Below are 114,688 nucleotides of genomic sequence, written 5' to 3'. Positions count from 1 at the left end.
ATTGTCTCCTGTCCGCGAATGAACCAGTAGTAACATAGCCTTTCCAATTGAGCCCACATCAGGAGTGCCCGCATCTTGTCTTCCGCAGGGTCCGGTTTGAAACCACGCTTCTCGCGCATCAGGGAGATCTTGGTTACGATGGCAGCAAGAAACCCTTCAAGCACTTCGTCAGCAGTATTCAGCACGTCCTGACCGCCGCGGCTCTGGCCTTGCAGAAATGCCCGCATGATCAGCTTCGTCTCTTCATAAAGAGAGATGTAATCGCAAATCCAAGATTGCAGCGAATCCGGCGTCAGCGATTCGAGCGAAGCGAGATTGTCGAAAAGTTCGAGCACGCGATCGATGTGGGCTTGCGTCACCGCTTCGACAAGTACTTCCGCTGTGCTGTTGAAATGAAGATAGAAGGTTCCCCGGCTGGCTCCGGCCGCATTGGTGATCAACTCCACGGACGTATTGAGGAACCCGTTTTCCTCAAACATTGAGCGACCGGCTTCAACGAGCCTTTTTCGGCTCTCCTGTTTGTGCATCTCCCGCAGTGAGGGCCGCTTCGGTTTGCTTTTCTTCTGGGTGTCTGATTCAGATCCGGTCTTCGACAATACGATCTCCGATTGCGATAGTTGATTGTAGAGAGCGGCTTCCATCTATTTTACCGACCTCGTCCGAACAGTCATAGCATAGGGTGTGCTATGACTGAACCGGTTGTTCTAATGCGATCTTTGTATCTGGAATGGCCGTAACAGTTTCGATATCTGAAACTGAGATATCCAGAGGATAACCGAGCCTGAAATATTGATGCTAGGGATTCATTTTCACTTACGCACCGCTGCTACTGCCATAAAAGCATCTAATTGGGCCCCAACAGCCTCGCTGGCAGCCCTAACAGGATCATCATAGAGATGCGCATACCGATGGGTTGTGGCGACATCTTTGTGGCCGAGAAGTGAACCGATGAGTGGCAGGCTGGCGCCACCGGATACTGCCACACTGGCAAAGCTGTGACGCAGGTCATGAAGCCGGACATCTTCGATCCCCGCCATTTTTCGGATTTTCTTCCAGACCTTCGGAGTGCCTTCATAGAATCCGTTGCCTCGGAAAGCGGGGAACACGAAGGTGCTTCCTTCAAGTGCTGGAATTTCGGAGATTACTTGTCTCGCGGGTGCACTCAGCGGAACGGATTTCTGTCCCGTTTTCGAATCTTCCAGTCGTAGATATCCACGATCTGAGTCGACCTCGCTCCACCGCAGCGTTTCAATCTCTCTTTTCCGCATTCCCGTAAACATGAGTAATTTCAGGATTGCGATTGCCTGTGGATTGATGCCCGTCACCAATCCCAGCTGCAAAGCCTGCCCAAGTCGCACGAGTTCATTCTGGTTGAGGTATCGTTCTCCCTTCCTGTCTGGAAACCGCTTGACGCCGTGCACGGGGTTTGTCTCGATCAATCCGCAATCAATGGCGTAGCTGAAAATCCCGCCGAGCAGACCAACGGTTCGAGTGGCTGCCCCTTTGCCACCCCTTACAATGGCGCGACCTCGCAACCCGGTCTTTACATCGGCTGATGTCTTTCCATTCGAAACATCTTGCAAGAAACGTTTGATATCCGCACGAGTAACGTCCCGCACCTTTTTCTTGCCAAGTAGCGGCTTGATGTGTCGCTTGATACGCCCTCGATCGGTGGCCACGGTACTTGGCTTCTTTGTTCCGGTTCCGTGCTCGAGGTATAGATCGCAGAGCTGGGTAACCGTGATCTGTTTCTTCTCGTCCTGCTTTTCTTGTGCAGGGTCTTCACCATTTGCGGCTCTGCCGAGGATGCGACGGGCTTCAGCTCTGGCCTGATCGACGGTCCAGGGAGATCCATGTGCGCCAATCGTGTAGCGTCTTGTTGGAGCAGATCGTCCAGCTCCGACCCGATATTTGCAGACATAAGTCTTTCGGCCGCCCTTTGAGATCTTGATGCCGAAACCCTTCAGATCGCTATCCCACAGGAAGTAGTCACGGTCTGCAGGATGAGCATGATCGACGACTGATTTCGTCAGTTTGTTGGGCATGCGACGGGTTCCAAATCGGTGGTTACTTTTTTGAAAAAGTAACCACATAGTAACCACCGACAGGGAAACGTCAAGGAACGTTAAAATACGAAAATGGTAAAAAAATAAAAAAATTCAGTATATTAAAGAATGTCTTGGAATGTTGGGAAACCACCAGAAACCCAATTCCTTAGCCCTCCGAAGGCAGAGGTCACAGGTTCGAATCCTGTCGGGTGCGCCAAAATATCATTAAAAATCATATATTTAGATAAACTTTTAGAGGTGAAGTCAGGTTCTGGCTTTGTTTCGGTAAATGAGCGTTTCGGCAAATCTGGCTTCGTTTGGGGAAATCGGGGATTGCGCGCGATATCTGGCTTTGTTTCGGGAATTTCGGATTCTGCCATTCAAAGCGCTTTTTTTCGCAGTGACAGAAGCTTCTCCCTAGTGGCGCTATATAGCACAAACGCCGAAAAATTGCAGCAGCGGTGTTTGCTATTTGTTCGAATTTTGGCGATGCGCCTATCGAAGGGCGTCGGACTGACAGCCGATCGCAAAAGCATCCAGAAAAGCTTAGCCGACACGACGTTCAAGGTCGTCAAACTGACTGGCGGCACGGAAGCGGAGATGTTTCAGCCGGGCGAGAAGGTGTTTGTCTCGTGGGGCGGAACTGACTTGCTGGTGTTTGCCGATTGAGAGTTGGAAACCTCAGGGTGGTTTTCGGATCCTCCGGGACTGTGAAGAAGCCTCCTGCGCGGCCGACCGGCCGCCAACGCGGAGAGATCAGCTTTCCCCGGAGAGCGCGGCATAGACCAGGTCGTGGAGCTGCATCGCTATCGGGCTTAGCGACTGGTTCTTCATCGAGATCAGATGGTAATAGGGATTGATGATGATGGGGTCTTCCAGATCCAGCGCCGCGAGTTGGCTGGCGCCGCTGGTCGGGGCGACCAGTTCCGCGACCTCCCGCGATGTCGGAGCGATGGCGTCGGTCGAGCCCAGATAGGCGAACATCACCAGGAGCGACGACGTATTGACGATCTCGTCCGGCAGCGGAATTCCCCGGGAGACGAAGGCTTCCTCGATCGCCTGCCGAAGGGGCGTGCGCAGTCCTTGCGCCACCCATTCCCAGCCGGCGAGGTCCGCAGTCTTCAACGGACCCGGCCCCGCCAGGGGGTGATCGCGACGAACCAGAAAGCGGATCACTTCAACCCGGCCGCGACGCACCTGAAACTGCCGCGGATCCGTGCCCGCAGGTATCCTTGAGAGCACGAAATCGTATTCACCGCCCAGGAGCCCCTCGACCAGCACGTCGCTGGGCGCGACATCCACATGAATATCCGCTCCGCTCGCCGTTTTCTTCAGCTTCTGGATTGCGGGCACGACGAAACCGACCGCGGCGCCGGTGACGGCGCCCACGCGGACGGCGCCGGACTGGCCGGTTATCGCCGACTGAACGTCGGCCAGGGTCTGGTCCATGCCCTTGAGCAGACCGGCTGCGTTCCTGGCGAGGATTTTTCCCACAGCAGTGGGCGTCATGCCCTTGGGATGGCGTTCGAAAACCGGTGCGCCGATCGACTGTTCGATACCGGACACCATGCGAGAGGCGGCCGGTTGGGTCATCGCCAGACGCTCGGCCGCCAGGGCGAGCTGACCGGTCTCCGCGATCGCCTTGATCAGGCGCAGATCTCTCAGCTTCAGTTTGTTGGCGCGATTGAGCATTATCTGCATATCAAAAATGATATGCAATTTGTCAATCTAATTAATTGAATTGCATCTACTGGACCTCATACAGTTCGGGCGGGTCCGCACGACCCGACCTGTCGCGTCGGCTGGAGGAGTCGATCGTGATGAAGGACATTACCGGGAGGATTGAATGAGAAAGCTGATTTCCCTGCTGAGCACGCTCGCCTTTGGCGCAGGGCTCTTCGCAATGCCGGCGTTTGCGCAGGACAAGGACACCGTCGGCATCGCAATGCCGACAAAATCGTCTTCGCGCTGGATTTCCGATGGCGAGTCGATGGTCGAACAATTCGAGGCGGCGGGCTACGACACCGACCTGCAATACGCCGAGGACGACATTCCCAACCAGCTCGCGCAGATCGAGAACATGATCACCAAGGAGGTCGATGCGCTGGTGATCGCCGCCATTGACGGCACCACGCTCTCCAACGCGCTGGCCAATGCAGCCGCGCTGGGCATCCCGGTCATCGCCTATGACCGTCTGATCCGCGACAGTCCCGACGTCGATTATTATGCGACTTTCGATAACTTCAAGGTCGGCGTTCAGCAGGCGGAATCGCTTGTCTCCGGGCTGAAGGAACGGTTTCCCGACGCGGAGACATGGAACGTCGAACTGTTTGGCGGGTCGCCCGACGACAACAATGCCTATTTCTTCTACGACGGCGCGATGAGCGTGCTGCAGCCGCATGTCGATGACGGCAGGATCACCATCGTCTCCGAACAGATGGGCATGGATACGGTCGGCACGCTGCGCTGGGACGGCGCGGTCGCCCAGGCGCGCATGGATAACCTGCTCTCGGCGCACTATACCGACCAGCAGATCCACGGCGTCCTGTCTCCCTATGACGGTCTTTCGATCGGCATATTGTCGTCGCTGAAAGGCGTGGGTTATGGCTCCGGCGACCTGCAGATGCCGATCGTCAGCGGCCAGGACGCGGAGATCCCTTCGGTCAAGTCGATCCTGGCGGGCGAGCAGTATTCGACCGTCTTCAAGGACACCCGCGAACTCGCCCGCGTCACCGTCGGCATGGTCGACGCCCTGCTGAAGGACAGCGAACCCGAAATCAACGACACGAAGACCTATGACAACGGCGTCAAGGTCGTTCCGTCATACCTCCTCGTGCCGGTTTCGGTTGACGTATCCAACTGGGAAGAGGTGCTCATCGGAAGCGGTTACTATTCGAAGGACGAGATTGAATAGGCTCTGACAGCCAACGGCGTCATCCTCCCCGGCGCCTGTCCGGGGAGGAAATCCGGCCTCAGTCCAGCTTCGGGCAGATCATGACAACGCTTCTCGAAATGCGCGAAATCACCAAGGCCTTTCCGGGCGTCCGGGCGCTCGACAGCGTGAGCATCCAGGTGCGCCGGGGCGAGATCCACGCCATCTGCGGTGAAAACGGCGCCGGCAAGTCGACGCTCATGAAAGTGCTTTCCGGCGTCTATCCCGCCGGCAGCTATGACGGCGAGATCATCTTCGACGGCGAACTGGTGGCCTTTCGCGACATCCGGGACAGCGAGGACCGGGGAATCATCATCATCCACCAGGAACTGGCGCTCGTGCCGCAGCTTTCGATCGCTGAAAACATCTTCCTCGGCAACGAACGGTCCAGGCATGGCGTGGTCGACTGGCGTGAGACCAACAGCCGAACCGAGGCGCTGCTCGCCAAGGTCGGCCTCAAGGAGCCGCCCACGACCAAGGTCGACAGCATCGGGGTGGGCAAACAGCAACTCGTCGAAATCGCCAAGGCCCTTTCGAAGGACGTGAAACTGCTGATCCTGGACGAGCCGACGTCCGCGCTTCAGGAAAACGACAGCCGCAGGCTGCTCGATCTGATGCTGGAACTGAAGGCGCAGGGTGTGACCTGCATTATCATTTCGCACAAGCTCGGCGAGGTGCGATACGTGGCAGACACGGTCACCGTGATCCGCGACGGAACGACGGTCTCCACACTGGAAACGAAGAACGGGCTGAGCGAGGACCGGATCGTCCGCGACATGGTGGGCCGGGACATGACCCACCGCTTCCCCGAACACGTCCGGACGCCGGGCGAAGTCCTCATGGAGGTCGAAGGCTGGAACGCCTGGCATCCCGAGCACGCCGACCGCCAGGTCATCAGGAACGTGTCCTTTACCGTCCGTCGGGGCGAGGTGGTGGGCGTCGCCGGCCTGATGGGGTCCGGTCGCACGGAACTCGCCATGTCCATCTTCGGCCGCAGCTACGGCCGCAACATTTCCGGGACGGTGCGCATAAGCGGCGAACCCGTCGACGTTTCGACCGTCGACCGCGCGATAGACGCCGGAATCTCCTACGTGACGGAGGACCGGAAGTCTCTGGGGCTGGTTCTCGACGAAACCATCCGCTTCAACACCACGCTCGCTAACCTGCGCGATGTTTCGGCGGGCGGCGTCCTCAACAAAAACGAGGAGACCCGCGTCGCCGAGAAATACCGCGATGCGCTGGCGATCCGCACGCCTTCGGTCTTCCAGAAGACCGTGAACCTGTCCGGCGGCAACCAGCAGAAAGTGGTGCTGGCCAAATGGCTCAACACAACGCCGGAAGTCCTCATCCTCGACGAGCCGACCCGCGGCATCGATGTCGGGGCCAAATATGAAATCTACACGATCATCAACACGCTCGCCGCGGAAGGCAAAGGCGTCGTGATGATCTCGTCGGAGATGCCGGAGCTGATCGGCATGTGCGACCGCATCTATGTGATGAGCGAAGGGTCGCTGGTCGGCGAACTTTCCGCCGCCGACGCGACACAGGAGCGAATCATGTCGCTCATCGTCAACGAGCAGGGAGTGGAAACGTGACAATGGTTCAGGGCGAGGAGACCGCCGATCGGATCACGGCGCGGGGCAAGAGCGTCCGGCAGTATCTTTTGTCGCATTTGCGGGAATACGGCCTGCTGTTCGCGCTGATTGCGATCATGGTGTTCTTCCAGGCAGTGACCGACGGAACGCTGCTGCGCGCCATCAACATCACCAACCTGCTGCTTCAGAACAGCTATATCGTCATCATGGCGCTCGGCATGCTCGTCGTCATCGTTTCCGGCAATATCGATCTTTCCGTCGGCTCGGTCATGGGTTTCATTGGCGCGCTTGCGGCCGTGATGATCGTCAACCTTGAACAGCCTGTCTTCGTCACGGTCCCGATATGCCTCGTCGCCGGCGCGCTCATCGGCGCCGCGCAAGGGTACTGGATCGCCTACTGGAAGATACCCTCCTTCATCGTGACGCTCGCCGGCATGCTGGTTTTCCGCGGGCTGTCGCTGTGGCTGCTTGAAGGCCAGTCCGTGGGCCCTTTTCCGCAGTCTTTCCAGGTGATCGCGAACGGTTTCGTGCCCGACATCCTGCCCGCCGGCATCGGCGAGACGCTTGCCGGCTTCATTGGCGTGCGCCGGATCAACGTTCTGGCGCTTGCGGTCGGCATAGCGGCGGCCGGAGGACTCGTCTGGATCGGGTTGCGCCAGCGCGCCCGCAATCGCGCCTATGGAATCGTCGACGAGCCGCGCAGTTTCTTCATTGCCCGCAACGCGATCGTCGCGGCAGCGATCATCTTTATCACCTACAAGCTGTCGACCTTCCGGGGCCTGCCCAATGTGCTGCTGACGATGGGCGTGCTGGCGGTCATCTACGCTTTTCTGACATCCAACACCGTCATTGGCCGGCGCATCTATGCGCTGGGCGGCAACCAGAAGGCGGCAAAGCTTTCGGGGATCAAGACCGAGCGGCTGACTTTCCTCGCTTTCGTCAACATGGGTCTGCTTGCGGCGGCGGCCGGCCTAGTGTTCGCGGCGCGCCTCAATACGGCGACGCCCAAGGCCGGGTTCGCCCTCGAACTCGACGTGATCGCCGCAGTCTTTATCGGCGGCGCGTCGATGTCGGGCGGCGTCGGAACGATCGTCGGCGCGGTCGTCGGGGCCTTCCTTATGGGCGTGCTCAACAACGGCATGTCGATCATGGGCATCGGCATCGACTACCAGCAGATGATCAAGGGTCTGGTGCTGCTCGCAGCCGTCGTCTTCGATGTCTACAACAAGCAGAAGCAGGGTTGATGATCATGGGTAAGCACCAAAACGCCGAGGACAGCCAATGAGCTTCAAGCCCGCCCCATGGCCCCGCAAGTTGCGGTCGCAGGAATGGTTCGGCGGAACCGGCCGCGACCAGATTTATCATCGCGGCTGGATGAAGAACCAGGGCTTTCCGCACGACATGTTCGACGGGCGTCCGGTGATCGGCATCCTCAACACCTGGTCGGAACTGACCCCGTGCAACGCGCATCTGCGCGATCTGGCCGAGAGGGTGAAAAACGGCGTCTACGAAGCCGGCGGCTTTCCGGTGGAAGTGCCGGTCTTCTCGGCGGCCGAAAGCTCCTTCCGTCCGACGGCGATGATGTTCCGCAACCTCGCGGCGATGGCGGTCGAGGAAGCGATGCGCGGTCAGCCCATGGACGGCGCGGTGCTGCTGGTTGGTTGCGACAAGACCACCCCCAGCCTGCTGATGGGCGCCGCCTCGACCGATCTGCCGTCGATCGTGGTGACCGGAGGACCGATGCTCAACGGCTACTTCCGCGGCGAGCGCGTCGGGTCCGGCACGCATTTGTGGAAGTTCTCCGAAGCCGTGAAGGCGGGCGAAATGAGCGCCGACGACTTCCTCGAGGCCGAAGCCTCGATGTCGCGATCGCCGGGTTCCTGCAACACGATGGGCACCGCCTCGACCATGGCGTCGATGGCAGAAGCGCTCGGCATGGCCCTTTCCGGCAACGCGGCCATTCCGGCCGTCGACAGCCGCCGACGGATGATGGCGCAGCTTTCCGGACGACGTATCGTCGGGATGGTGAAGGACGACCTCAAGCCGTCCGACATATTGACGAAGCTGGCCTTCGAGAACGCGATCCGGACGAATGGCGCGATCGGCGGATCGACCAACGCCGTCATTCATCTGCTTGCCATCGCCGGGCGCGTCGGCGTCGATCTGACGCTGGACGACTGGGACCGGTGCGGCCGGGACATTGCGACCATCGTCAATCTGATGCCGTCCGGCGCGTATCTGATGGAAGAGTTCTTCTACGCCGGCGGGCTTCCGGTGGTCCTCAGACATCTGTGCGAGGCGGGTCTGCTGCATAAAGACGCGCTGACCGTTTCCGGCGCTTCGATAGGGGACGAGGTCAGGGAGGCGGTCAATCACAATCCCGACGTCATCCTGCCGGTCGACAAGGCCCTGACGCAACAGGGCGGCATCGCTGTTCTGAAGGGCAATCTGGCGCCGAACGGCGCCGTGATCAAACCATCGGCTGCTTCGTCGCATCTGTTGAAACACCGGGGCCGCGCCGTGGTCTTCGACGACATCGACCACTACAAGGCGCGGATCGGCGACGACGCGCTCGACGTGGACGAGACCTGCATCCTCGTCCTGAAGAACTGCGGACCCAGAGGATATCCCGGCATGGCCGAGGTCGGCAATATGGGTCTGCCGCCGAAGGTCCTGAAGAAGGGCATAACCGACATGGTGCGCATCTCGGATGCGCGCATGTCCGGCACGGCCTACGGCACGGTCATTCTGCATACGTCGCCCGAGGCTGCGACAGGCGGTCCGCTCGCCGTGGTTCGGGACGGAGACATGATCGAACTCGACGTCGAAGCCCGGCGTCTGCACCTCGATATCACCGAAGCGGAGCTGGCGGCGCGTTTGGCGGAATGGTCGCCGCCGCCCGACCAGCCGGATTCCGGCTACGCCTGGCTCCACCAGACTTATGTGCAGGGCGCCGACACCGGCGCCGATCTCGATTTCCTGAGAGGCTGTCGCGGCGCGGCCGTGGGAAGGGATTCGCACTGATGAGCGTCAGGATAGCGCTTGCCGGCATCGGAAAGATAGCGGGGGACCAGCACGTTCCTTCGATCGCCGCGTCGCCCGACTGGGAGCTGGCGGCGACGGTCTCGCGCCACGGCCGCATCGATGGCGTCGAGGCGTTCACCGATATTGAAAGACTGCTTGCATGCCGGCCCGACATAGAGGTGGTCTCGCTCTGCATGCCGCCGGCGCCGCGTTTCGAATACGCGGCCGCGGCGCTGCGGGCAGGCCGCCACGTCATGCTGGAAAAGCCGCCAGGCGCCACGCTCGCCGAATGCGTCGCGCTCGAAGCTCTCGCCCGCGAAAAAGGCGTGTCTCTCTATGCTACCTGGCATTCGCGCGAGGCGGCGCAGGTCGAAAAGGCCGGCGCCTGGCTTCGCGACAAGAGGCTCGTTTCGGCGACGATTATCTGGAAGGAGGATGTCCGGCGGTGGCATCCGGGCCAGGACTGGATCTGGAGGGCCGGCGGCCTTGGCGTATTCGATCCGGGCGTCAACGCCCTGTCGATCCTGACGGCGATCCTGCCTGAACCCGTACACCTCAAGGCGGCGACGCTTGAGGTTCCGGAAAACCGGGAGACGCCGATCGCCGCATCGCTCGACTTCGCCCATCCAGGGGGCGCCGAAGTAACGGCCGTTTTCGACTGGCGTCAGCAGGGTGATCAGACCTGGACCATCGACGTCGAGACCGATGCGGGTCGCATGCGCCTTGCAGACGGCGGGGCCACGTTGACGATCGACGGCAGGAAACAGGCTGACGCGGACGGAGATGGAAATGCGCTGCAGGGGGAGTATCCGCGTCTCTACGCCAGGATGGCGAAACTGGTGCGCAGCGGTGGTATGGACATGGATCTTTCCCCGATGATTCATGTGGCGGACGCCTTTCTCCTCGGCAGGCGCGTCACCGTGGAGCCTTTCGACGAATGAACAGGACAGGACAATGAACGAAGCCCTTGCAGGAATACTTCCCGTCGCCCCCACTCCGTTTCACGCGGACGGCGCGGTCGACGAAGACGGCATGCGTCGGGTCATCGATTGCATGGTCGACCAGGGCGTCGACGCAATCTGCATTCTCGCGAACTATTCCGAACAGTTCCTCCTGACTGATGAAGAGCGGGCGCTGTTGACGCGGATCAGCCTGGAACACGCCGCCGGCCGGGTTCCGGTCATCGTCACGATCAGCCATTTCTGGACCGATCTGGTTGTCCGAAGGGCGCGCGAGGCCGAAACTCTTGGCGCGGCCATGGTCATGATGATGCCGCCCTATCACGGCGCTGGCCTGCAGGCGTCGCCGCAGGGCGTCTTCGAGCATTTTCAGGCGGTCAACGATGCGATCGGAATTCCTGTAATGGTCCAGGACGCGCCGCTGTCCGGCGTCACCCTCACAGTCGACCTGCTGGCGCGGATGGCGCGGGAACTCGCAAACGTCTCCTATTTCAAGATCGAATGCCCCTTCGCCGCCGACAAGCTGGCCGCGCTGCTCGAAGCTGCAGGCGAGCATATCGAAGGACCTTTCGACGGCGAGGAAGCCGTAACGCTGCTCGCCGATCTCGACGCCGGCGCTACCGGAACCATGACCTCGGCGATGTTTCCGGAAAAGATCAAACCGATCGTCACCGAATACCGGGCCGGCAACCTCGATGCGGCGCTGGAACAGTGGAAGCGTTGCCTGCCGCTCATCAACCATGAGAACCGTCAATGCGGATTGCGGGCGACGAAGGCGGTCTTCATGGAAGGCGGCGTCATCGGCAGCGATTTCGTGCGCCATCCGCTGAAGCCGATGTCGCAACGCACGAGGGACCGGCTTCTCGAACTGGCGCGCGATCTCGACGTGCTCGCCTTGCGATGGGGGGCTTGAATGTTCCGGAACAGGGATGACCGACCGTGACGATCGAAAAGGCAGGGACCCGGAAACTGCCCGCGGATCGCTGCGAACTCGGCGAAGGACCGTCCTACGACCGGACGGAGGATACGGCCTGGTGGCTCGACATCGTTGGCCGGAAGCTGTTCGAGCATCGCTTTGCGAGCGGCGATACGCACGCGCATGCGCTGCCGTCTATGGCGTCCATGATCGCCCGCGTCGACGGCGACCATCAACTGGTCGCAATGGAGGGCGGTCTGTATCTGCGCGCCAGGTCCGATGGCGCGTTTGCGCTGCTGGCGCCGCTGGAAGCCGACGACAACACGACGCGATCGAATGACGGCCGGGTGCATCCGTCCGGCGCGCTCTGGATCGGCACCATGGGCAAGAAGGCGGAGCGCAACGCCGGCGCGATCTACTGGTTCGACGGCCGGACAGTGCGCCGTCTCTACCGGGATATCACCATCCCCAACTCGATTTGCTATTCGCCTGACGGATGCACCGCGTATTTCGCGGACACCGCCGTCGACACGGTGTGGCAGGTCGCGATCGATCCTGCGACAGCCTTGCCGCAAGGCGAACCGTCACCGTTTCTGTCCGCCAGCGATCTGCCCCTTGGCGGTCATTTCGACGGGTCGGTGACCGACGCCGACGGCGTCATGTGGAACGCCGCATGGGGCGGCGGATCCGTGTCCGGATATTCGCCGGACGGTCATCTCGTCCGCACCTATGAGGTTCCGGCAGTCCAGACGACGTGTCCGGCTTTCGTTGGCAGGGATCTGGCCGGTTTGCTGGTGACGACAGCCCGGGAGGGCCAGGACGAGCGGGCGCGTGCGGCCGATCCCGGCGCCGGATTCACCTATGTGATCGAAGGTTCATTCAAGGGGCTGGCCGAGCCTGTCTTTCGCCTCGCCCCAGAAACGGGCGAAACCGGAGGCGTAACAGCCAGGAAGGCAGGCGCTGACCCCTGATCCACCGGTTCCGATATGGATGACCCGCCGGGAGAGACCGGCTCCATAGACGCTGCCTGTTCGAAGGTCAGTCGTCAGGGCTGCGCCCAACCGACGCGCGACGGAGAACGTCGCGCGAGGATCCGTCGTGATTATAATTAAACAATTGAATATATTATATTTTTTTAAGAAATTATGCAATAGAGGGTTGCATTTCAATAATACTACTAATATGATTATTCCTGTTGACGGCGGCCTAAGGAGGAGGCCTCCGGACCAATCCAACGGGAGGAATAACCATGACATTGAAGTTCGCACTCGCCGGCGTCGCGCTTGGCGCGATTGCGCTGGCAGGTCCATCCGCCTTCGCACAGACCATAGGTTTTTCACAGGTCGGATCCGAAGGCGACTGGCGGCCGGCATTTTCGGCCAACATGCAGGAAAGCGCCAAGGACTACGGCGTGGACCTCAAATTCGCCAACGCCCAGGGCAAGCAGGAAGAACAGTTGCGGGCGGTGCGCGCATTCATCGCGCAGGGCGTTGACGCGATCATCATTGCGCCGGTCGTCGTCACCGGCTGGGACCAGGTGCTGCGCGAAGCCAGAGACGCCGAAATCCCCGTCTTCCTGGTCGACCGTGACGTCGACGTCGAGGACAAGTCGCTCTATGTCACGCGCATTTCGGCCGACTTCAATCTTGAAGGCAAACTGGCTGGCGCCTGGCTGGCCGCCGAAAGCAAAGGCGATTGCAAGATCGTCGAACTGCAGGGCACGACCGGCTCCGCCCCGGCCATCGAACGCAAGAAGGGTTTCGAAGCGGTCATCGGCCAGTTCCCGGCGATGGAAATCGTCGCGACCCAGTCCGGCGATTTCACCACCGAAGGCGGCAAGAAGGTGATGGAGGCCTTTATCAAGTCGACGGACAATCTGGACGGCATATGCGCCTCCTTCGCCCATAACGACAACATGCAGCTCGGGGCGATCCAGGCGATGAAGGAAGCCGGCCTCAATCCGGGAAAAGACGTGCAGATGGTCTCGGTGGACTATGTTCCCGCGATCAAGGACGCCCTTGATGACGGCGAGGCGAATGCGTCCGTCGAACTCCGCTCCGCAGTCGGCGAGTTCATCTATCCGGTCGTTCTCGATTACATCAAGAACCCGGCCGAACTCGACAAGTGGATCGTCATTCCGTCAGACCTGCACACGGCTGACTAGGCGTTGACGGCCCGTATAAGATGCAGCGCGACGGCGCCCCGCAAGGGGCGTCGATGCGCGTCGGCATGATGCGATCGGACGAATGAGCGATTCCAGCACCTCTCTTCGCGTTGAAATGCGCGGCATCACGAAGGCCTTTCCCGGCGTGCGTGCGCTCGACGATGTCGATTTCACGCTTCACGCCGGCGAGGTCCATGCGCTTCTCGGCGAAAACGGCGCCGGCAAGTCCACACTGATAAAGATCCTGACGGGCGCGCTGGAGCGCGACAGCGGTGAAATACGGCTGGACGGGACATCCGTCGATTTCCAGTCGACCGGCGAAGCCCAGTCGCACGGTGTTTCAACAGTCTACCAGGAAGTGAACCTGATTCCGGCCATGTCGGTCACGAAAAATCTGGCGCTCGGTCCGTCGGAGGGCTGGCCGGGCGTCATCTCCTGGCGCAAGGCGCGGGCGCGCGCCAGGGCCAAGCTTGCCCGTCTCAATCTGGATATCGATATCGAGCAACCGGTCGGATCCTATTCGGTCGCGGTGCAGCAGCTCGTCGCCATCGCCCACGCCCTGGACAACGAGACCAGCGTGCTCGTTCTCGACGAGCCCACGGCCAGCCTCGACGCGCAGGAGACCGCGACGCTGTTCGACATCGTGCGGGACCTGAAGCAACGCGGCATGGCGGTGGTCTTCATTACTCACTTCCTCGACCAGGTCTACGAGATCTCGGACCGGATATCGGTGCTGAGGAATGGCGGGCTCGTCGGTTCGGCGATGGCGTCCGACGTGTCCCGCAAGGATCTCATTTCGATGATGATCGGCCGCGAGCTCGGCGAAGTCGAGGCGGCCTATTCGGGCAAGGCTTCACCGCAAACAGGCAAGGAAAAGCTGGTTGCAAAGGGGGTCGGGCGCAGACGCACGCTCAAGCCCTTCGATCTCACCTTGCGGGCAGGCGAGGTGGTGGGTCTCGCCGGGCTTCTGGGATCGGGACGAACCGAACTGACGAAGCTTGTCTTCGGAGCGATTCGCGCCGACAGCGGTTCGCTCAAGGTCAACGGGAAGGAGGCGGGAAGTCACTCGCCGCGACGCTCGCTTGCTGCAGGAATCGCCTTTTGTCCGGAAGACCGCAAGGCCGAGGGTCTCGTCGGCGAATTGAGCATTCGCGAAAACATCATGCTGTCGATACAGTCGAAGCAGGGCTGGCTGCGGCGCTTGCCGCGCGGGCAGCAGGAACAGATCGCCGCGGAAATGATTAAAGCGCTCGCGATCGCGACGCCCGACGCGGAGAAACCGGTGCGGCAGCTTTCCGGAGGCAATCAGCAGAAGGTGGTGCTTGCCCGGGCGCTCGCCTCCAGACCGGATATTCTGCTGCTCGACGAGCCGACGCGCGGCATCGACGTCGGCGCGCACGCCGAGATCATCACCCTGATCAGGAAGCTGTGTTCCGAGGGCCTTGCTCTCCTCGTCGCCTCGTCCGAGCTCGACGAAGTCGTCGCCGCCTCCGACCGGGTGGCCGTGCTGCGCGACCGGGAGAAGATTGGAGAGATCGTCGGCGGCGAGATCAGACGCGACAACATTATAAGGGTGATTGCGGGGGACGATGACCGCCAGCACTGACATGGGAAAAGACAACCACGCAGCGGGCCTGTGGAGGGCGCTGATGCAGAGCCGGGCGATCTGGCCGCTGCTGGCGCTCGTCCTTATCCTGATCGTCGCCGGCCTGATATCGCCCGGCTTCTACGAGATCAGGATCGTCGAAGGCCGTCTCTTCGGAAATCTCATCGACATCCTCTACCGGGCCGTTCCCACTGCGCTGGTCGCGCTCGGCATGGCCGTGGTGATCGGCACGAAGGGCATCGATCTGTCGGTGGGATCGATCATTGCGATCGTCGGCGCCGTCATCGTCTGGCGCATCAAGATGGGCGACCCGCACGTCGCAATCCTGTTCATCGCGCTCGGCGCCGGAATACTCTGCGGGATGTGGAACGGATTTCTGGTGGCCGCCCTCGGCATTCAGCCGATCATCGCGACCCTGATCCTGATGGTGTCGGGTCGCGGCGTCGGCTTGCTGATCAATCAGCTCTACGGCGGCACCGATCCGAGCTTCGAGAGCGCGTTTCTCCAGGGTCTTTCGACCGGCAGCATCTGGTACATACCGACACGTCTTGTGCTGGCGGCCGGTATTTTCGCAGCGCTTTGGCTGCTGATCCGCAGAACGGCGCTCGGTCTGTTCATCGAAGCCGTCGGCGGCAACGCCGCCGCCTCGAACCTTGCCGGCGTCAACGCCCGGCTGATCGTCTTCTTCGCCTATGTGTTGTGCGGATTGCTTGCCGCCTGGGCGGGGATCATCATGACGGCGGACACCCACACGTCGGACCCGGTCTCGGTCGGACTCTATATCGAGCTCGACGCCATTCTGGCCGTCGTGATCGGGGGCGGCTCGCTCGCGGGCGGCCGGATCTATCTCGGCATGACGGTTATCGGCGCGCTGGTGATCCAGTCGCTGACGACGGCGACCCTGATCTCGGGGCTGCCGCCGGAATACAATCTGATTATCAAGGCGCTGGTCGTCCTCACGGTTCTGTTCCTCCAGTCCGCCAATGCGCGCCGTGCAATCCACAGGCTAGTTTACCGGAGAGCGTCATGAACAGAAAGTATCTGCCCCTGGCTGCAACGATCGTGGTTTTTATCGCGTTGTTCCTGGTCGGTGGCGCCATGTACAAGAATTTCCTGTCGACGCTCGTCCTCGGCAATATCCTCGCTGACAACGCTTTCATCATTATCGCCGCCATCGGCGCCACATTCGTGATCCTCTCCGGCGGCATCGATCTCTCGATCGGTTCGATGATCGGTTTCGTCGGCGTCTGCATGGCGGTTCTGGACCGCATGGGCTGGCATCCTCTGGCCGCCGCCGCGCTGATGATCTGTTTCGGCATCGCCTATGGCGCCATGCAGGGTTTCGTTATCGACTTCTGCGATATCCAGCCGTTCATCGTGACCCTGGCGGGACTGTTCCTGTTGCGCGGGGCCTGCTTCATGGTGACGCTCGACTCCGTGCCGATCCGGCACGACTTCGTCGATCTCTATGCGTCCGCGCGCATTCCGCTGCCCGGGCGCGGGGTCTTGAGAAGTTCGGCAATCGTCATGCTGGCGAGTCTGGCGCTGGCGATCTTCATCGCGCATTTCACCCGCTTCGGAACGAATGTCTACGCCATCGGCGGCGACAAGGAATCCGCGCGGCTCATGGGCGTCAATATTCGCCGGACGACGGTCGGCGTCTATGCGACGGGAGGTTTCTTCAGCGCGCTGGCCGGAGTCGTCTACGCCCTGTACACCTCTTCGGGATATCCGCTGGCCGGCAGCACGCTCGAACTGTCGGCAATCGCCGCCGTGGTGCTTGGAGGGACGCTGTTGACGGGAGGCGTCGGCATGGTCGCCGGAACGCTCTTCGGCGGCATGATCCTCGGACTGATCTCGACCCTGATCATCTTCCACGGTTCGCTGAACAGCGCCTGGATCATGATCTCGAGCGGCGTGTTGCTGTTCGCGTTCATCGTCCTTCACCGCTTCCTCGTCAGTTCCTTCAACCTGAGAGGAACCTCCTGATGTTCCGGATCGATCATGTCGGATAGTCGCGAAAAGAGGACCGACCCTCGGGTTACGGGCGGCAGTGTTTCCGAGCGGGCTTATCTACTGGCCGATCCTGGCGGAGCAAGCGGCGCGGGCGTTCTCAACAGGCTCGGTCGCGAGATCGTCAGCGGCGGCTTTGCGCCGGAGACGCGCCTGCCCGACGAGGCGGCGATGCTGAAGCGCTACTCGGTATCCCGGACCGCATTGCGCGAAGCTTACAGCAAGCTCGCAGCCAAGGGCATGATCGTCGCCCGCCCACGCGTTGGAACGCATGTCCGACCGCAGGCCTTCTGGAACATGCTGGATCCGGAAGTGCTCGGCTGGCATCTGCAGACGAAACCGCCCGGCGAGATCGCCATGGACCTCTATGCCCTTCGCCGCATGGTGGAGCCGCCCGCGGCTGCGCTGGCGGCCGAGATCGCTGACGAAGGCCAGTTGCACAGGATTGAAAAGGCCTATGAAGACATGGCCGCAAAGGCGAACAATGAAACCGAACTGATCGAGGCCGACCTTCGCTTCCATCTCGAGATCCTGTTTGCGACCCGCAATCATTTCATCGGCGCGTTCAGCGCGCTCATCCATGCGGCCATGGTCAGCACGTTCCGGCTGAGCTGGCGCGGCGCCGCCGTTGCGGTCATCAAGGAAGCGCGCCTCCAACAGCATGGCGACGTCCTGGAAGCGATCCGTCAGCGCAATTCCGACCTTGCGCGCCGGCGCATGGAAACCCTCCTGGACGATTCCATCAGTGATGTGAACGAGGCCCTCGGGATTCAGAACTGACCTCATTCAGGCAAGCATGGCGCTCTGAAACCCGGGTGACAATGGTAATTTCAGGAAGCCGAGTGATTGATCTTTCTGGCGCGGTCGAACCATACGCTCGCGCGATCGAACCGGCGATCAAGGTTTTCATCGCCCACGCCGACACAGGCGATATCGACTGTATTGAAGGCAATTCCTTCCGAAACTGGATTCAAAGCGCCGCCAAACCCGCCCGCTGGCGTATTTCGGCGTTGTCGGCGCGGAATTCTGTTCCATGCAGATCCTCGGGCCGTTCCCTGCACAGCCAGCCGACGATCGCAGCGGGATCTTCCGGCGGCAGCAACTTTTCCTTCGGCACCTTGCTGACGGGGTTCACGCCGGATTGCCGTATGATGACCTGCATGTCGGTGTCGACCAGACCTGGCTGGAAGCCGTAGGACAGGCATTTGTCGGAGAGTTCCTTCGCCAGCGATTTCGTCACCATCGCGAGCGCCGCCTTGGAGGCGCAGTAGGCGCTCCAGCCTTCCATGGCGTTCTGGCTCGCACCCGACGAGATGTTCACGATGACGATCCTGCCTTCGCTGAAAAAGGGAACAGAGGCTCTCAGACAGCGCATGACGCCGAACAGGTTGAGATTGAAAGTGGCTTCCCATTCTTCAGGCGCAGTTTCGAGAAGCGGTCCGATCGGTCCAATCATGCCGGCGTTGTTGACAAGGACATCGATGGAAACCTTTTCCTCCGCCAATCTGGCGAACGCCTGGCTTACGCTCGCCGGATCGGAAAAATCGCAGGCGATGGGCAGACAGCGGATTCCCTGCTGTTCGATATCCGATGCCAGGGCGTCCAGATTTCCCTGGTTGCGCGCCATCGTGACGACATTGTATCCGTCGGCCGCCAGCCGGCGGGCGATCGCCGCGCCCAGACCCTGTGAAGCGCCCGTGACCAGGGCCCATGGTTTGTCGTTCTTTCCGTCGCTCATAAATGCCCTCCGCCTGTGATTAGAAATTCCGCTCCCGTGACGAAAGTCGCCTCGTCGGAAAGGAGATACGCGACGCAGCCGGCCACGTCTTCTGGACGCCCGATACGGCCGATCGGGATCTTGCCGGACCGGTCGCGGGCCATATCCTGCGCGCTGCGCTGGCGAAGCGCGCCAAGATCCTCGTTCGTCCGGTCCGTCAATGTTGTGTCGATCAGGCCGGGCGCCACGACATTGACCCGGACGCCACGCCCGGAAAGATCGGACGCCAGCGATTTGGCGGCGTTGTGCAGCGCTGCCTTCGAGGCGCCGTAAAGCAGGTTCGCCGGCGACGCGCGCAGCCCGGCCAGTGAACCGACAAACACGATGGATCCGCCGTCGATCACACGGTCATGGAGCTTCGCCACGAGCTCGAGCGGCGCGAAGACATTGGTCGCGAAGATCGCGTCGAATGTCTCCCGGTCGATCGACGTGGCCGGATGCGTATGGATTATGCCGGCGACATGGACGATCGCTCCGAGTTTCTCCGGCAGTTTTTCGGCAAGCGCTCCGATTCCGTCAGGCAGGTCGGCGCGCAGATATAAGGCGGCGCCGCCAAGCAGGTTTGCGTCGGCCTCAACCCGGTCTGTTGCAATCACCGGTAGATCGGCGCGCGCCAGTCTGGCGACGACCGCTCGGCCGATATCGCCTATCGCTCCCGTGACCAGAACAGGGTGGTTCACCGAGCTTGCGCCTTCTGCTCTTCTGCCTCGAGATAGGATTTCATCTCCAGTCCGGCCTTTTCGATATGGCTTCGACATGCTTTTTCGACGTCGTCGAGCGTGCCCTGGCGGATCGCCGATATGATTTCGTCGTGTTCGACAACCGCCGAAAGGTCGCGACCCGGTATAAGACGGAATCCCGCCCGGTACCGAACGCATTTCGACCAGATGTCCTCCAGAAAGCGACGCAAGTGGAAATTGTGCGCCCTGTCGAGAATGAAACGGTGAAATTCCCAGTTGAGATTGTTGACCTCGGAAAAGTCCTTTTCCTCGGCCGCGCGTTCGAAGCTCCTGTTGATCTGTTCCAGGTGATCGGCGATCAATTGGCCTTCGTTCTGGACGGCCAGCCTGATCGCATAGCCCTCCAGCGTCGCCCTCACGCCGAACAGCTCCACCATGTCTGCGATCGACATCGAGGCCACGCGGATATCGCGATAGGGCGTAGCTTCGACGAGGCCTTCTCTTTCGAGGCGCATCAGGGCTTCACGCACCGGAACCATCGACGTGCCGAGTCGCTCCGACAGCGCTGCGAGCGTCAGGCGCTGACCGGGTTCGAGCGCGCCCGACAGGATTTCTTCGCGAAGAAAGGTGTAGACGGCTTCGGCCTTGGTGCGGTGCGTCGCCAGAGTCCGGTTCTTGCCTTGACCAGTCATGTCGCGTTTGACCTCGCATTGGCTGTCGTCGCCGACCATCGCCCGTCCGGCGACAGGTGGACGGCGACGGGGTGTGGAACGGGTTCGTGGATGGGCAGAAATCTGGCGCCGCGGGCCGCGTAGTCGCGCACCAGCCGGTGCCAGCCGGCAGCGTTTTCCGCAGCGCCGAGGGCGACGCCTCTCGTCAGGCTGTCCGCGGTGAAAATCGGGTCGGCGATCACCAGCAATCCTTCTTCAGTCGCTATCTCGATCGCGGTCGAGGCGGGGTGATGTACGCCGACTTCGCGCATCGCGATTCCCGGCATGATCCCGAACGTACCATGGACCGGCCGCGCCTTTGCAAGCCTGTTCGATACAAGCTGTGGAAGTCCATGCACAAGGCAGGGTTCTTCAGGCTTTGCGAGGTTGGAAAGGCCGCGAGCGGAAGCGTAGATCGGGACCGCATCGGGCACCGCGTTTGCGCCGCCCGCGGCGTAGGGGCCAAAGCTGGTGAGAAGGACCGCCGCCACGCGATCGTCGACAAGCGGTTCGACGCCGCTTCCGCAGCGTTCAAATCCGGCTTCGGGTCCCTTGCGTCTTTTCATGGCGGCGTTGAGGTCGGAAACATCCGGGATCAGACCTGTGTCGACCAGAACGGCGCCCAGGCTGGACCGGAGCACGAAAATATGGATTGCGATGTCGACCCAGTGTCCGAAATCGCGCTGGAAAAAGACTTCCGGCCCCGGCGTCCTGGCCGTGGCGACAGTGTGTATGTCGACGGACCAGATCATAGCGGATCTGCCTGCTGCTCGGCGGCGATCCAGTCGGCTACGCCGGCTTCAAGGTTGAATGCGGGCGCATATCCAAAATCGCGCCGCGCGCGATCGAGAATGCATGGGCCCCTGAGATGGCGCGCGGGATCGACTCCGGGCTTGAGTTCGATGTCGGCTTTGGGGAAATACTGAGAGACGATGCCGGCCAGTTCGCCGCGCGTGCGGGCGACGCCGCCCGTAACGTTGTAGACAGGCTCAGGCAGTTCGGGCGCCTCGGCGGCCTGGACCAGTCCAAGCGCCAGATCCTTGACATAGGTGAAGTCGCACGGGTGGTCCCGGCCGGGCTCTCGGATGCGCGTGACGCCGGACAGCATGCGGCCGATGAAATAGTCTCCCGTGCTGTGACGGCGCCCGTAGACGAAGCCGGTGCGGAACGAGGAAACGTCGACGCCGAAACTCTTGCGATAGGAATCGCAGAGCGTTTCCGACATGAACTTCGTCGCGTCATAGATCCCGACCGGATCGGCCGGATCGGTTTCGGCAAGGGGCGCTGCGTCTGACCGGCGACCGTACAGCGTGGCGGTGGAGAGATTGACGATGCGGCAGTTATTCCGACGCGCCGCCTCGAGCATGGCGAGCGCGCCGAGCACATTGATCTCGGTCGCCGCAGCCGGATCGGCGGTCGCAGGCGCAGGGCCGACAAGAGCCGCGCAATGAATGACGGCGTTGCTGTCGCCGACAACGTCGATCATGCGATTGCGATCGGTGATGTCGGCGGTTTCGATGGAGAACGGGAGAGAGCCGTCGGATTTTCGCCGATCAACGCCGACGACATCGTGGCCACGCTCAATGGCGACGCGGCCGACCTGCGACCCGACGAAGCCGGCCGCCCCGGTGACCACAACCTTCATGATTCGATCTCCTTCGTGGTCACCGGTCCGGAGCCCTCGTACAAGACGAGATTGACGAAGCGCAGCGGAGAGGCACCTGTATTCCTCAGCCCGTGGGGTGTGCCGGGCGGCGTGACGATCATGTCGCCGGGGCCGATGTCAAATTCATTCTCGCCGACATGGCTAACGCCCGTTCCTTCGATAACGAGCCACGTCTCCGACTTGCCCTGGTGTACATGGCGCGTGCATTCCTCGCCGGGAGCGATTTCGTACCAGGACACGAGCTGGGCCCGGTTCTGAACACCGGAAATCACCCTGGCTGGCAGGCGGCGCGCGCCGCCATGAAGTATTTCATCGTTCATTTTTTCGTCCTCCAGGCCGTGTGATGCGACATTCAGTTGGCGGTTCCATAGACAAGCTCCGGGAGAAACAGGACGATCTGCGGCGTGAAAGTGATGACCATCAGAAGCGCGAACAGCGCCAGGGCGTAGGGAGCGGCTTCGCGGGCGACGGCCATGGCGCTGACATTGGCGATGCGCGCCGTCACGAACAGCGCCATTCCGACCGGCGGCGTCAGCAGACCGATCATCATGTTGACGATCATGACGATGCCGAAATGAACGGGATCAACGCCGAGCCCCACCACAACGGGCACGAGAACCGGCGCGACGAGGATGAGGATCGCCGTCGTGTCGAGCAACATGCCCAGGAACAAAAGCACGATGTTGATGATGATCAGAAACTGCCAGGTCGCCAGATCGAGCGACACGATGTAACCGGTGAGATGCTGCGGTATCTGTTCATGAGCGAGGATCCAGGCGAACACGTGCGCCGCTGCGACGATCAACAGGATGCCGCCGGCCTGCAGGGCCGTGTTGCGTGACGCCTCCACGAATTCCCGGCCGCCCATTTCGCGATAGGCGAAGCCGAGAACCGCGGCGTAGAAGACGCCGACGGCTGCAAGTTCCGTCGCTGTGAAGAGGCCCGTTCGCATGCCGCCGATGAGCACCACCGGTATGAACAGGGCGGGAAGCGCCACGACCAGGCTCCTCAAGCGGTCCCGGTTCGGAGTTTTCGGGCTGCGGGGGAGGTCTTCTTTCCCGGCGCGCAGATGGACTGTGAGCATCAGCACGAACATCATCAGAAAGGCCGGAACGATGCCGGCCAGAAACATGCGGCCCACCGAGACGTCCGCAATAAAGGCGTAGAGGATCGAGGCGATGGACGGCGGCATGATCGGACCGATCGTGGAGCTGGCTGCGGTGATGGCGGCCGCGTAGGCGGGCCGGTAGCCAGCCTTGCGCATGGCTTCGATCTCGATTGCTCCGAGACCTGCGGCGTCGGCGAGAGCGGAACCGGACATGCCTGAAAAAATCACCGAGCTGACCACATTGACCTGCGCGAGGCCTGCCCGCCAATGCCCGACAAGGGCGCCGGCGAATGTGAAGATGCGACCGGTTATGCCCGACACGTTCATGAGATTTCCCATGAACAGGAAGAGCGGAATGGCGATCAGCAGGAAACTGTCCAGGCCAAATATCATGCGTTCGGCGATGATCGAGGCGGGCACGCCTGCAAGAAGGACAGCAAAGACGCCGATGAGAAGGATTGCGGCTGCGACCGGCAACCCCAGAGCCAGCAGTGCCAGGAGACTTAAGCCGTATACCGCGATCATGTCCGTATCGCCGCGTTGCGGGAGGCTTCTTCGTCAGGCGCTCCTGTCAGAACAGCGATTGCCAGGACAAGAGAGTGAAAGGCGATGAGAAAACTTCCCATCGCCGCCGGCCAAACCATCGTGGACATTGACCATCGCGTCGCAGCCAGAGGAAGTCCGCCCACGTTCTGCGCGAGCTTCATCGCGAGATAGGAAAACCAGAGAAACGTCACGAACATGACGAGGTGAACGATCGTCATGACAAGCCTGCGGTATCCCGGCTTCAGGATCTCGACCACCGTGTCGACCGCAATGTGCATTCCGCGTCGTGTGACGGCTGCGGCGGCGATGAAAGTGAGCCATATCAGCATCAGCCGGGTCAGTTCCTCGGTCCAGATGAAGGGATTGGTCAGAATGTATCGGCCCACGACCTGGAGAAGAGCGATGGCCGACATCGCGATGAGTAGGATGACGGCCAACGTTTCTTCCAGCATGCCAATCAGACGCGTGAATTGCCGCATGGTCTTAACCGGTTTTCATCGGGCCAACGCCTGTTCGCGGCCGAGCGCGGAAAACACAGGCGTTGGCGTCTTTATATCAGTGTTCGGTGTCACGGATGCGCGTATAGAGTTCCGCGTCCCCGCCCCAGAGTTCAGCGAGATTCGGAATGCCTTCCGCCGCAGCCGCTCTCCATGCATCGATATCGCCAGGCGTGACGAAGGTCATGCCCTTTGCTTCCAGTTCGTCCTGAACGGAGGCTTCGTTCTCCGTGAAGGCTTTCGCGATATACTGAGTCCCCGCGCGCAACGCCTCCCGCAATTTCTGCTGGTCTTCCTCGCTCAGCTTGTTGAAGGCGCTGTCGCTCATCAGGATCGGACCGGGCGCGGCGAACGACCAGGCAATGAGATTGACGTGGTCGGAAACCTCGAACAGTTTCTGCGCAAGGATCGTGTCCAGCGGCACGTCGGCGCCGTCGACGACGCCAGCCTGAAGCGCTGAATACATTTCCGAGAAGGCGACAGGCGTCGGAGTGGCGCCGAACGCCTGGAACACCTGAGGATAGGGCGGAATGTCGGCGACACGGATCTTCACGTTCTCGATATCCCCGATCGAATTGAGGGGGATGCCCTTGGTAATCACGTGGCGCGTGCCGCGGGGAAACCAGCCCATGATATGAACGCCGCTCTTGTCGGCGACGCTTCTTTCCCATTCCTTGCCGACGTCGCCATAGACGACAGCCTGCCAGTGATCGTCATTCTCGAACAGATAGGGCGCATCGAGAACGGCAAGTTCCGGAAGATGGACGCTGGCGCCACCGGGGGAGGCAAGCAGCATGTCTACGCCGCCGGTGCGAACGGACACATGCATATCGCGCTCGGTACCCAGCTGAGACGACGGAAAGACCTCCAGCTTGATCCTGCCGTCCGTGGATTCGGCAAGCTTCTCGGATGCAAGCTCCATTCCCTTGTGAAACTGGTGCGTCGGGGCCAGCACATGACCCATCTTGAGCGTCACGTCCTGCGCGTTCGCCACTGCTGAAAATGAAAGTGTGGCCGCGCATGCAGCGACCAAGAGCGAAAACTGCTTCATGTCATCCTCCCTGAGCTTTCGATTGTTATAAGTTATATTTTATAAAATATAAGTCAACGGCCTTTGTTCGCCGCGTTCTGCAGCAAGGAATCTGCGTCAGACGGGCGCGCCGAACCATCGTCCGGCGCTTGCGCGATGCATGCGAGCGGAAGCGAAGCTCCCTGGTTGGAAGAGGAGCGCGCCAGTCAGATCCGCTTCATTCGTCCCGGAGCCGCGGAAGGGCGAAGCCCATGTAAAGACAGCGTTGCAGACGCCTATGATCTTCCAATGCTGTTGGACTTCTCCAGATCCGTGAAGCTGCGATCCAGCGCATCAAGCACAGGTTCGACGTCGTCCATCGACAGGCAGAGCGGAGGGACCATTCTCAGGACGTTCTTGAAATTGCCTGATTTCGACAAAACCAGACCATGGGCGCGCGAGCGCTCGAACACGAAAGCGGTTTCGGCGCTGGCCGGCGTCTTGGCTTCCCTGTCGCTGACAAGCTCGATCGCCTGCATGAAGCCGCGACCGCGCACGTCGCCAATGACCTCGTGCCGTTGCTGGAGGGCTTTCAACCCTTCGCCAAGCTTGGCTCCGACCTTTTTGGCGTTTGCGACGAGGTCTTCGTCCTCGATGATTTTCAGCACTTCGCGGCCAACCGCGCAGGCCACCGGATTTGCCCCATAGGTGTGAAACAGGAACTTGTCGGCCATGGTTTCCGCCACCTCGCGTTTGGCGACCACTGCGCCCAGGGGGATGCCGTTGCCGATACCCTTTGCAAGAACCATGATGTCCGGAACCACGCCCTGGGATTCAAAACACCACAGCGATTCACCGGTCTTGCCGAAGCCGGACTGGACCTCGTCGAGGATGCACAGGCCACCGCGCGCCCTCGTTCTTTCGAAAGCGCCCTTCAAATAACCCTCGGGCATCGGAATAATCCCGCCATATCCCTGGACGGGCTCGATGATAATGCCTGCCAGCTGGCCGCTGGTCGTGTAGTTGATCGTTCTGTCGAGATCATCGAGATAGGGTTGGACGCCTTCGCCGAATATGCCCCGGTACTGATCGGGTTCGGCGGCGAAGGACACATTGGGAACCTGGCCGATATTGTGTCTGAAATTTCCGACGCCAGTGACCGATTGCGCCCCGTAGGTCGCGCCATGGTAGGAATTGCGGAGGGCGATAATGTCGTGATTGCCGGTCGCCGTGCGGGCCATCATCAGGGCGAGGTCGATCGCTTCCGCGCCGGAATTCGTGAAATGAACGACCCAGTCGCAGCTCGCCGGCATCGTTGCAGCGAGCTCCTCTGCGAAGTGCGCCGGAACAGGATGATAGAACATGGTGGTGCAGTGGGTCAGCTGTTCGACCTGTGAGGTCATGGCCGCGACCACTCTGGGATGGGCGTGGCCGACGCTGATGCACAGATTCATGCCCAGCAGATCGATGAGCCGGTTGTCCTGTTCATCCCATACGTACTGCCCCTTGCCGCGCTTGATGATCAGCGGTTTTTCGTAGGGCACGAAAGCTCTTTGCGTCGCCGCGAAGAAACGGTTGCGTTTATCGATGATCTCTTCGGTAGACCAGGTGACGTCCAAGCCCGACGCATCTTCCTTCATGCTGAAACTCCTTTGATTGAGTTCGCTTAAAGCGAACTAAAATTCTTTATTGACGAACAGTATGTGTTTATGCACTATTTTTTTCAAGCAGCTATTCGAGGTCAATATCAATGCGCATTTCTTTCCCCGAACACGGACTTTCCAAGAGCGAAGTGCTGGCCTCGATGCAGGCGCTGAAGTCCGGCGACATCGACTGGAAGCGCGGTCGCGCGCCGCTCTATGTGTTCGACGGCGGCGAAGACGTTTACGAAATGGGCAGAGCCGCTTTTTTCGAGTTCTTCAAGGAAAACGCCCTGGGCGGTCGACGCGCCTTTCCGAGCGTCCTGCAGATGGAAGAACAGGTCGTGGGCATGGCCATTGACCTTTTGCATGGCGACGACGATGTGCGCGGTTTCATGACAACCGGCGGCACCGAAAGCATCATCCAGGCCGTTCAATCCGCGCGGGACTACGCAAGGAGCAGGGGCAGGACGCCGAAAACGCGCTTCAATATCGTGGCGGCTGCGTCTGTCCACCCCGCATTCAACAAGGCGGCGCGGCTGATGGATCTGGACGTGGTTCGAACGCCTGTTGACGCGGATCTGCGGGCGGATCCGGACGCGCTCGCCAGGGCGATCGACGACGACACCATAATGATCGTCGGTTCAGCGCCCTGTTTTCCCTATGGCGTCATCGATCTGATCGAGGAGATCGGGCGGATCGCGCAGGACAGCGGCGTGTGGATGCATGTCGACGCATGCGTCGGCGGATATGTGGCGCCCTTTGCGGCCATGATTGGCCGGGATATTCCCGCCTTCGATTTTGCGGTTCCCGGCGTCTGTTCGATCTCCGCCGATCTCCACAAATTCGGGTTTTGCCCGAAACCGGCTTCAACAGTTTTCTACCGGGATGAAGAGCACGCGCGCCACCATGCATTCGACTTCGACGACTGGCCCAATGGCAGGTTCTACACGAACACGATTTGCGGCACCCGCCCGGCCGGAGGCGTCGCCGCGGCCTGGGCTGTCTTCAATCATCTGGGACTTGAAGGCTACAAGCTCATCGCCACCGAGTTGATGGATTTCATCGATCTTTACAAGAAGCGGATTTCCGAAGTCGATGGACTGGAGATTCTCGGCAAGCCGCATCTTTCGATCGTGGCCTACAAGTCGGGCGATTTCGACATTTACGCCGTCGCCGAAAAGCTGAAGGAAAAGGGCTGGCTGCCTGGGCTGGTGCGCGATCCCAAGGCGATCCACCAGATGATGTCGCTGGTCCACGGCAAAGTCTTCGATGAATACATCGCGGATGTCGAAGACGCAGTGGCGAGCGTCAAATCCGATCCGAGCATGCAATCCGAACTGAAGGCGACCTACTAGACGGTTCGCGAGTTGCGAAAACGAGAGATGTGTAGCGCGTACAACGATCAACTTAGGAGAGACCCATGAAGCATTTCACGAAGCTCCTCCCGGTCGCGACGGCCATGGTGGCCCTTTCGACCTCGGCGGCCCTTGCTCAGGAGTACAAATTGAAGGTCGGGGTGAGTACGCCCGAAGGCTATTCTTACAATGTCGCGCTGGCCGAATTCAAAAAGCAGGTCGAGGAAGGATCCAACGGCGACATCGAGGTAACGGTGTTCCCATCCTCCCAAATGGGCGGCGAAGCCGAGATGGCGCGCAACGTTCAAATCGGAACGCTTGAGGCGACTGTTGTTTCGACAAGCAACATCAGTCCGTTCCTGCCTTCGCTCCAGGTGCTGTCCGTACCGTACCTGCTGAAATCCATCGAATGCGCGATGGCGGTGACCAGTGGCGACGTCGGGCAGGAAATGGCCAAGGAACTCCAGGAAAAGGCGGATATCCATGTGCTTGGATATTACACCTTCGGATACCGGCAGCTCTTCAACACAAAACGTCCGATCAACAGCGTCAGCGATGTCGCGGGACTTAAAATCCGCATTCCTCCGGACAAGTATCTGGAACAGACTTGGTCGGCAATGGGCGCATCGCCGATTCCCTTGCCCTTCTCGGAACTGTTTCCTGCTCTCCAGCAGGGCGTGGTGGACGGTGACGCCAACCCGATTTCCAGCATCAAGCAGTTCAAATGGTATGAAGTCGTGGACAATGTCGCTGTGACCAATGTCGCAGTCGGCATGGCGACCTTTGCGATGAACGGACGCTTTTTCAACAGTTTGCCGGAGGAGTACCAGAAGCTGGTGACGGACGCGGCGGAAAATTCCGTAGGCGTCAACATTTCTGCGGACGCCGCCAATACGGAAGAAGCCGTCGTGTTCCTGAAGGAACAGGGCGTCGAATTTACCGAACCTGATCTCGCCGGGTTCCGCGAGGCCGCGCAACCGGTTCTGGATGCCGCGTCGGAAGAATTCGGCAAAGAACTGATCGATCGGATTGTCGCGGCACAGGACGGTTGCTGACCGTACCGACCGGCAGACCAAAACAGCACATTGAAAAACTGACTTTCGGGCGGCGTTACGCCGCCCGGCAGCGAAACTTGTTATCTCAAGGGCGGTGGAGACTTTCATGGCAAACAGGCGCGAAGTCGGCGACTCAACAGAAGGTCTGAGAATTGGCGTCGATGTCGGCGGTACTTTCACCGACATGGTCGTCGCCAGTCCAAACGGCTCAATCGACGTTTTCAAAGTTCCGAGCACGCCTTCCAAACCGGATGACGCCGTCATGGCTGCGGTGGAAAAGGCCGCGGAAGAGTTTGGAATGCGCCAAGACGCCTTTCTGCGATCAGTCTCGCATTTCATTCATGGCACGACGATCGCCACCAACACGGCGCTGGAAGGCAAGGGCGCCCGGGTCGGGCTTATCGTGACGGACGGTTTTCGCGATTTTCTGGAGATCAGACGCGGTATCCGGGAAAACCCGTGGGATCACCATGCTCCGTTCGCCCCGGTTCTGGTTCCGCGATATCTCCGGTTGCCGGTGAAAGGCCGGCTGGACGCGCAGGGGAGCGAATTGCAGCCTCTTTCCGTTGAAGACGTCGCCGAAGCCGTGCGGACGTTCCGGGAGGAAGACGTTGAGTCCTTTGCGATTTGCCTGATGAACGCATTCCTGGACGGAACGCACGAACGCGAGATCGCAGCGGAGCTTGAAAGCGAATTTCCCGAAAATTACGTCACCTTGTCCAGCAAGGCGGCGCCCATCCTTGGCGAATATGAACGCGGCTCGACCGCGGTGATGAACAGCTATGTCGGCCCGCGCACGATCAATTATCTGCGCGCGCTCGAAACGAGGCTGGCGCAGGCGGGGCTGGCCTCGCCCCTGCTTCTCGTCCAGAACAACGGCGGCATCACGTCTGTCGAAGAGGTCGCCGACAGGGCCGTCAATCTCATGCTTTCCGGACCTGCCGCCGCAATCGGATCGTTGAACCATTTTGCGGAGTCCATCGGCAAGAACAGCCTGATTTCGATGGAGATCGGCGGGACGAGTTGCGACGTCATGCTGATGAACGAGGGGCACGTCAATTATACCGACCGATTGCAAATCGCGGGCTACGATATCGTGTCTCCTTCCGTAGAGGTTCACACGATCGGCGCGGGCGGTGGTACGATTGCGCGCGTCGACGAGGCCGGATTGTTGCTTCTTGGGCCAGAGGGCGCCGGGGCGAGGCCCGGACCTGCCTGCTACGGATTTGGCGGCGAACACCCGACCGTTACCGACGCTCATGCGGTGCTGGGACGGTTTGTATCCGGTCCCTATGCGGATGGAGCGATCACAATCGATGCGTCGCGCGCCCATGACGCGATTGACGCGCACATCGCCAGCCGGCTGGGCGTCTCGGTCGAAGAGGCGGCGATCGGTATTCTGCGGCTGATGGACCAGCAACTGGTGCTCGCCGTCCAGAAGCTCAGCACCGAGCGCGGCAATGATCCCAAACTGTTCGATCTGGTGGCGGGCGGCGGCGCCGGCCCCCTCCATGTTGTAAACGTCGCACGCAATCTCGGATGCCAGAGAGTGTATGTGCCGCGGATCTCCGGCGCATTCTGCGCGCTCGGCATGCTGGGCTCCAATTGCCGGCATGACAATATGAGGTTCTTCCGGGGAATATTGGGAGAGGTTTCGCCCGACGATCTGGTCGACGGCCTGCTGGATCTCAGAATGGAGGTGATCGACAAACTCCTGCGCGAGGGTTTCAAGGAGGACGAGGCGATTGTCCAGTTCACCATGGATCTTCGCTATGTCGGCCAGCAATGGGATATTCCGGTCCCGGTTGACCTGCCGATCGAACACGACCGCGTCCGTTCTACGTTTGAAACGATGCATGAAAAGCTCTTCGGCCATGTTCAGACAAGGGGGGCGATAGAAGTCAAGGCCTTGAGATCCTCTGCGACCGGCCTGATGGAAAAACTCATGCAGCCCCGAGGCGCGCAGACAGCGGCGACGCCCGAACCGGGCGAGACCCGGCGCATCTGGGTCGATCAGAAATCCGGTTGGATGGACGTGGCCTGCTACTCGGGCGCAACGCTGGCTTCCGGCCATGCTTTTGAAGGCCCCGCGCTTATTGAAGAACAAACCACGACGCTGCTGGTCGGCGACGGCGATCACGTCACCGTCGACAATGCGGGAAATTACCTGATCATGATGGCGGACAATGACAATGCGTAGCCAAATCGATCCCATAACGCTTGCGATCATCCAGAACCGGCTTGATTTCATCGCCAGGCAAATGGGATGGGTGATGATCCGGACGTCACGCAGTCCGATCTTCAACCAGTCGCACGACTTCTCCTGTTTCATTGCCGATGCGGAGGGACATCTGATCTCCCAGGCTGACGGTATTCCGATCCACACTGGCGGCGGGGGCTTCGCGGTCGAGGCGATCCTCGATTACTTTGGCGACGATATTCACAAGGGCGACGTGTTTCTCCTCAACGATCCCTATGTGGCCGGAGGAAATCATCTTCCCGACTGGGTCGTCGCCTGGCCTGTGTTCGAGGGCGATACGCTGATCGCCTTTACCTGCAATCGCGCGCACCAATCCGACATCGGGGGCGGGGCGGCCGGAACATACAATCCCGAAGCGACCGAAATCTTCCATGAGGGCATCCGGATTCCACCGGTCAAGCTTGTGCGTGACGGCGAGATGGATGACGACCTGTTTCGACTTCTGATGCTCAATACCCGCACCCCGCATCTTCTGGAAGGGGACCTTCTGGCGATGATCGGCTCCGCCCGTATCGGAGCCGAGGAACTGCTGAAACTGTCTGCCTCCCAGGAAGGAGGACTGCGCAGCGCCTTTGAAGGCGTGATGGATCACGCCGAGCGGAAGATGAAGCATCTGCTGCAGAACCTCGACGATGGCGAATATTCCTACGAGGAAAGCTTTGACAATGATTGTTTCGAAACGCGGAAAATTCGTATTTGCGTCACGCTGAAAAAGAGCAAGGACAGGCTGACCGTAGATTTCGCCGGAACAGATCCGCAGATCAAAGGCTTCAAGAATTCTTCTTTGGCCAACACCTACTCCGCCGTCTATGCGGGAATCGTGTCGTTCTTCGGAAAGGAACTGCCTCGAAACTCCGGAACGTTCCGCGCGATCGAGATTTCCGCGCCGAAGGGCAGTCTGGTCAACCCCAATCCGCCGGCGCCGGTGACAATGTGCACCGTCTTTCCGGCGCACGAGATCATGCACTGCATCTGGTTCGCCCTGACGGAGGCCTCGCCCGAAAGAGCGCTTGCCGGATGGGGAAAGAACTCCTTTCCGGTTACGTCGGGTCGCGACCGGGAAAACCGCACCTGGGTGATGTACAACTGGTCGGCCTGTTCCGGCGCGGGGGCGACGCGGACGCGCGACGGTTTTGAACAAATCGGTCCGATCGTAACGCTCGGCGGTCTCACGATTCCCAATGCGGAAACCTTCGAGCAGATTTATCCGGTGCGCATTCACAAACAGGAATTGCGGTGCGACGGCGGCGGCTCTGGGGAACACCGGGGCGGCTCGGGCGTCGACTACGACGTGGAATTCCTGACCGACGTGGAAATGTCATTTCGTTCGGAAGGCGCCGATCGACCGACGGGCGTCGGCGTTTGCGGCGGCGGCGACGGCAAGATGGCGACGATGGATTTGCGAAATGCAAATGGCGAGGCGGTCGCCGTTCCGGATTACGGCAATGTGACGCTTGGGCCCAACCGGATGCGTATATCTTCTCCCGGCGGTGGCGGGGTTGGAAATCCTGCAATGCGGGACGCGGAACTCGTTCTGCGAGACGTTCGGGACGGGCTTGTTTCCATCGAGGCGGCCAGAGAAGACTATCGCGTGGTGGTTAACAGCGCCTCCGAACAAATAGACTGGCCGTCGACCCGGTCTCTGCGCAACAATGCGGACAGCCGCTAGGGACGACAGGAATCCGCGATGGCAGACACGGAAGGCGCCGGCAGGTTGAGATTGAAGAGCCTATTGCAGCATCTGGACAGGTCTGAAGAGTACCTTGCGTGCGCGATGCTTTTTGTTCTGTATTTGATGCTCACATTTACAATCGTCATGCGGTTTGGCTTCAGCATAGGCTACAGCTGGATCGAGGAGCTCTCGCGCGTCGTTTTCGTATGGGTTGTCATGCTCGGCGCGGCTGCCGCCATGCGGCGGGGAACCCATATTCGTCTCACTTTCGGAATTGAAATGTTCAAGGGTCGGGCTGGAACCGTCGCGCGTCTGACCGGTGAAGTTCTGTTGCTGGCGTTTTGTCTTGCGACCGCCTGGTACGGACTGCAACTCATCCTGTCCACGCTGCGGGTCAGCTATACTTTGCCATCCAGCGGAATGTCGATGTTCTGGGCCTATCTGAGCGTGCCGGTGAGTTTCGGTTTGCAGGGCCTGCGTATTGTCATGCGTGAACTCGGGTACAAAGCGAGCTGAAGGAACAGCAACCATGGGTCCTGTTGAAGTTGCACTCTTTCTCTTCGGTGGTTTCACGATCCTGATCCTGCTTGGCTTGCCGATCGCGCATGCGCTGGGCGCGATATCGCTCCTGCTGCTGCTGGTCGAGGGCATTCCGGCGCTTTCCGTGCCTCAGACGATCTACCACGCGACGGACCAGTTCCCGTTGATTGCGGTGCCGTTCTTCGTTCTCGCCGGCTATTTGATGGAATATGGCGGCGTGTCGCAGCGACTGATCGATTTCGCCTCGTCGCTTGTCGGCCATATCACCGGCGGCTTCGCCAGCGTGACAATTCTGGCCTGCATGTTCTTCGCCGCCATGTCGGGTTCCGGTCCGGCGACCGTGGCGGCCATTGGAACCATCATGATTCCGGCGATGATACGCAACGGCTACCCGGCGCCCTTCGCCGGCGCAGTCGCTTCGACAGGCGGAACGCTGGGCATCATGATCCCGCCCAGCACGCCGATGATCATCTACGCCGTGGTGGGCAATGTTTCCGTCACGCAGATGTTCATCGCCGGCATTGTTCCCGGCATATTGACCGGCCTTGTGCTTATCGTCGCCAGCTGGTGGTTCTGCCGGTCAAGAGGATACACCACGCGCAACGAAAGAGCGTCGCTGAGAAAAGTCGCATCGGCAATGTTGGCCGCGCGATGGGCTCTGCTCGCGCCCGTCATTGTGCTCGGAGGAATTTACGGCGGGGTGTTTACGCCGACGGAAGCCTCGATTGTCGCCGTGAACTATGCGCTCATCGTCGGCTTCTTCGTGTACCGAAAACTTACGCTGCGAAGCTGCGTTGATGCGTTCTTCAAAGCCGTCATGGTCGGTGGAACCGTGACGATCATTGTTGGATTGGCCGGCGTGTTCGGGCGTCTGTTGACCCAGTATCAAGTGCCTCAGATGGTCAGTCAGGCGGTATTGGATCAGACGGACAATCCCTATCTGATCCTGATCATCATTGCGATCGGGCTGATCATCATCGGCACGTTCATGGAGACCCTGGCGACGATCGTTTTGCTCACGCCGATTCTGCTGCCGGTTTGCATGTCTGTCGGGATCGACCCGATTCACTTTGGAATATTGCTGGTGGTCACGTCTGAGATCGGTTTTCTGACGCCGCCGCTGGGTGCCAATCTGTTCATAGCGATGCCGATCGCCAATGTGTCTCTTGAGCAGATATCAAAGGCTGTCCTGCCTTACATCGCACTGCTTTGCCTGATTGTCCTGCTGCTGATCATGGCGCCGCCATTGAGCACCGGACTGATCGACCTGTTCTACAAATAGACCGGGCGGCAGATAGACTAGGTCTGCTTCAAATGAACCTCGATGCTGCGCACGGCGAAATCGATTTCCGATTTCATGCGTTTGTACCAGTCATCGTCCACACGGTAGAGCGGCGCAGAGACGCAAATGCCTGCGATCGGACGGCCTGAGGCATCACACGCGCTCTTGGCAATTCCTCCGACATCGCTGTGCCAGCCGCCTTTCATGAGCGTATATCCGTTGCGCCGCGTCTTCTCGATTTCCATCCACAAGGCCTCTTCCGATGCAATGCTCAACGCCGTGCTTGTCTGGAAGGATTGCGGCATGATCGCCCGAATCTGGTCGTCCGCGAGCGCCGCGAGCAGAGAGATTCCTGTCGATGTCAGGTGCGCCGGTATCCTCTCTCCGACCTCGACGTTCAATCGAACTGCGTGATTGCCGGGAAAAACTGTCAGGTAGAGGACATCGAACCTGTCGAGTACGCCGAGAATAACCGCTTCATTGGTTTGTTCCTCCAGACGTTTCAGATAGGGATTCGCCAGGCTTTCGATCTCGCTCGAAAAGCTGGCGCGTCCGAGCTCCCAGGCTCGGGCTCCCAGCCGATAATCGCCCTGGGGCATCCGTTCAACGAAACCGCGCGTGCGGAGGGTGTTGAGTACGGTGTGGATCCCGGACTTCGATTTTCCGAGACCGTTGGCGATTTCGGTCAGATTCAACTGATGCGCGGAACTGAGCAATTGCAGCACGTCGAGACCGGTATTGAGACCGGACCTCGATGTTGCGCCGGTCTTCTCCGGCGCCACGGCTTTAACAACCGGTGACTGTTGTGTCTTTAACGGCATGCTGCTCATATCCATATCACGGAACGACGTCTGTGTCGGTGGCAATCCATATCGGTGAGACTGATAGAAGTTCAACAGTCAGATACGTGTTTTGGTCGATCGACTTGCGCCAAAATACATGATCACGACGAGCACAATCGAGGATTTGGCGCATTCGCGCCACCCGAATTGTCGAGGCGCGCACGACTGTAGCAGACTTTGTGCGACTTGCTGACCAGCGTCGGCGCTTGCCGGCGTCAGTTCATCGTCCCATTGTCCCGACGCCGGTTCGGCCCACGACTCGCCAGGTAGGTCTTGTGCGTCACTTGCAATTTTTTGGAACACGTGTTCTATCTCGAACATAGTTCCTAAATAGAAGTGACAGCTTGCATGGCATCAAGACCGAACATCGTCTTCATCATCACGGATCAACAGCGCTACGACACGATCAACGCACTTGGCTTTGCGCATGTGGACACGCCAAATCTCGACCGTCTGGCGCAAAACGGGGTCTATCTGACGTCGTGCTACGCCGCCGCTGCGTCTTGCGTGCCGGCGCGCGCCAGTCTCTTTACCGGTTACTACCCGCATACGACGGGCGTCGTCGACAACGCCGCCACGTGGCGGCACAGTTGGGTCGAGACACTTGCGGACAACGGGTATGACTGCGTCAATATCGGCAAGATGCATACGCAGCCAATGGACGCGCCGGCGGGATTCCATACGCGCATGATCGTCGAGAACAAGGACAGGTCCATGGCCAAGCGGGGCCGAGAATTCGTCGACGAATGGGACAAGGCGATCGCCAGGGCCAGTTTCGAAAAGCCGGGACTGCCCAGCTATAGCCTGCTCAACGATTACGCCGATCGTTTGGGAGCATTCGAATGGCCATTGCCGAAGGAGTTACACTCGGACACGTTCGTCGGCGGTCTCGCGATTGACTGGATCGAGCGCAAATCGTCCGAAAAGCCGTTTTTCCTGCAGATCGGTTTTCCCGGACCGCACCCGCCCTACGATCCGCCGGTCGAGGAGGCGAAACCCTATCTCGAGCGCGACCTCAGGATCAGGCCGGTCCGCGCCGGCGATGTCGAAAGCCAGCCGGAGCCTTTCCAGCAGCTGGTGCGCAAGCATGTCGAGGGAGATCACGATGCGGTTCGCCACAAGGTCGAGGCGACGGCGGAGGAGCGTCATCGCCAGCGTGCCTACTATCTCGCCAATGTCACGATGATCGATCGGGAGGTGGGCCGCGTTCTCGACGCCCTCGACGCGAGGGGCGCGCTGGACGACACGATTGTCGTCTTTACATCGGATCATGGCGACATGCTGGGCGATCACGGACACAGTCAGAAGTGGACCATGTACGAGCAGGTCATCCGCCTGCCCCTCATCCTGTGGTCGAAATCCGGTTTCGGGAGAACCGGACCGGTCGACGCGATGATCCAGCATATGGACATCGCCGCGACGCTGTTCGATCTGGCGGGCGTCGAGGCGCCGTCGTCATGGGAGGCGCGTTCCTTCGCACCGGCTCTTCGTGGAGATGATTTCGAGGAGCGCGACGCCGTCTACTGCGAACAGGGGCGTGACGTGGTGTTCCGCTTTTCCGATTTCGTTTCCATGGTTCGGACACGGCGATGGAAATATGTCCATTTCCTCGACGGCCATGACGGGCAGTTGTTTGATCTGGAAAGCGATCCGCACGAGGAAACCAACCTGTGGGACAGCCCCGATCACGCGGCTGAACGGCGCGCTATGCATGACCGCCTCACAGAGTGGCGTCTGCGCAGCGGGTATGAAACCCGTGAATGGTCAGAAGAGTGGCGGTGATTTTCAGACACGCAACCCGGCGCGCCGGGCATTGTCCGGCTCGCCGCCATTGACGGTCAGCACGCCGATGGAAGGGTCGGAAAGGCTTCCGCAAAATACCCGATAGCGGAAAAGAACCGTCGACAATTGCTGCGCGGTTTCCCGCACGTCCGGCAGCATGGCTTCCATCGTCTTGCGCGTCATCCGCACGCTCGGGCCTGCCACGGAAACAGTGCCCAGGAACCGGGTCTCGTCTTCCTGGTCATAAATCGGACAGGCTATCGAAGACACGCCGGCTTCCGCTTCCTGCTCCACCAGCCCGTAGCCCTGTTTGCGCGTACGCTCGAGTTCCTTAAGCAGCGCCTGCACCGTGTCCACGCCCCTGGTGCCGGGGCGCTTCAATTCGGGTTTGCCGAGCCCGGCGCCTATCGCGGTAGCGACAGCGTCCTCGTCGCTCATCGATGCGAGCCACACGCGGCCCGTCGCCGTGATATGCGGCACCACCTTGCGTCCGGAATGCCCGTCATAGCGCAGGATATGGTTGCCTCCCTGGCTCGACAGAACCCAGAGCAATTCATCGCCGACAAGCATCGACATGCGGCTGAGTTCCCGGGTCTTCTGACTGAGCGCGCCGATGACAGGCTCAAGGAATCCGCGCAGATCCGTTGTCGAGAAATACTTGGCGCCGATCAGCGAGAGTTTGAGGGTCGCCCGGTAGATGCCGCTTTCCTCGATCTGCTCCACGTATCCATTGTCTTTCAGTGTCGCCAACAGCCGGTGAACGGCGCTTTTCGGCATGCCGAGCTGTTCGCTCAGATGGCTGAGCGGAATGCCGGCGGGCTGGCCGTGCAGAGATTCCAGAATTTCCAGGCAGCGTTCTATTTGTGACAACCGATCTGTCTCCGTCCTTTGCAGGTGCGTCCCGAAGCGAGATTAATATCCGAACTGACGCGGCAATAACATCACGAATTCCGGCACAAGCACAAGAAGAACAAGGCTCGCGACGAGCACAAGAATAAAGGGTACGATCTCCCTGATGATTGACCAGGCGTTGATCCTGTTGACGGCCGACACCACAAAGATGAGGACTCCGTAGGGCGGCGTTACCAGGCCGATCATCGTGTTAATGACGATCACCACGCCGAAATGAATCGGATCTATTCCAAGGCCGAGAGCGGCCGGAACGATGACCGGCACGATGACCAGCAGAATGGTGGCGGCGGGAAGCAGCATGCCGAGCACGAGAAACACGGCGTTGACTAGCAGGAAGAATGCGGTGGGCGCCATGTTCCAGGAATCGACCCATTGCGCGAGGGCGTTGGGAAGCCGCTCGATGGCTATAACGCTGCTGAACAGAAACGCGCCGGCTATAATCATGACGACGACGGCGGATTTTTCGGAGCTCTCGACGAGAATGTCGATGAAGCCGCGAAGGCCGACGGTCCGGTAGATGAACACCGAAATACACATGGCGTAGAAAGCCGCTGCGGCTGCGGCTTCCGTGGGCGTCATGGCGCCGGAGTAAATGCCGGCGAGAAGTATCACCGGCGTCAGCAAGGGCAGCGCAGCCGAGCGGAACAGCGACAAGACCTTGCGCGGGGGTATGCGTTCTTCCGTCGGAAAGCCGCGCCGAACTGAAATCCAGTAGCTTGCCGCCATCAGCGCCAGCGCGATGAGAATGGCCGGAAGGACGCCGCCGAGAAAAAGACCGCCCACCGAGGCGTTCGCGGAAATCGCGTAGAAAATCATCGGAATCGACGGCGGGAAGATTGGACCGATGACGGACGAGGCGGCCGTGATCGCCCCGGCAAAGCCATCGGGGTAACGGTTTTTCGCGCGCATCATCCTGACGAGGACACTGCCGATGCCGGCGGCGTCGGCCGTCGCGCTGCCGCTCATGCCGGAAAATATCAGGCTGGTGAGGACGTTGACCTGCGCCAGTCCGCCGCGCGCGTGGCCAACCGCGCCCATGGCGAAAGCGAGCATCCGGTCGGTAATGGTGCCGGCGTTCATCACCCGGGCGGCGAAGATGAAAAGCGGGATCGCCAGGAATATGTAGTTTGACGAAAAACCCTGCATGATCGCGTCCGTCGCCATCGTCAAGGGCAGTCCGCGCATCCACAGATAGGCGATGGAGCTTGAGATCAACGCTATGCCGATGGGAACGCCGATAATCGCCGAACCGATCAGCAGCGCGGCCATGATCAGAAACTCGGTGCTCATGCGCTTCGCTCCGCAGTGGTTAGCGACGCGATTGCGCGAACCGCGTCAAGGATGAAGCGCAGCGCAAGGACGACGAGAAACAGCGTGAAGATCCAATAGACCCATGACAGGGGAAGTTTGAGGACGCCGGTCGTGATGCGGTTCATGACTTCGACATATTTCAGCGAGCCCGGCACGGCGGCCAGCAGCAACGCGCCGGTGATCAAGCCGCCGACGCACCGGCACAGCGCGCGACCGCGTTCTGGCAAGATTTCGTAGACGACGTCGAAGGTCACGTGTTCCCGCAGCGCCACCTGCCAGCAGATTGTCCACCACGAGCCGATGAGAAACGAGTTGATTGCAACTTCAACGGCCCAGCCGACCGGCATGTTGAAAAGATAGCGAAAGGAAGCCTGCCCCAGAACGGCCAGGAACGTGGTCAGGAAGAAGATTATCGATATTGCCTGAGCAAAATGGCGAAGAACTGTCATTACCGGGATATCTGAACTGGACGGAAGCCCCGGCGGCCGGGGCCTCCCGAATGGCGATCAGGGCATCAAATGGAAACAGGCGGGGTTGTCCGATGGCGTGGCGGCGATGCGTTCCGCAAGGCCTTCCTGCCAGTTCTTTGCAAAATCGGACTCCGCGTAGACTTTCGCCGCGTACGCGCGAAATGCTTCGATGTCGGGTTCCGTGAAAGTGACGCCGGCTTCCTCGAAGACGGCCCGGAGTTCGGTTTCGTCGCGCACCTTCTTGCGATCGTTGTAGATTCGCGCAACGTCGGCTGCTTCGCGCAGCAGCGTTTTCTGACGATCGTCGAGCTGGTCCCACGTCGGTTTTCCGACGACCAGGATAAGGTGGTTGACGTAGTGGTTGGTCAGCACGATCTGATCCGTAACCTCGTGCAGCTTGAGGCGGTAGCTCGAGGGTATCGGCAGGCTGTGCGCGTCGACGGCGCCGGTCTGCAGTCCGAGGAAGAGTTCGCCAAGCGCCATCGGCGTGGGATTGGCGCCCAGCGATCGGCCCTGCATCTGCCAGGCTTCCGAAGCCGGCTCCCTCTGCTTGACGCCGGACAGGTCTTCCGGCGTGTCGACGTCTGCGGCCTCGCGCAGACCGACATGGCGCATGCCGAAAAGCGTAGCTCCAAGCGGAACCAGGCCGACTTTTTCTTCCAGCGCCTGGCCGAATTCAGCCCCGATCTCTCCGTTCAGCACCGAGCACATGTGCAGCGGGTCGCGGACGGAATAGGCCGCGGTAAGCGGACCGTATTCGGGAAGCTGTGATCCGACGTCGAAGGCATTGACATAGGCGAGCTGAATAGCCCCGGTCTGCAGGGACGGCAACACGCCGGACTGCTTGACCAGCGTGCCGGCGGGATAGACTTCGATTTCGAATTCGCCGGGCGCCGTGCGCTCGAGATACTCGCCCATCAGCTCGATCGCCAGGACTTGAGAATCGTCGGCCGGCGCCGGACCCGCCCATTTGAGAACGACGGGCTCCGCGGCTGCTGTGCCGACAGCCATCGAAACGGCCAGTGTAACGCCAATTATGTGAGATAGTTTTCGCAACGGTTCCTCCCGAACAGTTATTTCAAATGGAACACACGTTCTAACTTTTGAATGTGTTGTTGTCAATTGGAGCAAGCAGCGACGGTCGGCCATTGCCGGCGCGACCGCGTGACAGGCTTGTCAGCGAGAAATGACAGGGTGATCCGGTCCAGAATTATCGCGCCGCGGAGGCGCCGATCCACTGATAGTCTTTCTGCCGGCTGCGGATCGACCAGATCTCCGATATTTCCATCGCGGCGCGGCGCAGGATATCTGCAAGTTCCTCGTAGCTATCCGGCGTGATCCGCATGGACGGTCCGGCGACGCTCAAGGTGCCGGCTATCGGAGCTCCTTCCTGCGGGCTGCGATAGAAGGGAACCGCCACGGCCGAAGCTCCGGCCTCCGCCTCTTCATTCGAGATGGCGAAGCCGCGCGCGCGTGTTTCCGCCAGACGTTCGAGCAGTTCTTCTGCGCTGGTCGCGCTGTTCGGTCCAAGGGGGCGATGCGTCTTGAAACCCCGCGCCGACACAATCCGGACGGCGTCCTCGTCCGACAGCGTGGCGAGCCAGGCCTTGCCGTTCGCCGTGGCGTGCAGGACAATTTCCTGCCCCATATCAGGATCGTAGCGAAGACCTGATACGGCGCCTTGCGCGCGCGCCACCCAGACAAGGTCCTCGCCTTCGACAATCGCAACGCGGCAATATTCGCGTGTTTCGTGGGCGAGTTTGTCGAGCAGGGTCTGCACGACATCCGGCACGGCGCGGGCGTCGAGGTTGCGGAAAGCCAGTGTGCTCATTCGCAGCGACAGCGAATAGCGTTGCGTATCCGAGGGCTGCGTAACCCATCCCCGGTCCGCCAGCGTCGTCAGCGTCCGGTGAACAGTGCTCGCCGGCATGCCGAGTCGCGCCGCCAGATCGGTCAGTTCCACCGGTTCCCTTTGGCCGGCAAGCGCCTCGAGGATCGTGAGGCACCGGTCTATTGCTGCTATGCTCAATGTCTCTTTCTCCGCCTGTCCCGCCCCGATACGCTTTCCTGCTTTACCGACCCTGGCGTTCCAGCGCCATCTTTCGCAGGGAACTGATGGTCATGCGCGGCGAAATTCCCTCGGGATCGATCCGGCATTCGATCAGGGCCGCGCCTTTGGCCGCCATCGCGCGATCGAGAACCGCGTCGATGTCTTCGCTGCGCGCCAGCACCTCGGAATGAAACCCGTACGCCGCCGCCAGGGCGGTGAAATCCGGGTTCGTCAGGTTCGTTCCGTAAACGTGTTCGGGGTATTCCCGCTCCTGATGCATGCGTATCGTCCCGTAAATCGAATTGTTGACGACAATGATCAGGGGATCGAGGCCGTATTGCATCATGACGCCGAGTTCCTGGCCGTTCATCTGAAAACAGCCGTCGCCGGCAAAGCTGACGACCTTGCGCGCCGGCTCGGCGATCTTGGCGGCGGCCGCCGCCGGAATGCCGTATCCCATCGCGCCGCTCGTGGGCGCGAGTTGCGAACGAAAACGCCGAAACTGCATGAATTTGTGTATCCACGTGGCGTAGTTGCCGGCGCCATTGGTGATGATCGCATCGTCCGGAAGGCGTTTCCGCAGCGCATCAATGACCAGACCCATGTCGAGGGAGCCGGGCTGCTTCGGCGGCGTGAGAAGCGCTTCGTAGCTCTCCCGCCCGCTGCGGATCCAGTCGAGACGGTCTTGCGTCGGCGCAGCTTTGCGACCGGACAGGCATTGCGCAAATGCGGACGTGTTCGCCACCACGGGAAGATCCGCGTAATAGACCCGCCCGAATTCGTTCGCGTCGGGATGCACATGGATGAGAAACTGATTCGCGCGGGGCGGTTTCGGCGCGGTGTAGCCTTGCGTGGTCATATCGCCCAGCCGGGCGCCGATCACCAGCAACAGATCGGCGTCGCGCACCCGCGCCACGACATCCGCGTTGGCGGAGATGCCGAAGTCGCCGACATAGCAGGGATGAGCATTGTCGAAATAGTCCTGGCATCGAAGCGAGCTCACAACGGGCAAGCCGTAATCTTCGGCGAAACTCTCGAAGGACTGTTTGGCTTCTTTCGTCCAGCCGGGGCCGCCCAGGATGCAAAGCGGACGCTCTGCTTCGTCCAGCGCGGCGCAAATCCGGTCAAGCTCATCCTCGCGCGGCGCCGGACGAGCAACGATCGCCGCCGGCAGATCCCCGGTGACCGCATGCCCTGACAAAACGTCTTCCGGCAGAACCAGCACGACCGGGCCGGGACGCCCGGCCTGCGCCAGGTGAAAGGCGTGGCTCAGATGTTCCGGCAGCCGCTCCGGGCTGTCGACTTCGCAGATCCACTTCGCGAAGGGTTCGAACATGTATTTGTACTCGACCTCCTGAAAGGCCTCGCGCTCCTTGTGATCGTGCGGGATCTGCCCGATCATGACCACCATCGGCGTGGAATCCTGCCATGCGGTGTGCACGCCGATGCTGGCGTTGCAGGCGCCCGGACCCCGTGTGACGAGACACAGCCCGGGTTTACCCGTCATCTTTGCATAGGCGTCGGCCATGAACGCGGCGCCGCCCTCCTGCCGGCAGTTGATGAATCGGATCCGGTCGGAGCGATCGTGAATGGCGTCGAGGACTGCAAGGAAGCTCTCGCCGGGAACGCCGAAAATCGTATCCGCGCCCTGAGCCAGCAATCCATCGACCAGTATCTCTCCCCCGGCGCGGGATTCGGTCTGACCGGTATTCGTGCGATCCATCAATCGGGTCCTCTTGCTGATCCCTGCGCCGCCCGGTCGTTCGGGAAGCGGGGACAAATTCGGTATGGCGATGATTGTCCGTCTCCGTGAAGCTCATCATGCGCCTGATTCTTGAAGCAGTGTTCCGGGGCAGGCGTCAAGTTTGCTTGGCGGGCAGGGAACAAAGGTCGGCGTTGTTGCAGAAACATGTTAAATCCGCGATCGCCGATCGCCGCAGCCGCTTCACTCGTTCTATCGATTCCGATTCGACGCAAGGATGTACGACATGACCGACCATCACCTTATCGAAACACCGGGCGCGCATCCGGTCGGCATCGTCGGCGCAGGGCTCATCGGACTTGGATGGGCCGCGTTGTTTGTCCACCGCGGGCACCTTGTCCATGCCCATGATCCCGATCAGGATGTGCTCGCCGGACTGCCTCAGGCAATTGAGACGGCGATCGCCGAAATCGAAGCGGTGGACGGTCCCCGTCGCGCCGGCGGCCGGCTGCAGTGTTTTTCGGGCCTTTGCGAAGCGGTGAACGGATGCGCCTATGTTCAGGAGAATGCGCCGGAGAGGCTGCCGCTCAAATCACGGGTGCTGGCTGAAATCGCCGAATCGGCAGCTCAGGACGCAGTCATAGGGTCGAGCACCACGTCCTTTACCGCCCGGGAACTTGGCGAAGGACAAGCGAGGCCGGAACAAATCATTGTCGCCCATCCCTACAATCCGCCGCATCTCATTCCTCTGGTCGAGATCGGCGGGGCCGGAGAAGACTATAAACCTGCCATCAACTTCGCCTGGCGGTTTTTCCGCGCGCTTGGCAAGGAGCCCGTGCACATTCGTCTTCCCGCGCGGGGTCACATCGCCAACCGGCTATCCGCGGCGCTTTTCAGGGAAGCAGTGCATATCGTAAGCGAGGGCGTCGCCAGCGTCGAGGATGTCGACCGCGCCATCGTTCATGGACCCGGATTGCGATGGGCGACGGCCGGGCCGTTTCTGAACTACCATCTCGGCGCCGGCCGTGGCGGGCTCGCAGCCTATCTCGACCATCTCGGACCGGCTCAGGAGGCGCGATGGGCTGACCTGGGCGATCCGAAGCTTGATGACGAGACGAAGAAGCTGCTCGTCAGCGGAATGAACGAGACGAGCGGCGGTGCTGATATCGCGCAACTTTCCGGCGAGCGCGCAGAGCGTCTGGCTGCAATCCGACTGGCGCTTGCCGGGAAGAGTTGACGTCTCAATCGCAAAACCGGCGAAATCCGACTGTCGGCGTTCGCTTTTCAGGCGCTCGTCAGGCGCTCGATAATGTCCGCGACGATCGCATCCAGATCGCGCGCCGCATCGATTCTGACCCAGTCGGAATAATCGACGTCGCGTTCGAGCTGATGCGCCAGAACGTCAGTCGAAGCGTCGGAGGGACCGCCGTGGCGCGCCTCGACGCGGCGGCGCAGGATCGCTGCATCCGCCTCCAGCCAGAACCCCGTGAATGATACGCCGCAATCGCGGGCCGCCGCTTCCATGCGCGCGCGATCTGCTGGCCGTTCGAATACGCCGTCGCTCACCACGGCGCCGCCTTCGCCAAGGACAACGCCGGCGCGCCTGGCCATCTCCTGGTAAACCGCCTCGGAAATTTCTCTGCGATAGGCCTCGCCCGGAAGGCGTGTTTCCGCTGATACGCCGTGAAGCGCCTTGCGGATACGGTCGCTTTCGATGATGCGGGCGCCTGGCGGCGCGCCCACCCGGGAGGCGAGCTTTTCCGCGACGGTCGTCTTTCCCGAACCGCTCAGGCCGGCGATGGTGACGAGGCGAGGCGGGTGGTCCTGAAGCAATTGGCCTGCAAGTTCGAAATAGGACATCGCCTCATCGGCGCGCGGGTCGTCTGCGCCCTTGTCCGCGATCGCCGTCGCAGTGACATGGGCGCGAACCGCGGCGCGAACGGCCATGAAAAATGGCAGAAGCGTAAATCCCGTCTGGTCTTCCGCCTCGTCGATATATCGATTGGCCGCAAGGTTCGCCAGATCGCCGAAGCCGCGATGCCAGAGGTCCATCAGCAGGAAGGCGAGATCGTAGAGCACATCGACCGTCGCGATGTCCTCATTGAACTCGATGCAATCGAAAAGCCGTGGCTCGCCATCGAGCAGGCAGATATTTCTCAAATGAAGATCGCCATGGCAATGGCGGACCTTCCCGCCCTCACCCCGCCTGTCGAGCAGAGCGGCGTGCTTTTCCAGCGCAGCGCGAAATTTCCGGTTCAGGGAAGCGATGTCGGACGGGTCGAAAAGCTGTCCCCTCCCAAAGCCCGCCTCGTTGATATCGAGAACGCCCGCCATCATCGCGCTGCCCGTGCGTGTGGAGTCGATAGCGGCTTCCCCATGGAAGGCGGCGATCATGTGCGCTGTCTTGCTGATCAGGCCCGGCGTGAGTTCGCCGCGCAACGCCATTCGGTCCAGAAGCATGTCCTGATCGAACCGCATCATCTCGACGACGCCGTCCAGGAGTTTGCCCGCGCCGTCCAGCGCCGGCATGCCGTTCTCTTCTTCGGTAATCCGGTGCGCAGCGATGTAAAGCTCGGGCGCGGTTCTGGAGTTGAGTTCTATTTCCTTTTTACAGGCTGCGAACCGAAGCTCCGGCGTCGAGAAATCGACATAGGGCAAAGCGACTTCCCGCTTCACCTTCCAGGCTCGGTCGCCCGCCAAGAATATGCGGGAGATGTGTGTCTCGATGACCTCGATTTCGTCCTTGCGGACGCCATGGAAGTCCGGGTCGCCAAGCAAAACCGAGGCGGCGCTTTTGTGCTCCACGTTCATCCGGCTTTTTCGCCATTATCCGAGGTCGCTTCACCTGACGCATCGCACAGGGAGTGTTCGGCGGTGAAGGCGAGCAGCCTTGCTATCGTTTCTGATCCGGGCTGGATCACCGTGGCGTCTGTGCTGATCAGGGTGACCGCGGCCTGGGTCTGGTTCTGCCAGTCGAGAATTGGCGCAGCGATCGCCACCAGACCGGGAATGAACCGGCCGTCGACGCTGGCGTATCCCGCCTTTCTGATCTGGTTCTGCAATTGCGCGACGCCGGCCGCGCTGATGGTCAGGTCCGGGATGATATCGGGATTGCGGCGGGCCTGACGAAGTTCGAAATCAAGCATCGAATGGATCTGTGCGGCAGGGGCCCATGCAAGGAACGTGCGTCCGGTCGCCGAGTTCAGCAATGGCAAAGTCGTGCCGAGCCCCATCGACGTGATAGTCGGGGAAGCGGTCCTTTCCCAGCGAACGACAGTGGCTCCTTGATCGCCCCATACCGAAAGCAGCCCGGTCAGGCCGGTTTCCTCGCACAGATCGGGCAGCGTTTCGGCGGTCCGGTTTACGAAGTCGTGCCGGGCGAGCGCCGAAAGACCAAGTTGTATCGCGCCCCGGCCGAGGTCGTATTTGCCGGACCTGCCGGCCTGCTCGACGATCCCTGCATGGATGAAGGACGCCAGATAGCGATGCGCCTTGCTGAGCGGCATTCCGCAGTCGCGCGCGATCTGCGACAGCGAGACAGCGCGGCCGTAGCCGGACATGGTCTGCAGCAGTCTGAGGGCGGCGTCGAGCGATTGAATTCCGCCCGATGATTCGGGTTCTTTCAGATCAGGTCGGTCATGCGTCATTGCGGTCGGTCAGTTCGCGAATCTGGTCAAGCGTTCCTGCGATCATACCGTTTTCAGTCTGTACAAAAAGGCCTCTTGTTTCGCGACCAGTCGCCATGAGCGCCTCACCGACCCGAACCTCGTAGGACAGCTTGAGAGCTCGGCTCTGCCACTCCTCGACGGCGAGGCTGATCGTCAGCCGGTCGCCGTTCTTGACCGGTCTGAAGAACCGCGCGGAGGCGTCCATCAAGCCCATGCCAATCGCGCCCACACGGCGGCAAAGAGCGTCGTGGCCCCCGAATGTCCATAGCCAGTCATGAAACGTGCGGTCAAACCAGCTGTAGAAATTGGGATAGAAGGCAATGCCGGCCGGGTCGCAGTCGCCAAAGCTGACCCGCAGTTCGATAGAGTGAAGTTTCTTCGTCATTATTTTACTATACAGAAGTGGTTGCATAATGTGAAATAATTTGTATCTTCCGCTCCACACTCTATCACAGGGAAGGGGAGGAGAATGAGCAGGCTTTCCACTGTCGAGGTGCTGGGCGGAGGTCCGGCGGGTCTGTACACGGCGATATTGCTGCGCCGCCTGATGCCGGATGTCGACGTGCGCGTTACCGAACAGAACCCTGAAGGCGCAACGTTCGGATTTGGCGTGGTGTTCTCTGACCAGGCGCTTGACTTCCTGAAAGCCGACGACGCCGACATCCATGATCTGGTGACGCCCCATATGGAGCGCTGGCGGAACATGACCTTGAACCTGCCGGGCGACAAAGTGATCCTGGATGGCGTTGGCTTTTCCGCAATCGGCCGTCTCGAGCTGATCGAAATCCTGCGCAAGCACGCATCTTCCCTGGGCATTCCGATGCGATTTTCACACCAGGTCGCGTCTCTTGACGAACTCGACGCCGATCTGATCGTCGGCGCCGATGGCCTGAATTCCCTCGTAAGGACCTCGCATGAGGCGGAGTTCCAGCCGGAGATCGGTTATTTCGACAACCACTTCGCGTGGTTCGGCGCGCCGAGACCCTTCGATACGCTGACGCAGAGCTTCCTGAAGACGGGCAAAGGCGCGTTCAACGCGCATCATTACCGGTATACGCCGGACCTCAGCACATTCATTGTCGAATGCGACGACGCGACGTTCAACGCCTACGGGTTCGACGCGATGGATGAAGAACAAAGCGCCAGGATCTGCGGCGAGGTGTTTTCCGACGTGCTCGAAGGCGCGCCGCTGATCACCAACAAATCGTCCTGGCGTCGTTTTCCGCGGCTCTGGTGCAAAAACTGGGTGGCCGGCCGGCGCGTGCTGCTCGGCGACGCCGCGCATACGGCGCATTTCTCGATCGGCTCCGGCACGCGGCTCGCCATGGAAGACGCGATCGCGCTCGTCCGGTCGCTGGCCTCGCACGAGGATATTGACGAGGCGCTCGCCGCCTATCAGGAAGCCCGCCTTCCGGTTGCGCGCAAGATCGTCGACGCCGCGAACACGTCCGCCAGATGGTATGACGATTTTGCAGACAGGATCGACATGAAGCCGCTCGATTTCGCGTTCGACTACATGACGCGATCCGGCCGGGTGAACATGGAAAGGCTTCGGGCGATCGCGCCGCAATTCATGGCGCGTTACGACGCCGCAATGGCGGACTCTTCCACGAATGTCGCCGATCCCGTTGGCGACGACACGCCGGGCGCTGCGGAAATCGGTTTTGACAAGAACGCCCATCCCAACTGCTCGTCCATCCTGTGGGACAATCTGGAGCGCAATCCCGAAAAGCTCGCGGTGATCGGACCGGGCGGAAATCTCACCTACCGCGAACTCGTCGCTCAAGCGTCGAATTGGGGCAACGCGTTTATCGCGGCCGGCCTGAAACCAGGCGAGAGAATTCCGTTCTTTCTCGACGATACGCCGGTCTACCCGGCCGCCTTTTTCGGCGCGGTGCGCGCCGGCTTCGTACCGGTGCTGCTCAACATACAGACAACACCCGATACGTTGAACTACTTCCTCAAGGACACGGAAGCGCGTTTCGCGCTCTGCGAGGCGGAGCTGGCTGACCGCTTCGCCGGCGCGGTCCTGGAAGGCACGACGCTGGAAACGATCATCGTCGCCAATGGCGAGGCGCCGGGTCAGATGCAAATCACCGCTGAGGCGTTCCTCGGCGATAGCGCCGACACGCTTGCATGCGCTGAAACCGCTCCCGACGACATGGCATTCTGGATGTACTCTTCGGGTTCTACCGACCGGCCGAAGGGCGTCGTCCATCTGCATCACGACATGGCCTATACGCAAGCCTCCTATGGCCGGTGCGTTTTGCAGATCGGGCCGGACGACATCTGTTTCTCCGTGCCGAAGATCTATTTTGCCTATGGCTTCGGGAACTCGATCACCTTCCCGTTTTCCGTCGGCGCCACGACGCTCTTGACGTCGGGTCAGCCGCGCCCCGATTACGTGCTCGAAATGATCGAGACATGGCGTCCGACGGTACTCTTCGGCCTGCCGACTCTCTATACGGCGCTGGCGAGGGCCGAGACGCTTGAAAAACGCGACCTGTCATCGCTACGCCAGTCGATGTCGGCGGCCGAGATATTGTCCGAGGACGTCTATAACGCGTGGAAGGCGCAAACCGGCCATGGCCCGACCGAAGGTCTGGGCTCGACCGAACTTCTGCACATTTATCTCTCGAACGCGCTCGACGACCATCGCATCGGCGCCGCCGGAAAACGTGTGCCGGGTTATGAGGTTCGTCTTGAAACGCCGGATGGACATGCGGCGGCCAGCGGGGAAGAGGGCGTGATGTTTGTCCGCGGACATTCCTCCGCGCCCTGCTACTGGAACCGTCCTGACAAGACGCGCGACACGATGCGGCGCGACTGGATCTACACCGGCGACCGCTTCGTTGAAAAGGACGGCTACTTCTATTTCCAGGGACGCGCCGACGAACTGATCAAGGTTTCAGGGCAGTGGGTCTGGCCGCTAGAGGTCGAACGTTGCCTGAACGAACATCCGGACGTCCACGAATGCGCCGTCCTGGCGCATGAACTCCCGGACCGCCGGATGGCCTTGCGCGCCGTGGTGCGCCTGAAAAATTCCGGCGGGGATTGCGAAGAGCAGACAGAGCGCTTGCGCCAATACGTCAAGCAGCAACTGACGCCGTTCAAGTCGCCGCGCATTTTCGAATATATCGATGAACTGCCGAAGACCGGCACCGGAAAGATTGACCGGCTGGCGCTGCGCACAGGCGCGTAACAGACAAAAAGAAGGAAGCAACGATGTCTTATGTGTTTCAACCGCTACCGGTTCCGACTGTCGCAATCGCCGACAGCGAAGACCTCATGCCGGTGCGCCGCATCTTCTGCGTCGGCCGCAATTACGCGGCGCATGCGCGTGAAATGGGCAAGGATCCGGATCGCGAGCCGCCGTTTTTCTTCTCCAAGCCGGCCGATGCAGTGGTGCTCGATGGTGAGACCGTCGCCTATCCTCCCGAGACACAAAATTTCCACTTCGAGGCCGAGCTTGTGGTGGCGATCGGCAAGGCCGGCCGCAACATTTCCGAGGATGACGCGCTCTCCCATGTCTGGGGATACGCCATCGGAAACGATCTGACGCGTCGCGATCTGCAACTGGCTGCGCGCGACAAGGGACGTCCCTGGGACTTCGGCAAGGCCTTCGACCGGTCTGCGGTCATCGGTCCGGTTCATCCCGTCTCCAAGATCGGACATCCCGACAGCGGCGCGATTGGTCTCAGCGTAAACGGCGAGGTTAAACAGGACGCCGATCTGAACGAACTAATCTGGTCGGTTCCGGAGATCATTTCCATTCTGTCGCACTCGATCGGCCTGCAGCCCGGCGATCTCATCATGACTGGGACGCCGGCCGGCGTCGGACCGCTTCAGGTGGGCGACCAATGCACGGTGTCGATCGCAGGACTGGGCGAGATTGCGACGACGATCGGCCCGTCCGAATAGTAATCCGGTGAAACCATGTCCCTGACGCTGCACAATTTCTTTCGTTCCTCCACCTCCACGCGATTGCGCGTCGCGCTCAATCTCAAGGGGCTCGATTACGATTACGTGGCCTATGTCCTGCGTAAAGGCGAAACCCGCACGGCAAAATACCTCGCGATCAATCCGCAGGGTCTGGTTCCGTCGCTGGAGCGCGAAGACGGCAGGGTGATGAACCAGTCGCTGGCCATCATGGAATGGCTGGAGGAAGTTCACCCGAACCCGCCCTTGTTGCCGAAGGACGCGGACGGCAGGGCGCGGGTGCGCGCTATCGCCTACATGATCGCCTGCGAGGTGCATCCGCTGAACAATTTGCGGGTTCTCGGCTATATTACAGACAAGTTCGGCGCGGACGAGACGGCGCACAAGGAATGGTTTACGCATTGGGTCGCGATGACTTTCGATGCGCTGGAGGTCATGCTGGATCGCGACAGCGAGACCGGCGATTTCTGTCATGGCGACGAAGTGGGCCTTGCCGATATCTGCCTTTACGCGCAGGTGTGGAACAATCGGCGCTTTGCGATCGATACGGCGCAATGGCCAACGATCGCCGGCATTTTTAACAGGCTGGACGCAATCGCGGCCTTTCGCGACGCCGCGCCGCCGAACCAGCCAGACGCGGTCTGAAACGCTATTTTCAAACGAAACAGCAAGGAGGAACACAATGAATGAATCCGTAACGCATGACACCGTCGAACACGCCATGCAGCCGGAAGACACCCCTGCCTTGCGTGAACTCTACAAGGGGTTCGAGAATCATCATCTTATCCCGTTGTGGACCCAGCTCGGCGATCTGATGCCGATCCACCCGAAACCGCGCGCCGTGCCGCATCTCTGGAAATGGTCGGATCTTCTGCCACTTGCAGAAAAATCCGGTGAACTGGTGCCGGTCGGCAGAGGCGGCGAGCGCCGGGCGATCGGTCTGGCCAATCCCGGGCTTGGCGGTCACGCCTATGTGAGCCCGACATTGTGGGCGGCGATCCAGTATCTCGGACCGCGCGAGACGGCGCCGGAGCATCGCCATTCCCAGAACGCGTTTCGTTTCGTGGTAGAGGGCGAAGGCGTCTGGACCGTGGTCAACGGCGATCCGGTGCGCATGAGCCGCGGCGACCTGTTGCTGACGCCGGGCTGGTGTTTCCATGGGCACCACAACGACACCGACCAGCCGATGGCGTGGATCGACGGTCTGGATATTCCGTTTTCGCAGCAAAACGATGTTGGCTTCTTTGAATTCGGATCCGACCGGGTGACGGACTACGCAACGCCGCGCTTCTCGCAGGGCGAGCGTCTGTGGTGCCATCCGGGGCTGCGGCCGCTGTCGGGATTGCAGGATACCGTAAGTTCGCCGATCGGCGCCTATCGGTGGGAATACACCGACCGGGCGTTGACGGAACAACTGCTCCTCGAAGAAGAAGGCCAGCCGGCCACCGTCGAGCAGGGCCACGCGGCCATTCGCTATGTCAATCCGACGACGGGCGGCGACGTCATGCCGACGATCCGTTGCGAGTTCCATCGTTTGCGCGCCGGCTGCACGACGCCGACCCGTCGCGAGGTGGGCTCGACAGTCTTCCAGGTATTCGAGGGCAGCGGCGCAGTGGTCATGGATGGCGTCGAGCATACGCTCGACATTGGCGACTTGTTCGTCATTCCGTCATGGATAAGCTGGTCCCTTCAGGCGGAAACGCAGTTCGACCTGTTTCGCTTTTCCGACGCACCAATCATGGAGCGTCTCAATTTCGCGCGCACCCATGTCGAGACCCCGGACCGGTGAACCGGTCGCTTGACGAGGCGCGGGAGGCCCTTCGGCAGCGTCAGGGCGATGGCGCGCGCTATGACGCTGCCGCAGCGCCGGCGCGGGATCTCGACTGGGCGCGGCGGGGCACAGCCTATTTCGCGAGATTGCTGAACGGTCTGGGCGATGCAGATCTGGACGGACCGTCCAGTCTGGAAGGCAGGTTGCGCCGGGAAATCGTCGCGCATGTCGGCTACCACGCGCGCACGCTAAGCGAGATCGTTTCCAGTGCGCGCGAGGCGCAGCCGAACGCGGAGCCTGTTCCGATGCGCGTCGATATTGCAGAGGTCGAGCGCCGCGCGACGCAGCCGGCCCGCGCGCTGCGAAACCTGTTCGCCCATTCGAAAGTCCATCTCAATGTCGAGTGGCGCGATCTGGACGACGCCCAGTGGCGGGCGGTTGTCGCGAATGGCGCAGATCAGGAGATCGCCGTCCGCGACACCCCCTGGCTGCGCGCGCGAGCCATCTGGCTGCACGCGATTGATCTCGGCGCGGGCGGTCGGCTCACCGACGCGCCACCTGATTTCGTCGAAGCCCTCGTTGCAGATCTGACAGCGGAACGCGCGCGCGATGATGATGTCGCTGCGGATGAAGGCCGACGCTTTGTAATCCGAGCTGCCGAAACCGCCCTTTGGCTGTCCGGCCGTCGGATCCGCAGACCAGACGGCGTCTCCTCAGAAATGTCGCCATCGCCTGTCGGGCTTATGAATTTGTAGCTTTCTTGCGTGCGGCCACCGCCGCCAAACCGACCGGTTGGCGATGCGGACCGCGCCGCCAAATCGCTCGATGATTGCCTTGGCGGTCGGATCCATTGTCGCTTCGGGCAAAAGGGTGCTGCAAGGCCTGCGTCGCGGCCAGGGTTGCAAGACCGATAACGGAAACGATCGCCAGGATAAGCAGGGCGGTGATGCGGTTTCGCAGCAACTTCATCGGCTTTCAGCCTGCGTGTGCACCGGCGCCGTCATCTGGTATCCGCCGTTTCGCACGGTCTTGAATATCGGTCCGGCGTCGTGCTTGCCGAGTTTGCGCCGCAACCAGCTCGTCAGAACGTCGATCGAGCGATCCATCGGGTCGCGGCTGATCTCGCGCATCGGGGAATGGCCCTTCAGTTTGAAGCCATCTTCGCCGAAGACTATCATGTCGAGCTTGCGGCGCGCATGTATTCGAGGGTCTTTAGAAGTCCCGCAGGCTGACGTCGTCGCCAAGCGCCGGGCCCACGATCCGGCCCCTTAACGACCCAGCGAGTACGAAGTCCAGTTCCGTGTTGGTTCACTTCGATCAGAATGTCTGGTTGGACAAATAGAAGCCGAAAAGCATTTACCGCCAATCAGTGGACTGGTGAAGAGGCGCTGAAAACAATTGCCGATATGGGAATTTTCCCCATGAGGCCGGGAATCTGGTCTGCCGGCGGATGTTTTACCTGCAGAGGTTGTTGACTAGTTGCCGACATCGCCTTACGAGTCTTGGCCCAACAAATAGATGGCAACCGGATTGCAGGGGAAGGATGGCCACTAAATCAGACGCCAGCGATATGGCCCCGGACACAGCACCCGAGACCGGCTCGGCCGTCGACGCCGTAGTCAGACAGTTACGCGAACTGATCGTCGAAGAAGGGCTGAAGGTCGGCGACCATCTGCCTACCGAGCGTGAGCTTTGCGTCCGTTTCGCAGCCAGCCGCAACACGGTGCGGGAGGCCATGCGCATTATGAAAGCCTACGGCATGGTCGAGGTCCGTCCGAAGATTGGCGCCACAATCACCGACAACAGGATGGCCCGCGCCTTCGAGCTCTTTTCCTTCAACACGATGGAAGTGTCGCGCAAATCCTTTGCCGACGTACAGGCATTCCGCGACCTGATCGAGGTGCGTTCCGCCGACCGGATTTTCGAGGTTCTGAGGGATGAAGATATCGACGAGCTGCGGGAAAGGAATGCGAGCCTGGCGGATATACGGGATATTCAGGAAGCATCGGAGGTGGACTACGCTTTTCACCTGCGCCTGATCTCCATTCTTGGCAACAACGCCATCCTGGACGTCTATTCGGTGATGAAGCCAATCATTCTGCGCATCATGCAGAAGGGAAAAACGCGGCGCACCTTCATGACAGAAACCTTTGACGAGCATGAAGGGGTCATAGACGCGATGGCCGCCCGCGACCGTCTCGCATTCGAATACAGGCTCAGGAATCATCTGATGGTTGGCTTCAAGCACTTCAATGAGGAGATTGAAGAAACGGCCTGATGGACCTTGGGGCGTGCCCCAAATACCGTGGAGACGGGCCGCGCCAACCCGTCACAGGAACCGGAACCGGCGCGATTATAGGGAGGAAATATGATGAGACATCTTCTGAAATGTACAACGGCGTTTACCGCGCTCGCGATGTCGGCGCAGCTGGCGCTGGCGGGACCCGAGATCGTTGCCGGGCCCGGCGCCAACCCGGAATGCTTCGCGCCGTGGTCGGACGACACGACCTACCTGCAATGGGAAGCGAAAGAGGCTCCCTACAAGATCGCCGTGGTGAACGGCTTCGTCGGCAACACCTGGCGTATTCAGATGATCAAGACCGCCAAGGCCTTCGCCGAGGATCCGGCGATCAAGGACAAGATCGAGACATTGAAGGTGGTGTCCACGGGCACTGACGCTCCGGCGCAACTGGGCGCCATCGAAGACTTCATCAACCAGGGCTTCGATGCGATCATCACAATTGCGGTTTCCCCGGACGGCTTTGACCGCGTCATCCGGCTCGCCGACAAGAACGACGTGGTTATCGTGCCGTTCGACAACGTCCTCGATACCGACAAAGTCATGCAGGTCAACGAGGACCAGCTCGAAATGGGCCGTACTTGGGCGAAGTTCGTGCTGGACCAGCTGAAAGCGGAAGGCACGACCTCGGGCAAGTTGCTGGAAGTGCGCGGTTTGCCGGGAAACTCGGTGGACCGCGACCGGTCGATTGGCATTCATGAAGTCTTCGACGCCGACGGCGGCGACTGGGAGATCGTCCAGGTCGTCGGAAACTGGGATGACGGCACTGCACAGAAGGTGACAGCCGACGCCATCGCCGTTCACAACAGGTTCGACGCCATACTCGCGCAGGGCGGCACCACCGGCGTCGTCCAGGCGATGATGGATACAGACCATCCGATGGTCCCTGTCGCAGGCGAATCCGAGAACGGTTTCCGCAAGCTCGTCGCCAAACACGCCGACGAAGGCCTGAAGGGCATTTCCATCGGTCAGTCGCCGGGCCTCGTCGCCATCGCGATCAAGGCCGCCATCTCCGCGCTCGAGGGCAACGCGATGCCGCAGTTGATCTCCGTGCCGCTGCCCATCGCCACCTATGACGAGCTCGAGGACGGGGCCAACTACTGGTCGGACCTTCCCGACAACTTCTTCACGGTCAACGAGTTCCCGCCCTGCGGCGTTAACATCTCCGGTCCGGCGATCATGTCGCAGGATGAGTCCGACGTGAACTGATCCCGCGATACGGGCGGCCCAACAGGGCCGCCCGTAACGGTTTCCACTCAGGTTAGAGCCGGTATGGCCGGCAACAGGGGACGTATGACCGAGTCCATCGTCGAGTACCGCGGCATATCGAAGTATTTTGCCGGTATCCGGGCGCTCCAGAGCGTCGACTTTTCCTGCAAGCTCGGCTCCATTCACGCCGTTTTGGGGGAAAACGGGGCCGGTAAGTCCACGCTGATCAAGATCATGTCCGGCGTGTTGCAGCCGGACGCGGGCGAGATCCTGCTGGACGGAAAGCCGGTCTCCTTTCCCACGCCTCAATCGGCCAACGAGGCTGGCATCGTCTGCATGTTTCAGGAACTCTCACTCGTTCCCGACCTCTCGGTTGCCGAGAATATTTCGATTTCCCATCCGCCCCGCCGCTTCGGGCTGATCAACCGGCGCGAACAGGTCCGCCGCGCGGAGGAACTGCTCGCACGCGTGCGTTGCGAGGATGTCGACCCCAACGCGGTGGTCCGCGAGCTCTCGCTTTCGCGCCGCCAGATGGTGGAAATCGCCAAGGCGCTGGGCAAGTCGCCGAAGGTTCTTATCCTCGACGAAGCGACCTCGGCGCTCACTTCGCGCGACGTGCAAACTGTCTACGACCTGCTTGCCGAGCTGAAGGCGGAGGGTGTGGCCAGCCTGTTTATTTCTCATCGCATGCACGAAGTGGACGCCCTCTGCGACACCCTGTCGGTGTTCAGAAACGGCCAGCACATCGAAACCTTCGCGAAGGGCGAGAAGTCGGAGCGCGAAATCGTTCATCTGATGATCGGCCGCGACGTCGAAGCACAATTCCCGCCCAAGCCGCCCGCCCCGTCACTGCCGGGCCGGGGAGAGCCGCTCCTCCGGGTTCGCGGGCTGTCCTGGCAAAACCGGTTGAACGGAATCGACTTGTCAGTCCATGGCGGCGAGATCGTCGGGCTCGGCGGACTCGACGGACAGGGGCAGAAGGAATTGCTTCTGGCGCTGTTCGGGGTTCTGCGCGATGTCGATGGCGAGGTCGTGATCGGCGGGAAAAAGGGAATCCCGTCGTCGCCGGCCGCCGCCAAATCCGCCGAGACGAGGTTGGCGCTGGTGCCCGAGGACCGCAAGACCGAGGGGCTCATGCTCGGGATGCCGATCGCCGACAATCTGCTCGCCTCTTCCTTCCAGCGCATTTCTCGTGGCCCCTTCATCGACCCGGTCCTGTCGCGCAAGACGGTCGAGGAGGGCATCTCGCGGCTGCAGATCAAGACCGGTTCAGCCTCTGATCCCGTTATGACCCTGTCGGGCGGAAACCAGCAGAAGGTCGTTATCGCCAAATGGCTGATGATCGATCCCGACGTCGTACTGCTCAATGACCCGACGCGCGGGATCGATGTCGGCACCAAGCAGGAAATCTACAAGCTGATGCGCGACCTCGCCAATGCGGGCAAGGCGGTTCTCTTCTATTCGTCAGATTACGCGGAACTGATCGGTTGCTGCGACCGTGTCTCCGTCCTCTACTCCGGCCGGGTTGTCGCCGAAAAACAGGGTGACGAGATTACCGAGGAAAGCCTCGTCGCCGCGTCGCTCAACATCGACGTCGAGGCGGCGTAATGCACAAGTCGACCCTGATGCGCTATTTCAGTCAGAATCTCGGTGTCGTCACCGCGTCTCTCCTGCTGATTGCGCTGTATGTCGCTTACAATTTCATGCACCCGCGCGGCTTCTCCACAGCGGTCGCGGTGCAGAACACCAACGAGGCGGCGGCGATCGCTTTCGTCGCCATGGCGCAAACACTGCCGGTCCTGCTCGGCGGACTGGACCTCTCGGTCGGGGCGGTCATGACGCTGTGCAACTGCGTCGCCTCGGTGCTCGTGAATGGGACGCCGGGCGAGATCGTTTTCGGCATGCTGGCGACGCTCGCAACTGGAACGGCGTTCGGCGCGCTGAACGGCTGCATTGTCGTCTACGGGCGCATCCAGCCGATCATCGCAACGCTCGCCACCGGTGCGATCGCAATCGGCCTCGCGCTGATCGTGCGACCCAAGCCCGGCGGCGATGTCGACGGCGACCTGGGCTGGGCGCTGACAAATTCCGTCTGGGATTTTGCCGATACTTACGGGCTCGCTGACGGCGGGGATGCATGGTGGCTGCAGCCGTTCGTCGACATTCCGGTGCCTTTTTTGCTGGTCGTTCTGGTCGCGGTCTGCGTCTGGTTGCCGTTCAAGCGCACCGTGACGGGACGCACTGTCTACGCCATCGGCTCGGCCGAAGGGGCGGCCTTCATGTCGGGATTGCCTATTGACCGTGCGCGTATCGCGGCGTTCACGCTGGGCGGTTTCTTCGCCGCCTGCGGCGGCCTTTATCTCGCAATCCAGACCTCGTCGGGCAATGCCGACCTCCAGCAGGCCGGCGCCTACACGCTGAACTCGATCGCGGCCGTCGTGCTGGGCGGCACGTCGCTGCTCGGTGGCGTAGGCGGCGCGATCGCCAGCCTCATCGGCGCGTGCATATTGCGTGTTATCTCCTTCTATTTCCGTATTCTTGACATCGACCCGCTGCTGCAGCCCCTGATCGAGGGCATCGTATTGCTCGTCGCTGTGTCCTTCGGCGCTATCCGCACGATACGGGTCAGGAACAAACTGGATCTCTTCAGGTAGGTCATCATGCGCATTTCCGTGTCGAACGAAAACAAGCCCATCGTGATCGCGTCGTTCTTCGTTGTCGTGATCCTTCTGGCGGGCACCGCCTACACGCTGTCGACGAGTGGCGCGGCGCCGCTGCTTTCGCCGAACTACCTGCTCCAGCAATTGCAGACCGGGTCGTTTCTCGGCATCTGCGCTGCGGGCATGATGATGGTCATCCTGCTCGGCCATATAGATCTGTCGATTCCCTGGACGCTTACCGCCGCGGCAATGACCGCCACCGCAGTCGGCGGAGAAATGGCGCTGCCCACAGCACTCGCCGTCGGCATCGCCGTCGGTGCGCTGAACGGCTTCGGAGTCGCTTTCCTGCGCATTCCGTCCATGATATTCACGCTGGGTGTCGATACGGTGCTGCGCGGGCTGATGGTTGCGCAGACCGGCGGGTTCGCTCCGCAGGATACCGCAACGCCGCTGATGCTGTTCCTTTCCAAGGAGCGGATACTCGGCATTCCCGTAGCGATATATGTTTGGGCCGCGGTTTCCCTCGTCATAATCATCGTGCTGACCCGAACCGGCTTCGGTCGGTCTATATACGCGACCGGATCAAGCGAACGGGCCGCTTACCTGTCGGGCATCCGCACCCGTTTCGTCACCATGGGCGCTTTCATGATGTCGAGCCTTTGCGCCTCCATCGCCGGCGTGCTGCTCGCCGGATATTCCGCAAAGGCCTACCAGGGTATGGGCAACGCGTTTCTTTTGCCGGCGATAGCCGCCGTCGTCCTCGGCGGCACGCACATTCTTGGAGGCAGGGGCCGGTATGTCGGTACTCTGATCGGAGTCGTTCTGATCGTCTTGCTGAACTCCGTGCTCTCAATCATGCAGATGCCGGAAGCCGGCCGCCAGATCATCTACGGCACGGTCATCATCGCCATGCTGCTCGTTTACGGGCGCAACCAGCGCGTCACATCCTGACGAAACCTAATGCCGGTCGAGACCTTGAGACAGGCAAAGTCCGTTTGCCAGAGCTGGTTGGGCGCGGAGGACTTGTCGCTGAACTCGTCAGCTGCCTTGATCACCAAAAAGGCCGGGCTGGTGATGAGGTCATACGCCTCCAACAGCCCGTAAACACTGGCTTTCGAAACGAAGTATCGTTTTGTGTCGGTGAACCTGACCGCCAGTTCCCGTGGCGAGACTTCCGGCTCTTCCAGTGCCAAATCGACGATCTGTCGCCGGATCTCGTCAGGAATGCGCTTCTTGCCTGCCTCCATGAACTCCTTCGACCAGGAGGATTACCGGCTCTGGGCAATCCATGGATCGCCGGAAGAGTTGGTCAACAAGGTAACGATCGGGGCGGTGTTCGGGGTGCGCGTGGCGATCGTCACTTGTCCTGTCGACGGCGCGCCTCTGGCGATCCCGCTCACCGGACGGCAGAAGTAGTGGACCTATTCGCGCCCTTTTCTTTTGCGATTGATCGCATAGCCGCTCGCAGGACCCCGCAGCGGCTGGATCAGCATGCGGTCGAGCCAGAGATCGCGTCGCGAGCGAAACTGTTCGATGCCGATGGTCATTCCGCGATGGCCGTCGCGCGGCTGCGCCTTGTAGGTGCCAAGGAGGCGGTCCCACCAGGGAAGATTGAAGCCGAAATTCGAATTGGTCTCGCTCGGATGGATCGAATGATGCACGCGGTGCATGTCCGGCGTGACGACGAAGAGCCGCAGGACGCGATCAATTGCCTTCGGGATGCGAATATTTGAATGGTTGAACATGGCTGTGGCGTTCAGGAGCACCTCGAAGACGAGCACGGCGACCGCCGGCGGTCCCAGAGCCGCAACGACCATCAGCTTGACGCCCATGGACAGCAGGATTTCGACCGGATGAAACCGCAGGCCCGTGGTTACGTCGAATTCGAGATCGGCGTGATGCATGCGATGGAGGCGCCAAAGCGTCGGCACGGCGTGGAACATGACATGCTGGAGATAGATCGCGAGGTCGAGAGCAAGCACGGCAAGGATAAACGCCGTCCATCCCGGAATGTCCAGGATATTGAAGAGGCCCCAGCCCTTGTCCTGCGCGATCAGGGCGAGCCCGACGGCGATGATCGGAAAGGTCACCCGAACAAGCAGCGTGTCGAGCACGACAACCCCGAGATTGTTGCTCCAACGCAGAAGGCGCGGAATCTCGCGCCTTCGACGCGGGGCGGCGACTTCCCACAGCGCCATGACAACAAGGACGCCTACAAAGGACGCCGCGCGGATGGCGGCTTCGTTCGTCAGCAGGGCGTCGGTCATGTCAGAACTCGCGTAGGCTTCGGTCACCCTTATTATAGGGCGGCTGCGCGAATTTTTCTTGCGACATCATGCCCTTGTTGGTCGAGGCGGCGCCGGGCTCTCAGTTGACCGTCTTCATGCCCACCCGGTCGCGCACGCGCTTGAAACGGGAGGCGAGGAAGAACATGACCGCAGCGATGACGAAGGCGGCGATCGCAATCACCCATCCGATCGCCACGAGACCTGTTCCGGGCCAGAAGATCAGCACGAGACCGGCGAGGACGGCGACTATGCCGGCGTTGCGGGCGCCGTTGCGCGAGGGATCGGACCCGGGGCTTTGCCACCAGGCGACGAGATAGACCAGTCCGCGAACCAGGGCCCATACGCCGATGACGATGAAGACGAAGCGCGCGGACGTCGTGGGCAGGATAAGCAGCAGCACGCCCAGAAGCGCGGACACCACTCCGGATACGGTTTCGGCCTGGCTTCCTGCTTTCTTGCGAAACCCGAACAGAGCGACGGCGCCGTCGATGATCAGGAATATGCCGGCGATACGCAGGAGGATCGAAATGCTTTCCGTTGGCCAGAACAGGGCGATCACGCCGAGGATGGCGGCGAGCACCCCGCGCATCAGGAACGTCCACCACAACTCGCCCATGGTCTCGCTGATGACCTCGCGGCTGTTGTCGACAAACTCGCCTCGTCTGCCGCCGCCGGAAACCGGATCTGTCATCGCTTGCTCCTTGCCTGTCTGTGTCTGATTGCTCTGGCCCTGCGCAGGATATCCGAATCTGATTATCCGCGCATCAGGTGGACAACAACTTGCCTGTCCCTTTGCCGAGTTGCTTGAACGTGATCATCGTGTCCTGTGTCCCGGCCGGCAAGAGTGTAACACGATCTTCCGTAACGATGGAAACGGCTCCGGCCCAGGGATCGGGCGCGCCGGGTATATAGACGACGACCTTGTCGTCCTTGCGTTCGATCTCGAGGCCGATCTGCCACTGGTCGTCGAAACGGACGAGCAGTGTGGGAAGGCTGCCTTCGCCTTCGAAGCGCAGCGGCGTCGTCAGCTTGATCTTGGCGACGTCGTAGACCGGGACTTTGGACAGAAACATTCTCTCCACCACGGAAGCCGTCCGCGAGGCGATGGGCGTCATGGCGATCAATCCAGCAAGAAAGCAGATCAAGAGCAGCACGATGATCGACAAGAGGTCGTTGACGGCGATGCCGAAGACACGTTCGAAAGGCAGGCTCGCGATGATGGGGCCGGCCACTTTGGTAATGATGCGATGGGCATGCTGGAAGATGACGATAAGCAACACGCCGGGAATGAGAAACAGAACGCCGCCGAGGATGGTTGTCTTGATGAATCGGAACATTTTTGTTGGCGCCCTCAATAGTTGATGGCCGTAATTTGCAGACCTTACTGGATTTGGCAGCTGGAGTTTAGAGTATAAGGATCAGAAAGTCTGCTGAGCCGTACTTCGACTGCAGATTCTACGTCCGATTAGCACGAAATCACAGAAATAAACTTTTAAATATATGTAATCGTTGATGTATTTAAGATTCTGGCTTTGTTTCGGGAATTCGAGATTCCTGAGGTTTTAATGTGAATCCGGTTTCGCGCGCAATCTGGCTTTGTTTCGGGAATCTGCGTTTACGGCCTTCCTGCGTCCAGTTGCCGCTCCGCCTCAAGCCGAGATTTTGTAGCACAAAACCTGATGAAATGCAGCAGGTTCGTACGCCTTTTGTTCGCTTCTGGTCAGCGGGCCAGAAAGAACGATGCTATTCCGGCGCGTTTTGCAAACGCGCCGGAACGAACAGACGTTCAAGCAGTCGCCCGGTTCCACCATTCCTTGAAATCAACAGTGGACGTTGAACCGCCGTCGCGACGCCAAACCTGAACAACGGCGTCATCCGGGTCTCCGCCGCCGGAACGCGAGCCGCCGCTGCCGCTTATCAGCATCAGGTCGCCATCGAAGCTCGTTAAGCGCATCGAGACCGGTTCACGGTAGGTCAGCATCTGCTCCTGCAGCACGCCGACGGCAATTCGTTCGCCCATGCGCAGCGACTCATAATAGTCCGTGTAGTAGTGGACGCCGGCGAAATCCCGACCGATCGAGATATTGGCGGCGAGCTTGTTGAGTTCGCCCTGGACCGTGATGGCGTGTTTGTCGCCCCCGCCGTAACTGGCGAGTTTCGAAGGATGGGCGGCATCGGCGATGTAGATGTCGGGGATGCCGATCCCGACCTGAACGCCGCCGTCATCAGGCTTGCCTGTGATAGTCAGCTCCTGGCCGAAGAAGGAATCCGGCGCGTTTTCCATCAGGTCGTCAAGCGGCACTTGTCCGCGTTTGGTCCCTTCCGGAATACGGTACATCTCGAAGAACGCCTTGAGGATGGTTACGCATGCGCCTGCGACGGTGGCGTGACCGGCGCCATAGGACGGATGCATCGGAGATCGCTCGGGAAACGCCATGGGCAGAAGACCATTTTTCGATTCGTCGATCCAGCAATGGTCGACAGGCCATCCGTCCGACTTCCATTTGGCGTTCTGCTTTGCATTGTGGGCGCATATTTCGTCGAGAAGCCCTGTCTCTTTCAGAGCGTCCTTCATCGCGATGAACTTGTGCGCATCGACGCCCATCGCCTTGTGCTGCTGGTCGCCGTCCGTTGCATTCCAGGCCAAAGTGATGGCGGCGGCAATGGCTTCCGGGCGCGCCCTGAGGTGAATGTTGTATTTTTGACGCCGCACCGCTTTCAGGGCGCGCGTGGCGACTTCCGTGACCAGTGTGAGGATGTGCGGCCCGCCGAACAACGCGAAGCCGTCGCGTGTCGGATGACCGGCGCCTTCCGGCAGACCAATATCCGTCGGCATGCCCTGTCCCAGAAGAATGAGGCATGCATTGAGGTAGGACTGGTAGAGCGCGTCGAAATGAACATAGGTCGCGAGATCACGCGGCGTCGAGATAAAGCGCGGTTCCTTTTCGAAGAGGTCGAAGCCGTCTTTCAGGTTCGCGCCGTTCTGGACGTCGATCCAGTGTCTCCAGTTGGTCATGTGATCGCGTCCGGCAAGGTGCGGAACCAGTTGCTGCGGTATCGTCTGGGCCCCGTATTGAACATAGCCGTCGCTGTGTTTTGCCAGTCCATCGGCGCCGACGGTGGCGAAACGCGCGGCGCGGCTATAGGCGTCGGCTGCCTTTCCCGTCACCGGAGACTGCTCCAATTGCGGAGCGCTCTCCGGCTTGCGGGGGTCGCCCCCGCGCTCCTTGTTTCCGATCAGAAGGAATTGCGAGATATAGGGGCCGGCCATGCACCCCGGCGTTGACCCGCGAAACAGGTTGCCTGGCGTGAGATTGTTGGAGCCGTCGCCTCGGCGGGCTTCCCGCCTCGATTTGGCGCGGGCATCGGGGTCGTCTGCGAAATCCGGATCGGAAAAATAATCCAGACAATTGAGCATGCCGACGACGCTGGTCGCGGTTGTCCTCCAGCTTTCGAACGCCGTGTCGCGCAAACACGCCATGGCGTAGACTTCCGCCATTTCCGCGATCAGTTCGGCAGATCCAGCCACCGGCGCAGGCGGCATGGCGACCTGGTCCGGGTCCGGGCCGTTGATTTCATAGGCCTGCCCGGAAAGCGGGCTCTCCCAGCTTCGCCATTTCAGCGATTTATGCCAGGCATAGCCCTTGGCGCCGTCGCCATAATTGGGAACCTTGAAAGGGGCCGGCAGCTTGCTGGTATAGGTTCCGGGAAAGGGCGTTTCCGCATCATGGGGCGGGTCGAGATGCTGGTTCAGCTGCTCGATCAGCGTATCGAGTTGCTTGTGATCCGCTACGCCATGGTCGTCATGGGTGAGACCCTTGCTGAAGGTCGCCAGGCGCGGACCGGATGCAGCCGCCTCGCCATTGTTTTTCTGTTTCTTTGGCGTGACCCGTTTATACGCAACCTTGGCTGCTTCTTCGCGCACACGTTTTGACGTCGAAGCGCGCAACTCGCCATTGGGTATAGGATTGAGTTGTATAGACATGTTTAGTCTCCCTGTCGTGAACTCGACAAGGAGTGCAATTCGGATCGAATATATCTGTGGTTTTAATCACAACTTCTGGTTATTTTTTAAAGATAAGAACTATCTATATTTGTAATTTGAAATATATATTTACTTTGTTAATCACGTAACCGCTGAAGTATTCAGCGGTCTTCAAGAATTTCTAACGCGGCTTCGCGCCGGGGCGACGCCGTGACGCGCGCTGCATGCATTCGCGCCACATGATGCTGGATGCGCCACAGATGATAGACTACCCGGTGCAGCCAGCGCAGCGCGTCCAGCCTAAGGATCGCCTCATCCGTGTCGAGCTGATCGTTGGACGCCTGCAAGAGCAGGTGCTCGCGATAGGTGTCGCGCTGTACGCGCAGGATCCGGCGGAGGCGGTTGAGGCGCTGCTCGGCCCGTTCCGGATTCGCGCCAGTCGCTGCTTCGGCGGTCAGACTCTGCAGGATGCGGGCAAGGCGACGGAGGCGGTGGTCTGTCTGGAGCGTTTCCAGACGCTTTGTCTGGGTGCAACGGTAATAGAGCCTTTGAAGGTGATCCAGAATGTGGAGGGTCGCAACGATACGCTGCGCCTGCGGCGAATTCGGCGCGCCCGATGGAAGCGTGTCGACGAAGCGGCGGGTTTCGTCGAGCGCGTCGGAAATCACGCGCAATGCGGCCTGATCCGCACGACTGGTTTCCGAGTGGTCAAGACGACTGGCGAGGGAGCTGAAGTGTTCCCGCACAATCTCGTCAACAGTCGCCGTTACGGCGTCGGTCGCGGCGTCGGGATCGCTGAGCATCTGACGTCCCAGTCTGTTCGTCAGATGCGGGCCCCGCTCCGGCACAAGAACGGTGATCAGCCGGGCGAATGGCCCTGCGAAAGGCAGCACGATCAGGACGCCGAGCAGGTTGAAGGAGGTGTGAAAGGCGACCAGCGCAACCTGTCCGTCGCCCCGCTCCACCATCGATGCGACCATGATCGAAAACGGGCCGAGCAGGAAAAACGCCATGACGCCTGTCAGCACATTGTAGATGACGTGGGAAAGCCCGGTGCGTCGCGCCGCCGTTGCGCCGCCGAGCGTGGCGAGCGCCGCCGTGAACGTGGTGCCGACATCCATGCCGATCACCATGGCCGCGGCCTGGGGAAAGTTGATTGCGCCGGCGCCAAGAGCCGCCAGAGCCGTGGCGACGCCGGCACTGGACGACTGGGTGACCAGCGTGATGGCGACGCCGATGAGGACAAGCTGCAGCCGGCCGAACAGGCTGTCGTCTGGAAAGCTTGTCGGCGTGACAATGCCTTCGAAACCGGCCATGCCGGACTGCATGGCGTCGATGCCCATGAACAGGAGGCTGAAACCGGCGAGCGCCGTTCCGACGAGACTGGCCCGCGTTCCGCCGAACAACCGCAAAAGGGCGCCGACGAACACGAACGGCAGGACGATCTCGCCGAGATGCAGCTTGAAGCCAAGGATCGCCACCAGCCATCCCGTGATGGTTGTGCCGATATTGGCGCCGAAGATCACGCCTAATGCCTGCGGAAAGGTCAGCAGTCCCGCGCTGACGAATCCCACGGCCGTCACGGTCGTCGCGCTGGAGGATTGGATCGCGGCCGTTGCGATCGCCCCTGTCACAGCGCCGCTAAACGGCGTTCGGGTAAAGCGGGCGAGTGCATTGCGCAGGGCGTCGCCGCTCAGACCCCGCAAGCCCTCTGTCAGCCAGATCATGCCGAGCAGGAAGAGGCCGACGCCGCCGAGCGTATGCAGGATGCTGGCGGTCATCGTCGAAGATCACCAATATTGGCGAAGCGGGTTTCGTGCGACCGGCGCATGCGTTTCTCCCACCGTGACATCTTTCGATCATAGGCTCTTGGCGCGCAGAACGCATTGAGCCGTGTCAATGGCGGACAGAGTTTAGTCGCAGGTCTAACCCGAAGCCATTCCTCAATTCTTGCGGAATACGTAGATCGGGCTGGTCCAGGCGCGGGTCCCGTCTTCCTGCTCCACCCGGACATAGACCGGATTGTCGCCTTCAGGCTTGAGGGCGATCGACCGGGTGAATGAAAGGGAGCAGTGCGGATTGTGATCCGGCAGCCGGTAAAGCTTGATGAAACGCGGCAGATTGGCCGAGGCGTCGAACACCGTATCTTCCAGTCCGATCTCCGCGAGCGGAATTTCAAAGGAAATGAGCGGTGTTTTGACCGATAGCGTTCCAGCTTCGCTGTCGGCGAGGAGCAGGTCGGCCCCGCCGAAGTTGCCTGTCGTCAGGGCCTTCCAGGCGATTTCTGTTTCACTCACAAGGTCCAGCGTCTTGTCGCGATTTAGGAAATTGACGGGTTTAGACTCAACAACGCTATTGCCGTCAATGCTGGCGGAGCCATCCCAGATGACCTCGCGGAACCGGCCGCGATATTCTGCGCCTTCCCAATGCAGGCGGATGCGCTTTCCGAGATCCGCTTTCGAATACGGACGCACCGTCTCGACCAGCTCCAGCCCGTTGAAGATGTCGACCCGGATGATGGGGGAGCTGGTTTCGACTGACGCCGAAATCTGCATCTGCCCTTCCGGCAGATGGACGATGTCTCCCATCATCGCTTCGGTGGCGGAATGGGACTTGGCCGGCCCCAGCGCCGGATCGTCATGATAGAGATTGCCGGGCGCATCGAATGCGGCGGTCAGGTCGATCACCATGCGGCCGGCGTCGCCGCCGGTCGTGCCAAAGTGGCGGCGCTTGCGCATGCAGTCGAGCAGGGCGGAACGCGTTAACTCAGGCAGGTTGAAGCAGGTCAGGCCACCGATCGCGCCGAACTTGCCGGCGCCTGGATAGCTGGCGCCCGGACGCCCCTTGTGGCCGTCCGAATTAGCGACGACGCCGACCCGGTATCCGAGCTTCAGGGCGTCGTGAAGCAGCCACTCGAAAGTGCCCCAGGACGAGTGCACTTCAACGGATTTTTCGAACCGGCTGTCATGGGCGAATCCGATATCCGCATAGCGCCCGCCGCAATGGGCGTAGCAGACGACGTCGGATTCGTTGTTGTCGGCAAAGGCCTCGAAAAGCTCGCGGGCGGTTGTACAATCCGTGTCGGCGGTTTCGCTATCCTCGATCAGCGCGTGCGAGGATCGGCGGATCGTGCGTCCTTCATCGGGAAAGAAGACGTTCCTGTCGCCACCCAGCGCCGTGTTGCCGGACCATTCGTAACCCGGAAGCGCCACGAACTCACCCGGCGCGTCGAACTCCGCTGTAATGCGGTTCAACTCGTCCCAGAAGGCGTCGCTGATCTGGAAGTCGTTGCCCTGATGGCCGCAGGCGTCGACAAAGGCCCTGTCGCGCGCAAATTCGAAATAGGCGCTGGCGCTGCCGGTGCCGATCGTCTCTTCCGACTGGCCGTGGAGATCGGCCCAGTAATGGATGAGCGGTCTGTCTTCGATCAACAGCGGGTTCGTTCTCGCCACGACCGTTCCGGCCTCGTCCTTCAAGGTAACCGACACCTTGCCGGGTTCGCTGGCCGAGAGGCCGGGAACCGTGAATGCGAAGTCGCCTTCGGCCAGATCCAGCGTTTCGGGCAGGCCCTCAATGACGCCCTCCGCTTCGAGCCGGAGCCGCGTATTGCACCGGTTCGAGGGGTTGCCCCACTTATCTTCTCCCTTGACCTTCAGCGTAAAGGGTTCGCCCGGACGCCGGAGCGTCGGCAGCACGGCGACGTAGCGTTCCGGGGCGCCCGGAACAATGGCGATCGCGGGCTGGACGGGCAGGGTCTGGAAATTGAAGGTGGCGATCGGGTCGACCAGCACGCGGAACTCGAACGTGTCCTCGCAGAAGGTTTGCAGGCGCATGCCCGGGCCGCCATGGTCCATCACGCCGAATCGGATCGTGATGGTCTCGCCCTCCTCGAGGAACCCCTTGACCACCTTGATCCAGAGCGTGCGGTCCCAGGGGCGCACATTGCCTTTCGGGTCCCAGCGCAATTGCAGGATCGCGCCGTTGGAGGCTTCGACCGTGCAATAGTTGGAGCCTGTCGGATCGTCGAACTGCGGATTGCCCTGGTCGGAGGCGAAGCGGAAACAGACGCGCAGACTGCCGGAATCGTCGACGCCATAGACGCCGGCCGTATAGACGAGCGTAAAGGACGCGAAGGAACCCGCCTCGAAATTGCCCGAGGGCGATATCTCGGCATGGCCGAGCACTGACGGCGCGATGGGGGTACGAATGACACCGCTGTTGACGGTTGCCCAGGGACGTCCGTCCTCCTGGTCTTCGATGGCGTTTTTAGTCATTTCAGGCATTCCGGCGTGATTTCGGAGATCTATCCGAAGATCCTAACGAGAGACAGCGATATGGGCGGGAAATAGGTGATCAGAAGGAGATCCAGGAGCAGCACCAGGACATAGGGCCAGATAACGGTGACGATGCGCTCGATCGAGACCTTGGTGATAGCCGATGCGATGAACAGGTCGACGCCGAGCGGAGGCGTCACCGTGCCGATGCTGAGATTGACCGAAACGATGATTCCGAACAGCACCGGGTCGATGCCGAAGCTCATGGCAGCCGGATAGAGGATCGAGGTGAAGATGACGATGGCCGCGGCCGCATTCATCATGCAGCCGACGATCAGCAGAAACACGTTGACGAGCAGAAGGTAGACGATCGGGCCGCCAGCGATTTCGGCGAGGTAGCTCGATATGCCCTGAGGAATCTGGTTGATGGTGATCAGCCAGGCGAAGACGCCGGCGGCGTTCATGATGAACATGACGACGGCCGAGGACAGCACCGCGCGGAAGAAGGCGCGGTAGAGGGCGGCGAGCGTGAGCTCCCGGTAGAACAATCCGACGACGAGCCCGTAAAGCACCGCCACGATCGCGGCTTCAGTTGGCGTGAACACGCCGCCATAGATGCCGGAGAGGATGATCACCGGCATCAGCAGCGGCCAGAAAGCGGCCTTGAAGCTGCGCCAGATTTCCGTGGATCCCTGAAACTCGGTCTTTTCCACGCCTTCGCGGACAGCCAGGAACCGGTTGAGAATCAGCATGCTGACGCAGATCAGAATTCCGGGCGCGAGGCCGGCGAGAAACAGGTCGGCGATGGAGACGCCGGTGACGACGCCGAAGAGGATCAACAGAATGCTGGGCGGAATGATCATGCCGGTGACGCCAGCGGCGGCAATGGTCGCCGCCGTGTGTTGAGGACGGTAGCCTTTTTCCTCCATCGGTTGGTTCATGACCCCGCCGATGGCGGCGACGGTCGCGGCGTTGGAGCCGGAGAGCGCCGCAAAGAAGCTGGAGCCAAGGATGGCGACGGCGCCGAGGCCGCCGGTGAGGTGGCCGACCAGCGAGGCGGCGAAGCCGACGAGACGCCGCGACATGCCGCCTGTCGACATGATTTCGCCGGCCAGAATGAAGAAGGGAATCGCCAGCAGCGGAAAGGAATTGTTCGTCGAGAACATGCGCTGGGCGACGATTTCCAGACTGATATCGCTGAGCCACAGGCCTATGACGCTCGAAAAGCCGAGCGCGACGGCGATCGGCACACGAAGGATCAGCAGGATCAGGAAGGAACCGAAGATCGCGGCGGTGATCATGGCTTTCAGTGACCTTCCGTCAGCAGTTCATCGGCGGGCGCGCGGCTCTGGATGACCAGAAGCTCGACGGCGTAGACAAGCAGAAAGGCCATGCCGACCGGCACGGCGCCATAGACCCAGGCCATGGAAACTTCGAGCGCCGGCGAGATTTGCGGCCGGACCCTCAGCGTCAGATCGATCCCATAGATCATGATGTCGAGGAAGAAGAACCCGCTGATCAGCGTTGCGAAGACAAGTGCGGCGCGTTTGAGCGTCGACGGCAAATAGGCGACCAGCACGCCGATTGCCGCATGCATGTTGCGTCGGAAAGCGATCGCCGATCCGAGGAAAATCATCCACACGAACAGATAACGGATGAGCTCGTCCGGAAAGGCGAGCGAACTCTGGATGATGAAGCGGAAGACGACCGTCGCGATGCCGAGAACGAACATCGCGACGAACGATAATATGCAGACCACCGCCAGGGTGCGTTCCGATATGTCCAGCAGTTTACGAATTGCCTGCATGACGAGGACCCCGGCGGCGGTTCTTGATCAATTCGCTTCGACGGCGGACTGAATGAGATCAGAGCCGATCTTTTCGCGATACTCTTCCCAGACCGGTTCCATCGCCTTCTGGAAAGCGGCGGCTTGTTCCGGCGTCAGACGGGTGACGACCATGCCGTCGGCCTCCATCTCGTCGAGATACTGGGACTCGACGGCGTTCAGTTCCTTGCGCTCCCATTCCTGGGTTTCCTTTGCGGTCGCGGCGAAGAGGTCCTTCACATTGTCCGGAAGGTCAGCCCACATCTTGTCGTCGGCAAGGAACATGATGCCGGCCCACTGGTGGTTGGAGAGCGTGATGTTGCCCTGCACCTTGTCGAAGCCGAAGGCCTTGACGTTACCGACCGGATTGTCCTGGCCGTCGACGGTCCCCTGCTGCAAGCCGGTGAAGACTTCCGAAAGCGCCATCGGCGTCGGGTTGGCGCCGAGCGCCTTGAAGGTCGCCACGTTGAGCGGGTTGTTGACCACGCGGAACTTCACGCCTTCCATGTCCTCTGGCTTCTCGATCTTCTTGTCCCGGGTGGTGATCGTGCGGAAGCCGCTTTCATACATGCCGAGCGTGCGGATGCCGGTCTTGTCGAGCATATCGGCGTAGAGCGCCTCTCCGACAGGTCCGTCGGAGACCGCATAGGCGTGTTCGCTGTCACGGAACAGGAAAGGCAGGTAGAAGATATCGAGCGGCGGATAGAAGCTCGCCACATTGGTGGTTGGCACCAGGGCGAAATCGACGACGCCGATCTGGATGCTCTCGACCAGATCGCGCGACGAACCGATCGTGCTGTTCGGGAAGACCTCGACTGTGATGGCGCCGTCGGACTTTTCGGCGATCGTGTCGGCGAACATCTGCGCGCCCTTGGCGAGCGGATGGGTCTCTGCATAGGGATGGCCGAATTTCAGCGTCATCTCCGGGTAGTCCTCGGCGGACGCCGGGCCAAGGGCCAGACCGCTGACGAGGGCGACGGCGGCGACGCCGCGCAGGCTGGTGAAGGTTTTCCGCGCAAAGCCGGAAAGGGTTGGCATGGTCATTTCCATAGTGTCGTTCTCCTGTATGGATGATCGTGTTCGCTTCCCGAAGGCGATGGTTGATGGACTTGGTCGCCCATTCTCGTGGTTGCCGGGGTCAGATGAATCATTTCAAAGGCTAACCGCCTTGGCTTGTCCGTGTGGCATTGCCTGGACGATTTCGATGACGCGGTCGCTTGGCGGCACGAAGATGCGCTGCCAGGTGATCGGAGCGTCGCGGTAGCTCAGGCCGCCGATCACCCAGACGATCCCGTATTGGCCCGGCATTACGCCAAGGAGCCGCGAGACGCGCGGCGGCAGGGGCTGGCAGGCCATTGTCTGGCGCGCGTTCAGGGTCGGCGCGTTGAAGCGTTCGGCTAGCATGTCGCGGAAGGAGACGCCGTTGAGCGTTGTCTCGCTCAATCGGGCCAGCTCCGAAAAGCGGTCCGCCGGCAGGTAGATTTCGCTGAAGACGTCGAATTCGTCGTTGACCGAAACGAGGCGGTGAATGTGGATATATTCACCGTCGGAACTGTCAAGAAACTGGCTCCACGGGCCGCTCTCCCGTGTCGTTTCCACGCCTGTGATGCGGAAATAGACCGGCAGCAACTGCGTGCCGCCTTCCGCCATGAAACGGAAATGCAGCAATTGCTGCTCCTGCGCGCGGGCGCCGGACACAAAGGTGCCCTTGCCGTGATGGCGCTCGACCACGCCCATGGCGACGAGGCTGCGCAGGGCGCGCTGAACCGTGCCGAGACTTGCGCCGGTTTCGGCGGCGAGTTGATCCTCGGCCGGCAACTGGTCGCCCGGCAGCCAGCGGCCTGCTTCGATCGCCGACAGGATCCTTTCGGATATCTGTCGGTGTTTCGCTTTCGGCGATCCGTTCCGGCCGCCCTCTACAGGGCGAAGCGTGGTGGCTGGCATGCCAGTTTCAGTCCTTTTGAGAACTTTATGCCATTGAGACTAAGATCGCCTGAAAATAGCGTCAAGTCCTATAGAGGACTAATGTGTTGAATGGCGATTCTTTGAGCAGCAAGGTGAAAAAACAGGCGCGATTCTGTGTCGTTCAGGTACAAAAATGGGCAGATCCTGTCGCGTATGCGGCTGGTCTTGTTCCTGCGGCGGATGCACAATGCCGTGCACAGCCATGAGGGAACAATGACGAACGATCCACTCCTCCAGCCATACCAGCTCAAGCATCTCACCTTGCGCAACCGGATCATGATCAGTTCGCATGAGCCGGCCTATCCGGAAGACGGCATGCCTAAGGAACGCTACCGCGCCTATCATGTTGAGCGGGCGAAGGGCGGCGTGGCGCTGACGATGACGGCGGGGTCGGCGTCGGTGTCGCGCGACAGTCCTCCGGCCTTCAACAATATCCTTGCCTGGAAGGACGAAGTAGTCGGCTGGATGAAGCAACTGGTCGACGAATGCCATGACCATGGCGCCGCGGTGATGATCCAGCTCACGCATCTCGGCAGGCGCACCCGGTGGGACAAGGGCGACTGGCTGCCGATTGTCTCCTCCAGCCACGAGCGGGAAGCGGCCCACCGCGCATTCCCGAAACAGGTGGAAGACTGGGATATCGCGCGCATCATCGAGGACTACGCAGACGCGGCCGAGCGCATGAAGGCGGCAGGTCTCGACGGCATAGAGCTGGAATCCTACGGCCATTTCATGGACCAGTTCTGGTCGCCGCTGACCAACACGCTGGAGGCGCCCTATGGCGGCGACCTCGATAATCGCCTGCGTTTCGCCTTCGAGACGCTGGAGGCGATCCGCGAACGCGTCGGTCCGGACTTCATCGTCGGAATTCGCTATTCGGGTGACGAGATGCTGCCGGGCGGCGTCAGCCGCGAGGAGGGGCTGGAAATCTCGCGACGTCTGAAGAAGAGCGGCCTCGTCGATTTCCTCAATGTCATACGCGGGCACATCGACACGGATCCGGCCCTGACCGACGTCATCCCGATCCAGGGCATGCCGAGCGCGCCGCATCTCGATTTCGCCGGCGAAATCAGGTCTGAAACGGCCTTGCCGACCTTTCATGCCGCGCGCATTCCCGACGTCGCGACGGCCCGGCACGCCATCGCCAGCGGCAAGCTGGACATGGTGGGCATGACCCGCGCCCATATGACGGAGCCGCATATCGTCCGCAAGATCATGGAGGGCAGGGAAGAGACCATTCGGCCCTGCGTCGGGGCGAATTACTGCCTCGACCGCATCTATCAGGGCGGGGAAGCCCTGTGCATACACAATCCGTCGACCGGTCGGGAACTGACCATGCCGCATCGCGTCGAGAAGGCGGACGATCGAAAGCGGATCGTCATTGTCGGCGCCGGTCCGGCCGGCATGGAAGCGGCGCGCGTCGCAGCCGAGCGCGGACACGACGTCGTCGTGCACGAGGCGGCCAATGACGCCGGCGGCCAGATTCGGCTGACGGCGCTGTCGAAGCGGCGCAGCGAGATGATCTCGATCATCGACTGGAGGCTTGCCGAATGCACGCGCCTGGGCGTGACGTTCCACTTCAACAGTTTTGCCGACGCCGATGCGGTCCTGGCCGAGGATCCGGACATCGTGATCATGGCGACCGGCGGTCTCCCGCATACGGAGGTGCTTGACGAAGGCGGCGATCTCGTCGTCTCCGCCTGGGACATACTTGCCGGGGACGTGAAGGCCGGCAGCGACGTTCTGGTCTATGACGATGCCGGCGATCACGCCGGCCTGCAGGCGGCCGAGATCATTGCGGCGACTGGCGCGCGCGTCGAGATCATGACGCCGGACAGGACTTTCGCGCCGGAGGTGATGGGAATGAACCTCGTTCCGTACATGCGCAGCATGCAGAAGCTCGACGTTGCATTTACGGTGACGTGGCGTCTGAAGAGCGTTCGTGGCGACGGCAACGGGCTCATCGCGACAGTGGGCAGCGACTATGGCGACGCGACGCGGGAGCGCAGGGTCGATCAGGTCGTCGTCAATCATGGGACGCGGCCGCTCGACGACATCTATTTCGAACTGAAACCCGGCGCGTCCAATCTCGGCGAGATGGATTACGAGGCTTTCGTTTCAGGCCATCCGCAGACGGTCATGCGCAACCCGGAAGGCCGCTATCGCCTGTTTCGCATCGGCGACGCGGTCGGGGCCCGCAATACACATGCGGCGATCTACGACGCCCTGCGTCTAGTCAGAAATCTGTGACGTCAACGCAAACGCCGTTCGAAACAGTCGCACTGTCGTCATAAAGAAATGAGCAAGTCGTTCTGCGGGCGATAAAGACCTGCGTTAAAAGAATATCTGTCGGATAGACCGCTCTCGGTCATTCAACTAGTATTCATGGCAATCAATTGACGGCGACATCGTCACAAGGAGAGGAAAATGGCCGAAATCGCGGTAAAGACACCGATGCAGTATCTTGAGAAGGCGACGAATGCGCTGCGCGATCTCGGACTGATGCCGGAAGGCGGCACGGAAGACGCGCCGATCGTCGGTCTTCTGGAAAAAATCACCGATCTCGATCCGGAACGCATCGCCGTCATTACCCGGACGCTTGGCCAGATGGGCGTCTTCAACGAGGTGGTGCGCGAGCAGATCAGCCAGATGGACATCGGCGAGCGCTACAAGGAAATCACCGACGGCTTCAACTCAATCCGCGATGACGCCAAGCGCATGGTCGACCAGCTCGCCGACAGCAAGGTCGATATCTTTGAAAGAGCGACCAATGTGTGGATGAAAGTGTCGCGCGGCGACGTCGCCGACCGCTTCGACGCCATCAAGGAAACCTATCTCGAAGTCTCCCGCGACAACAAGGAGAACATCGAGCGCGAGCATATCATCCTCGAAGCCTATCGCGATTTCCGCGGCGCCCTCAAGCAGGCGGAAGTCTCCGCGCTGGAAGTGCTGAAGAAGGCCGAACAGAAACTGGAAGAGGCCAAGACGGACCTCACGAAAGCGTCCGACGCCGTGGCGTCCTATGCGGGTGAGGACGCCGCCGAAAGGGCGAAGCTCGAACTCGCTCGCGACGAATTTTTGCGCCGGATGCAGAACGAGGAAGGCCGCTACCAGATCGCCAAGGATCTCGCTGACAATCTGACCATTGGCTACAATACATCTGAAGTGATCATGGCGCGCCTGATGCAGACGACGTCCGCAAAGGAGCGGGTCTACCAGCAGTCGGTCTCGTTTTTCTCCACCAATGATTCCGTGCTGACCGCGCTCAAGGCGTCGTTTACCGGCATGTTCGGCCTGCATGAGGCGACCCAGACCCTGAACGAGATGAAGGAAGGCGTTTCCCAGTCCATCGAAGTCCTGGCGGAAATCGGCGGAAAGGTGCAGGAAGAGGCGCTAAAGGCAGGCTACGGACCGACGATCCGCGCCGACGCGGTGAAGAAACTGGTGGATTCGGTCGTGAACTACCAGGAGAAATCGACCGAGATCATCGCCGAGATGCGCAAGCTCGCCACCCAGAATTCCGAAGAGATCCGTGACGCGGTGGAGGACGGCAAGCGGCGGATCGCCCGGCTTGCCGAGGAAGGCAACGCGCTGCTTCTCGAAGAACCCGCGGCGTGATCATAGGGTAGAGTACCATGGGCGACGCCGGTTCTCAAACGGTGGCGGCCGGGAAACCGGCGGCGAAGCTCGACGACCTGATGATGGCGATGGACGTGGTGGACACGCTGCGTCATCAGGAGCAGCTTGTCGCACGCGAACTTGGGCAGGGCGAGCGGGATGAAGCTCTCAAAGCCCGGTTGCGCAAAATCTACGAATCACAGGGGCTGGAAGTCACCGACCGGATCCTCGACGAAGGCATTCGTGCTCTGAAGGAAAGCCGCTTCACCTATGAGCTTAAAGGATCGGCGGGAAAGCGTTTTCTCGCCATGCTGTGGGTGCGTCGCGGTCTGACGTTCGGCGCGATTGCGGCGATCCTGCTTGTGTGCGTCTTTTTGGCTGGAAGCTGGTGGTGGCAGGCCTCGTCGGCCCGTCAGGAGGCGGAAGCGCAGCGCATCGAGCTGACCGAAACCCTGCCGGAGCAGCTGCAGGCGACAGCCGCCGCGGCGCTGGCCGAGGCGAATGTCGAGGCGGCCCGCAGCGCAATTGAGCGCCTGACTGCGGACGGCCAGACAGCGCTTGCAAACGCCGACGCCGATGGCGCGCGCAAGGCCATCGCCGGTCTGAACGCTTTGCGTGGCCGACTGGCGCAGACTTACGATCTGGTGATCGTCCAGAACGGTCAGTCTGGCGTGTTTCGTATTCCTGACGTCAACACAGGCGCCCGCAACTACTATCTGATCGTCGAGGCGATCGATCCCGACGGCAAGGTTCTTTCTCTGCCAATCCGCAACGAGGAAACGGGTGAGACGCAGACCGTATCGACGTGGGGCGTCCGGGTGCCCGAACGCACGTTCAACGCCGTGCGCGACGACAAGCAGAACGACGGCATTATTCAGGACCGGCGATTGGGAACGAAGGCGCGCGGAGCGCTTGAACCCGAATACGCCATGCCGGTCTCTGACGGCGCCATCACGAGCTGGTAGGGGGAGCGATATGATACCGGCGCGCAATGCTCTTTCCTCCGTCGAAAACGCCATCGGGCTTATCAGGCATGACGAAAACGGCGTCGTGGCGCAGGTGCGGGCCGCGACCGAAGACGCGGCGCGCCTTCGCGCCGAGCAGGCCGAAGCTTTCAAGGCGCTTGCGCGCAGCCGGATCGACAGTCTGCGGCAGGGAGAGGTCATCGGCCGCATCGACAGGACAGAACGATCGATCCTGGACATTCTGGAGAGGCAGAAGAAGAAGCTGGGAACCCTTTCGCTGCGTCACGATGAACTGACGCGGAAGATCGAGGCGATCGAGACCGGGCGCCTCAACAAGGTCGAGGCCGTGGAGAACGCGGTCAAGGCGATCGACAAGCTGGACCAGCGGATCGAGGCCTCACTTTCGGACGACGCGGAATGGCTTGCACAGAAACAAAGGGCGGACCGCGCAGCGGAAATCGCTCAAGCAGCTGAAGAGAAGGCGAAGCTTGCGGAAAGCGACCTGGAAAAGAAAGGCGAGCCTTACCGCGACGATGCGCTTTTCATGTATCTCTGGAACCGAGGATACGGGACCTCGCGCTATACCTCCGGCGGCTTGACGAAATACCTCGACGGCAAGATTGCGCATCTGATCGGCTTTGAAGCAGCAAGACGCGACTTTCACATGCTGAACGAGATCCCGACACGTCTGCGTGAACACGCAGACGGCGTGGCGCAGGCGGCCCAGGCGGAAGTCGAGGCGCTGGAGGCGATCGAGCGCCGTGAACTGGAGAAAAACGGCGTCATCGACCTGGAGAAGGCGCTTGCCCGCGAGCACGGTCTGCTGTCCGAGGCGGAAAAGGAGCTTGCGGAATTCAGGGCGGAACTGGAACGGCTGAGTACGGAACAGGAAGCCACGCTCGATGCGAGAAATGACGCGGAATACGGACAGGCGATGGACGCTCTGACGAACATGCTTGGTCGGGAAGATTTGCGCACGCTGTGGCGCGAGGCCAGCGCTACATCCACCTCCGAGGACGACACGATTGTCAGACAGCTCGAATCGCTCCAGGGCAAACTTTCCAGTATTGAAGACCAGATCGCGGAGATGCGCGAAAATGCATCGAAGCTCGCGGCGCGGCGCGCCGAGCTCGAGCGTTCGCGCGACCGTTTCTATCGCTCCGGCTATGATGACCCGACTGGCGGTTTCGACAATGGCGATCTTATCGGCGAGGTGATCGGCGGCATTCTTACGGGCGCCGTGCAGGGCGGCGTGCTGGACGAATTGTTCGACAAGGGCTTCAAGCGCAGGCCGCGTTCGCGCGGCGGCAGTATCGGCGGCGGCATCAGGATGCCGAAGGGCTCCTCCCGGGGACCATGGACCGGCGGCGGATCGATCGGCGGCGGAAGATCGCGCAAATCATCGGGCGGTTTCCGCACGGGGGGCGGTTTCTAGGTCTTTCTGATTCAGTTTGCAGAATTTGCTCTGAAAATATTCGGCGAGCATCCGATCCAGCGATTGAACGCTCGGGTAAAGCTGGCGTGTTCGTCATAGCCGAGGGAGTACGCGATCTCCGCAACAGAAAGACCGGTTTGCGTGAGGAGGGTGACAGCCCGGTCGCACCGGGCCGCGTCCAGGATCTTCTGATAGGTGTAACCGTGCGAGCGTAGCCGACGTTGCAGCCCCTGAACACCCAGCCCGGTCATTTGCGACGCGCCTTCGATATCGGATTTGCCTTCCAGAAGTCGCAAGGAAACAACGGCCGAAAACGAACGGGCCGGCTCCGGCGCATCGCCGAGAACGAGGTCGGCTGTGATTTCCCTGAGATTCTGTGCCCCTGCGACAATCGACATTTCGACCGGATGCGGCTGTACGAGGTCTTCGGCAGACAGAGGTAATGCAATGCCATCCCCGCCGCAGCGCAGGGACGTCCGCAACAAGGTCTCGATCAGCTGGACGGAGCTGTCGCGCGGATAGTTCACTTCAACCCAGGCAGGACGCCAGTTGCTTCCGAGATAGACCTGGGCAAAGGTCAACATCGGGTAGATCAGATGATCGGAGTACTGGGTGATCCGGTCACGTCTGAGCGGCGGGGTATACCGCCAGATCCAGTATCCGTCTTCTTGTTGCAGAGTCATGCGGGCACTGGAAAGATGGGCCCCTATCGTCAGACACAGCCGCTGCAGCGCGATTTTCAGATTGGGCGCCTGTGCGCTCCGGCCGGTCCAGGATCCCCAGGCTTCGTGAGTCATGCTTTTGCCGATGCGGACGCCAAGCGTGCGGTCCCCGAGCTTGTCCGCGCTGGAAGCGAAGAGGTCGCTGATCAGCGACACCGGGATCGGGAGGTCGGGGTGATCAAGCGCCTCTAGCGGCAAGCCGACCGATCGAAGGATCCTGATCAGGCTATCCTCGCCAGTGCGTTCCTCGACGACGCAGGGCAGCGTCCCAATTCCTCTGAGACGGGCAAGCGGGATGGAACCGGTTATTCTGGGCACAGCAATTTCCAAAGTGACGCGAAATGAAAAGTCAAAGATCGAGCTTCTCTGTATGTAGAGGTTGTACCGGGAGACGGATGCGATTGTAGCTTAACAAGTAAATTGCCTGCTGCATATGAATACAGTGCGGATGGATGTCAGTCCATTCCCGGATCGCATCGCGATCAGTCCAGGTCTCTCAATAAATCCAGGTCTGCTTGTCAGAACAGGGCAACTGTTGTCGGCGTTGCGGCCTGGCAGTCTGAGTGTAACGGAGGGTTTTCATGCTCGGAATACTGAAATACAAAGCGAATGCCGGGGCCGTTATGGCTGCGGTGCTTTCCGCATCGACCCTGACGGGTGTCGATGCTCTGGCGCAGGACAGCGCCGGCAGTTCATCAGCCGGTGAAAAGCCGAACATCCTGTTCATCATGGGCGACGATATCGGCTACATGCAGCCATCCATCTACCATCGCGGACTGATGGTCGGCGAAACGCCGAATATCGACCGGATCGGCAACGAAGGCATGATGTTCACCGATTACTATGCCGAACAAAGCTGCACGGCCGGCCGGACCGCGTTCTTTACCGGCATGACGCCGGTGCGCGCCGGCATGCTGTTGCCGGAGATTCCGGGTTCCGAATCCTATCTGCGCAAGGGCACGCCTTCGCTGGCCGTCTTCCTGCGCGATCTGGGTTACTCGACCGGCGAGTTCGGCAAGAACCATCTGGGCGATACGGCCGAATCGCTGCCGACGGCCCACGGCTTCGAGGAGTTCTGGGGCTATCTGTACCATCTCGATGCGATGCAGGGCGTCAGCTTCCCCGACATCAATTCGAGCCCGACAGTTCAAGCCGTGGTTCCGGCCTGCACGAACACGCCCGTACCCGGCCTGTCTGATCCGGAAGGCGCAATCGATCCCTCCGAAGGTCTCTGCATGACCCCGCCGCGGCCGGTGATCGCCTGTACCTCGGCGGATGGTACGCAAGGCAACCAGAGCTGTTCGGATGAAGGTCCGATGACGCTCGATCGATCGAAGACCATCGACGAGGAGATCTCGGCGAAGGTCGTCGACTTCCTCGACCGCAAGGACCCGGAAAAGACCGGCAAGCCGTTCTTTGTCTGGTATAATCCGGCCCGCATGCACGTCACCACCGTTCTGTCCGAAAAGTACGAAGCCATGCTTGGCGAACGCGGCGGCAAGGACTGGGGCATCAACGAAGTCGGCATGAAACAGCTCGACGACAATATCGGCGTCGTGCTCGACAAGCTTGAAGAGATGGGCGAGCTTGACAACACGATCGTCGTCTTTACCACCGACAACGGCGCCGAGACCATCACCTTCCCGGACGGCGGCGTTACCCCGTTCGCTTCCGGCAAGCTGACCACATGGGAAGGCGGCATGCGCGTTCCGCTCGTCATTCGCTGGCCCGGCCACATCAAGCCCGGCACGGTGAACAACGAGATATTCGCCGCGCTCGACTGGCTGCCGACCCTTGTGGAAATCGCAGGCGGCCCCAAGGGCGACGATCTGAAGGAGCAGATCGAGGCCGGAAAATATCCCGGTATCGTCAAGACGACGCTGGACGGGTTCAACCAGACTGGCGTCCTGACCGGCGAAAAGGAAAATGTGCGCGACCACTTCTTCTACTACTCGGGCTCGACGCCATCGGCAGTCCGTTACAAGAACTGGAAGATGTACTTTGCCATGGTCGACCAGGATCCGAGCAAGACTTTCCTTGGCCCGCAGACATTCAGCTGGACACAGGTCGTCAACATCAAGCGCGATCCGTTCGAGCAGTCGATCGGTTCCTTTACCAAGACGTTCAACAGTGTCGGCGGCGCGCTCGCTGCGCCTTCGACGGCCTACGCCTATGACTGGAACATGCTTCCAATCGGTCAGGCTCTGTGGCTGAAGGAATTGGAAACCTACAAGGAGTTCCCGCCGCTGCAGCATCCGGCGGCCTACAACCTCGACGCCGTCATGCAACAGGTCAAAAGCTCGAATACAGCCCGCGACTGAGGCCGGTTTTCGATCATTGCAGACGAGATGGGGCGGTCCTTGCAGGGGCCGCCCCTTTGCGACAAGCGCACCGCCCCAGTCATTGTCGATCAGAGCCTGAGAGTGAATCGTCCAAGCTATTGTTTTTAAATCTCTTTTTGATCGCGTATCGAGAGGTGGACGAGACTGCGGAAAGTGGGAACCAAAAGCAAAGGCCGTCACCCGGATTCGGGAATTTCCATAGCAATTGGAGGGATTTTTGCGGAGCAGACGCTGTTTATGACGAGTTCGTCGAGCAAGTGATCTCTTGAATATTCTGAGGTGTTAGTCAGTTGAATTCCGACAGTTCCGGACGATTTCTGTTTGCGAGGGAATTGCCGAAGCAGATCGTCATTTTCATTCTGTCGCTGCCCGTAATGGGGTTCGGCATATGGCTCATGCTGCAATACATGATTGCGGAAGGGGCCATTACCCTTGCCGCCTTTCCGGTCGCCTTCGCAATTGCCGGGACTGTCTATTTCGGCGCTGCCGCGGCGCTGGGCTGGGGCGTGACGGTCTATTTGACTTTCCGCTACCTCTTTGAAATGACGCCGGGTTTTGCAACGGCCTATGCGGTCCTCTATTTTTTGGCCGTGCTTCTCGCTGCGCTGCTGCTTCGCCGCAACGGCTTCCGGAACTTGCTGCAGACGCCGGTGCGTTCTCTGGTGCTCTGGTACCTGATCGTAGGTCTCGCCTTTCCCGTGTTGACGTCGGCGATCGGCGTTCCCCTGCTGGCGGCGGGCGGCGGCACGATAGACAGCGCACAATTCGTTTTGCTGTTCACGGCGAACTTCATCAGCGACAGTTTTTCGCCAGTGTCTCTCGGGCTTGCGCTCTGCGCTGTGCTGGCGTGGATCATGGAAAAGCCGGAACCGGTGCGCGAAGCCGGTAATTGGTATCGCTTCGAGCAGGCGCTCTGGCTGTTCCTGTGCGCGCTCGCCATCCTCGCTGTCGTCGGCTTTGGCGACGTCTGGGCGTCGAACAGCATCCGCGAAATAGCGCCGGCCTTCTTCCTGCTCCTGGTGTGGGCGGCGCTTCGCTTTTCCATGGTCTTCGCACTCATCGCCGCAGCGGCCGTCGGACTTGTCGTGACAAGCTGCTACGCCTTCGGGCTTGGCGGATCGCCCGTGCCGGAGACAACGCGCGACGCCATCGACGTCTACACCAATCTGCTTGCCATGACCGTGCTGGCGCAGGTCAGTAGCGCAATGACCCTGCAGCGGGCGCGCGACCACCAGCGCGCGATGCGCGCCGAACTCGATCGCGCCAATCTCAAGCGCTATTTCTCGCCGAGACTGGTCGAGGATCTGCTTAGCCGGTCGGAGTCCGTCGACCATACGCGCTCGCAGCGCGTTGTGGTGATGTTCGTCGATATTGTCGGGTTCACCAGTATCGCCGAACAGCAGACGCCTGAAGAAACTATCTCCATGCTGCGTGAATTCGACACGGAAATTGAAGAGGAGATCTTCCGCAACAGCGGCGTGGTCGACAAATATATTGGCGACGGCGTCATGGCCGCATTTGGTCTGCCACAGGTTGGCGACGCGGACGTCGCCTCCGCCCTGCGTTGCGCGCGCGGCATGGTGGACCGCACGGCGAAACTTGCGGAACAGAGAAAGCGCCGCGGCAAAACGCCGTTCTCGATCGGCGTGGGATTGCATGTCGGCCATGTCGTGGCGGGCAATGTCGGCAGCGAACGCAATCTGTCATTCACCGTCATTGGCGACGCAGTAAACACGGCGAGCAGGCTTGAAAGCCTATCCCGCAGCCTCAAGGCTTCGATCGTCGTCAGCGAGATCGTCATCGAGGCGGTCCGCCATGAAGCGCCTGACGAAAAGGCCTCGCTGCTCGACGGCTTCAAGAAGATCGGAGAGACGACGGTCAAGGGTCGCGCCGATCCGGTGAATGTCTGGGTTCTGCCGCTGGATAATTACTAGGCGGCAGAAAGCAGCCAATCCCTATTTCAGGGCGTTCGGAAGCAGCATGACGATCTGCGGAAAGATGATCGCAATTGCAACGACCACGAAATCAGCGAGCAGAAACGTCGTTACGCCCCGGAAAATCTGCGTCACCGAAGCATAGTCGCTGGCCACGTTTCGGATTACGAAGACGTTCAGGCCGACGGGCGGTGTGATCATGCCGATCTCCAGCAGCTTCACCACCAGCACGCCGAACCAGATCAGGCTGACATCGGCGGCTTCAAGCAGGGGAAGGAAGACCGGCAGGGTGATGAGCAGCGCGCCGAACGGCTCCATGAACATGCCAAGGATGAAATAGATCACGACGATGATCAGCATCATCTGGAAATAGCCGATATCCGATCCGCCGACGGTGGAGGCGATGAAGCTGGAAAGGCCCGTGATGCCGAGGAACCGGGTGAACATGGCGGCGCCGATGCCGATGATGAACAGCGACGCCGCCGTCATCAGTGTTTCAAGCAGGGAATCGTAGGCGACCTTGCGCGTCAGCCTTCCGGTGACGGCGGAGATGACGATAGCGCCGAGCGCCCCGACGGCGCCGCCTTCCGTTGCCGTGAATATACCGGAAAACAATCCGCCGAAAACAATAAGGATCAGCACAAGCGCCGGCCAGACGCCGACGATCGCATTGCGGAGGCTGGTTTCCTCCGAGCCGATGGTTGCCCGCGGCACAATGTCCGGGCGCAGCCAGCAGGTCAGAAGAACCACGATTGAATAGCCGATCGCCGTCAGGACGCCGATGGCGATCCCACCCATGAAAACCTGGGTGATGGAGGTTTCTGCGAAAACGCCGTAGACGATCATCAGGATCGAAGGCGGGATGAGCGCGCCGATCGTGCCGCCGGCGGCTATCGAACCGCAGGCGAAGCTCGGCCGGTAACCTGCTTTCACCATTTCGGGAATAGCGATCCTGCCCATGGCGGCGGCGCAGGCGAGGCTTGACCCGCTGACGGCCGCAAAGCCGGAACAGGCGAAGATCGAGGAAATGGCGAGGCCGCCGGGAATGCGTTTCAGCAGCACCTTCGCCGCCTCGAAAAGTCCGCCGGTCAAACCCGCATGAAAGGCGACGAACCCCATGAGGAGGAACATCGGAACAGCGCTCAGCGTCCAGCTCGAAACGAAACTGTAAGGCGTGTTCTGCAGAATTCCGAGCGCCGGCGTTACGCCCAGCAGCACCGCGATGCCGCCGAAGGAGACGGTCATCAGCGCGATGGCGACCGGCACCCGCAAGAGCAACAGCAACAGCAGTGCTGCGATGCCATAGAAACCGACCTCAAGACTCATGAACTTGCTCCGGCCGCACTGCGCCTAGCAGGGTTTCGAATGCGCGCCACGCCGTCACGAAGGCGGCGAGGCCGAATCCCGCCGGCGGCAGGAAATAGGTCGGCCACGTCGGAATCCGATAATTCAGAACAATGACGAAAGAGCCTGAATTGAAGTTCGTCATCGCCGTCTTCCAGGTGATGATGGCGATGGTGGCGTAAATGGCTGTGACCAGAATGGCGACCAGCAGGTCGGAGACACGCAGAAGCGGTGCGGGAAGAAGCCCTTCGAGAACTTCTACCGAGACCATGCCATTTCTCCGCTCGACCCAGGCAAGCGGCAGAAACGCGATGAACACCATGTAATAGTGCGAAACGATTTCGACCGTTGCCGGTATCGGCGCGCCAAAGAGGCCGCGCATCGTCACGTCAAGCGCGACATGCAGCATCATGGCGATAACGCCGAGGGCGCCCAACAGCGCCAGAAGCCGGACAATGCGTTCAATGATGTCGGATAGTCTCTGCATGGTCGTCCTACAGAAAGGAGTGACGACCGGCGCGCAGTTCGCGCGCCGGCATTGGAAATCACAGACCGTAGGTCGAGAAATCCACCTTGTCCCAGACTTCTTCCTGGACCTTGGCGGCTATGGCGTTCGCGTCCGGACCGGTCTCTTCGACAATCGCCGTCCACTTTTCGACCAGCTCGAGGAAGCGCGCGACCCGCTGGTCGGCGTCGTCCATGTTGAAGCGGTCCCTGGAAAGCTCCGCCGCTATGGACTGATCTTCCTGCGCATAGGCTTCTGCGGCTTCAGTCAGGCCTGCGTCCGGAGCGACGAATTCGATGCCTGCTTCGTTCGCCGCGGCTTCCGCTTCCTTGCCGATTTCGTAACCCCAGCGCTGGGTGAAGTCGGCATTGGCGCGGTTCGCCGCCCGGGCGAGCGCTTTCCTCTCGTCTACGCTGAGGCTTCCCCAGGTCTGTTCCGCGACTGTGAAGTTTGACGTGGCGTGGTATGTTCCGACCACAACCATGTTGATCGATTTCACCAGTTCGACCAGACGAAAGGACAGCAGGTCGCCCAGAGACGCGATCGATCCGTCGATCGTGCCCTGACTGATCGATTCGAAGGTGTCGCCTACCGGCAGCGAGACCGGCACGGCGCCGAAATGTTCGGCCCAGCGCGAGAAGGGCGCGCCGCCCGAGCGCAGGCGCAGGCCTTTCAGGTCTTCGGCCGTGTTGACCGGTTTGGTGGACAGGACATGGTAGGCGCCGGAAGAACCGGAGCCGAGATAGACGACGCCAAGGCCCTTCATCTCTTCAATGCAGGCGGGGCAGCTGACGATGAATTCCGTCACTGCGGCGCCCATGACATGCGGCTCGCGGCCGCTGAGCGCCATTTCGCCGGCCATCGCCATATTGGGCAGTTCGGCCGGAAAATAGAGCGGCAGAAGATTGCCGATTTCGATGACCTGAGACTGGAGCGCGTCCTTGACCTGCGGCAGGCTGACAACCTCCGGTCCGAATATCTTCGCGGTCAGTGCGCCGCCGGATTCTTCCGGCAGGTATTCGACGAGCTTCTGGTATAGATGGCTGTTGGCCGGGTGGGCCGGCGGGGCGGCGGGGCCAACGCGCAATTCCCTTGCTTCCGCAAGGCTCGCGCCGGTTGCCAGAACGGCTGCAGCCGCGACGAATGCTGTAAGCAGTCTATTCATAAATTCCTCCCTGGCGCGTTGAAATGCGGAGTGTGGCGGAATGCCTTTCCTCCTACGGATACGGGATATGCGCCGTAGCCCCGCTCCGAATTCTTTGTGGCGGCGTTCGCCCGGACCAGAAATCAGTCCTGCTTGCGCTCCTCCCGACCGGGTTCGAGGCCGACAAGCTTGCGCAGCAGGCTTTTCAGCAGCCGGTTTTCGTCCTCCGACAATTTTCCGCGCTGCACAGGGTCCAGCGCGTTGAGCATTGGCCGGTAATGGTCAAGCACGCTTTCCCCCTTCCGGGTCAGGCGCAGTTCAACCGACCGGCGATCATCTTCCGGTATGATCCTTTCGACAAGGCGGCGCTTGTCGAGGCTTCGAATGAGCTTGCTCATCTGCGCCGGCTTGATGCGTAGCGTCTGCGCAAGAAGGCCCTGCCGAATGCAAGGGTTATGGCCGATAACAAGCAGGCTGGAGACTTCGCCGGGGCGCAGGTCCTGCATGTCGAACGCTTCGAAAAACTGGTCGAATGTCTGAATCTGGGCGATGCGGACAAGAAATCCGAGCAGGTCGTTCAACTCGCCGAGCTCGACATTCGCCTGATCGTCCTGTCGTGTCATCGCCAGTTGCATCAGGAATCCCTGTCCGGGATTGCGAGCCTCTTGGCTCTCTTTTCCAGGAATTCGCGCAGTCTTTGTTCTGCTTCCGGGTTGGTGGCCGTGAGCGACGCCATCAGCGATTCGACGAAGAGGCCATCGGACTCCGCCATGTCCTGGATCCGGGGCAGGGCGTGAATGATCGCGTAGTTGGAGAGGCTGGCGTTGGACGCGGCTTGCCGGGCAAGCGCGACCGCCTTTTCCCGCGCCTCGCCGGGACCGACCAGATATTGCAGGAGGTTCCATTTTTCCGCCTGTTCGGCGGAAACGACGCGTCCGGTCAGCATCATGTCGGTCATCCGGGCAAGCCCCATCAGACGCGCTGCCCGCACCGAGCCGCCCCCGCCGACAAAAATGCCGCGCTGGCCTTCGGGCAGAGCAAAGAAAGCGCTCTTTTCGGCGACGCGGATATGGGTGGAGGCTGCAAGTTCAAGTCCTCCGCCGACAACAGCCCCGTGCAGCGCGGAAATCCATGGAATGGCGCCGTGTTCGATCGTCGCGAAAATGGCATGCCAGCGGCGCGATCCCTGGACGCCCTCCGCCGCGGTCTTGGAGACGTGTTCCGCCAGATCGAGTCCGGCGCAGAAATGATCGCCGTGACCGAACAGGACGCCGGCTTTCGCTTCCTTGCCGGCACGCGCGACTGCCTCGCCGATTTCGATCACGAAGGCGTCGCTTATGGCGTTTCGCTTCTCGGGCCTGTTCAGCCCAAGGAGCGCGACGTCGCCGTCGATCTCGTAGGTGACATGGCCTGTCGAAGAAGCCACCGCGCCGTCCTCCCGATTGCCCGGGATATTGTTGATTGTTTCCCAGGAAAGTATTTACGAATATACAATCCAATCAGAAATGGTCAATCGCAAATGGCGCCACCAAGAGATGCAAGGTGATTGAAAGACGAAGAACCGTGGATGAGACCGCCTACAGCGGATAGGCTTCGGGTCGTTTCCCGAACCAGGGCTGCGCGCGCTCGATCTGACCGGCAAGCGCATAGAGGAGGCCTTCCTCTCCGTAGCGGCCGGCAAAGTGGCAGCCGATAGGCATGCCGTCGGTCGACTGGCCGAGGGGAACCGACATGGCCGGTTGTCCGGTGACATTGAAGAGATAGGTGAAAGGGATAAAGCCCATCAGTTCGGCCAGCCATTCATCAACATTGTCGCTGTCCGTCCGGTATTTGCCGATCGGCGGCGGGGGCGTGGCGAGCGTCGGGGTCAGCCAGACATCGTAGCGGGTGAAGAATTGCGCGATGCGTCGCGTTTCGCGGTGCAGCGCCTGAAGGCTCTGGATATAGAGCGGCGCGCTCATCGCCATGCCGCGTTCCGCGATTGCGCGGGTCATCGGTTCGACCATGCCGTCTTCCGGCAATCCGCCGCCGGTGGCTCGCGCGACATTTGCGGCTGTATTCGCCTGGAAGACCGTGCCGAAGCCGTCCGCGACGTCTTTGACGTCGAATTCCGGCTCGGCCTCTTCCACGATGTGTCCGAGACTTTCGCAAAGTCGCGCGGCTTCCTCGGTGGCGCGAACGCAGTCTGCATCAATGGCGGTCCGGTTGGGCGCCTGTGTCGAATAGGCAATTCTCAGCTGACCGGGGTCGCGTCGCGCCTGTTCGAGATAGCTCAGTGTGGGAGGGCATGCGAAATAGGGATCGCCCGGAAGCGGTCCCTGCGTCGCGTCGAGCAAGGCCGCGCTGTCGCGCACCGACCAGGTCACCGCATGCTGGTTGGCGAAACCGGCCAGACCCTCGCCGCCCTCGGGGCCGGCGGTTATGCGCGCGCGGGTCGGCTTCATGCCGAACAGTCCGCAGCAGGACGCGGGGATGCGGATTGATCCGCCGCCGTCTGTCGCGTGTCCCATCGGCAAGGCGCCCGTAGCGACCAGGGCGGCCGAACCGCCGCTTGAACCGCCGGGCGACCGGTCCCTGTTCCAGGGATTGAGCGTCGGTCCGAAAAGATGCGGCTCCGTCACCGGTTGCAGTCCGAATTCCGAGGTGTTGGTCTTGCCGGCGAATACAAGACCGGCCTTGCGATACCGGGTGACGATCTCGCTTTCGATTTGCGGGCGGTTGTTGGCGAACAGCTTAGAGCCGAAGCTCGTGCGCGCGCCCGGCAAGGAAACGACCAGTTCCTTCAGCACGTATGGCGCGCCGGTGAACGGTCCGTCGGGAAGCGCGCCTGCTGCAGCCTCGCGGGCCTGGTCGTAGAGGGTTTCCACTACGGCGTTGAGGTCCGGGTTACAGGCTTCAATCAAAGCGATGGCCGTTTCCAGAACTTCGCTTGCGGAAACTTCGCCGCTTCGCACCAGTTCCGCGATCGCCAGAGCGTCGAGACTTCGATATTCCGCAATCATGGTGTGCCGCTCCATTGTGATCGAGGCATCGGCTCGGCTGCTTCCAGGTCCGGAAGGGCGGCGGACGCAAAGCCGGCGCAGCCGAGTGAGGCGATTGAAAAGACGCCGTTTTCGAGCCTGATGCGCACCTTGCCGTCCTGCTTGTGGTAGAGATCCGGGTGGGCGTTCAAGAAGGCGCGGGCTTCTCTGTCGGGCCTGCCGCCGAACCCGTCGATAAAGTGATGCGCGTTGCGTTCGACATGGGTGAGGCCCAGGAGGTTGACGAGCGCCAGGTCCTGTTGAATGGAAATGCCCGGCTCGCAGGTGAGGTCCTCCGCGGACATGAAACAGGCTGCGCCAGCCTCGTTCCACAGGCGGCAGCGCGCATGGTTGAGCATCGATTTGTAAATGCCCTTGCAGGCCTTGGACGACACGCCGGAATAGCCGAGATCCCGCGCCTGTTTGAACGCCGAGAGTTCGCCGTCGGATTCGTCGATGATAACCGGGACGAGAGAAGCCAGTTGACCGACTGATTTTGAGAAGGCTTCCTTTCGATTAATCGGCTGCTCGACATACAGGATCGACGACACAAGACGATCAAGCGCAGGCGTTTCCTTCATCTTGCGATAAAAGGCGGCGATGCTGGCGGCGTCCGGGTATTGCTCGTTGCCATCGAGCGTCGCCGAATAGGCGGCGTCGCCACGATCGAGCACCGACGCGATTTTAGTCAACCGCTCAAGGTCCGCCGCCTCGTCGCCACCGACCTTTATTTTGAAATAGCGATTGCCGTAGAAGGCGACGACCTCTTCCAGGGTTTCAGGCAGTCCGTCATTGACCCGGTCGTCGTCCGCAAGATCGGACGCGGTTATTGGGTCAGTAAGGCCAATCGTGTGCCGGACGTCGATCCGGTCGGCGGGGATGGACTTCTGGAACAGCGCGCCAAGTTCAAAACCGTCGAGTTCGGGAATGATCTCGTGATTGCGCAGGCCTGCAAGATTCTCTTGCATCGCTGCGTAGAAACTTATTCCTGTCAATCGGCAGACGGCGTCGAGAATGGCCCGGTCGAGCAGCGACTGGCCGTAGCTGGCGATCAGCGGATTGAGGTCAAGACGGGCGCATGCGGCGACGTGACTGTCATAATTATCGGCGAAAATTTCGAAAGGCGTTGCGTATTCGCTCGCAAGATACGTGTCGGCTGCGAGTTCCAGCGCCTTGCGAAGCTGGTGATGATTGTCGTCGTCGCTGAGCGCCAGGTTCTTGTCGAACCATTTGGCGCCAAGCGCTTCCGCGGAATAGCCCAAACCCTGCTTGCCGTCGTCCAGGCGCACAGTCGCCCGAACGATTGCCTGGCGGCCGTGGGTTGCGGTCTTGACGCCGAAACGAAAAGGCATGCGCAGCGTATACGGACGCTCGAAAGCTTGGAATCCAACGAGGCGAACACGTAGCGCGCTCATGCGATTGCCTGTCGAGGCGTTTCGTCCGACTTCGCCTGGCCGCCGGTCAGCGTGTCATAGATATCGAGCGTGTACTGACCGAATTCCGGCGTCGCGCGTGTTTCCATGGAACGCGGACGCGGCAGGCCGACATCGACGATCTCGGCGATGCGACCGGGGCGCGGCGACATTACCACGACGCGGTCGGCCAGGAACACGGCTTCCGGAATGGAGTGGGTGACGAACAGGATGGTCTTGCGTCCTTCCTGTCCTCCCGTTTCACCCCAGACCCGCAGCAGTTCGAGGTTCATATCGTCGCGCGTCATGGCGTCGAGCGCGCCGAAGGGCTCGTCCATCAGCAGCAGCGGAGGATCGAGAAGCAGCGCCCGGCACAGGGCGGCGCGCTGCTGCATGCCTCCGGAAAGTTCGTTGGGGCTCTTTCTGGTGAAATCGCCGAGACCGACGAGTTCAAGCAGTTCGCGGGCCCGATCGCGATACTTGCGAGGATTGAGGCCGGCGAGCTCCGCCGGCAACAACACGTTGTCCAGAATGCTGCGCCACTTCAAAAGCACAGCCGACTGGAACACCATGCCGACTTTCTGGATCGGTTTCGTGACCGATACGCCGTCGACCACCACGGAACCGGAGGTCATGGGTCTGAGGCCTGCGGTCACCCGCAGCAATGTCGACTTGCCGCATCCGCTGGGGCCGACGAGGGAGATGAACTCTCCCTCGCGGACCGTCAGCCTGATGTCGCGCAGAGCCTCGACCGAGCCGCTTCCGGTCTCGTAGACCATCCCGACCTGGTCGAGTTCGATGATGTTCTTCATCGTATGCTTCCGATCGTCCTGCCGGTCAGTTGGCCGGCATGTCGATTTTGGTGAGGTACTCCGTCGTGAAGACGTCGTCGCACGAGACTTCCTTGGGCAGGCCCATGTAGGTGTTCACCGTGTCGACGGAGCTGCACATCTTTTCCTTTTCGATCCAGCCGATGCCGTTTTCCTTGTAACGGTCCGTCTGCATCAGTTGAAGACCCATGGCCATATTGGCGCCAAGCAGCTTTTCGTCGATTTCAGGAACGCGCTTCTTGAAGATAACCATGGCCGCTTCAGGATCGGCCATGACATCCTGCCAGCCCTTGTAGGAAGCTTCGAGAAACTTCTTCAGAGCTTCAGGACGTTCCGTCATCGTCTTCTCGCTCGCGATGATGGACATGGAATACATGTCGAAGCCGTTGTCGGCCCAGGGCATCATGACGACATTGCCTTCACCCATCGGCTTTTCGTAGAGCGGCAGGCCGGTGGTGTAGTCGGCGACAGCGTCGACGCGCTTTTCGGCGAGGGCCGCGATCTTCGCGGCGGGCTCGACATTCACCCAGGTTACCTTGCTGGAGTCGATGCCATTGGCCTTGGCGAATGCTGGCCAGACCTGGCGCTGGCTGTCGCCGGGAGGCGCGCCGATGGACTTGCCTTCAAGATCCTTGGGCGTCTTGATCGGATTGTCGGCGCTCGAGAATATGTTGAGCGGGGTCGTGTCGAAGACCATGCCGACGACCTTGATCGTGGTGCCGCGCGCGAGCGAGGCGATGACGACCGCGCTGTCGGCGAGGCCTGCGTCGGCGGCGCCTGTGTCGACCTTTGCGATCGAGTCACCCGAGCCCTTGGAGTTTTCGAGCGTCACATTCAGTCCGGCGTCCGAATAGTACCCCTTGTCGAGCGCAACCCAGTAGGCGGCGTGGTCTCCCACTGGAAACCAGTTGAGCGCGAATTTGAAATCCTCCTGTGCGGCGGCAGGCGAGACGAGGACGCCGACGACCGCTGTAATGGCGAGTAGTTTCTTCAGCATTTCAGTTCTCCTTTATTTTAGTTCTCTTGACCTTCGGCCCAAGGGGCCAGCACGCGTGACAAAGCTGCAACTGCGCCGTAGAGCGCCAGGCCCAGGATCGAGATCCACACCAGCGCCCCGAAGGCCAGCGGCGTGTTCAGGCTGCTCTGGCTGGTGATGATCACGTATCCGAGCCCGCTCTGGGAGGCGACGAATTCGCCGACGATGGCGCCGACGACTGCAGCGGTCGCGGTCACCTTGAGGGCGCTCAGGATATAGGGATAGGCGTTCGGTATTCGGATCTTGGCGAACACTTTCCACTTTGGCGCATTGAAGACCCGGCCGAGGTCAAGCATCTCGTCGTCGATCTGCGACAGGCCGACGGCGGTGTTGATGACGACCGGAAAAAAGCCGATCAGCGCGCCGATCAGCATGTTGGGAAAAATACCGTACCCGAACCACAGGAGGAAGAGAGGCGCGACGGCGACTTTAGGCAGGGTGTTGACGAAGACCAGAAACGGCATCAGCGCGCGTCCCACCATATTCGACCACGCGGTGAGCGTGCCAAGCAGAATGCCGCCGACGGCCGCGATGAGGAACGCGCCCAGAATAGCCGTTCCCGTCACAAGAATGTGCTTGCCCCACGGAATCTCGCTGGACAGCATGGCGTCCACCACCGAGCCCGGACTGGGCAGCAGATATTCGCGTATACCAAGGGTCGATACGGCGAGTTGCCAGATGACCAGCACGCCGATGAACATCAGGATGGCGGGAAACCACTCGATCAGCAGTCGCTTCACGGAATTCAACACCGACCCCCACAGTCTTTTTGTGAACGCATCATCTAGGAAAGCCACCGTTCAAGGTTTTCCGCGACGAAGTTGTCATCGGAGAGGTCGCCATGCTGATCCAGAACGCGGTCGATCTCTTCCGCCTGGCCGGGGCTCAGGCCCTCTTCCGGATCAAGGCACCAGACGCCTTCCAGCAGACCCTGCCGGCGCAAAACCTCATGGCAGCCGGCGATGCAGCCCCGAAACGCATTGGCGACGTCGAAGAAGGCTGCGTTGCAGTCGGTGACGCGACTGTCGAGCGCCAGCAGCTCGGAAGGAACAGCCTCTTCCGACGAGACCGCACGACAGCTGCGATAAATGTCGATGGCGGATTTCGTCCAGACGGACCAGTGGCCGAGCAGTCCGCCGACAAAGCGCACCGTCACCGGCTTTCCGTCGCGCATCGCCGTGAAGGGCGTTACCAGATCGAGAACGATATGGTCGTCATTGCCTGTGTAGAGCGAAATCCTGTCTTCGGCGCCCGCCGCGACGACGCCGCGAACGACGTCGAGCGTGCGGTAGCGGTTGAAAGGCGCGACCTTGATGGCGATCACGTTCGGAATGGCTGCAAAACGCCTCCAGAATTCTGCGTCGAGCTCCATGCCGCCAACCGCGGGCTGCAGATAAAAACCAACCAGAGGAATGACCTCCGACACTGCGCGGCAATGATCGATGAGGGCGTCGGTGTCCTGGTTCTTCATCGCGGCGAGGCTGAGCAACCCGGCATTGTATCCGAGCGACCCGGCGATCCGCGCCTCCGCCGTCGCCTGTTCCGTTCGGCCGACCAGACCGGCGACCATGGCGAGCGGCCGGTCGCTCCAGTCGGCCGCCGTTTCGGCGGCGAGCGTCAGCACGTCTTCGTAGAGGCCAGCCTCTCGGATCTCGAATTGCGTTGTGTGTACGCCGACGGCCAGGCCGCCTGCGCCGGCGTCGAGATAATAGCGCGACAGCGCGCGCTGGCGACGACGATCAAGCTTGCGATCGGCGTCGAGAGCCAGCGGATGTGCCGGGATGACGGTTCCTTGACGAAGGATCTCAATCGGATCCTGGGCGCCGGCCGGATGTTCGCTTACGGGCGATTGGGAGTGGATCGTCATCAGCCGAACTCCGGACCGGCAACCGAGAAAAGGTGTTTTGGATTTCCAAAGGCTTCCGAACGGCCCAGCGCCATGCGGGCAAAGCTGCGCTGGATCGTAAAGCCCTGATCGCTAAGCCATGCGCCAATCTTCGACCAGATTTGCGGAACATCTATAAAGACGGTTCCGCGCGTGGTCGCCAGCAGGCGCTTCATGAGTTCAAGAGCGCCGGTTTCGCTTGTGGCCACGACCGGTCCCGCCTGCAAGGCGCGCCTGCCGCGGCGGACGATCGCAAAGCCGTCTGCGCCGTCGGTGATGGCCGAAGATCCATCGCGCGCCAGGAAATCGCGCATCAGGGCGGGCCTTCGGGCGCCGAAAGCTTCGGCGTCGCAGCTCAGCAATGCGTCAAGACGGGCGGGTTCCGGCGTCGTTATTTCGACGACGGACTGAATGTCCGACGATTCTCTCTGCCAGCGGTCGAACCGGAATTGCGGCTGAAAACCCTGGTTGACGTAGACCTTCTCTCCGTCCGCTGTGGCGTCGAGGACCGGTGTGAGATTGCGTGAGCGAAGTATTGCCATGCAACGGTCGACGAGGCGGGTCGCAATGCCGCGGCGACGCCAGTCGGCGGTGACCAGCACCATGCCGACAAAGCCGAAAGAACCGTCATAGGGCAAGGCGGCCGCGCTTGCGATCAGTCGCCCGTCGGCGTCGCACACGCCGATGGTCTCGCCCCGTTCGATAAAATGTTTCCAGTCGTCCGCAACCTGGTTCCAGCCTGCCTCCGTTGACAAAGCCATGCCAGCCTGGATGTCTTTCACGGTAAGCCGGACGATGGGCATGTTCTCAGAAATCCCCATCGCGGACCTCGAATTTCGTAGGCTTGTTGAGGCTTGGCCGGTCATGGGCGACCCAGTCCGCGACCCAGTCGAGCATCACGCCGACCGGCACAGAGGGATAGCCGAAAAGGCTTGCAGCCTGGGCGCTGTTGGTCAGCCACGCCGTTTCGGATTCGTCGCCGACCAGATTTGGTTTCTTGCCAAGTCGCGCGGATAATTCTTCGACGAGCCACCGCACCGACAGGGTTTCCGGGCCGCTGATATTGAGCGGCGACGTCGGCGTGGTGCAGTGACGCAGCGCGCGCAGTGTTTGAGCGTTTGCATCGCCCTGCCAGATCACGTTCACATGACCCATCAACGAGAGATCGATCGGAATGTCCTGCTTGACGCGGCTGGCGAGGTCGAAAAGCACGCCGTAGCGAAGGTCGATCGCATAATTGAGACGGATCAGCCGACCGGGCGTCTGGTAGCGCCCGGAGAAATACTCGAACATACGCTCACGCCCGAGACACGACTGGGCGTATTCGCCCCGCGGCCCGGCCGGCGTCTTTTCAAGCGCGCCCTGCTGCATCACATCGACCAGGGGATAGATGTTGCCTGTGGAGAAGGCGACGATCCGTGACTCGCGAAAAACGGAAGCTACAATGCTTGGGCAGTGAACATTCATCGCCCAGGTCAATGGCTGATTGCCGCTGGCGCCGAACTTCATGCCCGCCATGAAGATGACATTGCGCAGACGGGGCAAAGCCTCGACCTGCTCCTGATCGAGCAAATCGGCCTTGATAGTTTCGACGCCGCATTTTTCCAGCGTCTCGCGCTGTCCGGCTTCGCTGAAACGCGCAACGCCGACAATGCGCTTGTTCGGAGCGGCGTTGCGGGCAAGGCGGGCAAGCGTCGGCCCCATTTTGCCGGCGACGCCAAGGATCAGAATATCGCCGTCGACCGACGAGAGGTCGTCTATCAGTTCCGGGCTCGGTTGCGACAGGAAGGAGTCGAGCTGTTCGACGCTTTCGAAGCTCTTTGGAAACGCGCCGGGCTGCGCGGCTTGTTCCATGGAAGCAGGATTGTCCTGCATCTGTGCTTTCCCCTGCATACGCAACCCCATTTTGTGCGGGCGTTTCATGTACGCTATCGCGAACCGCGGAAAGTTTCAACCATTTAGTTGAAAATGGTAAAGGAAGACTTAGAACGTATTGGAAACAAGACCTTGCAGTCTTTTCAGCGCGTCCCGTGTGGCTTGAACGGGGGGTGAAAGATGGGGTTCCACGGCGATCGCGCCGCAATATCCGTCCCGCGCCAGTGCAGAAATCTGACCAGCCCAGTCGACCTCTCCCTCCGCCACGATTTCCCAGCCGCCGTCGGCAAAGCACCGCACATCCTTGTAGTGAACATTTCGGATCAGGGACTTTGTGGCCTCGTAGCCATCCGGAAACGGGGTGTCGCCGTCGATGCGCGCATTCGCCGGATCCCAGTTAAGGCCAACGGGAACCCGGATGCGTTCAATCAGGTTCGCCGAGCGCAATCCGGTGTCGGCGAAATGACCTTCTTCATTCTCGATCAGCAGTTCGACGCCAGCCGCCGCAGCCGTTTCGGCCGCATGGGTTATGGCGTCGACCACGCCTTGCGGGGCAGGGCCTTGCGGAGCGCCGTTGCGACCGAAGCTGAACGCAATGAGGTAACGCGCGCCTACGGACCGGGCGAAAGCGATGGATTCGGGAAGTAGATTTTCCACATGGTCCGCCAGGAGCGCCTGTGCTCTGGCCTGAGCGTCTGCGAATTCCGCATCCATCCAGATCAGATTGGAATATTTCCTTTCGGTCTTGGGGAAAGGGATCTTGAAGAGGCCTGGTGAAATCGCGGTGATCGACACCCCGTAACGCTCGATCGCTCTCATGAGCCGTTGCCTCGCATGGCTGGAGATGCGCGGCACGCGCGTTTCATGGACGCCGCGGAGCTCGAAGCGGGTCACGCCCCATTCAAGGCCGAGTTGGAAGGCCGTTTCCGGATCGCCGGTAAGTTCGTCTGTGACGATGCTGATGTCCATGAAGCCATGTCCTGCCGAAGCAAGGGAGCAGTGTAACGACAAGTCGCGACTTCAATCAACCGGATAGTTGATTACGGTTTCAGACCTTGAAGCGTCAGTGTGACAATGTGATCGCGATAGGAACTGATCGCTTCCTGACGCGACAGGTCCCGACCGAAGATCGCGGACATGGTAAGACCGTTGGCGAAGTAGAAAAACGTCATACCGGCTATTGAGACATAGAGCTCCAGCGGATCAACGCCCTTGCGAAACGTGCCTTCAGCGACGCCGCGGTCAAGCGTTTCGGCAATCAGTTCGAGCAGGGGAGAATTGGTTTTCAGCGCCATTTCGGACTCGCGAACATGCGGCGCGCCATGAGCGTTTTCGTCGGCGAGCATCCGGATGAATTCCCGGTGATCGTTGAGATAGTCCAGCGAGAAATCGATCAGTTTCACCATCGCCTCGCGCGGCGGCAGATTGCTGAGATCGAGTTCGCGTTCGCGTTCGCGGATTTCAGCGTATGTCGCTTCAAGCGCAGCGCGGTAAAGATCGTCCTTGCTGCCGAAATAGTAATAGACGAGCTGCTTGTTTGCCTTCGCGCGGCTGGCGATCTGGTCTACGCGCGCTCCGTCCAGTCCCTTGTTCGCGAACTCCACACGCGCTGCCGCCAGGATTGATGCGCGAGTCGCCTCAGGGTTGCGGCGCTGTTTTCCTGCGGTGGTGTCGGATGCGACGGACATTCTGCTCCCGGCAAGGCTATTCGGGGCGTCTGCCCATCAGACCCTTGAGATAGCCGATCGAGCGGGCGGCGCAACTGCATCCGTCCGGTTGATAGATGAAGGGCTCTACTGCAGTCGTCCCCGAATAGTCAAGTTTGCGAAGGGTTTCCACAATGGCTAAGAAATCAGTGGAGCCTTCGCCGGGGCCTCGCTTGTTGTCGTCGTTGAAATGGATGTGGGAGACAACGCCGCGGCTGATCCAGTGCTCCAGCGCGCGCGCCACATCCTCGCCGTTGCTCGCCGCCGCGTAGCAGTCAATCATCGTTCCAAGCGCCTGAGATCCGGTGGCCTCGATGATCGTGATCGCTTCTTCGACCGTGTTAATGAATCGCGTATCGTTGCGCGACAGCGGTTCGATGAGATAGCGCACCCCCGCATCTCCGGCCGCGTCTCCCATGGCGGCGAAATAGTCGAACCCGCGCTGCCGGCTGTCCGCTTCATTATCGTCTTCAAGAACGCGCTGAAAAGGCGATCCATGGACGAGATATCCGCCGCCAAGATCTGCGCAAAGCGTGACGAGCCGCTTGCCGAAATCAACCGTGCGCTCCGCCACAGCCGGATCCGTCGACGTGATCGACAGGCCTTCAGGCGTAGCCATCAACCAGTGCAGACCGGCGATTTCGACGCCTTCGCCATCCGCGATCTTACGCAGCTCCGCGATTTTATCGCTGCTCAGAAGCTGCGGTTCGTCAGACAGGGTGAAGGGCGCCACTTCCAGCCCGTCATAGCCGACTTCCCGGGCGAACCGGCATTGGTCGGCGAAGTCGAGTTCGCGCACCACCTCGCTGCACAGATAGATTTTCAATGCCGCCTCCTAGATGACCTGATGCTGAAGCGGCTCTCCGACGAGATACCGCTTCATGTTGATTTCGATCGTGTCGGCGACGCGCTGATAACTCGCGTCGCTGCCGCTGCCCGCAATGTGAGGAGTAATCAACACGTTCGGCGCAGACCACAAGGGGTGATCGGACGGAACCGGTTCAGGCTCGACGACGTCGAGGCCGGCGCCGCCGATATGTCCTGAATGCAGCGCGTCGACCAGCGCATGCGTATCGACGAGCGCGCCGCGTCCGACGTTGACGATCCATGCTCCGGGCTTGCAGGCGGCAAGCGTCCGACTGTCGAACACATTCCTGGTGTCGTCGTTCAGCGGCAGGCTGATCACAACCGCGTCGGCCTGGCCCAGCGCGCGTTCCATATCCGCCATCGCAAACATCTCGTCGGCCAGAGCGTCAGGCGTCGGGGTACGACGAACGCCAAGCACCCGCATTCCGAACGTTCTCGCGCGGAGCGCCACCTCGCGGCCGATCGAGCCAAAACCGATAACGGCGATCGTCCGCCCCTCGAGGCTGGCTACCGGCGTTTCGGTTTTCCGGATCCAGAGTTGTTTCGATTGGTTCTGCCAGAATTCCGGCAATCGTCTCGCAAGGGCGAGCAGCAAAGTGACGGCGTGTTCGGCCACCGGCGCGCCGAGAGCGCCGCCATTGTTCGTCACCACCACGCCATCCGGAACGCCATTTCTCTCGGGACCGTCATATCCCGCCGAGGTAAGCTGGATCCAGCGCAGTTCCGGCGCGTGTTCGCGCAACAGCGCTGCCAGTTCGCCATCGAAAAAGAATCCGCCGCCCGGCATGATCAGGACTTGCGCGTCCTTGATTGCCGATGCGAGCTCGCTTCTTTCGTCAACCGGGACCACGTCGACGCCGTCGATCTGGCTCAGTCGGCCGTTGATCACCGCCTTGGCGAAGAACGGATGAGAAACGACACGGACGGGAGTCGCAAACCTGCCTGAACCCATGAACAAGTTTTCCTGATTGAAATTTCGCGGTGAATTGATGTGACATTCAACTCTGTTTCTCTACAGCCATCAAGACATCAAGAACAGAGTTTCCGACTGTGTGAAAAATGATACTCTTTTCGCCGCATTCAAAAACTAGAAAGTATCATTTCATGTATTCGCCATACGATTATTTGAATGTGGTGAATGAAATTTGTTTGTTTTAATGCGATTGCGTAATAAGAAAGCACATGGCTCCCCGGCAGGATTGGGAGGTTCTTTGAGGCCTGTTCGTAGTGAGACGGCTCCGGAGCGAACAAAGTGCGGGATCAACAGAAATTGCGAGTGAAAGCTAGTGAAATGGCGACCAGAATGATTTGCAAATCCGTCATCGCGGCCGGTGTCGCCGGCTTTATGGCGACAGTCTCGAATGCGGCGGAGGAAAAGATCGTCATAGGCGTTCCGGCCTGGCCATCCGCGGAGGTGACGGCGAACATTATCTCGATGACGCTGGAGGACAAGTTCGGAGCAAAACCGGAGCTCGTCCAGCGCGGAACGCTGACAATCCTCAATCAGGTCGGCCAGGACACGATCCAGATTCACCCGGAAGTGTGGCTTCCCAATCTGGAAACCGCAATGGCTCGCCTCGAAGCCGCCGACGCAGCCGTGCATCTGAGCCCGAAAGGCGTTGATGCAGCCCAGAATATCTGCGCCAGCCGCGAAACGCTCGAACAGACGGGCGTTGGCAGTGTGGCCGATCTCGCCGATCCGGAAATCGCCGCGCAATTCGATAGCGACGGCGACGGAAAGGGCGAAATATGGATTGGCGCCCCTTCATGGTCCTCCACCGCGATCGAAAAAGTGCGCGCCCACAGCTACGGATACGACCAGACGATGACTCTTCTGGAAATGCCGGAAGCTGTCGCCATGGCGGCCGTCGACGTCGCGGCGTCTCTGGGGCGGCCGATCGTGTTCTACTGCTACGCGCCGCACCACGTTTTCAAACTGCATGATATCGTGACACTGGACGAGCCGACCTACGATGCGGCGAAATGGAAAATGGCGGACAGAAACCAAGACGCCAACTGGATTGAGAATTCAATGGCGGCCACAGCCTGGGACCAATCGCATTTTCATGTCGGCTACTCGGCCAGTGTGAAGGACAGGCCTGAAATCGCCGGTTTCCTGGACAATATTGCCTTCAAGCCGGACGACATCGTCGAGATGAGTTATGCCGTCGAGGTCGAGAGGATCCCCGCTGAGGACGTTGCGCGCGCCTGGATCGAAGCCAATCAGGAGCGCATCGGGGAGTGGACAAAGTGAGTGTCAGGAACAATTCCATGTTTGAAGTATTCGCCCGTATCCGTAGATTTCTGCCGTTGCTGCTTGTGTTGCCGTTGCTTGCCGGAACGGCGATTGCGGTAGCCCAGACGTTCAAAACCCAGATCTACGATCCCGAAACCCGCAAGTGGTACAATTACGACCAGAAGCGGGCTTTGAAGTATTACCGCAAGCATGGTCAGGCGCCGGCGGACTTTCAGCGGCAGGTTGTTACCTTCCGCACGGCGGAAAAGCCCGGCACCATCATCATAGATGGCGACAAGCATTTCCTTTACTACGTGCTGCCCAACTTTCAGGCGATCCGCTATGGCATAGGGGTGGGTCGTGACGGGTTCGGCTGGGCCGGCATCGTTGAAGTGGGTCGCAAGGCCGAATGGCCAACCTGGACGCCGCCGGCTGAAATGGTTGCCCGCGACCCAAACGCCGCGAAATATGCAAACGGAATGCCTGGCGGCCCGGACAATCCACTCGGCGCCCGCGCAATGTATCTCTATGTCGGCGGACAGGACTCGATATATCGCATCCACGGCACCACTCAGCCGTGGTCCATTGGACTCAATATTTCGTCCGGATGCATTCGGATGGTGAACGAGGACGTTATCGATCTCTATAGCCGTGTAGAAGTTGGCGCCCGCGTCATCGTTCTTATGCAGGGCGCCGCGCTCTACAAGGGGGTCTGACAAGGCTCAAAAAGCTGCAAACCAAGAAGGGGGATTGCAAATGACGGAATCAAAGTCTGGTTGGGCCGTTGCGCTCGTCGCGTTCGTGGCGCTCGGGCTGACGGGGTGTACGGCGAGCAAGCCGCAGCCGACGGTGCGCAGCGCCGGAACGACGGCGCCTGCAGACCTGCAACTGCTCTGCGCCTCGGAGGCTTCGACCCGTTTCGGCGCCAACCGCGATACGATTCTGCCGGTCAGTTCCAGCCAGGAGGGCTCCAATCGCTACCGCGTTGATCTGACTATGGCCGGTGAGAGCGCTGTCTGCGTGATCAGCGATACGGGCATCGTCGAATCCCTGCAGAAAGTCTGATCCAGCCGCGCCTGAAGGCGATTGATGATGTGCGATGAGGCGCTGCTTTGCAAAGGATGCGCCGCATCGTATAAGGGATTCGTCGTGCGGCGCGTCGTTGGCCAAATCTGAAAATTATTCCTCGCATCGGGAAACCGTCATGAAACGTTTTGGATTACTTTCTGTGCTCATTCTTGCCCTTGGTCTCGCCGCTTGCGCCAATACAATCAAAGGCGCCGGTCGCGATACGGCGAACGCGGTGGACGCCACCAAGCAGGCCGGCGAAGAAGTGGCTGACGCGATCGAGTAGACTCCGGGCAGTCACTCGTTAGCGCACCGGACACGCTAAATCCAAAGATGACCGAACCGGGGAACCTTCCTGTGGCCTTGGCGTTTAATCGTCATCCCGATTGAACATGGAGGCTACCCGTGAAGCAGATCAGCGTCGTTATAATTCTTTTCTCAGCGCTCGGACTTTCGGCATGCGCTAACACCATTCGCGGCGTCGGCCAAGATACCGCCAACACCGTCAACGCCACGAAATCGGCCGGAAACGATGTTGCGGCAGCGGTTGAATAAAACACCGTCAGCATAATTGCCGGGCGGATTACGATGCATCTGTCCGGTCCATACCATCTCCCCCAGTTCATTGATCGTTGGACAGCCGGTCTGTTTCAGGGGGCAGGCGTTCCCGCTTTCGATTTCTCGAAGCCCGCAGGCGAGCCAGCCTTGGCGCCTGCGTCGTCTGTTTCGTGGATCGTGTTCAAGAACCCGGTGTCGCTCTTTGTGGGCGGCGTCGCGGCGGTGATCATGGAGTTCGCCCTTCCGGGCGTGCGGAGCGGCGTCTGGGATCACTCCAGTTTCAAAACCAAGCCGGTAGAGCGCCTGCAGCGAACCGGACTTGCGGCGATGGTCACGGTCTATGGCGCGCAAGCCAAGGCGCGCGACATGATCGATCACGTGACGCGGTTGCATAACAAGATCTCCGGCGTAACGGAGGCCGGCGAGACTTATTCGGCCAGTGACGTCGACCTTCTGAACTGGGTTCAGGCGACGGCGATTTACGGGTTCACCGAAAGTTACAGTCGCTACGTGAAGCATCTGGACGAGAACTGCATAGACCGCTGTTTCGACGAGGGGCTGCCAGCCGCCCGACTTTACAGCGCGACAGGCGCTCCGTCTTCGAGAGCAGAGTTCCACTGGCTTCTTGCCCGGCTGGAGCCGCGCATGACCGCCTCCCCAATTCTCTTCGAATTTCTCGATATCATCAAGGACGCTCCGGTTCTTTCCCCGGCGTTCAAGCCCGTCCAGAGGCTGCTCGTAGGCGCGGCCGTGGATATTGTTCCGGATCGGATTCGGAATATCCTGGGGCTCGATCCATCTCTTGGTCTCAAGCCCTGGCAGGACAATATCATCAGACAAGCAGGCGGACTGGCCGATCGCATAGTCCTTGCCGAAGCGCCTCCGGCGCAATCCTGCCTTCGTCTCGGTCTGCCCGTTGATTATCTCTATCGCGGGTGAAGGTCCGACTGCGGCAATCAATGCCGTTGACAAGTGACCGCTCCGCACGACACGATTGTTGCGTCGCAACAGGAGAAGGGGCGTTGCAACAATGGACACGAATTCACTGATCCGCTCGTTGCCAAAGGCCGAGATCCATATCCACCTTGAAGGGGCGATCCTTCCCGCTACGGCGATGGAGCTCGCTGCGAAGAACAACGTCGCGCTGCCGGAATGCGAACAGGTCGAGGATCTGTATTCCTACGCCGATCTCGCCGAGTTCCTGGCGATCTATGGCGCGATCGCGGACAGTATTATCACGGTGGACGATTTCCACCGCATCACCTATGAAATGCTGCAGTCGGCCGCAGCCAACGGCGCGCGGTACATGGAATTTTTTATCAGTCCGCACGCCCATAAAAATGTGGCTTTCAAGCAGCAGTTCGAGGGCATTCGGGCAGGCATGGCGGACGCCGAAGCCGATCTCGGGATCGTCTCCCGGTTCATACCCGGCGTGAACCGGGAACTGGGGCCAGCGGCCGGCGAGGAATATCTCGATGAAATCCTCGACAATCGGTGTGACGAACTGATCGGTCTGGGCCTCGATTACAATGAGGCGCCTTTTCCGCCGGAGCCGTTCGCCGACCTGTTTGCCCGCGCTGCGGACAATGGTTTGCGTCTGACGGCGCATGCCGGCGAATCCGGTCCGGCGGCCTTCATCGCCGGTTCGCTCGACGCGCTGAAGGTCGAGCGCATCGATCATGGCTACAATATCGTCAATGACGAGGCGTTGATCGAGCGCTGTCTCGGAGAGGGCGTCGTTTTCACCTGCTGTCCCTCGACCACACAATACACCACCGCCTGGCGTGACCTTGACGCCGCCGATCACCCGATCCGCCGGATGCGCGAAGCAGGACTCGCGGTGACGATCAATTCCGACGACCCGCCGATGTTCGCGACCGATCTCGGCAAGGAGTTCGAAATCGCCTACGATAGTTTGGGGTTTTCTCTGGACGACCTAAAGGCCGCTATTCTGACGAGCCTCGATGCGTCCTGGCTTGACGAGACCACGAAGCGGCAATGGAAGGCGGACTGGTCGAAAGAAATCGACAAAGCATATGCTGAGGCAGGACAATGACTGACACGATACCCGTAATCGACATGAAGCCGCTTTTTGAAGGCGGAGAAGCCGGACGGAGGCACGTCGCCGATCAGATCGGAGAGGCGTGCCGAGGGATCGGCTTTTTCTATGTGGCCGGCCATGGCGTTCCGGCGTCCTTGCGTGAAGCGGTCTTCAGCAAGGCGAAGGAGTTCTTCGACAGTCCGGAGGAGCTGAAACGAAAATCGCTGTATTCGGCGGCCAGCGGCAATCGCGGCTTCATTCCGATGAAGGGCGAATCCCTCGATCCGACAAAGGCGCCGGACCTGAAGGAAGCCTTCAATATCGGCCTGGAACTGCCCGCCGACGATCCTGAGATCGTTTCCGGGGCGCGGTTTCGGGCGCTCAATCTTTGGCCGGAGGTTCCTGGCTTCAAAGACACAATGCTTGATTACTACAATGCCGTGTGGTCGCTCGGGAAGTCGCTGCACTGCGCCTTTGCGACAGAACTCGGCATCGAAACGGACTTTTTCGACGACAAGCTGAGCCGGCCGCTGGCGACCCTGCGTCTTCTGCACTATCCGCCGAGGCCTGCAGCCCTCGATGAAGGTCAGCTGGGCGCCGGAGAGCACACAGACTATGGATGCGTGACGCTTCTGGCGACCGACGAAGTCGGCGGGCTGGAAGTGTACTCGAGAGACGGACGCTGGCTCGCCGCGCCCTATATCCCGGACACCTTCGTCTGCAATATCGGAGATTGTCTGATGCGCTGGACCAATGACGTCTACGTATCCACGCCGCATCGCGTGGTCAGCCCTCCCGGCCGCGAGCGTTATTCGGTCGCGTTCTTCCTGGATCCCAATCCGGAGGCGATCGTGGAATGCCTGCCTGGATGTGCGACGGAAGAGACGCCGGCCAAATATCCGCCTATCCGCGGCGACGACTATCTCGAAAGCCGCCTCAACCCGACTTACGAGAAGAGCGGCCTGGTTTCATGACCGAATTCCGGAACTGATTTATCGGACTGATGCGCCGGACTATCGCTCCCCGCGCTGGAGCCTTATATAGAGCTGCTCGCGTTCCTCGATGAGATTGAGGGCGACGGCGATGCCTGCCCGGTTTACACCGAGGTCGTGCTGCAGTCGCCAGGCTGTGCGCGTCCTGCGTATGCTGGTTGCCGTAAATCGCCAGGCGGACGGTTCGCGACCGGTCGGCTCCAGAATGCCTTCTTCAACCAGTTCAATGATCCAGTCCGCCCGAACGCCGCAGGACCTGCACAGTTCGGCCAGGGTCAGGGCTTCAATCAGTTCCGCTGAGACGGCTTCCGCCGATTTCTTCGCCATGATCGGTTAACCTCCCGATTTCGAACGCGGATTGAAGTCGAGTTCACGCGCCATTTTTTCGTAGATTTCCCGCGCCTCCGGCGTGTCGGCCGGCGGCGTGACAATCTGCAGGACGGCATAAAGATCACCGGCGGGTTTCGCCGGCAATCCGCGCCCTTTCAGACGAAGCTTCTGACCCGAGCGCGCGTTGGGTGGAATTTTCAGTTCCACCGAGCCTGACGGTGTCGGAGCCTTGACCTTGCCGCCCAGCGCCGCCTCCCAGGGGGTGATCGGCAGATCCATGTAGACGTCGCGTCCGTCGATGCTGAACCCGCGCTCCGGCTTGAAGGCGACTTCAAGATACAAATCGCCGGCCCGGCCCTTGCCGATCCCCGGCGTGCCTTGCCCGGCCAACCGGATGTGCTGTCCCGGAAGTATGCCCTTGGGGATCGTGACCTTGATCGTTCGGTCCTTGACCGTGACGTGACCGGCCGGGTCGACCTGCGGCGCATGCAAACCAATCTGCCGTGTCGCGCCCTCATAGGCGTCCTTCAAGGCGATCTCTATGCGTGCGTGATGATCCTGGCCCGGAGCATGGAACTCCCTGCTTCCCTGATACCGGGTCCGGCCCGAGCGGGCCTGGCCGAAAAGGCTCTCGAAAAAATCGCTGAACGCCTCTTGGTCGGCTTCGGTGTATCCGCCGCCGGAGAATTCAAATCCGCTGTCCCAGCCCGGAGGCGGACGGAAGTCCTGACCCGCCTGCCAGTTGGCCCCGAGTTGATCGTAAGCAGCCCTCTTTTCCGGATCCTTCAAAACTTCGTAGGCTTCGCCGGCGTCCTTGAATTTGGTTTCGGCGTCGGCCTCCTTGTTGACGTCAGGATGGTACTTGCGCGCCAGCTTGCGATAGGCGCGCTTGATATCGTCCTGTGTCGCCTCGCGTTCGACGCCGAGAACCTTGTAATAGTCCTTGTAATCCATGCGCTCCTTCCGAAGCTGGCCGTGGAGATAGTCGCGGCCCTTATTGAGTTGATCCGGCAGCGCGACCATATCCGCTTGCCGGCGCGTCCGGAAGTGTCCGGTTTGAGAATCGCCAGGTTTGCGGGGTTGTGTCGCACGCCTAATGTAAGTGGAATCCTTGCGCGTTCAACGATCATGGACAGATCATTCATGATCGAAAAAATCGCCGCCGACTTCTTGTTTCGGACTGACGCACTGCCTATCTGGGCTCTGGCCGCGATGGATAAGCCCGTCACAGTCTTATATTGTGAGGACAGCGGGCTGATGAAACCATCGCTGTTTTTTTCCGGACAACAGGCAAACCGGTCTTGCGCCGCTGCCTGCCCTCGCTCCGGATCGTCGGTCCGGCGGCAGGAGTAGCCGAAAAAGCGGCTCATCCCGACAGGAAAGCGTGTGAACCGGCGCCCTTGCGCGCCGGGCGCTGCTTCGTCCTTCGCTGAACCGGCGACGTCATATGAAGGAAAGCGATATGCACAGTATCAGGGATATTCTCGGACTGCGGCGACGAAACGCCGCCAAGTTTAACAGGAAGGCGACCCGAAAGACGCACGGAGGCATGAGCGAACTTTCGCCGCATCTCCTCAAGGACATCGGCGTCACCAAGGGTGTGAAAGACAAATACTGGTGCGATTAGCGCCGCTGGCAATATTGCAGTGCACCCTCTTGACTATTTCAGGAAGCGCCTGCACCTTGAGACTCAGGTTTCAACAACAGAAAGGAGGTGGTCCAATGTCTAAAGCGATATTGGAGATTGAAGTCAGGAAAATCGGAGGTAACGGGATCTGAAGGCAGCCCTTCGTCCTTGTGACGTCTGATTGGGTCTTACCCTAACTGACCCATCTCCCTAGAGCTTGGAAAGAGCCGTCTGAAGCTTCGGACGGCTCTTTTTTATGTCTTGCGGCTGCGGTCGTCAGCCGCCGAAATCGTCAAGCATGATGTCTTCGCGATCAACGCCCAGTTCCAGCAGCATGTTGATGACAGACTGGTTCATGATCGGTGGGCCGCACATATAGTATTCGCAATCCTCCGGCGCCGGATGGTCCTTCAGATATTCCTGCAAGAGGATGTTATGGATGAAGCCCGTGTAACCGGTCCAGTTGTCGTCGGGCAACGCGTCGGAGAGCGCGACGTGCCACTCGAAATTGTCGTTTTCAGCGGCCAGACCGTCGAAATCCTCAACGTAGAACATCTCGCGCTTCGAGCGCGCGCCGTACCAGAAGCTGATCTTCCGTTTTGTTTTCAGCCGTTTGAGCTGGTCGAAAATATGGCTGCGCATGGGCGCCATTCCGGCGCCGCCGCCGACAAAAATCATTTCCTTGTCGGTGTCGCGCGCGAAGAACTCCCCGAACGGTCCCGAGATCGTCACCTTGTCGCCGGGCTTGAGGTTGAAGATGTAGGACGACATCAGGCCGGCGGGAATGCCTTCGGAACCGGGCGGGGGCGAAGCAATGCGAACATTCAGCATGATGATGCCCTTTTCTTCGGGATAATTCGCCATGGAATATGCGCGTTCGACCGGCTCGTCGACCACCGATTCATATTGCCAAAGATTGAACTTGTCCCAGTCCTCGCGATACTCCTCGCCGACGTCGAATTCCTTGTAGCTGAGCTTGTGTTTGGGCGCTTCGATCTGGATGTAGCCGCCCGCCCGGAAATTCACGTTTTCGCCTTCCGGCAGTTCCAGGACAAGTTCCTTGATGAACGTCGCGACGTTGTCGTTGGAGCGCACCGTGCATTGCCATTTCTTGACGCCGAACACTTCTTCCGGAACTTCGACCTCCATGTCCTGCTTGACCGAGACCTGACAGGAAAGCCGGTCGCCATGCGCGGCCTCGCGCTTGGTTATGTGGCTTTCTTCGGTCGGAAGAATTGAGCCGCCGCCGGAAAGCACCCGCACGCGGCATTGCGCGCATGTGCCGCCGCCGCCGCAGGCGGAAGGCACGAAGAGTTTTTCTGCGGACAGTGTTTGCAAAAGCTTGCCGCCGGCGGGAACCGAGATCGTCTTTTCGTGGTTGATCGTGATGTTGACGTTGCCGGTGGAAACAAGCCTCGACCGCGCCAGCATGATGATCGTGACAAGCGCCAGGACGATGAGTGTGAAAAGCAGGACGCCTAGTGTGAAAGTCTGCATATCGATACGATCCGTCTCAGAGTTTCACGCCGCTGAACGACATAAACGCCATGGCCATGAGCCCGGCTGTGACGAAGGTAATGCCGAGGCCCTGAAGACCGTCGGGTATGTCTGAATATTTCAGTTTCTCGCGCACCCCGGCCATGGCGGTGATCGCCAGCGCCCAGCCAAGTCCCGAGGCGACGCCGTAAACCGACGCCTCGGTGAAGTCGTAGTCGCGCTCCACCATGAACAGCGATCCGCCCAAAATGGCGCAATTCACCGTGATGAGCGGCAGGAAGATGCCAAGGGCGTTGTAAAGCGGGGGAAAATACTTGTCCAAGACCATCTCGAGGATCTGCACGATGGCCGCGATCACCCCGATGTAGCAGATCAGTCCGAGGAAGGTCAGGTCGACATCGGGAAAGCCCGCCCAGGCTAGCGCGCCGGGTTTCAGGAGGTTGGTCAGCAGAAGGTTGTTCGCCGGAACGGTGATCGCCTGGACGATCGTGACCGAAATGCCGAGCCCGATGGCCGTCGATATCTTCTTTGACACGGCGAGAAAGGTGCACATGCCAAGGAAGAAGCTCAGCGCCATATTCTCGACGAATATGGCTTTGACGGCGAGGGAAATCAGGGCTTCCATCAATGCGCCTCGACCGTCTGGATACGGAACTCACGTTTCTCGACCTGTGCAGGCTTCCAGGTTCTGAATCCCCAGATCAGAAGGCCGATCACGAAGAAAGCCGAAGGCGGGAGCAGGAGCAACCCGTTGGGCACGTACCAGCCGCCATTATTGACCGTCTGCAGTATGGTGACGCCGAACAGGCTGCCAGCGCCGAAGAGTTCGCGAACGGTTCCCACCAGCATCAGGATCAGTCCGTAACCAAGCCCGTTTCCGACGCCGTCGATGAAGGACTCGATCGGCGGGTTCTTCATCGCGAAGGCTTCGGCGCGTCCCATCACGATGCAATTGGTGATGATGAGGCCGACAAACACCGACAATGTTTTCGAGATGTCATAGGCGTAGGCCTTGAGCACCTGATCGACCACGATTACGAGCGACGCAATGATGACCATCTGCACGATGATCCGGATGGAACCGGGTATCTGGTTGCGCAGAACAGAGATGAACATCGAGGAGAAAGCGGTCACCAGCGTGACGGCGATGGCCATGACCATCGAAACCTTCAGAGAGGACGTCACCGCCAGCGCCGAACAGATGCCAAGGACCTGCAAGGTGATCGGGTTGTTGTCGACCAGCGGGTCTATCAACAACGTGCGTCTCGTCTGCGCCATCAGATGTCTCCTGCCTTCAGATTTTCAAGGAAAGGCCCGTAGCCGCGTTCGCCAAGCCAGAACCGAACCAGCGCGTCCACGCCGCGCGAGGTGAGCGTCGCGCCGGACAAGGCGTCGACATAGTATTCCCGCCCGGCCGGGGGCGGGGTTTTCGCCACCGTTATCTGCAGATCGCCATTTTCATCGGCAAGCTTCTTGCCGCTCCAAAGGGCTTTCCAGCGTGGATTGTCTACCTCGGCGCCGAGCCCGGGCGTCTCCGCATGATCGTAGAACTGCAATCCGTAGATCGTGTTGCCGTCATTCTCGACAGCGATATATCCGTAAAGCGTCGACCACAGCCCATAGCCGTGAAGCGGCAGAATGACCTTGTCGACGCCGCCGCTGTCGTTGCGGAGGAGGTAAATGGTCACGTAACGCGCCTGTCTGCCGATGCCGGCCGGATCGTCTTCCAACTCCACCGAGGTTTGCGGATCGTCCGCAGCGGCCCGGTCGTCGAACTCGGCAGGATCGAACTTGTCGGTGAATTGACCCGTATCGAGATCCAGCACATGCGCCTCGAATGCGGCGAAGGCGTCGGCGACATCTTCGCCGGGCTGGTAAATGCCGGCCACCTGCAGGATGTTGACCTGTTTGTCTTTCAGCGCGTTGACTTCCTGGAGCGGCCGGAGCGCAACCGCAGTGGCGGACACGATCATCGATGCGACAAGGCAAAGCGCAACCGCCACGAAGACGGTTTTCGGCGCAGAGTCGGGCGACATGTCCAGGAAGCGGCGGATGACGCCTTTGCGGGTTTCCGGTTGATCAGGCATGGCGTCTGGCCCTCCGGCGGATATTGGCCTGAACGACGAAGTAATCGATCAGCGGCGCGAAAACATTGCCGAACAGGATAGCGAGCATCATGCCTTCCGGAAAGGCGGGATTGACCACCCGGATCATGACCACCATGACCCCGATCAACGCGCCGTAAATGTAGCGGCCAAGATTGGTATGGGAGCCCGAAACCGGCTCCGTGACCATGAACACCAGACCGAAGGCATAGCCGCCCAGCACAAGGTGCCAGTACCAGGGCATGGCGAACATCGGGTTCGTGTCGGAACCGATCACATTGAAAAGCGTCGCAAGGCCGATCATTCCGGCCAGGCAACCGACCACCATGCGCCAGTTGGCGATTTTTGTTATCAGCAGGAACACCAGTCCGATGAAGCAGGCGAGCGTCGATGTCTCGCCGATGCTGCCCTGGATGGTTCCGATGAACGCGTCAAACCAGGTGACGCCGTGAGTCATCAGCGCCGTGTAGCCGTCTGACGCCGAGACAGACAAGGCGGTCGCGCCTGAAAAGCCGTCCACCGGGGTCCAGATCTGGTCTCCGGACATATAGGCGGGATAGGCGAAGTAGAGGAAGGCGCGTCCGACAAGCGCCGGATTGAGAAAGTTCTTTCCCGTGCCGCCGAAGATCTCCTTGCCGATCACCACGCCGAAGGAAATGCCGAGCGCCACCTGCCAGAGCGGAGTGCTTGGCGGCAAAATCAGGGCGTAGAGCATGGAAGTGACAAGAAAGCCCTCGTTGACCTCGTGCCGGCGAACCGTTGCGAACAGCACTTCCCACAGGCCGCCGACGACCAGGGTGGTGATGTAGATCGGCAGGAAATAGAGCGCTCCGTGCAGGAAATTGGCGATCGGATTGGCCGGGTCAAAACCTATGCCGAAGAATTCGAGAAGGGAGGCGCGCCAGCCGGAAGCGCCATAGACGCCGATCGCCGTATTGACCTGCAGGCCGACATTGTAAAGCCCCATGATAATCGCCGGGATCGTCGACAGGACCACGTAGGTCATGATCCGCTTCATATCGACGTACGAACGTGCGTGCGGAGCGACTGTTGTCACGGTCTTGGGCGTGTAGATGAAGCTTTCCACCATCTCGTAGACGGGGAAGAGCCGCTCCCATTTCCCGCCTTTCAGGAAATTGGGTTCAATTCGGTCGAAGAAATCTCGCAGACCCAAGGCGTCAGCCCTCCTTCTCGATCTTTGTCAGGCAATCACGCAGGGCCAGGCCGTATTCGTATTTGGCGGGGCAGGCGAAGCCTACGAGACCGAGATCTTCTTCATCGAGTTCGAGCGCGCCGAGCGCCTGCGCCTGATCCGAATCCATGACGAGTAGCGCGCGCAGCAGTTGCGTCGGCAGGAAATCCTGCGGCATGAGTTGCTCGAAAGTGCCTGTCGGGACCATGGCGCGCCGGCCGCCATTGAGGTTGGAGGTCAGTGCGTACAGTTTCCGCGAAAACGCCGAACCAAGAACCGGCTGGACGGCGAACTTCGATGGCATGGGCCGGATCCAGCCCATGGGTATCTGCTTGTGATCCTCCTCGATGAGCGTGACCTGTCGCGCATAGCGTCCAAGATAGGCGGCGGGCC

106 protein-coding genes, 1 tRNA gene and 2 pseudogenes (2 of these 109 cut by a window edge) are annotated in these 114,688 nt (G+C 60.4%); 48 read left to right on the top strand and 61 right to left on the bottom strand.

The window, feature by feature from the left end; translation table 11 throughout:
* Both K1W69_RS09030 and K1W69_RS09025 read right to left on the bottom strand, forming a co-directional pair.
* On the bottom strand, positions 1-596 hold the 5' portion of the coding sequence (locus K1W69_RS09030) for a TetR/AcrR family transcriptional regulator (RefSeq protein ID WP_220228042.1). Its footprint begins 73 nt before the window's first position; 596 of the gene's 669 nt are visible here — the first part of the coding sequence; it begins with the start codon at positions 594-596; its stop codon lies beyond the left edge, outside the window.
* Positions 597-809: 213 nt separating this feature from the next.
* Positions 810-2,045 carry a tyrosine-type recombinase/integrase gene (locus K1W69_RS09025; protein WP_220228041.1) on the bottom strand — a complete coding sequence of 412 codons (1,236 nt, stop codon included), beginning with the start codon at positions 2,043-2,045 and terminating at the stop codon, positions 810-812.
* A gap of 155 nt (positions 2,046-2,200) precedes the next feature.
* Here K1W69_RS09025 and K1W69_RS09020 point away from each other — a divergent pair.
* Together K1W69_RS09020 and K1W69_RS09015 are read left to right on the top strand one after the other, a co-directional pair.
* A tRNA-Arg gene (locus tag K1W69_RS09020) sits at positions 2,201-2,265 on the top strand.
* Positions 2,266-2,381: 116 nt separating this feature from the next.
* Positions 2,382-2,717, top strand: a complete 336-nt coding sequence (locus tag K1W69_RS09015) for a hypothetical protein (RefSeq protein ID WP_220228040.1) — start codon at positions 2,382-2,384, stop codon at positions 2,715-2,717.
* An 87-nt stretch (positions 2,718-2,804) separates the two neighbouring features.
* Here K1W69_RS09015 and K1W69_RS09010 read toward each other — a convergent pair whose 3' ends face one another.
* Positions 2,805-3,767, bottom strand: a complete 963-nt coding sequence (locus K1W69_RS09010; protein ID WP_258570963.1) for a LysR family transcriptional regulator — start codon at positions 3,765-3,767, stop codon at positions 2,805-2,807.
* A 127-nt stretch (positions 3,768-3,894) separates the two neighbouring features.
* On the opposite strand from K1W69_RS09010, the gene chvE reads away from it, so the two are divergent.
* The 12 genes from chvE to K1W69_RS08950 all read left to right on the top strand — a co-directional run bounded on the left by chvE (position 3,895) and on the right by K1W69_RS08950 (position 18,037).
* Entirely contained in the window at positions 3,895-4,962 is a 1,068-nt protein-coding gene (chvE, locus tag K1W69_RS09005; protein ID WP_220228039.1) for a multiple monosaccharide ABC transporter substrate-binding protein, read from the top strand.
* Between the two features lie 80 nt (positions 4,963-5,042).
* Positions 5,043-6,575, top strand: coding sequence for a multiple monosaccharide ABC transporter ATP-binding protein (gene mmsA, locus K1W69_RS09000; RefSeq protein WP_258570962.1), 1,533 nt, complete (start codon positions 5,043-5,045; stop codon positions 6,573-6,575).
* Between the two features lie 2 nt (positions 6,576-6,577).
* Positions 6,578-7,819: a multiple monosaccharide ABC transporter permease gene (gene mmsB, locus K1W69_RS08995; protein ID WP_220229269.1), complete on the top strand. Its 1,242-nt coding sequence runs from the start codon at positions 6,578-6,580 to the stop codon at positions 7,817-7,819.
* A gap of 37 nt (positions 7,820-7,856) precedes the next feature.
* Entirely contained in the window at positions 7,857-9,599 is a 1,743-nt protein-coding gene (gene araD / locus K1W69_RS08990) for an L-arabinonate dehydratase (RefSeq protein WP_220228038.1), read from the top strand.
* Positions 9,596-10,540, top strand: coding sequence for a Gfo/Idh/MocA family protein (locus K1W69_RS08985; protein ID WP_220229268.1), 945 nt, complete (start codon positions 9,596-9,598; stop codon positions 10,538-10,540). Before araD ends, K1W69_RS08985 begins: the two co-directional genes overlap by 4 nt.
* 13 nt (positions 10,541-10,553) lie before the next feature.
* Complete coding sequence (locus tag K1W69_RS08980; protein WP_220228037.1) at positions 10,554-11,471, top strand: dihydrodipicolinate synthase family protein; 918 nt, start codon at positions 10,554-10,556, stop codon at positions 11,469-11,471.
* Positions 11,472-11,503: 32 nt separating this feature from the next.
* Positions 11,504-12,445, top strand: a complete 942-nt coding sequence (locus K1W69_RS08975) for an SMP-30/gluconolactonase/LRE family protein (RefSeq protein WP_220229267.1) — start codon at positions 11,504-11,506, stop codon at positions 12,443-12,445.
* 278 nt (positions 12,446-12,723) lie between these two features.
* On the top strand, positions 12,724-13,638 hold the full coding sequence (locus K1W69_RS08970) for an ABC transporter substrate-binding protein (protein WP_220228036.1): 915 nt from the start codon (positions 12,724-12,726) through the stop codon (positions 13,636-13,638).
* 82 nt (positions 13,639-13,720) lie between these two features.
* Positions 13,721-15,244 (top strand): sugar ABC transporter ATP-binding protein, encoded by a 1,524-nt coding sequence (locus K1W69_RS08965; RefSeq protein WP_220228035.1) that lies wholly within the window; start codon positions 13,721-13,723, stop codon positions 15,242-15,244.
* Complete coding sequence (locus tag K1W69_RS08960; protein WP_258570961.1) at positions 15,228-16,274, top strand: ABC transporter permease; 1,047 nt, start codon at positions 15,228-15,230, stop codon at positions 16,272-16,274. The genes K1W69_RS08965 and K1W69_RS08960 overlap by 17 nt, the downstream gene beginning before the upstream one ends.
* A complete protein-coding gene (gene yjfF / locus K1W69_RS08955; RefSeq protein ID WP_220228034.1) occupies positions 16,271-17,233 on the top strand; it encodes a galactofuranose ABC transporter, permease protein YjfF in 963 nt (320 codons plus the stop codon). Before K1W69_RS08960 ends, yjfF begins: the two co-directional genes overlap by 4 nt.
* 15 nt (positions 17,234-17,248) lie before the next feature.
* A complete protein-coding gene (locus K1W69_RS08950; RefSeq protein ID WP_220228033.1) occupies positions 17,249-18,037 on the top strand; it encodes a FadR/GntR family transcriptional regulator in 789 nt (262 codons plus the stop codon).
* A 190-nt stretch (positions 18,038-18,227) separates the two neighbouring features.
* On the opposite strand, the gene K1W69_RS08945 is transcribed toward K1W69_RS08950, so the two are convergent.
* The 10 genes from K1W69_RS08945 to K1W69_RS08900 all read right to left on the bottom strand — a co-directional run bounded on the left by K1W69_RS08945 (position 18,228) and on the right by K1W69_RS08900 (position 26,890).
* Positions 18,228-18,995, bottom strand: coding sequence for an SDR family NAD(P)-dependent oxidoreductase (locus K1W69_RS08945; protein ID WP_220228032.1), 768 nt, complete (start codon positions 18,993-18,995; stop codon positions 18,228-18,230).
* Complete coding sequence (locus tag K1W69_RS08940) at positions 18,992-19,714, bottom strand: SDR family NAD(P)-dependent oxidoreductase (RefSeq protein ID WP_220228031.1); 723 nt, start codon at positions 19,712-19,714, stop codon at positions 18,992-18,994. Before K1W69_RS08940 ends, K1W69_RS08945 begins: the two co-directional genes overlap by 4 nt.
* The gene (locus tag K1W69_RS08935; protein ID WP_220228030.1) at positions 19,711-20,445 is read right to left on the bottom strand and encodes a GntR family transcriptional regulator; all 735 of its coding nucleotides are present in this window, start codon (positions 20,443-20,445) and stop codon (positions 19,711-19,713) included. Before K1W69_RS08935 ends, K1W69_RS08940 begins: the two co-directional genes overlap by 4 nt.
* Positions 20,403-21,176 (bottom strand): MBL fold metallo-hydrolase, encoded by a 774-nt coding sequence (locus tag K1W69_RS08930; protein WP_220228029.1) that lies wholly within the window; start codon positions 21,174-21,176, stop codon positions 20,403-20,405. Before K1W69_RS08930 ends, K1W69_RS08935 begins: the two co-directional genes overlap by 43 nt.
* Positions 21,173-22,069, bottom strand: a complete 897-nt coding sequence (locus K1W69_RS08925) for an NAD-dependent epimerase/dehydratase family protein (RefSeq protein WP_220228028.1) — start codon at positions 22,067-22,069, stop codon at positions 21,173-21,175. Before K1W69_RS08925 ends, K1W69_RS08930 begins: the two co-directional genes overlap by 4 nt.
* A complete protein-coding gene (locus K1W69_RS08920) occupies positions 22,066-22,410 on the bottom strand; it encodes a cupin domain-containing protein (protein WP_220228027.1) in 345 nt (114 codons plus the stop codon). The genes K1W69_RS08925 and K1W69_RS08920 overlap by 4 nt, the downstream gene beginning before the upstream one ends.
* A 32-nt stretch (positions 22,411-22,442) precedes the next feature.
* Positions 22,443-23,723 (bottom strand): TRAP transporter large permease, encoded by a 1,281-nt coding sequence (locus K1W69_RS08915; RefSeq protein ID WP_220228026.1) that lies wholly within the window; start codon positions 23,721-23,723, stop codon positions 22,443-22,445.
* Positions 23,720-24,223: a TRAP transporter small permease gene (locus K1W69_RS08910; protein ID WP_220228025.1), complete on the bottom strand. Its 504-nt coding sequence runs from the start codon at positions 24,221-24,223 to the stop codon at positions 23,720-23,722. The genes K1W69_RS08915 and K1W69_RS08910 overlap by 4 nt, the downstream gene beginning before the upstream one ends.
* A 76-nt stretch (positions 24,224-24,299) precedes the next feature.
* A complete protein-coding gene (locus K1W69_RS08905) occupies positions 24,300-25,292 on the bottom strand; it encodes a TRAP transporter substrate-binding protein (protein ID WP_220228024.1) in 993 nt (330 codons plus the stop codon).
* Positions 25,293-25,546: 254 nt separating this feature from the next.
* Positions 25,547-26,890: an aspartate aminotransferase family protein gene (locus K1W69_RS08900; RefSeq protein ID WP_220228023.1), complete on the bottom strand. Its 1,344-nt coding sequence runs from the start codon at positions 26,888-26,890 to the stop codon at positions 25,547-25,549.
* 110 nt (positions 26,891-27,000) lie between these two features.
* Between K1W69_RS08900 and K1W69_RS08895 the strand changes: the two genes are divergently transcribed.
* The 6 genes from K1W69_RS08895 (at position 27,001) to K1W69_RS08870 (ending at position 35,057) form a co-directional block, all read left to right on the top strand.
* Positions 27,001-28,248: a pyridoxal phosphate-dependent decarboxylase family protein gene (locus tag K1W69_RS08895; RefSeq protein WP_220228022.1), complete on the top strand. Its 1,248-nt coding sequence runs from the start codon at positions 27,001-27,003 to the stop codon at positions 28,246-28,248.
* Between the two features lie 65 nt (positions 28,249-28,313).
* Positions 28,314-29,303, top strand: coding sequence for a TRAP transporter substrate-binding protein (locus K1W69_RS08890; RefSeq protein WP_220228021.1), 990 nt, complete (start codon positions 28,314-28,316; stop codon positions 29,301-29,303).
* A gap of 106 nt (positions 29,304-29,409) precedes the next feature.
* The gene (locus K1W69_RS08885) at positions 29,410-31,503 is read left to right on the top strand and encodes a hydantoinase/oxoprolinase family protein (RefSeq protein ID WP_220228020.1); all 2,094 of its coding nucleotides are present in this window, start codon (positions 29,410-29,412) and stop codon (positions 31,501-31,503) included.
* Positions 31,496-33,232, top strand: a complete 1,737-nt coding sequence (locus K1W69_RS08880) for a hydantoinase B/oxoprolinase family protein (protein WP_258570959.1) — start codon at positions 31,496-31,498, stop codon at positions 33,230-33,232. The genes K1W69_RS08885 and K1W69_RS08880 overlap by 8 nt, the downstream gene beginning before the upstream one ends.
* Positions 33,233-33,250: 18 nt before the next feature.
* Positions 33,251-33,751: a TRAP transporter small permease gene (locus K1W69_RS08875; protein ID WP_220228018.1), complete on the top strand. Its 501-nt coding sequence runs from the start codon at positions 33,251-33,253 to the stop codon at positions 33,749-33,751.
* A gap of 13 nt (positions 33,752-33,764) precedes the next feature.
* Entirely contained in the window at positions 33,765-35,057 is a 1,293-nt protein-coding gene (locus K1W69_RS08870; protein ID WP_220228017.1) for a TRAP transporter large permease, read from the top strand.
* 17 nt (positions 35,058-35,074) lie between these two features.
* Here the strand turns inward: K1W69_RS08870 and K1W69_RS08865 are convergent, their stop codons facing one another.
* Entirely contained in the window at positions 35,075-35,878 is an 804-nt protein-coding gene (locus K1W69_RS08865; protein ID WP_220228016.1) for an IclR family transcriptional regulator, read from the bottom strand.
* Between the two features lie 369 nt (positions 35,879-36,247).
* Between K1W69_RS08865 and K1W69_RS08860 the strand changes: the two genes are divergently transcribed.
* A complete protein-coding gene (locus K1W69_RS08860; protein WP_220228015.1) occupies positions 36,248-37,681 on the top strand; it encodes a sulfatase family protein in 1,434 nt (477 codons plus the stop codon).
* 3 nt (positions 37,682-37,684) lie between these two features.
* Here K1W69_RS08860 and K1W69_RS08855 read toward each other — a convergent pair whose 3' ends face one another.
* The 6 genes from K1W69_RS08855 to K1W69_RS08830 form a co-directional block, all read right to left on the bottom strand.
* Positions 37,685-38,551 (bottom strand): IclR family transcriptional regulator, encoded by an 867-nt coding sequence (locus K1W69_RS08855; protein ID WP_220228014.1) that lies wholly within the window; start codon positions 38,549-38,551, stop codon positions 37,685-37,687.
* A gap of 42 nt (positions 38,552-38,593) precedes the next feature.
* Positions 38,594-39,883, bottom strand: a complete 1,290-nt coding sequence (locus K1W69_RS08850) for a TRAP transporter large permease (protein ID WP_220228013.1) — start codon at positions 39,881-39,883, stop codon at positions 38,594-38,596.
* Complete coding sequence (locus K1W69_RS08845) at positions 39,880-40,353, bottom strand: TRAP transporter small permease (protein ID WP_220228012.1); 474 nt, start codon at positions 40,351-40,353, stop codon at positions 39,880-39,882. The genes K1W69_RS08850 and K1W69_RS08845 overlap by 4 nt, the downstream gene beginning before the upstream one ends.
* A gap of 57 nt (positions 40,354-40,410) precedes the next feature.
* Positions 40,411-41,430, bottom strand: a complete 1,020-nt coding sequence (dctP, locus tag K1W69_RS08840) for a TRAP transporter substrate-binding protein DctP (RefSeq protein ID WP_220228011.1) — start codon at positions 41,428-41,430, stop codon at positions 40,411-40,413.
* Positions 41,431-41,584: 154 nt separating this feature from the next.
* Entirely contained in the window at positions 41,585-42,403 is an 819-nt protein-coding gene (locus K1W69_RS08835; protein WP_220228010.1) for an IclR family transcriptional regulator, read from the bottom strand.
* Positions 42,404-42,446: 43 nt separating this feature from the next.
* Positions 42,447-44,147: a thiamine pyrophosphate-binding protein gene (locus K1W69_RS08830; RefSeq protein ID WP_220228009.1), complete on the bottom strand. Its 1,701-nt coding sequence runs from the start codon at positions 44,145-44,147 to the stop codon at positions 42,447-42,449.
* A 265-nt stretch (positions 44,148-44,412) separates the two neighbouring features.
* Between K1W69_RS08830 and K1W69_RS08825 the strand changes: the two genes are divergently transcribed.
* Complete coding sequence (locus K1W69_RS08825; RefSeq protein ID WP_220228008.1) at positions 44,413-45,363, top strand: 3-hydroxyacyl-CoA dehydrogenase NAD-binding domain-containing protein; 951 nt, start codon at positions 44,413-44,415, stop codon at positions 45,361-45,363.
* Between the two features lie 47 nt (positions 45,364-45,410).
* Here K1W69_RS08825 and K1W69_RS08820 read toward each other — a convergent pair whose 3' ends face one another.
* Genes K1W69_RS08820 through K1W69_RS08810 form a run of 3 tightly spaced genes read right to left on the bottom strand, consistent with a single transcriptional unit; the run spans position 45,411 to position 48,179 of the window.
* Positions 45,411-46,937: a bifunctional aminoglycoside phosphotransferase/ATP-binding protein gene (locus K1W69_RS08820; protein WP_220228007.1), complete on the bottom strand. Its 1,527-nt coding sequence runs from the start codon at positions 46,935-46,937 to the stop codon at positions 45,411-45,413.
* Positions 46,934-47,773, bottom strand: coding sequence for an IclR family transcriptional regulator (locus tag K1W69_RS08815; RefSeq protein ID WP_220228006.1), 840 nt, complete (start codon positions 47,771-47,773; stop codon positions 46,934-46,936). Before K1W69_RS08815 ends, K1W69_RS08820 begins: the two co-directional genes overlap by 4 nt.
* Positions 47,763-48,179: an acyl-CoA thioesterase gene (locus K1W69_RS08810; RefSeq protein ID WP_220228005.1), complete on the bottom strand. Its 417-nt coding sequence runs from the start codon at positions 48,177-48,179 to the stop codon at positions 47,763-47,765. Before K1W69_RS08810 ends, K1W69_RS08815 begins: the two co-directional genes overlap by 11 nt.
* 84 nt (positions 48,180-48,263) lie before the next feature.
* On the opposite strand from K1W69_RS08810, the gene K1W69_RS08805 reads away from it, so the two are divergent.
* The 5 genes from K1W69_RS08805 to K1W69_RS08785 are packed head-to-tail and all read left to right on the top strand — an operon-like array spanning position 48,264 to position 54,259.
* Positions 48,264-50,996 carry a benzoate-CoA ligase family protein gene (locus K1W69_RS08805; protein ID WP_220228004.1) on the top strand — a complete coding sequence of 911 codons (2,733 nt, stop codon included), beginning with the start codon at positions 48,264-48,266 and terminating at the stop codon, positions 50,994-50,996.
* 23 nt (positions 50,997-51,019) lie between these two features.
* A complete protein-coding gene (locus tag K1W69_RS08800; protein ID WP_220228003.1) occupies positions 51,020-51,715 on the top strand; it encodes a fumarylacetoacetate hydrolase family protein in 696 nt (231 codons plus the stop codon).
* A gap of 15 nt (positions 51,716-51,730) precedes the next feature.
* Positions 51,731-52,378, top strand: coding sequence for a maleylacetoacetate isomerase (gene maiA / locus K1W69_RS08795; protein ID WP_220228002.1), 648 nt, complete (start codon positions 51,731-51,733; stop codon positions 52,376-52,378).
* A 37-nt stretch (positions 52,379-52,415) separates the two neighbouring features.
* Complete coding sequence (locus K1W69_RS08790) at positions 52,416-53,522, top strand: cupin domain-containing protein (protein ID WP_258570958.1); 1,107 nt, start codon at positions 52,416-52,418, stop codon at positions 53,520-53,522.
* Entirely contained in the window at positions 53,519-54,259 is a 741-nt protein-coding gene (locus K1W69_RS08785; RefSeq protein WP_220228001.1) for a maleylpyruvate isomerase N-terminal domain-containing protein, read from the top strand. Before K1W69_RS08790 ends, K1W69_RS08785 begins: the two co-directional genes overlap by 4 nt.
* Before the next feature lie 210 nt (positions 54,260-54,469).
* On the opposite strand, the pseudogene K1W69_RS08780 reads toward K1W69_RS08785, so the two are convergent.
* Positions 54,470-54,619, bottom strand: a pseudogene (locus tag K1W69_RS08780) (helix-turn-helix domain-containing protein); the annotation flags it as partial.
* 428 nt (positions 54,620-55,047) lie between these two features.
* Between K1W69_RS08780 and K1W69_RS08775 the strand changes: the two are divergent.
* The 5 genes from K1W69_RS08775 to K1W69_RS08755 all read left to right on the top strand — a co-directional run bounded on the left by K1W69_RS08775 (position 55,048) and on the right by K1W69_RS08755 (position 60,623).
* A complete protein-coding gene (locus K1W69_RS08775) occupies positions 55,048-55,782 on the top strand; it encodes a FadR/GntR family transcriptional regulator (RefSeq protein ID WP_220227999.1) in 735 nt (244 codons plus the stop codon).
* Positions 55,783-55,872: 90 nt separating this feature from the next.
* On the top strand, positions 55,873-57,012 hold the full coding sequence (locus K1W69_RS08770) for a sugar ABC transporter substrate-binding protein (protein WP_258570956.1): 1,140 nt from the start codon (positions 55,873-55,875) through the stop codon (positions 57,010-57,012).
* Positions 57,013-57,096: 84 nt separating this feature from the next.
* Positions 57,097-58,620 (top strand): sugar ABC transporter ATP-binding protein, encoded by a 1,524-nt coding sequence (locus K1W69_RS08765; RefSeq protein WP_220227998.1) that lies wholly within the window; start codon positions 57,097-57,099, stop codon positions 58,618-58,620.
* On the top strand, positions 58,620-59,666 hold the full coding sequence (locus tag K1W69_RS08760; protein ID WP_220227997.1) for an ABC transporter permease: 1,047 nt from the start codon (positions 58,620-58,622) through the stop codon (positions 59,664-59,666). Before K1W69_RS08765 ends, K1W69_RS08760 begins: the two co-directional genes overlap by 1 nt.
* A 6-nt stretch (positions 59,667-59,672) precedes the next feature.
* The gene (locus K1W69_RS08755) at positions 59,673-60,623 is read left to right on the top strand and encodes an ABC transporter permease (RefSeq protein WP_220227996.1); all 951 of its coding nucleotides are present in this window, start codon (positions 59,673-59,675) and stop codon (positions 60,621-60,623) included.
* A gap of 20 nt (positions 60,624-60,643) precedes the next feature.
* Here the strand turns inward: K1W69_RS08755 and K1W69_RS08750 are convergent.
* Positions 60,644-60,901, bottom strand: a pseudogene (locus tag K1W69_RS08750) (helix-turn-helix domain-containing protein); the annotation flags it as partial.
* A 4-nt stretch (positions 60,902-60,905) separates the two neighbouring features.
* On the opposite strand from K1W69_RS08750, the gene K1W69_RS08745 reads away from it, so the two are divergent.
* Complete coding sequence (locus tag K1W69_RS08745) at positions 60,906-61,088, top strand: hypothetical protein (protein ID WP_220229387.1); 183 nt, start codon at positions 60,906-60,908, stop codon at positions 61,086-61,088.
* Between the two features lie 5 nt (positions 61,089-61,093).
* Here the strand turns inward: K1W69_RS08745 and K1W69_RS08740 are convergent, their stop codons facing one another.
* From K1W69_RS08740 to K1W69_RS08695, 10 genes are all read right to left on the bottom strand, one after another.
* Positions 61,094-61,939 carry a sterol desaturase family protein gene (locus K1W69_RS08740; RefSeq protein ID WP_220227995.1) on the bottom strand — a complete coding sequence of 282 codons (846 nt, stop codon included), beginning with the start codon at positions 61,937-61,939 and terminating at the stop codon, positions 61,094-61,096.
* Positions 61,940-62,039: 100 nt separating this feature from the next.
* Positions 62,040-62,651: an HdeD family acid-resistance protein gene (locus tag K1W69_RS08735; protein WP_220227994.1), complete on the bottom strand. Its 612-nt coding sequence runs from the start codon at positions 62,649-62,651 to the stop codon at positions 62,040-62,042.
* A gap of 73 nt (positions 62,652-62,724) precedes the next feature.
* Positions 62,725-63,297 carry a DUF502 domain-containing protein gene (locus K1W69_RS08730; protein ID WP_220227993.1) on the bottom strand — a complete coding sequence of 191 codons (573 nt, stop codon included), beginning with the start codon at positions 63,295-63,297 and terminating at the stop codon, positions 62,725-62,727.
* Between the two features lie 449 nt (positions 63,298-63,746).
* The gene (locus tag K1W69_RS08725) at positions 63,747-65,945 is read right to left on the bottom strand and encodes a vanadium-dependent haloperoxidase (RefSeq protein ID WP_220227992.1); all 2,199 of its coding nucleotides are present in this window, start codon (positions 65,943-65,945) and stop codon (positions 63,747-63,749) included.
* Positions 65,946-66,106: 161 nt separating this feature from the next.
* Positions 66,107-67,726 carry a Na/Pi cotransporter family protein gene (locus K1W69_RS08720; protein ID WP_220227991.1) on the bottom strand — a complete coding sequence of 540 codons (1,620 nt, stop codon included), beginning with the start codon at positions 67,724-67,726 and terminating at the stop codon, positions 66,107-66,109.
* Between the two features lie 162 nt (positions 67,727-67,888).
* Positions 67,889-70,219, bottom strand: coding sequence for a DUF3604 domain-containing protein (locus K1W69_RS08715; RefSeq protein WP_220227990.1), 2,331 nt, complete (start codon positions 70,217-70,219; stop codon positions 67,889-67,891).
* A gap of 29 nt (positions 70,220-70,248) precedes the next feature.
* Positions 70,249-71,520: a TRAP transporter large permease gene (locus K1W69_RS08710; RefSeq protein WP_220227989.1), complete on the bottom strand. Its 1,272-nt coding sequence runs from the start codon at positions 71,518-71,520 to the stop codon at positions 70,249-70,251.
* Positions 71,521-71,525: 5 nt separating this feature from the next.
* Positions 71,526-72,026 (bottom strand): TRAP transporter small permease, encoded by a 501-nt coding sequence (locus K1W69_RS08705; RefSeq protein ID WP_220227988.1) that lies wholly within the window; start codon positions 72,024-72,026, stop codon positions 71,526-71,528.
* A 27-nt stretch (positions 72,027-72,053) separates the two neighbouring features.
* Positions 72,054-73,088 carry a TRAP transporter substrate-binding protein gene (locus K1W69_RS08700; protein ID WP_220227987.1) on the bottom strand — a complete coding sequence of 345 codons (1,035 nt, stop codon included), beginning with the start codon at positions 73,086-73,088 and terminating at the stop codon, positions 72,054-72,056.
* A gap of 108 nt (positions 73,089-73,196) precedes the next feature.
* Positions 73,197-73,988, bottom strand: coding sequence for a GntR family transcriptional regulator (locus tag K1W69_RS08695; RefSeq protein ID WP_220227986.1), 792 nt, complete (start codon positions 73,986-73,988; stop codon positions 73,197-73,199).
* Between the two features lie 234 nt (positions 73,989-74,222).
* Here K1W69_RS08695 and K1W69_RS08690 point away from each other — a divergent pair, with 234 nt between their 5' ends.
* The 4 genes from K1W69_RS08690 (at position 74,223) to K1W69_RS08675 (ending at position 80,027) form a co-directional block, all read left to right on the top strand.
* Positions 74,223-76,259, top strand: coding sequence for an NADH:flavin oxidoreductase (locus K1W69_RS08690; protein ID WP_220227985.1), 2,037 nt, complete (start codon positions 74,223-74,225; stop codon positions 76,257-76,259).
* 177 nt (positions 76,260-76,436) lie between these two features.
* A complete protein-coding gene (locus K1W69_RS08685) occupies positions 76,437-77,627 on the top strand; it encodes a cell surface protein (RefSeq protein WP_220227984.1) in 1,191 nt (396 codons plus the stop codon).
* A gap of 17 nt (positions 77,628-77,644) precedes the next feature.
* A complete protein-coding gene (locus K1W69_RS08680) occupies positions 77,645-78,592 on the top strand; it encodes a DUF6384 family protein (RefSeq protein WP_220227983.1) in 948 nt (315 codons plus the stop codon).
* Between the two features lie 10 nt (positions 78,593-78,602).
* Complete coding sequence (locus tag K1W69_RS08675; protein ID WP_220227982.1) at positions 78,603-80,027, top strand: coiled-coil domain-containing protein; 1,425 nt, start codon at positions 78,603-78,605, stop codon at positions 80,025-80,027.
* A gap of 11 nt (positions 80,028-80,038) precedes the next feature.
* On the opposite strand, the gene K1W69_RS08670 is transcribed toward K1W69_RS08675, so the two are convergent.
* Positions 80,039-81,067, bottom strand: coding sequence for a helix-turn-helix domain-containing protein (locus K1W69_RS08670; protein WP_220227981.1), 1,029 nt, complete (start codon positions 81,065-81,067; stop codon positions 80,039-80,041).
* Positions 81,068-81,372: 305 nt separating this feature from the next.
* Here K1W69_RS08670 and K1W69_RS08665 point away from each other — a divergent pair, with 305 nt between their 5' ends.
* Entirely contained in the window at positions 81,373-83,070 is a 1,698-nt protein-coding gene (locus tag K1W69_RS08665) for an arylsulfatase (RefSeq protein WP_220229263.1), read from the top strand.
* 311 nt (positions 83,071-83,381) lie between these two features.
* Positions 83,382-85,025, top strand: a complete 1,644-nt coding sequence (locus tag K1W69_RS08660) for an adenylate/guanylate cyclase domain-containing protein (RefSeq protein ID WP_220227980.1) — start codon at positions 83,382-83,384, stop codon at positions 85,023-85,025.
* Positions 85,026-85,046: 21 nt separating this feature from the next.
* On the opposite strand, the gene K1W69_RS08655 is transcribed toward K1W69_RS08660, so the two are convergent.
* The 17 genes from K1W69_RS08655 to K1W69_RS08575 all read right to left on the bottom strand — a co-directional run bounded on the left by K1W69_RS08655 (position 85,047) and on the right by K1W69_RS08575 (position 101,601).
* Entirely contained in the window at positions 85,047-86,351 is a 1,305-nt protein-coding gene (locus tag K1W69_RS08655; RefSeq protein ID WP_220227979.1) for a TRAP transporter large permease, read from the bottom strand.
* On the bottom strand, positions 86,341-86,856 hold the full coding sequence (locus K1W69_RS08650; RefSeq protein ID WP_220227978.1) for a TRAP transporter small permease: 516 nt from the start codon (positions 86,854-86,856) through the stop codon (positions 86,341-86,343). The genes K1W69_RS08655 and K1W69_RS08650 overlap by 11 nt, the downstream gene beginning before the upstream one ends.
* A gap of 58 nt (positions 86,857-86,914) precedes the next feature.
* A complete protein-coding gene (gene dctP, locus K1W69_RS08645) occupies positions 86,915-88,039 on the bottom strand; it encodes a TRAP transporter substrate-binding protein DctP (RefSeq protein ID WP_220227977.1) in 1,125 nt (374 codons plus the stop codon).
* Between the two features lie 122 nt (positions 88,040-88,161).
* The gene (locus K1W69_RS08640) at positions 88,162-88,653 is read right to left on the bottom strand and encodes a MarR family winged helix-turn-helix transcriptional regulator (protein ID WP_220227976.1); all 492 of its coding nucleotides are present in this window, start codon (positions 88,651-88,653) and stop codon (positions 88,162-88,164) included.
* Positions 88,653-89,444 carry a crotonase/enoyl-CoA hydratase family protein gene (locus tag K1W69_RS08635; RefSeq protein ID WP_220227975.1) on the bottom strand — a complete coding sequence of 264 codons (792 nt, stop codon included), beginning with the start codon at positions 89,442-89,444 and terminating at the stop codon, positions 88,653-88,655. Before K1W69_RS08635 ends, K1W69_RS08640 begins: the two co-directional genes overlap by 1 nt.
* 151 nt (positions 89,445-89,595) lie before the next feature.
* Positions 89,596-91,020, bottom strand: coding sequence for an amidase (locus K1W69_RS08630; RefSeq protein ID WP_220227974.1), 1,425 nt, complete (start codon positions 91,018-91,020; stop codon positions 89,596-89,598).
* Positions 91,017-92,453 carry an enolase-like domain-containing protein gene (locus K1W69_RS08625; RefSeq protein WP_258570953.1) on the bottom strand — a complete coding sequence of 479 codons (1,437 nt, stop codon included), beginning with the start codon at positions 92,451-92,453 and terminating at the stop codon, positions 91,017-91,019. The genes K1W69_RS08630 and K1W69_RS08625 overlap by 4 nt, the downstream gene beginning before the upstream one ends.
* Positions 92,450-93,262 (bottom strand): ABC transporter ATP-binding protein, encoded by an 813-nt coding sequence (locus K1W69_RS08620; RefSeq protein ID WP_220227973.1) that lies wholly within the window; start codon positions 93,260-93,262, stop codon positions 92,450-92,452. Before K1W69_RS08620 ends, K1W69_RS08625 begins: the two co-directional genes overlap by 4 nt.
* Before the next feature lie 25 nt (positions 93,263-93,287).
* On the bottom strand, positions 93,288-94,277 hold the full coding sequence (locus K1W69_RS08615) for an ABC transporter substrate-binding protein (RefSeq protein ID WP_220227972.1): 990 nt from the start codon (positions 94,275-94,277) through the stop codon (positions 93,288-93,290).
* 17 nt (positions 94,278-94,294) lie between these two features.
* Positions 94,295-95,056: an ABC transporter permease gene (locus K1W69_RS08610; RefSeq protein WP_370688223.1), complete on the bottom strand. Its 762-nt coding sequence runs from the start codon at positions 95,054-95,056 to the stop codon at positions 94,295-94,297.
* Between the two features lie 44 nt (positions 95,057-95,100).
* On the bottom strand, positions 95,101-96,183 hold the full coding sequence (locus K1W69_RS08605) for a dihydrodipicolinate synthase family protein (RefSeq protein WP_220227970.1): 1,083 nt from the start codon (positions 96,181-96,183) through the stop codon (positions 95,101-95,103).
* The gene (locus K1W69_RS08600; protein WP_220227969.1) at positions 96,183-97,022 is read right to left on the bottom strand and encodes a GNAT family N-acetyltransferase; all 840 of its coding nucleotides are present in this window, start codon (positions 97,020-97,022) and stop codon (positions 96,183-96,185) included. The genes K1W69_RS08605 and K1W69_RS08600 overlap by 1 nt, the downstream gene beginning before the upstream one ends.
* On the bottom strand, positions 97,009-98,076 hold the full coding sequence (locus tag K1W69_RS08595; protein ID WP_258570952.1) for an NAD-dependent epimerase/dehydratase family protein: 1,068 nt from the start codon (positions 98,074-98,076) through the stop codon (positions 97,009-97,011). The genes K1W69_RS08600 and K1W69_RS08595 overlap by 14 nt, the downstream gene beginning before the upstream one ends.
* A 108-nt stretch (positions 98,077-98,184) precedes the next feature.
* Positions 98,185-99,045 (bottom strand): sugar phosphate isomerase/epimerase family protein, encoded by an 861-nt coding sequence (locus tag K1W69_RS08590; RefSeq protein ID WP_220227968.1) that lies wholly within the window; start codon positions 99,043-99,045, stop codon positions 98,185-98,187.
* Positions 99,046-99,116: 71 nt separating this feature from the next.
* A complete protein-coding gene (locus K1W69_RS08585; protein WP_220227967.1) occupies positions 99,117-99,764 on the bottom strand; it encodes a TetR/AcrR family transcriptional regulator in 648 nt (215 codons plus the stop codon).
* Between the two features lie 16 nt (positions 99,765-99,780).
* Positions 99,781-100,608 (bottom strand): sugar phosphate isomerase/epimerase family protein, encoded by an 828-nt coding sequence (locus K1W69_RS08580; RefSeq protein WP_220227966.1) that lies wholly within the window; start codon positions 100,606-100,608, stop codon positions 99,781-99,783.
* Between the two features lie 9 nt (positions 100,609-100,617).
* Positions 100,618-101,601 carry a D-2-hydroxyacid dehydrogenase gene (locus K1W69_RS08575; protein ID WP_220227965.1) on the bottom strand — a complete coding sequence of 328 codons (984 nt, stop codon included), beginning with the start codon at positions 101,599-101,601 and terminating at the stop codon, positions 100,618-100,620.
* A gap of 351 nt (positions 101,602-101,952) precedes the next feature.
* On the opposite strand from K1W69_RS08575, the gene K1W69_RS08570 reads away from it, so the two are divergent.
* The 8 genes from K1W69_RS08570 (at position 101,953) to K1W69_RS08535 (ending at position 107,526) form a co-directional block, all read left to right on the top strand.
* A complete protein-coding gene (locus K1W69_RS08570; RefSeq protein WP_220227964.1) occupies positions 101,953-102,903 on the top strand; it encodes an ABC transporter substrate-binding protein in 951 nt (316 codons plus the stop codon).
* A gap of 17 nt (positions 102,904-102,920) precedes the next feature.
* A complete protein-coding gene (locus tag K1W69_RS08565) occupies positions 102,921-103,601 on the top strand; it encodes a L,D-transpeptidase (RefSeq protein ID WP_220227963.1) in 681 nt (226 codons plus the stop codon).
* Between the two features lie 40 nt (positions 103,602-103,641).
* Positions 103,642-103,950, top strand: a complete 309-nt coding sequence (locus tag K1W69_RS08560; protein WP_220227962.1) for a hypothetical protein — start codon at positions 103,642-103,644, stop codon at positions 103,948-103,950.
* 139 nt (positions 103,951-104,089) lie between these two features.
* Positions 104,090-104,239 (top strand): entericidin domain-containing protein, encoded by a 150-nt coding sequence (locus K1W69_RS08555; protein ID WP_220227961.1) that lies wholly within the window; start codon positions 104,090-104,092, stop codon positions 104,237-104,239.
* Positions 104,240-104,367: 128 nt separating this feature from the next.
* Positions 104,368-104,508, top strand: coding sequence for an entericidin domain-containing protein (locus tag K1W69_RS08550; protein WP_370688251.1), 141 nt, complete (start codon positions 104,368-104,370; stop codon positions 104,506-104,508).
* Positions 104,509-104,541: 33 nt separating this feature from the next.
* Complete coding sequence (locus tag K1W69_RS08545; protein ID WP_220227959.1) at positions 104,542-105,450, top strand: oxygenase MpaB family protein; 909 nt, start codon at positions 104,542-104,544, stop codon at positions 105,448-105,450.
* A 91-nt stretch (positions 105,451-105,541) separates the two neighbouring features.
* Complete coding sequence (gene add, locus K1W69_RS08540) at positions 105,542-106,567, top strand: adenosine deaminase (RefSeq protein WP_220227958.1); 1,026 nt, start codon at positions 105,542-105,544, stop codon at positions 106,565-106,567.
* The gene (locus K1W69_RS08535) at positions 106,564-107,526 is read left to right on the top strand and encodes an isopenicillin N synthase family dioxygenase (RefSeq protein WP_258570951.1); all 963 of its coding nucleotides are present in this window, start codon (positions 106,564-106,566) and stop codon (positions 107,524-107,526) included. The genes add and K1W69_RS08535 overlap by 4 nt, the downstream gene beginning before the upstream one ends.
* 39 nt (positions 107,527-107,565) lie before the next feature.
* Here K1W69_RS08535 and K1W69_RS08530 read toward each other — a convergent pair whose 3' ends face one another.
* Both K1W69_RS08530 and K1W69_RS08525 read right to left on the bottom strand, forming a co-directional pair.
* Positions 107,566-107,871: a chaperone modulator CbpM gene (locus K1W69_RS08530; protein ID WP_220227957.1), complete on the bottom strand. Its 306-nt coding sequence runs from the start codon at positions 107,869-107,871 to the stop codon at positions 107,566-107,568.
* A gap of 6 nt (positions 107,872-107,877) precedes the next feature.
* Complete coding sequence (locus K1W69_RS08525; RefSeq protein WP_258570950.1) at positions 107,878-108,897, bottom strand: DnaJ C-terminal domain-containing protein; 1,020 nt, start codon at positions 108,895-108,897, stop codon at positions 107,878-107,880.
* A gap of 439 nt (positions 108,898-109,336) precedes the next feature.
* Here K1W69_RS08525 and K1W69_RS08520 point away from each other — a divergent pair, with 439 nt between their 5' ends.
* Positions 109,337-109,501 (top strand): hypothetical protein, encoded by a 165-nt coding sequence (locus K1W69_RS08520; protein WP_220227956.1) that lies wholly within the window; start codon positions 109,337-109,339, stop codon positions 109,499-109,501.
* A 276-nt stretch (positions 109,502-109,777) separates the two neighbouring features.
* Here K1W69_RS08520 and nqrF read toward each other — a convergent pair whose 3' ends face one another.
* The 6 genes in view from nqrF to K1W69_RS08490 are tightly spaced (at most 16 nt apart) and all read right to left on the bottom strand, a layout consistent with a single transcriptional unit that may run on beyond the window.
* A complete protein-coding gene (gene nqrF, locus K1W69_RS08515; protein ID WP_220227955.1) occupies positions 109,778-110,998 on the bottom strand; it encodes an NADH:ubiquinone reductase (Na(+)-transporting) subunit F in 1,221 nt (406 codons plus the stop codon).
* 16 nt (positions 110,999-111,014) lie between these two features.
* Positions 111,015-111,623: an NADH:ubiquinone reductase (Na(+)-transporting) subunit E gene (nqrE, locus tag K1W69_RS08510; RefSeq protein ID WP_220227954.1), complete on the bottom strand. Its 609-nt coding sequence runs from the start codon at positions 111,621-111,623 to the stop codon at positions 111,015-111,017.
* A complete protein-coding gene (locus tag K1W69_RS08505) occupies positions 111,623-112,276 on the bottom strand; it encodes an NADH:ubiquinone reductase (Na(+)-transporting) subunit D (RefSeq protein WP_220227953.1) in 654 nt (217 codons plus the stop codon). The genes nqrE and K1W69_RS08505 overlap by 1 nt, the downstream gene beginning before the upstream one ends.
* Positions 112,276-113,085: a Na(+)-translocating NADH-quinone reductase subunit C gene (locus K1W69_RS08500; RefSeq protein WP_220227952.1), complete on the bottom strand. Its 810-nt coding sequence runs from the start codon at positions 113,083-113,085 to the stop codon at positions 112,276-112,278. Before K1W69_RS08500 ends, K1W69_RS08505 begins: the two co-directional genes overlap by 1 nt.
* Positions 113,078-114,277 carry an NADH:ubiquinone reductase (Na(+)-transporting) subunit B gene (locus tag K1W69_RS08495; protein WP_220227951.1) on the bottom strand — a complete coding sequence of 400 codons (1,200 nt, stop codon included), beginning with the start codon at positions 114,275-114,277 and terminating at the stop codon, positions 113,078-113,080. Before K1W69_RS08495 ends, K1W69_RS08500 begins: the two co-directional genes overlap by 8 nt.
* A gap of 4 nt (positions 114,278-114,281) precedes the next feature.
* On the bottom strand, positions 114,282-114,688 hold the 3' portion of the coding sequence (locus tag K1W69_RS08490; RefSeq protein ID WP_220227950.1) for a Na(+)-translocating NADH-quinone reductase subunit A. It continues 937 nt past the right edge of the window; 407 of the gene's 1,344 nt are visible here — the last part of the coding sequence; its start codon lies beyond the right edge, outside the window; it ends in the stop codon at positions 114,282-114,284.

It is taken from the genome of Flavimaribacter sediminis (genome assembly GCF_019492055.1).
Taxonomy (GTDB): Bacteria; Pseudomonadota; Alphaproteobacteria; order Rhizobiales; family Rhizobiaceae; genus Flavimaribacter; species Flavimaribacter sediminis.
This window is presented reverse-complemented; position numbering and strand designations above follow the sequence as displayed.

Excerpts from the sequence above, each read along its gene's own strand:
- K1W69_RS09025 (WP_220228041.1), bottom strand. The coding sequence starts at position 2,045 with ATGCCCAACAAACTGACGAAATCAGTCGTCGATCATGCTCATCCTGCA.
- chvE (WP_220228039.1), top strand. The coding sequence starts at position 3,895 with ATGAGAAAGCTGATTTCCCTGCTGAGCACGCTCGCCTTTGGCGCAGGG.
- mmsA (WP_258570962.1), top strand. The coding sequence starts at position 5,043 with ATGACAACGCTTCTCGAAATGCGCGAAATCACCAAGGCCTTTCCGGGC.
- mmsB (WP_220229269.1), top strand. The coding sequence starts at position 6,578 with ATGGTTCAGGGCGAGGAGACCGCCGATCGGATCACGGCGCGGGGCAAG.
- araD (WP_220228038.1), top strand. The coding sequence starts at position 7,857 with ATGAGCTTCAAGCCCGCCCCATGGCCCCGCAAGTTGCGGTCGCAGGAA.
- K1W69_RS08980 (WP_220228037.1), top strand. The coding sequence starts at position 10,554 with ATGAACGAAGCCCTTGCAGGAATACTTCCCGTCGCCCCCACTCCGTTT.
- K1W69_RS08970 (WP_220228036.1), top strand. The coding sequence starts at position 12,724 with ATGACATTGAAGTTCGCACTCGCCGGCGTCGCGCTTGGCGCGATTGCG.
- K1W69_RS08965 (WP_220228035.1), top strand. The coding sequence starts at position 13,721 with ATGAGCGATTCCAGCACCTCTCTTCGCGTTGAAATGCGCGGCATCACG.
- K1W69_RS08960 (WP_258570961.1), top strand. The coding sequence starts at position 15,228 with ATGACCGCCAGCACTGACATGGGAAAAGACAACCACGCAGCGGGCCTG.
- yjfF (WP_220228034.1), top strand. The coding sequence starts at position 16,271 with ATGAACAGAAAGTATCTGCCCCTGGCTGCAACGATCGTGGTTTTTATC.
- K1W69_RS08950 (WP_220228033.1), top strand. The coding sequence starts at position 17,249 with ATGTCGGATAGTCGCGAAAAGAGGACCGACCCTCGGGTTACGGGCGGC.
- K1W69_RS08945 (WP_220228032.1), bottom strand. The coding sequence starts at position 18,995 with ATGAGCGACGGAAAGAACGACAAACCATGGGCCCTGGTCACGGGCGCT.
- K1W69_RS08935 (WP_220228030.1), bottom strand. The coding sequence starts at position 20,445 with ATGGTCGGCGACGACAGCCAATGCGAGGTCAAACGCGACATGACTGGT.
- K1W69_RS08930 (WP_220228029.1), bottom strand. The coding sequence starts at position 21,176 with ATGATCTGGTCCGTCGACATACACACTGTCGCCACGGCCAGGACGCCG.
- K1W69_RS08925 (WP_220228028.1), bottom strand. The coding sequence starts at position 22,069 with ATGAAGGTTGTGGTCACCGGGGCGGCCGGCTTCGTCGGGTCGCAGGTC.
- K1W69_RS08920 (WP_220228027.1), bottom strand. The coding sequence starts at position 22,410 with ATGAACGATGAAATACTTCATGGCGGCGCGCGCCGCCTGCCAGCCAGG.
- K1W69_RS08915 (WP_220228026.1), bottom strand. The coding sequence starts at position 23,723 with ATGATCGCGGTATACGGCTTAAGTCTCCTGGCACTGCTGGCTCTGGGG.
- K1W69_RS08910 (WP_220228025.1), bottom strand. The coding sequence starts at position 24,223 with ATGCGGCAATTCACGCGTCTGATTGGCATGCTGGAAGAAACGTTGGCC.
- K1W69_RS08905 (WP_220228024.1), bottom strand. The coding sequence starts at position 25,292 with ATGAAGCAGTTTTCGCTCTTGGTCGCTGCATGCGCGGCCACACTTTCA.
- K1W69_RS08900 (WP_220228023.1), bottom strand. The coding sequence starts at position 26,890 with ATGAAGGAAGATGCGTCGGGCTTGGACGTCACCTGGTCTACCGAAGAG.
- K1W69_RS08895 (WP_220228022.1), top strand. The coding sequence starts at position 27,001 with ATGCGCATTTCTTTCCCCGAACACGGACTTTCCAAGAGCGAAGTGCTG.
- K1W69_RS08890 (WP_220228021.1), top strand. The coding sequence starts at position 28,314 with ATGAAGCATTTCACGAAGCTCCTCCCGGTCGCGACGGCCATGGTGGCC.
- K1W69_RS08885 (WP_220228020.1), top strand. The coding sequence starts at position 29,410 with ATGGCAAACAGGCGCGAAGTCGGCGACTCAACAGAAGGTCTGAGAATT.
- K1W69_RS08880 (WP_258570959.1), top strand. The coding sequence starts at position 31,496 with ATGCGTAGCCAAATCGATCCCATAACGCTTGCGATCATCCAGAACCGG.
- K1W69_RS08875 (WP_220228018.1), top strand. The coding sequence starts at position 33,251 with ATGGCAGACACGGAAGGCGCCGGCAGGTTGAGATTGAAGAGCCTATTG.
- K1W69_RS08870 (WP_220228017.1), top strand. The coding sequence starts at position 33,765 with ATGGGTCCTGTTGAAGTTGCACTCTTTCTCTTCGGTGGTTTCACGATC.
- K1W69_RS08865 (WP_220228016.1), bottom strand. The coding sequence starts at position 35,878 with ATGCCGTTAAAGACACAACAGTCACCGGTTGTTAAAGCCGTGGCGCCG.
- K1W69_RS08860 (WP_220228015.1), top strand. The coding sequence starts at position 36,248 with ATGGCATCAAGACCGAACATCGTCTTCATCATCACGGATCAACAGCGC.
- K1W69_RS08850 (WP_220228013.1), bottom strand. The coding sequence starts at position 39,883 with ATGAGCACCGAGTTTCTGATCATGGCCGCGCTGCTGATCGGTTCGGCG.
- K1W69_RS08845 (WP_220228012.1), bottom strand. The coding sequence starts at position 40,353 with ATGACAGTTCTTCGCCATTTTGCTCAGGCAATATCGATAATCTTCTTC.
- K1W69_RS08830 (WP_220228009.1), bottom strand. The coding sequence starts at position 44,147 with ATGGATCGCACGAATACCGGTCAGACCGAATCCCGCGCCGGGGGAGAG.
- K1W69_RS08825 (WP_220228008.1), top strand. The coding sequence starts at position 44,413 with ATGACCGACCATCACCTTATCGAAACACCGGGCGCGCATCCGGTCGGC.
- K1W69_RS08820 (WP_220228007.1), bottom strand. The coding sequence starts at position 46,937 with ATGAACGTGGAGCACAAAAGCGCCGCCTCGGTTTTGCTTGGCGACCCG.
- K1W69_RS08815 (WP_220228006.1), bottom strand. The coding sequence starts at position 47,773 with ATGACGCATGACCGACCTGATCTGAAAGAACCCGAATCATCGGGCGGA.
- K1W69_RS08810 (WP_220228005.1), bottom strand. The coding sequence starts at position 48,179 with ATGACGAAGAAACTTCACTCTATCGAACTGCGGGTCAGCTTTGGCGAC.
- K1W69_RS08805 (WP_220228004.1), top strand. The coding sequence starts at position 48,264 with ATGAGCAGGCTTTCCACTGTCGAGGTGCTGGGCGGAGGTCCGGCGGGT.
- K1W69_RS08800 (WP_220228003.1), top strand. The coding sequence starts at position 51,020 with ATGTCTTATGTGTTTCAACCGCTACCGGTTCCGACTGTCGCAATCGCC.
- maiA (WP_220228002.1), top strand. The coding sequence starts at position 51,731 with ATGTCCCTGACGCTGCACAATTTCTTTCGTTCCTCCACCTCCACGCGA.
- K1W69_RS08790 (WP_258570958.1), top strand. The coding sequence starts at position 52,416 with ATGAATGAATCCGTAACGCATGACACCGTCGAACACGCCATGCAGCCG.
- K1W69_RS08775 (WP_220227999.1), top strand. The coding sequence starts at position 55,048 with ATGGCCACTAAATCAGACGCCAGCGATATGGCCCCGGACACAGCACCC.
- K1W69_RS08770 (WP_258570956.1), top strand. The coding sequence starts at position 55,873 with ATGATGAGACATCTTCTGAAATGTACAACGGCGTTTACCGCGCTCGCG.
- K1W69_RS08765 (WP_220227998.1), top strand. The coding sequence starts at position 57,097 with ATGACCGAGTCCATCGTCGAGTACCGCGGCATATCGAAGTATTTTGCC.
- K1W69_RS08760 (WP_220227997.1), top strand. The coding sequence starts at position 58,620 with ATGCACAAGTCGACCCTGATGCGCTATTTCAGTCAGAATCTCGGTGTC.
- K1W69_RS08755 (WP_220227996.1), top strand. The coding sequence starts at position 59,673 with ATGCGCATTTCCGTGTCGAACGAAAACAAGCCCATCGTGATCGCGTCG.
- K1W69_RS08740 (WP_220227995.1), bottom strand. The coding sequence starts at position 61,939 with ATGACCGACGCCCTGCTGACGAACGAAGCCGCCATCCGCGCGGCGTCC.
- K1W69_RS08735 (WP_220227994.1), bottom strand. The coding sequence starts at position 62,651 with ATGACAGATCCGGTTTCCGGCGGCGGCAGACGAGGCGAGTTTGTCGAC.
- K1W69_RS08730 (WP_220227993.1), bottom strand. The coding sequence starts at position 63,297 with ATGTTCCGATTCATCAAGACAACCATCCTCGGCGGCGTTCTGTTTCTC.
- K1W69_RS08725 (WP_220227992.1), bottom strand. The coding sequence starts at position 65,945 with ATGTCTATACAACTCAATCCTATACCCAATGGCGAGTTGCGCGCTTCG.
- K1W69_RS08720 (WP_220227991.1), bottom strand. The coding sequence starts at position 67,726 with ATGACCGCCAGCATCCTGCATACGCTCGGCGGCGTCGGCCTCTTCCTG.
- K1W69_RS08715 (WP_220227990.1), bottom strand. The coding sequence starts at position 70,219 with ATGACTAAAAACGCCATCGAAGACCAGGAGGACGGACGTCCCTGGGCA.
- K1W69_RS08710 (WP_220227989.1), bottom strand. The coding sequence starts at position 71,520 with ATGATCACCGCCGCGATCTTCGGTTCCTTCCTGATCCTGCTGATCCTT.
- K1W69_RS08705 (WP_220227988.1), bottom strand. The coding sequence starts at position 72,026 with ATGCAGGCAATTCGTAAACTGCTGGACATATCGGAACGCACCCTGGCG.
- K1W69_RS08700 (WP_220227987.1), bottom strand. The coding sequence starts at position 73,088 with ATGACCATGCCAACCCTTTCCGGCTTTGCGCGGAAAACCTTCACCAGC.
- K1W69_RS08695 (WP_220227986.1), bottom strand. The coding sequence starts at position 73,988 with ATGCCAGCCACCACGCTTCGCCCTGTAGAGGGCGGCCGGAACGGATCG.
- K1W69_RS08690 (WP_220227985.1), top strand. The coding sequence starts at position 74,223 with ATGACGAACGATCCACTCCTCCAGCCATACCAGCTCAAGCATCTCACC.
- K1W69_RS08685 (WP_220227984.1), top strand. The coding sequence starts at position 76,437 with ATGGCCGAAATCGCGGTAAAGACACCGATGCAGTATCTTGAGAAGGCG.
- K1W69_RS08680 (WP_220227983.1), top strand. The coding sequence starts at position 77,645 with ATGGGCGACGCCGGTTCTCAAACGGTGGCGGCCGGGAAACCGGCGGCG.
- K1W69_RS08675 (WP_220227982.1), top strand. The coding sequence starts at position 78,603 with ATGATACCGGCGCGCAATGCTCTTTCCTCCGTCGAAAACGCCATCGGG.
- K1W69_RS08665 (WP_220229263.1), top strand. The coding sequence starts at position 81,373 with ATGGCTGCGGTGCTTTCCGCATCGACCCTGACGGGTGTCGATGCTCTG.
- K1W69_RS08655 (WP_220227979.1), bottom strand. The coding sequence starts at position 86,351 with ATGAGTCTTGAGGTCGGTTTCTATGGCATCGCAGCACTGCTGTTGCTG.
- K1W69_RS08650 (WP_220227978.1), bottom strand. The coding sequence starts at position 86,856 with ATGCAGAGACTATCCGACATCATTGAACGCATTGTCCGGCTTCTGGCG.
- dctP (WP_220227977.1), bottom strand. The coding sequence starts at position 88,039 with ATGAATAGACTGCTTACAGCATTCGTCGCGGCTGCAGCCGTTCTGGCA.
- K1W69_RS08640 (WP_220227976.1), bottom strand. The coding sequence starts at position 88,653 with ATGCAACTGGCGATGACACGACAGGACGATCAGGCGAATGTCGAGCTC.
- K1W69_RS08630 (WP_220227974.1), bottom strand. The coding sequence starts at position 91,020 with ATGATTGCGGAATATCGAAGTCTCGACGCTCTGGCGATCGCGGAACTG.
- K1W69_RS08625 (WP_258570953.1), bottom strand. The coding sequence starts at position 92,453 with ATGAGCGCGCTACGTGTTCGCCTCGTTGGATTCCAAGCTTTCGAGCGT.
- K1W69_RS08620 (WP_220227973.1), bottom strand. The coding sequence starts at position 93,262 with ATGAAGAACATCATCGAACTCGACCAGGTCGGGATGGTCTACGAGACC.
- K1W69_RS08615 (WP_220227972.1), bottom strand. The coding sequence starts at position 94,277 with ATGCTGAAGAAACTACTCGCCATTACAGCGGTCGTCGGCGTCCTCGTC.
- K1W69_RS08605 (WP_220227970.1), bottom strand. The coding sequence starts at position 96,183 with ATGACGATCCACTCCCAATCGCCCGTAAGCGAACATCCGGCCGGCGCC.
- K1W69_RS08600 (WP_220227969.1), bottom strand. The coding sequence starts at position 97,022 with ATGGGGATTTCTGAGAACATGCCCATCGTCCGGCTTACCGTGAAAGAC.
- K1W69_RS08595 (WP_258570952.1), bottom strand. The coding sequence starts at position 98,076 with ATGCAGGACAATCCTGCTTCCATGGAACAAGCCGCGCAGCCCGGCGCG.
- K1W69_RS08590 (WP_220227968.1), bottom strand. The coding sequence starts at position 99,045 with ATGGACATCAGCATCGTCACAGACGAACTTACCGGCGATCCGGAAACG.
- K1W69_RS08585 (WP_220227967.1), bottom strand. The coding sequence starts at position 99,764 with ATGTCCGTCGCATCCGACACCACCGCAGGAAAACAGCGCCGCAACCCT.
- K1W69_RS08575 (WP_220227965.1), bottom strand. The coding sequence starts at position 101,601 with ATGGGTTCAGGCAGGTTTGCGACTCCCGTCCGTGTCGTTTCTCATCCG.
- K1W69_RS08570 (WP_220227964.1), top strand. The coding sequence starts at position 101,953 with ATGATTTGCAAATCCGTCATCGCGGCCGGTGTCGCCGGCTTTATGGCG.
- K1W69_RS08565 (WP_220227963.1), top strand. The coding sequence starts at position 102,921 with ATGTTTGAAGTATTCGCCCGTATCCGTAGATTTCTGCCGTTGCTGCTT.
- K1W69_RS08560 (WP_220227962.1), top strand. The coding sequence starts at position 103,642 with ATGACGGAATCAAAGTCTGGTTGGGCCGTTGCGCTCGTCGCGTTCGTG.
- K1W69_RS08555 (WP_220227961.1), top strand. The coding sequence starts at position 104,090 with ATGAAACGTTTTGGATTACTTTCTGTGCTCATTCTTGCCCTTGGTCTC.
- K1W69_RS08545 (WP_220227959.1), top strand. The coding sequence starts at position 104,542 with ATGCATCTGTCCGGTCCATACCATCTCCCCCAGTTCATTGATCGTTGG.
- add (WP_220227958.1), top strand. The coding sequence starts at position 105,542 with ATGGACACGAATTCACTGATCCGCTCGTTGCCAAAGGCCGAGATCCAT.
- K1W69_RS08535 (WP_258570951.1), top strand. The coding sequence starts at position 106,564 with ATGACTGACACGATACCCGTAATCGACATGAAGCCGCTTTTTGAAGGC.
- K1W69_RS08530 (WP_220227957.1), bottom strand. The coding sequence starts at position 107,871 with ATGGCGAAGAAATCGGCGGAAGCCGTCTCAGCGGAACTGATTGAAGCC.
- K1W69_RS08525 (WP_258570950.1), bottom strand. The coding sequence starts at position 108,897 with ATGGTCGCGCTGCCGGATCAACTCAATAAGGGCCGCGACTATCTCCAC.
- K1W69_RS08520 (WP_220227956.1), top strand. The coding sequence starts at position 109,337 with ATGCACAGTATCAGGGATATTCTCGGACTGCGGCGACGAAACGCCGCC.
- nqrF (WP_220227955.1), bottom strand. The coding sequence starts at position 110,998 with ATGCAGACTTTCACACTAGGCGTCCTGCTTTTCACACTCATCGTCCTG.
- nqrE (WP_220227954.1), bottom strand. The coding sequence starts at position 111,623 with ATGGAAGCCCTGATTTCCCTCGCCGTCAAAGCCATATTCGTCGAGAAT.
- K1W69_RS08505 (WP_220227953.1), bottom strand. The coding sequence starts at position 112,276 with ATGGCGCAGACGAGACGCACGTTGTTGATAGACCCGCTGGTCGACAAC.
- K1W69_RS08500 (WP_220227952.1), bottom strand. The coding sequence starts at position 113,085 with ATGCCTGATCAACCGGAAACCCGCAAAGGCGTCATCCGCCGCTTCCTG.